The 115,343-nt window shown below is 37.8% G+C and carries 109 protein-coding genes and 2 riboswitches (2 of these 111 cut by a window edge); of the genes, 10 read left to right on the forward strand and 99 right to left on the reverse strand.

The window, feature by feature from the left end; all coding sequences use genetic code 11:
* The 16 genes from ileS to RHP56_RS07230 all read right to left on the reverse strand — a co-directional run.
* Positions 1-2,703: the 5' portion of an isoleucine--tRNA ligase gene (gene ileS / locus RHP56_RS07155; protein ID WP_102753160.1), read on the reverse strand. It extends 90 nt beyond the left edge of the window; 2,703 of the gene's 2,793 nt are visible here — the first part of the coding sequence; it begins with the start codon at positions 2,701-2,703; the stop codon falls past the left edge of the window.
* Between the two features lie 309 nt (positions 2,704-3,012).
* Positions 3,013-3,675 (reverse strand): DivIVA domain-containing protein, encoded by a 663-nt coding sequence (locus tag RHP56_RS07160; protein WP_102753159.1) that lies wholly within the window; start codon positions 3,673-3,675, stop codon positions 3,013-3,015.
* Positions 3,676-3,735: 60 nt separating this feature from the next.
* Positions 3,736-4,533: a YlmH family RNA-binding protein gene (locus tag RHP56_RS07165; protein WP_102753158.1), complete on the reverse strand. Its 798-nt coding sequence runs from the start codon at positions 4,531-4,533 to the stop codon at positions 3,736-3,738.
* A complete protein-coding gene (locus RHP56_RS07170) occupies positions 4,530-4,793 on the reverse strand; it encodes a YggT family protein (RefSeq protein ID WP_462794677.1) in 264 nt (87 codons plus the stop codon). Before RHP56_RS07170 ends, RHP56_RS07165 begins: the two co-directional genes overlap by 4 nt.
* Before the next feature lie 5 nt (positions 4,794-4,798).
* Entirely contained in the window at positions 4,799-5,248 is a 450-nt protein-coding gene (locus RHP56_RS07175) for a cell division protein SepF (RefSeq protein ID WP_002815191.1), read from the reverse strand.
* A 9-nt stretch (positions 5,249-5,257) separates the two neighbouring features.
* Positions 5,258-6,565 (reverse strand): cell division protein FtsZ, encoded by a 1,308-nt coding sequence (gene ftsZ / locus RHP56_RS07180; protein WP_011680168.1) that lies wholly within the window; start codon positions 6,563-6,565, stop codon positions 5,258-5,260.
* A gap of 23 nt (positions 6,566-6,588) precedes the next feature.
* Positions 6,589-7,920 (reverse strand): cell division protein FtsA, encoded by a 1,332-nt coding sequence (gene ftsA / locus RHP56_RS07185; protein WP_011680169.1) that lies wholly within the window; start codon positions 7,918-7,920, stop codon positions 6,589-6,591.
* A 91-nt stretch (positions 7,921-8,011) separates the two neighbouring features.
* Positions 8,012-8,716: a cell division protein FtsQ/DivIB gene (locus tag RHP56_RS07190; protein WP_011680170.1), complete on the reverse strand. Its 705-nt coding sequence runs from the start codon at positions 8,714-8,716 to the stop codon at positions 8,012-8,014.
* Positions 8,716-9,807 (reverse strand): undecaprenyldiphospho-muramoylpentapeptide beta-N-acetylglucosaminyltransferase, encoded by a 1,092-nt coding sequence (gene murG, locus RHP56_RS07195; protein WP_010293865.1) that lies wholly within the window; start codon positions 9,805-9,807, stop codon positions 8,716-8,718. Before murG ends, RHP56_RS07190 begins: the two co-directional genes overlap by 1 nt.
* Before the next feature lie 10 nt (positions 9,808-9,817).
* Entirely contained in the window at positions 9,818-11,167 is a 1,350-nt protein-coding gene (gene murD, locus RHP56_RS07200) for a UDP-N-acetylmuramoyl-L-alanine--D-glutamate ligase (RefSeq protein WP_084014484.1), read from the reverse strand.
* A gap of 43 nt (positions 11,168-11,210) precedes the next feature.
* On the reverse strand, positions 11,211-12,173 hold the full coding sequence (gene mraY / locus RHP56_RS07205) for a phospho-N-acetylmuramoyl-pentapeptide-transferase (RefSeq protein WP_002815199.1): 963 nt from the start codon (positions 12,171-12,173) through the stop codon (positions 11,211-11,213).
* 9 nt (positions 12,174-12,182) lie between these two features.
* Entirely contained in the window at positions 12,183-14,321 is a 2,139-nt protein-coding gene (locus RHP56_RS07210; protein ID WP_059442214.1) for a penicillin-binding protein, read from the reverse strand.
* 2 nt (positions 14,322-14,323) lie between these two features.
* Positions 14,324-14,692, reverse strand: a complete 369-nt coding sequence (gene ftsL, locus RHP56_RS07215) for a cell division protein FtsL (RefSeq protein ID WP_050895151.1) — start codon at positions 14,690-14,692, stop codon at positions 14,324-14,326.
* 58 nt (positions 14,693-14,750) lie between these two features.
* Positions 14,751-15,689, reverse strand: a complete 939-nt coding sequence (gene rsmH, locus RHP56_RS07220; RefSeq protein WP_011680174.1) for a 16S rRNA (cytosine(1402)-N(4))-methyltransferase RsmH — start codon at positions 15,687-15,689, stop codon at positions 14,751-14,753.
* A 38-nt stretch (positions 15,690-15,727) separates the two neighbouring features.
* On the reverse strand, positions 15,728-16,159 hold the full coding sequence (mraZ, locus tag RHP56_RS07225; protein WP_002815203.1) for a division/cell wall cluster transcriptional repressor MraZ: 432 nt from the start codon (positions 16,157-16,159) through the stop codon (positions 15,728-15,730).
* A 151-nt stretch (positions 16,160-16,310) separates the two neighbouring features.
* On the reverse strand, positions 16,311-16,652 hold the full coding sequence (locus tag RHP56_RS07230; RefSeq protein ID WP_011680175.1) for a DUF3397 family protein: 342 nt from the start codon (positions 16,650-16,652) through the stop codon (positions 16,311-16,313).
* Positions 16,653-16,752: 100 nt separating this feature from the next.
* Here RHP56_RS07230 and RHP56_RS07235 point away from each other — a divergent pair, with 100 nt between their 5' ends.
* Positions 16,753-16,959, forward strand: coding sequence for a DUF4044 domain-containing protein (locus tag RHP56_RS07235; protein WP_014324983.1), 207 nt, complete (start codon positions 16,753-16,755; stop codon positions 16,957-16,959).
* 47 nt (positions 16,960-17,006) lie between these two features.
* On the opposite strand, the gene RHP56_RS07240 is transcribed toward RHP56_RS07235, so the two are convergent.
* The 22 genes from RHP56_RS07240 to RHP56_RS07345 form a co-directional block, all read right to left on the reverse strand.
* Complete coding sequence (locus tag RHP56_RS07240) at positions 17,007-18,713, reverse strand: DAK2 domain-containing protein (RefSeq protein ID WP_102753155.1); 1,707 nt, start codon at positions 18,711-18,713, stop codon at positions 17,007-17,009.
* Between the two features lie 8 nt (positions 18,714-18,721).
* Positions 18,722-19,081 carry an Asp23/Gls24 family envelope stress response protein gene (locus RHP56_RS07245; RefSeq protein WP_014324985.1) on the reverse strand — a complete coding sequence of 120 codons (360 nt, stop codon included), beginning with the start codon at positions 19,079-19,081 and terminating at the stop codon, positions 18,722-18,724.
* A 208-nt stretch (positions 19,082-19,289) separates the two neighbouring features.
* Entirely contained in the window at positions 19,290-19,490 is a 201-nt protein-coding gene (rpmB, locus tag RHP56_RS07250) for a 50S ribosomal protein L28 (protein WP_002815208.1), read from the reverse strand.
* A 90-nt stretch (positions 19,491-19,580) separates the two neighbouring features.
* Complete coding sequence (trxA, locus tag RHP56_RS07255) at positions 19,581-19,895, reverse strand: thioredoxin (protein WP_011680179.1); 315 nt, start codon at positions 19,893-19,895, stop codon at positions 19,581-19,583.
* Positions 19,885-20,544: a thiamine diphosphokinase gene (locus RHP56_RS07260; protein WP_102753154.1), complete on the reverse strand. Its 660-nt coding sequence runs from the start codon at positions 20,542-20,544 to the stop codon at positions 19,885-19,887. The genes trxA and RHP56_RS07260 overlap by 11 nt, the downstream gene beginning before the upstream one ends.
* Entirely contained in the window at positions 20,544-21,200 is a 657-nt protein-coding gene (gene rpe, locus RHP56_RS07265; protein WP_002815217.1) for a ribulose-phosphate 3-epimerase, read from the reverse strand. Before rpe ends, RHP56_RS07260 begins: the two co-directional genes overlap by 1 nt.
* 13 nt (positions 21,201-21,213) lie before the next feature.
* Positions 21,214-22,101, reverse strand: coding sequence for a ribosome small subunit-dependent GTPase A (gene rsgA / locus RHP56_RS07270; protein WP_102753153.1), 888 nt, complete (start codon positions 22,099-22,101; stop codon positions 21,214-21,216).
* 51 nt (positions 22,102-22,152) lie between these two features.
* Positions 22,153-24,078 (reverse strand): Stk1 family PASTA domain-containing Ser/Thr kinase, encoded by a 1,926-nt coding sequence (gene pknB, locus RHP56_RS07275; RefSeq protein ID WP_102753152.1) that lies wholly within the window; start codon positions 24,076-24,078, stop codon positions 22,153-22,155.
* A 2-nt stretch (positions 24,079-24,080) separates the two neighbouring features.
* On the reverse strand, positions 24,081-24,815 hold the full coding sequence (locus RHP56_RS07280) for a protein phosphatase 2C domain-containing protein (RefSeq protein WP_011680184.1): 735 nt from the start codon (positions 24,813-24,815) through the stop codon (positions 24,081-24,083).
* Positions 24,815-26,161, reverse strand: a complete 1,347-nt coding sequence (gene rsmB, locus RHP56_RS07285; RefSeq protein WP_102753151.1) for a 16S rRNA (cytosine(967)-C(5))-methyltransferase RsmB — start codon at positions 26,159-26,161, stop codon at positions 24,815-24,817. The genes RHP56_RS07280 and rsmB overlap by 1 nt, the downstream gene beginning before the upstream one ends.
* Complete coding sequence (gene fmt, locus RHP56_RS07290; protein WP_102753150.1) at positions 26,151-27,116, reverse strand: methionyl-tRNA formyltransferase; 966 nt, start codon at positions 27,114-27,116, stop codon at positions 26,151-26,153. The genes rsmB and fmt overlap by 11 nt, the downstream gene beginning before the upstream one ends.
* A gap of 107 nt (positions 27,117-27,223) precedes the next feature.
* A complete protein-coding gene (priA, locus tag RHP56_RS07295) occupies positions 27,224-29,635 on the reverse strand; it encodes a primosomal protein N' (protein ID WP_102753149.1) in 2,412 nt (803 codons plus the stop codon).
* Positions 29,632-30,186 (reverse strand): GNAT family N-acetyltransferase, encoded by a 555-nt coding sequence (locus RHP56_RS07300; protein WP_102753148.1) that lies wholly within the window; start codon positions 30,184-30,186, stop codon positions 29,632-29,634. Before RHP56_RS07300 ends, priA begins: the two co-directional genes overlap by 4 nt.
* Positions 30,187-30,227: 41 nt before the next feature.
* Positions 30,228-31,370: a nicotinamide-nucleotide adenylyltransferase gene (locus RHP56_RS07305; RefSeq protein WP_002815228.1), complete on the reverse strand. Its 1,143-nt coding sequence runs from the start codon at positions 31,368-31,370 to the stop codon at positions 30,228-30,230.
* A 45-nt stretch (positions 31,371-31,415) separates the two neighbouring features.
* Positions 31,416-32,183: a nicotinamide riboside transporter PnuC gene (gene pnuC, locus RHP56_RS07310; protein ID WP_011680189.1), complete on the reverse strand. Its 768-nt coding sequence runs from the start codon at positions 32,181-32,183 to the stop codon at positions 31,416-31,418.
* 102 nt (positions 32,184-32,285) lie between these two features.
* The gene (gene msrB / locus RHP56_RS07315; RefSeq protein WP_010281611.1) at positions 32,286-32,729 is read right to left on the reverse strand and encodes a peptide-methionine (R)-S-oxide reductase MsrB; all 444 of its coding nucleotides are present in this window, start codon (positions 32,727-32,729) and stop codon (positions 32,286-32,288) included.
* Positions 32,730-32,832: 103 nt separating this feature from the next.
* Positions 32,833-33,417, reverse strand: coding sequence for a ribosome biogenesis GTP-binding protein YihA/YsxC (yihA, locus tag RHP56_RS07320; protein ID WP_102753147.1), 585 nt, complete (start codon positions 33,415-33,417; stop codon positions 32,833-32,835).
* Entirely contained in the window at positions 33,418-34,668 is a 1,251-nt protein-coding gene (clpX, locus tag RHP56_RS07325) for an ATP-dependent Clp protease ATP-binding subunit ClpX (protein ID WP_011680190.1), read from the reverse strand.
* A gap of 140 nt (positions 34,669-34,808) precedes the next feature.
* The gene (gene tig / locus RHP56_RS07330) at positions 34,809-36,104 is read right to left on the reverse strand and encodes a trigger factor (RefSeq protein ID WP_025268335.1); all 1,296 of its coding nucleotides are present in this window, start codon (positions 36,102-36,104) and stop codon (positions 34,809-34,811) included.
* Positions 36,105-36,269: 165 nt separating this feature from the next.
* On the reverse strand, positions 36,270-37,004 hold the full coding sequence (locus tag RHP56_RS07335) for a cyclase family protein (protein ID WP_102753146.1): 735 nt from the start codon (positions 37,002-37,004) through the stop codon (positions 36,270-36,272).
* Between the two features lie 410 nt (positions 37,005-37,414).
* Positions 37,415-38,830, reverse strand: a complete 1,416-nt coding sequence (gene pepV, locus RHP56_RS07340) for a dipeptidase PepV (RefSeq protein WP_011680193.1) — start codon at positions 38,828-38,830, stop codon at positions 37,415-37,417.
* Positions 38,831-38,957: 127 nt separating this feature from the next.
* Positions 38,958-40,163: a DUF2075 domain-containing protein gene (locus tag RHP56_RS07345; protein ID WP_102753667.1), complete on the reverse strand. Its 1,206-nt coding sequence runs from the start codon at positions 40,161-40,163 to the stop codon at positions 38,958-38,960.
* A 116-nt stretch (positions 40,164-40,279) separates the two neighbouring features.
* Between RHP56_RS07345 and RHP56_RS07350 the strand changes: the two genes are divergently transcribed.
* Complete coding sequence (locus tag RHP56_RS07350) at positions 40,280-41,101, forward strand: NAD(P)H-hydrate dehydratase (protein WP_102753668.1); 822 nt, start codon at positions 40,280-40,282, stop codon at positions 41,099-41,101.
* A 57-nt stretch (positions 41,102-41,158) separates the two neighbouring features.
* Complete coding sequence (locus tag RHP56_RS07355) at positions 41,159-41,977, forward strand: exodeoxyribonuclease III (protein WP_014325001.1); 819 nt, start codon at positions 41,159-41,161, stop codon at positions 41,975-41,977.
* A gap of 35 nt (positions 41,978-42,012) precedes the next feature.
* Here RHP56_RS07355 and RHP56_RS07360 read toward each other — a convergent pair whose 3' ends face one another.
* The 8 genes from RHP56_RS07360 to RHP56_RS07395 all read right to left on the reverse strand — a co-directional run bounded on the left by RHP56_RS07360 (position 42,013) and on the right by RHP56_RS07395 (position 51,374).
* Positions 42,013-42,546: a 3'-5' exonuclease gene (locus RHP56_RS07360; RefSeq protein WP_011680197.1), complete on the reverse strand. Its 534-nt coding sequence runs from the start codon at positions 42,544-42,546 to the stop codon at positions 42,013-42,015.
* A gap of 2 nt (positions 42,547-42,548) precedes the next feature.
* The gene (locus RHP56_RS07365; RefSeq protein ID WP_002815259.1) at positions 42,549-43,037 is read right to left on the reverse strand and encodes a GNAT family N-acetyltransferase; all 489 of its coding nucleotides are present in this window, start codon (positions 43,035-43,037) and stop codon (positions 42,549-42,551) included.
* A complete protein-coding gene (tsaE, locus tag RHP56_RS07370) occupies positions 43,034-43,483 on the reverse strand; it encodes a tRNA (adenosine(37)-N6)-threonylcarbamoyltransferase complex ATPase subunit type 1 TsaE (RefSeq protein WP_002815260.1) in 450 nt (149 codons plus the stop codon). The genes RHP56_RS07365 and tsaE overlap by 4 nt, the downstream gene beginning before the upstream one ends.
* 69 nt (positions 43,484-43,552) lie before the next feature.
* A complete protein-coding gene (locus tag RHP56_RS07375; protein ID WP_102753669.1) occupies positions 43,553-44,707 on the reverse strand; it encodes a class C sortase in 1,155 nt (384 codons plus the stop codon).
* The gene (locus tag RHP56_RS07380; RefSeq protein WP_102753670.1) at positions 44,700-45,887 is read right to left on the reverse strand and encodes a class C sortase; all 1,188 of its coding nucleotides are present in this window, start codon (positions 45,885-45,887) and stop codon (positions 44,700-44,702) included. Before RHP56_RS07380 ends, RHP56_RS07375 begins: the two co-directional genes overlap by 8 nt.
* Positions 45,888-46,025: 138 nt before the next feature.
* Positions 46,026-47,543, reverse strand: a complete 1,518-nt coding sequence (locus RHP56_RS07385; RefSeq protein WP_025268340.1) for a SpaH/EbpB family LPXTG-anchored major pilin — start codon at positions 47,541-47,543, stop codon at positions 46,026-46,028.
* On the reverse strand, positions 47,533-48,657 hold the full coding sequence (locus tag RHP56_RS07390; RefSeq protein WP_102753671.1) for a pilin N-terminal domain-containing protein: 1,125 nt from the start codon (positions 48,655-48,657) through the stop codon (positions 47,533-47,535). The genes RHP56_RS07385 and RHP56_RS07390 overlap by 11 nt, the downstream gene beginning before the upstream one ends.
* Positions 48,654-51,374: a SpaA isopeptide-forming pilin-related protein gene (locus RHP56_RS07395; protein WP_258984078.1), complete on the reverse strand. Its 2,721-nt coding sequence runs from the start codon at positions 51,372-51,374 to the stop codon at positions 48,654-48,656. The genes RHP56_RS07390 and RHP56_RS07395 overlap by 4 nt, the downstream gene beginning before the upstream one ends.
* Positions 51,375-51,840: 466 nt before the next feature.
* Between RHP56_RS07395 and RHP56_RS07400 the strand changes: the two genes are divergently transcribed.
* A complete protein-coding gene (locus tag RHP56_RS07400) occupies positions 51,841-52,953 on the forward strand; it encodes a helix-turn-helix domain-containing protein (RefSeq protein ID WP_102753357.1) in 1,113 nt (370 codons plus the stop codon).
* Positions 52,954-53,032: 79 nt separating this feature from the next.
* On the opposite strand, the gene nrdG is transcribed toward RHP56_RS07400, so the two are convergent.
* Positions 53,033-53,614: an anaerobic ribonucleoside-triphosphate reductase activating protein gene (gene nrdG, locus RHP56_RS07405; RefSeq protein WP_002815265.1), complete on the reverse strand. Its 582-nt coding sequence runs from the start codon at positions 53,612-53,614 to the stop codon at positions 53,033-53,035.
* Positions 53,550-55,760, reverse strand: coding sequence for an anaerobic ribonucleoside-triphosphate reductase (gene nrdD / locus RHP56_RS07410; RefSeq protein ID WP_050883934.1), 2,211 nt, complete (start codon positions 55,758-55,760; stop codon positions 53,550-53,552). The genes nrdG and nrdD overlap by 65 nt, the downstream gene beginning before the upstream one ends.
* A 294-nt stretch (positions 55,761-56,054) precedes the next feature.
* Here nrdD and RHP56_RS07415 point away from each other — a divergent pair, with 294 nt between their 5' ends.
* Together RHP56_RS07415 and nadE are read left to right on the forward strand one after the other, a co-directional pair.
* On the forward strand, positions 56,055-57,497 hold the full coding sequence (locus tag RHP56_RS07415; protein WP_011680206.1) for a nicotinate phosphoribosyltransferase: 1,443 nt from the start codon (positions 56,055-56,057) through the stop codon (positions 57,495-57,497).
* A complete protein-coding gene (gene nadE, locus RHP56_RS07420; protein ID WP_025268345.1) occupies positions 57,494-58,315 on the forward strand; it encodes an ammonia-dependent NAD(+) synthetase in 822 nt (273 codons plus the stop codon). Before RHP56_RS07415 ends, nadE begins: the two co-directional genes overlap by 4 nt.
* A 94-nt stretch (positions 58,316-58,409) precedes the next feature.
* On the opposite strand, the gene RHP56_RS07425 is transcribed toward nadE, so the two are convergent.
* From RHP56_RS07425 to RHP56_RS07440, 4 genes are read right to left on the reverse strand one after another with little or no spacing between them, the layout of a single operon-like run.
* Entirely contained in the window at positions 58,410-58,934 is a 525-nt protein-coding gene (locus RHP56_RS07425; RefSeq protein ID WP_102753358.1) for a YiiX/YebB-like N1pC/P60 family cysteine hydrolase, read from the reverse strand.
* A gap of 16 nt (positions 58,935-58,950) precedes the next feature.
* Positions 58,951-59,619: an energy-coupling factor transporter transmembrane component T family protein gene (locus RHP56_RS07430; RefSeq protein ID WP_102753359.1), complete on the reverse strand. Its 669-nt coding sequence runs from the start codon at positions 59,617-59,619 to the stop codon at positions 58,951-58,953.
* Positions 59,616-61,019, reverse strand: coding sequence for an ATP-binding cassette domain-containing protein (locus RHP56_RS07435; protein WP_102753360.1), 1,404 nt, complete (start codon positions 61,017-61,019; stop codon positions 59,616-59,618). The genes RHP56_RS07430 and RHP56_RS07435 overlap by 4 nt, the downstream gene beginning before the upstream one ends.
* 13 nt (positions 61,020-61,032) lie before the next feature.
* The gene (locus tag RHP56_RS07440; RefSeq protein WP_025268349.1) at positions 61,033-61,623 is read right to left on the reverse strand and encodes an ECF transporter S component; all 591 of its coding nucleotides are present in this window, start codon (positions 61,621-61,623) and stop codon (positions 61,033-61,035) included.
* A 122-nt stretch (positions 61,624-61,745) separates the two neighbouring features.
* A riboswitch (TPP riboswitch) is annotated at positions 61,746-61,835 on the reverse strand.
* A 132-nt stretch (positions 61,836-61,967) separates the two neighbouring features.
* A riboswitch (TPP riboswitch) is annotated at positions 61,968-62,070 on the forward strand.
* Between the two features lie 71 nt (positions 62,071-62,141).
* Here RHP56_RS07440 and tenA point away from each other — a divergent pair.
* Positions 62,142-62,846, forward strand: coding sequence for a thiaminase II (gene tenA / locus RHP56_RS07445; protein ID WP_025268350.1), 705 nt, complete (start codon positions 62,142-62,144; stop codon positions 62,844-62,846).
* An 87-nt stretch (positions 62,847-62,933) separates the two neighbouring features.
* On the opposite strand, the gene hisC is transcribed toward tenA, so the two are convergent.
* From hisC to gatC, 34 genes are all read right to left on the reverse strand, one after another.
* Positions 62,934-64,007 (reverse strand): histidinol-phosphate transaminase, encoded by a 1,074-nt coding sequence (hisC, locus tag RHP56_RS07450; protein WP_102753361.1) that lies wholly within the window; start codon positions 64,005-64,007, stop codon positions 62,934-62,936.
* Positions 63,991-64,335 carry a phosphoribosyl-ATP diphosphatase gene (hisE, locus tag RHP56_RS07455; RefSeq protein WP_011680214.1) on the reverse strand — a complete coding sequence of 115 codons (345 nt, stop codon included), beginning with the start codon at positions 64,333-64,335 and terminating at the stop codon, positions 63,991-63,993. Before hisE ends, hisC begins: the two co-directional genes overlap by 17 nt.
* A 23-nt stretch (positions 64,336-64,358) precedes the next feature.
* On the reverse strand, positions 64,359-64,757 hold the full coding sequence (hisI, locus tag RHP56_RS07460; protein ID WP_102753362.1) for a phosphoribosyl-AMP cyclohydrolase: 399 nt from the start codon (positions 64,755-64,757) through the stop codon (positions 64,359-64,361).
* A complete protein-coding gene (hisF, locus tag RHP56_RS07465; RefSeq protein WP_014325021.1) occupies positions 64,754-65,518 on the reverse strand; it encodes an imidazole glycerol phosphate synthase subunit HisF in 765 nt (254 codons plus the stop codon). The genes hisI and hisF overlap by 4 nt, the downstream gene beginning before the upstream one ends.
* Positions 65,515-66,231: a 1-(5-phosphoribosyl)-5-[(5-phosphoribosylamino)methylideneamino]imidazole-4-carboxamide isomerase gene (gene hisA / locus RHP56_RS07470; RefSeq protein WP_011680216.1), complete on the reverse strand. Its 717-nt coding sequence runs from the start codon at positions 66,229-66,231 to the stop codon at positions 65,515-65,517. The genes hisF and hisA overlap by 4 nt, the downstream gene beginning before the upstream one ends.
* Positions 66,228-66,845 (reverse strand): imidazole glycerol phosphate synthase subunit HisH, encoded by a 618-nt coding sequence (gene hisH / locus RHP56_RS07475; protein ID WP_102753364.1) that lies wholly within the window; start codon positions 66,843-66,845, stop codon positions 66,228-66,230. Before hisH ends, hisA begins: the two co-directional genes overlap by 4 nt.
* Before the next feature lie 51 nt (positions 66,846-66,896).
* Positions 66,897-67,484, reverse strand: coding sequence for an imidazoleglycerol-phosphate dehydratase HisB (gene hisB, locus RHP56_RS07480; RefSeq protein ID WP_014325024.1), 588 nt, complete (start codon positions 67,482-67,484; stop codon positions 66,897-66,899).
* A gap of 1 nt (position 67,485) precedes the next feature.
* A complete protein-coding gene (gene hisD, locus RHP56_RS07485) occupies positions 67,486-68,763 on the reverse strand; it encodes a histidinol dehydrogenase (RefSeq protein WP_102753365.1) in 1,278 nt (425 codons plus the stop codon).
* A complete protein-coding gene (gene hisG / locus RHP56_RS07490) occupies positions 68,760-70,367 on the reverse strand; it encodes an ATP phosphoribosyltransferase (protein ID WP_025268354.1) in 1,608 nt (535 codons plus the stop codon). Before hisG ends, hisD begins: the two co-directional genes overlap by 4 nt.
* 378 nt (positions 70,368-70,745) lie before the next feature.
* Positions 70,746-71,852 (reverse strand): GGDEF domain-containing protein, encoded by a 1,107-nt coding sequence (locus RHP56_RS07495; protein ID WP_480171605.1) that lies wholly within the window; start codon positions 71,850-71,852, stop codon positions 70,746-70,748.
* On the reverse strand, positions 71,846-72,574 hold the full coding sequence (locus RHP56_RS07500; protein ID WP_025268356.1) for an EAL domain-containing protein: 729 nt from the start codon (positions 72,572-72,574) through the stop codon (positions 71,846-71,848). The genes RHP56_RS07495 and RHP56_RS07500 overlap by 7 nt, the downstream gene beginning before the upstream one ends.
* 91 nt (positions 72,575-72,665) lie before the next feature.
* Positions 72,666-73,508 (reverse strand): histidinol-phosphatase HisJ, encoded by an 843-nt coding sequence (gene hisJ / locus RHP56_RS07505; protein ID WP_025268359.1) that lies wholly within the window; start codon positions 73,506-73,508, stop codon positions 72,666-72,668.
* 49 nt (positions 73,509-73,557) lie between these two features.
* On the reverse strand, positions 73,558-74,364 hold the full coding sequence (locus tag RHP56_RS07510) for an HAD family hydrolase (RefSeq protein WP_102753367.1): 807 nt from the start codon (positions 74,362-74,364) through the stop codon (positions 73,558-73,560).
* Between the two features lie 68 nt (positions 74,365-74,432).
* On the reverse strand, positions 74,433-74,612 hold the full coding sequence (locus RHP56_RS07515; protein WP_010292272.1) for a hypothetical protein: 180 nt from the start codon (positions 74,610-74,612) through the stop codon (positions 74,433-74,435).
* On the reverse strand, positions 74,612-76,087 hold the full coding sequence (gene ffh, locus RHP56_RS07520; protein WP_102753368.1) for a signal recognition particle protein: 1,476 nt from the start codon (positions 76,085-76,087) through the stop codon (positions 74,612-74,614). The genes RHP56_RS07515 and ffh overlap by 1 nt, the downstream gene beginning before the upstream one ends.
* A 42-nt stretch (positions 76,088-76,129) precedes the next feature.
* A complete protein-coding gene (ylxM, locus tag RHP56_RS07525; protein ID WP_014325033.1) occupies positions 76,130-76,474 on the reverse strand; it encodes a YlxM family DNA-binding protein in 345 nt (114 codons plus the stop codon).
* Positions 76,471-77,871 (reverse strand): signal recognition particle-docking protein FtsY, encoded by a 1,401-nt coding sequence (gene ftsY, locus RHP56_RS07530; protein ID WP_281446833.1) that lies wholly within the window; start codon positions 77,869-77,871, stop codon positions 76,471-76,473. Before ftsY ends, ylxM begins: the two co-directional genes overlap by 4 nt.
* 69 nt (positions 77,872-77,940) lie before the next feature.
* Complete coding sequence (gene smc, locus RHP56_RS07535; protein WP_102753369.1) at positions 77,941-81,498, reverse strand: chromosome segregation protein SMC; 3,558 nt, start codon at positions 81,496-81,498, stop codon at positions 77,941-77,943.
* On the reverse strand, positions 81,495-82,205 hold the full coding sequence (gene rnc / locus RHP56_RS07540) for a ribonuclease III (protein ID WP_011680226.1): 711 nt from the start codon (positions 82,203-82,205) through the stop codon (positions 81,495-81,497). Before rnc ends, smc begins: the two co-directional genes overlap by 4 nt.
* Positions 82,206-82,316: 111 nt before the next feature.
* The gene (gene glmM / locus RHP56_RS07545) at positions 82,317-83,684 is read right to left on the reverse strand and encodes a phosphoglucosamine mutase (protein WP_011680227.1); all 1,368 of its coding nucleotides are present in this window, start codon (positions 83,682-83,684) and stop codon (positions 82,317-82,319) included.
* Positions 83,685-83,687: 3 nt separating this feature from the next.
* Positions 83,688-84,785 carry a CdaR family protein gene (locus RHP56_RS07550; protein WP_102753370.1) on the reverse strand — a complete coding sequence of 366 codons (1,098 nt, stop codon included), beginning with the start codon at positions 84,783-84,785 and terminating at the stop codon, positions 83,688-83,690.
* Complete coding sequence (gene cdaA, locus RHP56_RS07555; RefSeq protein ID WP_011680229.1) at positions 84,782-85,603, reverse strand: diadenylate cyclase CdaA; 822 nt, start codon at positions 85,601-85,603, stop codon at positions 84,782-84,784. Before cdaA ends, RHP56_RS07550 begins: the two co-directional genes overlap by 4 nt.
* 6 nt (positions 85,604-85,609) lie before the next feature.
* Positions 85,610-87,706, reverse strand: coding sequence for a Na+/H+ antiporter (locus RHP56_RS07560; RefSeq protein ID WP_102753371.1), 2,097 nt, complete (start codon positions 87,704-87,706; stop codon positions 85,610-85,612).
* A 3-nt stretch (positions 87,707-87,709) separates the two neighbouring features.
* Positions 87,710-88,588: a UDP-N-acetylmuramate dehydrogenase gene (gene murB, locus RHP56_RS07565; RefSeq protein WP_011680231.1), complete on the reverse strand. Its 879-nt coding sequence runs from the start codon at positions 88,586-88,588 to the stop codon at positions 87,710-87,712.
* 190 nt (positions 88,589-88,778) lie between these two features.
* The gene (ndk, locus tag RHP56_RS07570) at positions 88,779-89,192 is read right to left on the reverse strand and encodes a nucleoside-diphosphate kinase (protein WP_014325038.1); all 414 of its coding nucleotides are present in this window, start codon (positions 89,190-89,192) and stop codon (positions 88,779-88,781) included.
* Positions 89,193-89,256: 64 nt separating this feature from the next.
* The gene (locus tag RHP56_RS07575; protein WP_031296130.1) at positions 89,257-89,778 is read right to left on the reverse strand and encodes a YehS family protein; all 522 of its coding nucleotides are present in this window, start codon (positions 89,776-89,778) and stop codon (positions 89,257-89,259) included.
* Between the two features lie 192 nt (positions 89,779-89,970).
* On the reverse strand, positions 89,971-90,198 hold the full coding sequence (locus RHP56_RS07580; protein WP_011680232.1) for a CsbD family protein: 228 nt from the start codon (positions 90,196-90,198) through the stop codon (positions 89,971-89,973).
* A gap of 475 nt (positions 90,199-90,673) precedes the next feature.
* On the reverse strand, positions 90,674-92,620 hold the full coding sequence (gene mutL / locus RHP56_RS07585) for a DNA mismatch repair endonuclease MutL (RefSeq protein WP_014325040.1): 1,947 nt from the start codon (positions 92,618-92,620) through the stop codon (positions 90,674-90,676).
* Between the two features lie 4 nt (positions 92,621-92,624).
* On the reverse strand, positions 92,625-95,189 hold the full coding sequence (gene mutS / locus RHP56_RS07590; protein WP_102753264.1) for a DNA mismatch repair protein MutS: 2,565 nt from the start codon (positions 95,187-95,189) through the stop codon (positions 92,625-92,627).
* A gap of 140 nt (positions 95,190-95,329) precedes the next feature.
* Positions 95,330-96,724 (reverse strand): 23S rRNA (uracil(1939)-C(5))-methyltransferase RlmD, encoded by a 1,395-nt coding sequence (rlmD, locus tag RHP56_RS07595; protein WP_061515024.1) that lies wholly within the window; start codon positions 96,722-96,724, stop codon positions 95,330-95,332.
* Between the two features lie 80 nt (positions 96,725-96,804).
* The gene (locus RHP56_RS07600; protein ID WP_011680237.1) at positions 96,805-97,791 is read right to left on the reverse strand and encodes a diacylglycerol kinase family lipid kinase; all 987 of its coding nucleotides are present in this window, start codon (positions 97,789-97,791) and stop codon (positions 96,805-96,807) included.
* Positions 97,792-97,872: 81 nt separating this feature from the next.
* Positions 97,873-99,312 (reverse strand): Asp-tRNA(Asn)/Glu-tRNA(Gln) amidotransferase subunit GatB, encoded by a 1,440-nt coding sequence (gene gatB / locus RHP56_RS07605; protein WP_102753263.1) that lies wholly within the window; start codon positions 99,310-99,312, stop codon positions 97,873-97,875.
* Between the two features lie 15 nt (positions 99,313-99,327).
* Entirely contained in the window at positions 99,328-100,794 is a 1,467-nt protein-coding gene (gatA, locus tag RHP56_RS07610; RefSeq protein WP_102753262.1) for an Asp-tRNA(Asn)/Glu-tRNA(Gln) amidotransferase subunit GatA, read from the reverse strand.
* Position 100,795: 1 nt separating this feature from the next.
* The gene (gene gatC, locus RHP56_RS07615) at positions 100,796-101,104 is read right to left on the reverse strand and encodes an Asp-tRNA(Asn)/Glu-tRNA(Gln) amidotransferase subunit GatC (RefSeq protein ID WP_025268372.1); all 309 of its coding nucleotides are present in this window, start codon (positions 101,102-101,104) and stop codon (positions 100,796-100,798) included.
* A gap of 220 nt (positions 101,105-101,324) precedes the next feature.
* Between gatC and rpsO the strand changes: the two genes are divergently transcribed.
* Positions 101,325-101,594 (forward strand): 30S ribosomal protein S15, encoded by a 270-nt coding sequence (gene rpsO, locus RHP56_RS07620; RefSeq protein ID WP_011680241.1) that lies wholly within the window; start codon positions 101,325-101,327, stop codon positions 101,592-101,594.
* A gap of 49 nt (positions 101,595-101,643) precedes the next feature.
* Positions 101,644-101,895: a 30S ribosomal protein S20 gene (gene rpsT, locus RHP56_RS07625; protein ID WP_002815336.1), complete on the forward strand. Its 252-nt coding sequence runs from the start codon at positions 101,644-101,646 to the stop codon at positions 101,893-101,895.
* A 55-nt stretch (positions 101,896-101,950) separates the two neighbouring features.
* Here rpsT and RHP56_RS07630 read toward each other — a convergent pair whose 3' ends face one another.
* The 13 genes from RHP56_RS07630 to RHP56_RS07690 all read right to left on the reverse strand — a co-directional run bounded on the left by RHP56_RS07630 (position 101,951) and on the right by RHP56_RS07690 (position 114,750).
* Positions 101,951-103,315, reverse strand: coding sequence for a DEAD/DEAH box helicase (locus RHP56_RS07630; RefSeq protein ID WP_014325045.1), 1,365 nt, complete (start codon positions 103,313-103,315; stop codon positions 101,951-101,953).
* Positions 103,315-104,295 carry a DHH family phosphoesterase gene (locus RHP56_RS07635; RefSeq protein ID WP_042252656.1) on the reverse strand — a complete coding sequence of 327 codons (981 nt, stop codon included), beginning with the start codon at positions 104,293-104,295 and terminating at the stop codon, positions 103,315-103,317. Before RHP56_RS07635 ends, RHP56_RS07630 begins: the two co-directional genes overlap by 1 nt.
* Positions 104,296-104,334: 39 nt before the next feature.
* Entirely contained in the window at positions 104,335-105,420 is a 1,086-nt protein-coding gene (gene dinB, locus RHP56_RS07640; protein WP_102753261.1) for a DNA polymerase IV, read from the reverse strand.
* 47 nt (positions 105,421-105,467) lie between these two features.
* On the reverse strand, positions 105,468-106,469 hold the full coding sequence (gene holA / locus RHP56_RS07645; RefSeq protein WP_011680245.1) for a DNA polymerase III subunit delta: 1,002 nt from the start codon (positions 106,467-106,469) through the stop codon (positions 105,468-105,470).
* The gene (locus RHP56_RS07650; RefSeq protein ID WP_102753260.1) at positions 106,438-108,720 is read right to left on the reverse strand and encodes a DNA internalization-related competence protein ComEC/Rec2; all 2,283 of its coding nucleotides are present in this window, start codon (positions 108,718-108,720) and stop codon (positions 106,438-106,440) included. The genes holA and RHP56_RS07650 overlap by 32 nt, the downstream gene beginning before the upstream one ends.
* Before the next feature lies 1 nt (position 108,721).
* Positions 108,722-109,357: a helix-hairpin-helix domain-containing protein gene (locus tag RHP56_RS07655; protein ID WP_014325050.1), complete on the reverse strand. Its 636-nt coding sequence runs from the start codon at positions 109,355-109,357 to the stop codon at positions 108,722-108,724.
* A gap of 64 nt (positions 109,358-109,421) precedes the next feature.
* The gene (locus RHP56_RS07660) at positions 109,422-110,513 is read right to left on the reverse strand and encodes a SepM family pheromone-processing serine protease (RefSeq protein ID WP_102753259.1); all 1,092 of its coding nucleotides are present in this window, start codon (positions 110,511-110,513) and stop codon (positions 109,422-109,424) included.
* A complete protein-coding gene (coaD, locus tag RHP56_RS07665; RefSeq protein WP_014325051.1) occupies positions 110,497-110,985 on the reverse strand; it encodes a pantetheine-phosphate adenylyltransferase in 489 nt (162 codons plus the stop codon). The genes RHP56_RS07660 and coaD overlap by 17 nt, the downstream gene beginning before the upstream one ends.
* Before the next feature lie 3 nt (positions 110,986-110,988).
* Entirely contained in the window at positions 110,989-111,543 is a 555-nt protein-coding gene (gene rsmD / locus RHP56_RS07670; protein WP_014325052.1) for a 16S rRNA (guanine(966)-N(2))-methyltransferase RsmD, read from the reverse strand.
* A 21-nt stretch (positions 111,544-111,564) separates the two neighbouring features.
* Positions 111,565-111,855: a YlbG family protein gene (locus tag RHP56_RS07675; RefSeq protein WP_002815350.1), complete on the reverse strand. Its 291-nt coding sequence runs from the start codon at positions 111,853-111,855 to the stop codon at positions 111,565-111,567.
* Positions 111,852-113,024 (reverse strand): FtsW/RodA/SpoVE family cell cycle protein, encoded by a 1,173-nt coding sequence (locus RHP56_RS07680; RefSeq protein WP_014325053.1) that lies wholly within the window; start codon positions 113,022-113,024, stop codon positions 111,852-111,854. Before RHP56_RS07680 ends, RHP56_RS07675 begins: the two co-directional genes overlap by 4 nt.
* Complete coding sequence (gene pepA / locus RHP56_RS07685) at positions 113,024-114,091, reverse strand: glutamyl aminopeptidase (protein WP_025268378.1); 1,068 nt, start codon at positions 114,089-114,091, stop codon at positions 113,024-113,026. Before pepA ends, RHP56_RS07680 begins: the two co-directional genes overlap by 1 nt.
* Positions 114,088-114,750 (reverse strand): 2,3-bisphosphoglycerate-dependent phosphoglycerate mutase, encoded by a 663-nt coding sequence (locus RHP56_RS07690; RefSeq protein ID WP_102753258.1) that lies wholly within the window; start codon positions 114,748-114,750, stop codon positions 114,088-114,090. Before RHP56_RS07690 ends, pepA begins: the two co-directional genes overlap by 4 nt.
* Before the next feature lie 340 nt (positions 114,751-115,090).
* On the opposite strand from RHP56_RS07690, the gene RHP56_RS07695 reads away from it, so the two are divergent.
* A protein-coding gene (locus RHP56_RS07695; protein WP_014325056.1) for an MATE family efflux transporter crosses the window boundary here: on the forward strand, positions 115,091-115,343 show its 5' end (the start). The gene runs 1,103 nt beyond the window's last position; the window shows 253 of its 1,356 coding nt (coding positions 1-253); the start codon lies at positions 115,091-115,093; the stop codon falls past the right edge of the window.

Here is a 115,343-nt window from a genome sequence, read left to right on the forward strand (position 1 = left end):
ACCTAAGTCCTCATGGAACATACGATCTCGTGGAGAAACACCGCCTGTTGCATGAGCAACAGCCAACTGCCAACCATCATAATCTTTAGCATTCTCAGCGTCTTGAACATCTTGAACATGCAATTGCGATACCATTAGAAGCAAACGAACATCGGCATGCAATTTTGCTAACCAGTTTTGTTGCTCAGTCGTCAAATACATTGTCAAAGCTGCTTCAGCATTTTTACCAATCAAATCTGCTTCACGCGCTTCTTCTAATATTTTGTTAACTGCATCGCGTAACTTCATAAACACTGCCCAGTGATCAAACAGTGCTGTCGTGTCACCCAAATCCTCTACCTCAGGCATATCTGTCAAGTAAGCAAATTCAGCTGTTTCATGTGGCAAATACTCCCATACTTCTTCAGCAGTATGTGGTAATACTGGCAATAGTAATCGTACAAGATCAGTTAACGTTTTATAAAATACGGTTTGCATAGAGCGTCGGGCATGACTTGTTGGGGCTTCAACATAGACGACGTCTTTAGCAATATCCAAATAAAAGGCTGATAAGTCAACGTTGACAAAATTAATAACACGCTTGAAAATATCATTTAATTGATAATTATCATAGTCTTTACGAATATCTGCAACGAACTCATTTTCTAAAGCATAGAAATACTGATCATGTGCAGATAAATCACTGTAAGCAATTGCATCTTTTGTTGGCTCAAAATCAGCTGTATTGGCCATCAAGAAACGCAATGTATTACGCAACTTACGATAATTTTCTGAAACTTGTTTCAAAATTTCATTTGATACAGGCATGTCTTGCGATGTATCAACAGAAATTGTCCACAAACGTAAAATTTCAACACCAAGCTTGTTGGCCACTTCAATAGGAGAAATCGTATTACCCAGTGACTTTGACATCTTGTTACCTTTACCATCAAGGGTAAATCCTTGTGACAAGATAGCCTTGTATGGTGCTACACCATTGACAGCAACTGAAGTGATTAATGAAGAATTAAACCAACCACGATATTGATCAGATCCTTCCAAATACATATCAGCTGGATAGTCCAATTGTGGACGTGTATTCAATACGCCATTCCAGGAAGAACCAGAATCAAACCACACATCCATGATGTCTTCTTCCTTGGTAAATTCACCATTTGGAGAATGTTCATTAGTATAGCCTTCAGGCAACAAATCCTTAGCTTCATGTTCGAACCAATAATTGGAACCATGTTCTGCAAATAAATCGGCAACATGGCTAATGACAGTTTCATCTAAGATAGCTGTCCCATCTTCTGCATAAAAGATTGGTAATGGCACACCCCAAACACGTTGGCGTGAGATGACCCAATCACCACGATCACGAATCATATTGTGCAGACGCACCTTTCCCCATTCTGGGAAATAAGCAACTTTATCTAATTCTGATAAAATTTCACTACGGAATTTTTCAACAGATGCAAACCATTGTGGCACGGCTCGCCAAATGATAGGCTTTTTTGTACGCCAGTCAAATGGATATGAATGCGTGATTTTCTCTTTTGCCAAGAACAAGCGCGCATCGGTTAACTTATTAATCACCGTACCAACAACATCATCGTAAAACTTGCCTTCAAAATCAGGACCAGCATTAGCCGTCATAAATCCTTTGGCATCAACAGTGACATCAGCAGGCAAACCATATTTTTTACCTACATTATAATCATCTTCACCAAAACCAGGAGCAGTATGGACCAATCCAGTTCCAGAATCTAGGGTAACGTGATCAGCATTCATAACTAGCTCTTCTTGCTCACTATCCCATGGATGGTATGCAGTAATCTTATCAAGTTCTTGTCCCTTGTAAGTAGCGACCGTTTCCCATGATTCCCAGCCAAACTTAGGCGCCACTGTTTCAAGTAAGTCTGTGGCTACAACGAATTTACGGTCTTCCCCAACTGGTTTCACCACCGAATATTCAAAATCAGGACCTAAGGTAATTCCACGAGAAGCCGTCACTGTAAAGGGTGTCGTCGTCCAAACTACAAAGTACGTATCCTCATCCAAGAGACCATGACCATCTTTAACTTTGTTTGCATAAAACAAAGACGTTGAATCAATATCATGATATTCAATTTCAGCTTCAGCCAATGCAGATTCAGAAGACCATGACCAATAAACTGGCTTTGCGCCTTTAAAGATATATCCTTTGGAAACCATAGTACCGAAAACTCGAACTTGTGCTGATTCAAATTCAGGTTGTAAAGTTATGTATGGATTATCCCAATCACCTAACACACCGAGTCGCTTAAAGTCAGCACGTTGTGTATCAACCTGCTTCAGAGCAAAATCTTTCGCCAAATTACGCCACTCATGCTTTGGCATACTTTTGCGATCGTGCCCCAGCTTTGTCAATTGTTGCTCAATAGGTAGACCATGTGTATCCCAGCCTGGAACATACGGAGCATAGAAACCTGCCATATTCTTATAGCGAACAATAATATCTTTAGTAATCTTATTCAAAGCATGACCAATGTGAATATTTCCGTTCGCATATGGTGGCCCATCGTGCAAATTAAAATGTGGTTTCAATTGATTTTGGGACAATCTTTTTTGGTATAAATCCTGTGCATACCATTTTGCTTGACGCTCAGGTTCAGTTTTAGGTAGCGAACCACGCATTGGAAATCCTGTTTTTCCAAGATTTAATGTATCTTTATATTTCATTGATAAATTCTCCTTTTTATCATTTTTTAGCCATTTTAAACAAATTTATTTAAACCATAATAAATATAAAAAGTCCCTATGCTCGAAAGCATAGGGACGCAATAGCGTGGTACCACCCAACGTTTAGCAGCATAAAAATGCTGCCCTCAACTGGGGTTTAACGATCCTCACCGGCTTAGCTTACTAAATATTGATATTCAGCTAAACAAAATAGTAACTGATCTGGTCAACATCAGGGACGATCATCTCTAACCACCATGACTCGCTGCACGTATGAATGCCAACCTTGCTGTGTTACGCTTTTTATAATTATTTATCGTCTTCGTTTTGTTCTGATCCCGGAAACACTACCACAGGGCCTTGCTCCTCGCTTGAATCTGGATCCTTCTGTTCTTCATCAGGTTCAGGAATAGCTACTGGCTCAGCCTTAGCGATTTCGCCAATACGATGAGCAGTTACTTGCCCCATTGGTAAACGATGAACTGCTTCTGCTAACTCATCGCTTTCTAATAGTTTACGCTGAGATTCCAATAATTGCAAGAATGAATTTTTAAAATCTTCCACTTCAGTACGTAATTGATTTTGCTCGTTCGTTAGATCAGCATTTTCTTGGGCTAAACGAACAGCATCAGCATCTGCCTTTGCTCGAGCATCATTAATAATTTTCGTCGCTGATTCTTGTGCATGAGTCAACTGCTTTTTCACTTCGACATCAGCATCTTGCTTCAAGCGATCAGCTGCTTCTTGGGCAACAAAGATTGATTGATTCACTTGATCACGTTTTGATTCTAGCTCTTCAATCTTTACTTGAGCTAGTTCATTTTGATGCTTTAATTCATCACGTTCTGCAATCAGGGCTTCATAATCACCGTTAATCTGGTCCAGAAATGCGTCGACATCTGTTGCAATGTAAGCTTTGCTGCCCTTTTTTGTAAATTCATGATTCAAAATTTCATCAGGTGTTAATGCCATAATTTTTCTCCTTTAATATGTTTTGTGCGTTCACAACTACAGTTATTTCATACTTGCTCACTATCTCCGGATAATATTGACAATGGATTTAATCTTGCCTTTTTTACTTATTCCGTCAAGCAATTTAATCTGAACTCGACCATGCTTTCTGACTGAAATAACATCACCGATTGCTAATTCTACATCCGGTTTAGCTATTTCGCTCCAATTCACGCGCACTTGATTTTCTTCAATTAGCTTTTTAGCACCAGAACGCGATAGGTCAAATCCAGCTGAAATTACCGTATCAAGTCGTAAAGAAGATAACAACAAGAAATTTTCTTCCCAGTCATTTATATGGGGTAGTACGTTATTAAGATCACATTCTATTAGAGACACTTGAACATGACCGATTTTGGTAACCATCTGTTGCATGTAATGTTGCATCTTTGAATCAATGATGATTTGCCATCGACTGTGTGTATGATCATATAAAATATCACCGATAACATTTCTACTAATTCCACTGTACATCATTGAGCCTAAAATAGTTGAGTGATGCAGGTCATCAAATTTAGTAGGATATTTTATTTCAAGCAATGATATCTCAAATTCCAAATCATCTTGAGGATATTCCTTGGGTATAAGAATAGCACGCTGGCTTTCCGCACCTTGAACACCACCATTAAAGTAAACAGTTAAATCAGCAGCATGATTCACTAAAACATTTAAAATGTACTGTTCCCGTGGATTGAGAAATCGTGTTAAAATACTACGATATTCATTTCTAGATTGTTGAATCCAATCATCAACTTGCTTTACAAATGGTTGTTCATTTAAACGAAAATGTTGACTAATTGTTGCTAGCTTGTTTGTCATAGAAACAAATTAACCAAGTGTAATAAACCACTACGAGCAAAATTCAAAGCAATTATGGCGACAATTGGTGAAAAATCAATCATTGCTATAGGCGGAATAAAACGAAACATACTTAAGTAAGGTTCAACAATTTTTCCAAGGAACCGCCCCAAGCCAGATTCACGTGCGCCAGGAAGCCAAGACATTAAGATATAAATGACAATGGCATATTCATAATATTGAATCAGGTTAAAAACCCATCTAATAATTTCTATTATCATGTGTACTAGTACCGGCTGTTTGGTTCAAGGTTATCCGTCAATGTGCCAGAAATCTCAAATGTATTCGGCGTTACCAAAAAAATTGATTGTCCGATGCGTTCAATTTCCCCATTAACAGCGTATATTGTACCGCCTAGGAAATCTAAAATGCGCTTGGCTTGAGCTTCATCAATTTGAGTAAAATTAACGATTGCAGCCTCACCGCCAAGTATCTGTGACGCAATTGAACGAGAATCTGAATAAACTTTAGGCTCAAATAAAGCAATTTTACTGTTAGCGCTGTTCAATCCTGCAGGAGTTTGTGACTGGGTAGTTTGTCTAACAAATCGTGGTTGTGAAGAAGTTTGTTGTGTTGTCTGCTGCTCTTGCTGCTGACTTTGTTCATACCCATCTTCTTCGTAATAGTCGTCTTCTTCATTGCTGAAAAGACGCTTAATTGTATCACCTAATGCCATAAGTTCTCCTTAACGCTTCTTGAAAAATGGTGGCTGATCATTATCATCATCATTTGACAAATCAACAGATGCACTTGAAGTTGGCGTATTAAACACATCAAAAGATTGCTTTTGAACATCGTCAAAACGTTTTTCCTCAGAGAATACATCTTTTGTATCATTCGTAATGTTCCAGTCTGCAAATGGATCATTTTGTGCCATTGTAGGCTTAGGCGCAGCATTTGAAGGTGCTGGCTTTTCAAATACAGAATTGTTTATTGGCGCTTCATTGGTATTTGTTGTGCTACTTGTATTAACGTTAGAACCAAAAACATTTGCAGCTGAGGCAGCAGTGTTTTCAGTCATTTTAGGTTTTTCAGTCACATTTTGTAAACCAGTAGCAATCACTGTAACTCGAATTGAATCTTCCAAGTTTTCATCAATTGAAGTACCAAAAATAACATTGACATCGTGACCGGCTTCTTGGCTAATCACTTCTGAGGCTGTTTGCGCCTCAAACAATGACATGTCCAAACCACCTGTGATGTTTAACAAAACATCTTCAGCTCCTGCCATATCAACTTCCAACAATGGAGAAGAAATAGCTTGCTTAGTTGCATCAGCTGCACGCGTTTCACCACTGGCTTGTCCAACACCCATCAAAGCAGGTCCGGCATCTTGCATAACCGTTTTAACGTCAGCAAAATCCAAGTTAATAAAGCCTGGGTTTGTAATCAATTCTGAAATACCACGAACACCTTGTGCCACGACTTCATCAACTACCTTAAAAGCTTCTGACAATGGCGTGCGCAAATCAATACGATCTTTCAAACGTTCGTTTGTAATAACAATCAAAGAATCGACAGATTCTGAGAGTGCTTGAAGACCTTCGGCAGCATAACGACCACGCTTTGGACCTTCCCACTTAAATGGACGAGTAACCACAGCAACGGTTAGAGCGCCTTGCTCCTTGGCAATACGTGCTACAACTGGAGCAGCGCCATTACCAGTTCCGCCACCCATTCCAGCTGTAATAACTACCATATCAGCCCCTGTCATGGCAGAAGCAATTGCCTCTGATGATTCTTCAGCGGCCTTGGTTCCTCTTTCAGGATTAGAACCGGCACCTAATCCACCGGTCAATTTAGGACCAATTTGAATTTTTGTGTCTGCTTTTGATTTGTCTAGTGCTTGTACATCAGTGTTGGCAACGATAAATTCGACACCGCTAACACCTTCTTCTATCATATGATTAACAGCATTGGAACCACCGCCTCCAACACCGATAACCTTAATGATTGCGCCTGCTTGTTGCGCGTCATCAATTGAAAAATCCATGAGTCGTCTCCTTAAATGTTCGATTATTCTTCATTAAATAAATTGCTGAGTTTTTGACGCATTTTGCCAAACCAGCCTTGTTGCGGGTCATTTACAATTTCACCATCATACTGAAAACTTTCTACAGGTTGTTGCACAACTTCATCCCCATACTCTTCTGGTAACATGGAAGTTTGTTGTTCAACTGCATGACGTTGCATAATAGTTTGCTTAATCACCTGTTGTGTCATACTTTCACGAGAAGCAAACATCGCATAGGATAGCGAACGCGAATAGGCTGGATGCCGCAAACCAATTTGATCTGGTACAAACAAGCGGACATTATCACCCAAAACTCGCTTTGCAAAGTCTACCATTTTCGGTAAGGCAGCGTTGCCACCAGTTAGAACAAAACCACCTGGTAGATTCAACGCACCAATTTGCTTTAATTGCTCAAATAGTCGCGTATACATCTGTTCTAAACGTGCAGCGATAATCTCTGAAAGATACTGTTCGTCAAATTGCTTAGTAAATTCTTCGCCGATAACCTCTACTGGAAATTCGTTAGATGACACAGTCTGCGAAGGATCTGCATATCCATAGTCTCGCTTGATTTTCTCAGCGTTAATATATGATGTCCCTAACACAGTTGATATATCTTTAGTAACATTATCTCCACCTTCTATATCGACGAAGGTAAATTTGAGTTTTCGATCATGGATAACTGAAGTACTAGTTTGGCCGCCACCAAGATCTATAAGAACAGTTCCAAAATCTTGCTGCCCATCATTTAAAATGATAGATCCCATGGCTAATGGTGCTAATACAAATTCTCGTAAAGTTAATCCTGCTTTTTGAATAGCCATCCGTGTGTTATCTAAAACTTTTTCCGGCCCAACATAAGCAATGCCATGCATCTCTAACCGAACACCAATCATTTCATGTGGATCTTTGATGCCATCAAAACCATCAACTACAAATTCCTCAGCGACCAATTCTATTACATCATGGTCAGCTGGCAATCCACGCGACAAGGCCTGTGTTGCAACATTTTGTACATCTTGATATGTAATTCTTTTATTCTGATTAGCAATCGACACTAAACCGTCGACATTAATAATTTTAATTTGATTAGCTGGAACACCAGCTACGACTTCACTGATTTGAATATTTGCTTTTTCTTGTGCTTGGTCAATCGCTTCACGAATTGCACTTGCAGTCGCATCAATGTCAACGATGACACCACGTCTCAAGCCCCGAGATGGGGCATTTCCTGCACCAATTACATTGAACTGATTACCAGTCATTTGTGTAATGACAACCTTGATTGAAGTAGTTCCGATGTCTAATCCAACCGTCACGCCTGAATTATTCATGCGTCGTGCCCCTTTATAAATTATTTTTTTAAAATATACCTAGTACTAATGGTACCATACAAATGAGGTGTTTTACCACTCATTTGCCGTTCTATTTAGAACCATATCCGTAGGAATATGCACCATATTGTAAATCAATTATTCCCTTGGTTTGCATTTGAGCTGCAATACCAGGATAATAAATCATTTTTTTCCCAAATGTCTTCAGCGTAGCCAAAACTGTATTTCCATCCGTCATAATAATCTTCAAACGATTATTGTTGTCCTTGGTTGGTGAATATATGATTTGACTTATGTTCTGCCTTAATGATAATTCAAACTGTGAGAAAGTTTTAGCCGTGTTAGTCAGTTGCGCGTTATTTTTGAAGTTACTATAAATTGGTGCATTTCCGTTAGGATTATCAACTTTTTTTGATTTCCCTTGACGGTTAAGTGCATACCATTGACCATCTTTTTTCACAAATCCTGCACTAATATTTTCAACAACTTTGATTGAAACGACATTACTATCCAAATCAATATCAGCAGAATAAACTTTGGCATCTTTTTTTATTAATCGATGCGCGATGAAGGTCGTTTGTCCAAGTACACGCCAGCGTGGTGTTTTATCGTTAATGCCAACATATTTTTGAACTTGTTGTTTGGTTAACATATTCGAATCAATGTTAACTGAACTAATCGTACGCCATGGTTGTAAACTCAAAATTAAACCGACAATTAAAACAACAAAAGCCGTCAAACTAATCCAAAGTTGTAACGGTCGTCGCTTCATAAATTGTGATTTAATTTTCTCCATTATTCACCAATTGCATCCAATATTAACGCGTATAAACGATCTCCAGCATCTCTGATGCCAACATTTTTAGCTTGTTCTGTCATTGTTTTGCTAACAGATTCATTTAATAACAGCGAATCCGCTGCTAGCAATAATGCTTTCCCTGACAAAGCTGGTTCAGTAATCATCAATGCAGCGCCTGCATCAACTAGGCTTTGTGCATTTTTTGTTTGATGGTCACCAGTAACATAGGGGCTTGGCACTAGAATTGATGGAATGCCCAGTGCCGTGATTTCAGCAATAGATGTTGCACCAGCTCGAGATACAATAGCCGACGTTTTTGCCAATACCTCTGGCATGTTTTCAATGTAAGGTAAAATTCGAACATTATCTGCTGGCTGTGTAGTCAGCCGATCTAAAACATTTTCATATCGCTTTGGACCAGTCACAATAACGACTTGATAATTTCTTTTATTAAACTCTTGCATAGCATCAATGACAGCTAAATTGATTGGCGGTGCCCCTTGAGAGCCTCCAAATATCAATAATGATGGCTTTTCATCGCTCAATCCAATTTGTTGCCATGAAAAATTAGACTTAATAGATGCCACCTGTTGGGCCCGCGGGTTTCCTACAACAAATACTTTGTCTTTAGGAAATTGTGACAGCGCAGCATCAAAAGCGACACCTATCTTAGTTGCACCACGTGACAAAAACTTATTTGTAACGCCTGCCACTGAATTTTGCTCATGTATAACAGTTGGGATGTGCAGCCTTTGGGCAGCATAGACAACAGCGCCACTGACATATCCACCTGTTCCAACTACAACATCAGGATCAAAATCCTTAATAATCTTTTTAGCCTCTTTAACCGCTTTTAAGAATAATGATACTGTCTTGATATTTTCTAATGAAAAAGATCTTTTAAAGCCTTGAACAGTTAATTTTTCAAAAGGCATGCCTGTGGCCGGCACAATGTTTGATTCCACACCACGTTCTGAACCAACATACAAAAATTCCGTATCCGGCTCATGTTTACGAATGACTTCAGCTAGTGCCAATGCTGGGTAAATGTGACCACCAGTACCACCACCCGATAGAATTATTTTCATTTTAGTCCTCTCATGAATTCAATGTTTCTTTCAGTGATGCAACAAAATTATCACCGCGCTCTTCAAAGCTACTATATTGATCCCAACTTGCCTGTGCCGGAGAAAGCAACACTACATCTCCTGGTGAAGCTAATTGAACAGCTACTGGCGCAGCATGTTCGACATCAGTCACAGCAATCACTGGTTTTCCAGCCTCACGTGCAAGTGTTACAATTTTTTGTTGCGTTTCTCCAACAGCAATAACTGCCTTCACATTTTTTAGATTTGGTAGCAAACGTTTCAAATCATCGCCACGCTCTAAACCGCCTCCAATCCATATCGTTGGACAATCAAAACTATCCAAAGCGGTTTGAGTGGCTTCAATATCTGTTGCTTTAGAATCGTTATAGTATTTAACATCACCGGCTGTGAACAGATATTGCAGTCGATGTGCTACACCACTAAACGTTTTTAAAACTTCTCGAATAGCTGGTTTAGACACACCGGCTAAATTAGCTACTGTTACAGCAGCTAAAATATTTTCCTGATTATGTGGTCCTACTAACTTAATATCCTTAGTAGGCATCACAATTTCATCTGTTAATGTCAAATTACCATTCGAAAATGCAACTGGAAAATGCTGGTTTGTTCTAGAAAATTCTAAAACTTGAGCCTCAGTTTCATTTTTAAACTTTTCTGTATCTTGCCCATCAGCATTTAAAACCAAGTATTGATTAGCATTTTGATGGCGCGTAATGCGGAATTTAGCAGCAACATAGTTGGCGCGCGTTTTATGGTAATCTAAATGATTTGAAAAAATATTAGTAACCAACGCGATGTCTGGTTGGATATCAGGTAGTCCTAATAATTGGAAGCTAGATAACTCCAATAATAAAGTATCTTCTCGAGTTAAATCAAAAACCACTTCACTAACTGGAACACCGATATTTCCCGCAGTTATTACATTTTGGCCGTCAGCCTTCAACATATCACGAATTAATGATGTAGTTGTTGTTTTTCCGTTCGAGCCAGTTACTGCTATCAAGCGACCATTGAAAGTGCTCAAGGCAATCTCAACTTCTGTCAATATAGGAATATTAAGTTTTTCAGCTTTTTGCACTAAAGGATGGTCATAATTAATACCAGGATTTTTAATCAGGTAATCATATGTGCTATCAAGCGTTTCGGCATTGTCCGTGCCAATCAATGTTACATCAGCAGCCAATAACGATCGATAAGTAGCATCTTGCGCATCAAATTCGCCGCCATTGACCACTGTAACTTTGCTACCTAATTTTGTTAATAGTTGTGCTGCTGCTTTTCCTGAACGTGCCCAACCAAATACCATTACTTTTTTGTTTTTAAAATCTGTTGCTTGCATAACTAACCTGATTTCTATTATATGTACGCGGTTAATGTCCGCTTTAACTCATATACAAAATACCAATAATTCCTATGATTGCAGTTACAATCCAGAACAAGGCATCAATTTGCCATTCATTCCAGCCAAACTTTTCAAATGAGTGATGTATTGGCGCCATGGGAAAAATTCGCTTTTTCCAGAAATGATAGCCAATTGTTTGAATAACTACTGATAGGGTCTCGATAACAAAAATCAACCCAAACCATAAAAGTGAAAAAGGAATGCCAAGTACAATTGATTCGATTGCCAGCCCAGCACCCAAAGCTAAAGATCCGGTATCGCCCATAAAAATTTTTGCTTTTGGTTTGTTAAATAACAAAAAGCCAACCAACGCACCGATAATTGAGGCGTTAAAAATCACAATTATATGGTTATGAACTCCTAAAGCAATCCACGTATATACGAGATAGACAATAAGACTTGTCCCCGTTAGTAGACCATCTAAGCCATCTGTTAAGTTAGTCGCATTTGACCAACCCACCAGCCAAAACCACAGGAAAATGAAGTAAAAGATTCCTAAATTAAAAACACCAATAAACGGTATATTTAATATGAGTGGTATTTGCATAATCCACATAATAATCATGATGACAACCGCACATAACGTTTGCGCCAAAAGTTTTGGTATGAAGCGGAAACCATCATCCGCATGATGAATCATTTTCAACGCATCATCAATGCCACCAATAATTGCGTAAGCAACAACTGCCAAGATGGGTATAAGCACCATTACAAATCCAATTTTACCCGAATAAGCGACACTACCAATCAGTGCGCTTAGCGATGCAGCTGCAATAAACAATGCCCCACCCATACTTGGTGTACCTGCTTTAGATTGATGGTCAGGCCCAAGTTTCCGAATTACGGCCTGTTCTTTAGATTGTTTTAAAAATTTGATCACCGCAGGCATGAATATTACAGTAACAATAAACGCACGGGTGAATGCCCAAAAATACTCTGTCATTTTCTCCCATTACTCCTTCTCTTTTAAAGCAATTGACACAACACTACTTTTTACAATAAGTTGGTTTTCAGCTATACTTTGGCCCGAAATAAATCCAGAACCTTTCCACGTTAGTTTGAAGCCTATTTTATTAGCAAATGTTTGCGCATCAACTAAACTCCAACCAATCATATTTGGCATATATGTGTTTCCTTTTGCAGTCAAAATTACTAATTGGTTTGTCAATGACTTTTGATTAGCTAGCAATGACTGACTAGTAATTTTACCTTTTGATCCCACAACTGCAACTCTAAATCCAGCCTTTGTCATTGTAGATTTTGCACTTGAAATAGATTGCCCAACTACATTAGGTACTGTTTGTTTAGTTGTCTTTGATTTTACCGCACTATCACTATCATTTAAAGCCTGGAGCATTAAAGGCTTAAATAGTTTACTCATTGTTGGTTGAATATCACCGTCAGGCAATTTTGAGGGTTGCTTGACAGCCATGTAGAATATATATTTTGGATTTTTTTCCGGCGCTAGAACCATCACCGAATGGATGGCATCTTTATAAGTCTGTGAATATTGACCATTCTCACTGATTTGAGCTGTACCTGTTTTAGCAGCAATCTGATAACCGTAATCACTAAGATCAAATTCCTTAGCAGTTCCATCCGACTTATTAACAACATCTATCATATATTTTCTGACTTGCTTTGCCGTACTAGCTTTGATGGGATGTCCAACTGTCGTTGTTTTACCTTGTTTAACTATTTCTCCAGTAGACGAATTGACAATTTTATCAATAAAGTACGGTCTAATTTCTTTACCATTATTGGCAATTGCTGAATAAGCTTGTATCATTTGCAAGGGTGTAACACGGATTGCTTGACCAAACGCTGTGTTTGCTTGATCAATCGCATATGAAAACGAGATTGACCCTGCTTCTTCGCCATTTAGCCCTGACTGGGTTGACTGCAAAAACTTGAATTTTTCTAAATAATTTTTCCACGTCTGTGCACCAATTTTTTGCTCTGTTTTTGCAAATGCGACGTTCGATGAACGCCAGAAGCCCTCTCGATATGTCATTTGTCCTTGATCATCACCAAAAGAATCTGTCACTTCCTTTCCGTCAATCAGATAAGTTCCTGACTGGAAGGTTGCGTTAGGCTGCCACTTACCAGTATCAATAGCTGCGGCTAATGTTATGCCTTTCATGGTAGATCCTGGCTCAAAGGCTCCTTGATCTAACAAATTGGACCAAACTGTTGGAGTATCTGATTTATCATTAGGATTAAAATTAGGTCGTTGCGTTGCTGCGACAATACGACCTGTTTTAGCTTCCATTAACACAGCAACTGCTGCTGTTGGTTTAGTGGCTTTCACAAATGTGTCCATTCGTGTTTCCAACGTTGTCTGTAGCGAAGAATCTAACGTGAGATAAACGTCATCTCCATTTTTAACACTTTTACTGCTATCAGTTTTTTGCCCCTGATAACTCTTGATACCGTTTTTACCTGATAGCAATTTGTTTTCTGATGCTTCAATACCCATTATGCCAGATATAGTTGACTGACCACTACTACCTTCAACCATGTTCACATTTCCAATCAGATGCGAAGCCATCTGATCATTAGGATATGTTCGAGCCTGATGTGAAGTAAATGAGATACCTGAAAGCTTCATTTTCTCAATTTTATTATGTTGCGCAATCGTCAAGTTTTTACCCGCGGTACCAAATTCAACTTGAAATTGTTTACTGGACAAGCGTTTATAGATTTCTTTTTCTTTTAGATTGATTACCTTGCTTAACTCACGAGCGACTTTAGCTTTGTCCGTTACATACAATGGCTTACCATCAGTATCTTTCTGATTTTTATTCAATATTGCGTACATATTATAGACTGTGGTATTTTCTGCCAACACCTGCCCGTCCGAATCAAATATTTTGCCACGAGAGGCAATAATATTTTGTTTTCCCATAAAGGCTTCACGTGTGGCTTTTGTAAGATTATGACCATCTACCGATTTATTACCCGCGATAATAAAAAGACGCACACCAAGTCCTAAAATCACGATGGTCGTTGCGATAAGCATCAGAACGCCAAAGGTCTTGGCGTTTTTCGTGATTTTTTTGTGTGGTATCCGTCTCACTTTGTTTTTCATAATTATTGATTAATATTGCGCACACTGTTGTCAGACAGTGTCATGCCATATTTTTTTGCAACCTTATCTAGATTTTTTTTACTCATGGCTGTTTGCACCTGTGTACGTAAATCGTCATTATTTTGCTTAGTTTCATCAATCTTGGTTTGAACCGTGTTTACACTAGCTGTTGTTTTGGTCGTTTGCATGCTTGTATAAACAACGCCAACCATCAATGCCAAAACAACAGTGGCAACAATAGCTACCATTATTCGCTCTTTTTTTGTCCAAGCGGCTGCTTTATATTTAGTACGACTATGAGTACGCGGCTGAGATGCTGTTAAAGGTGCTTGCTGTGCTAAAGGTGTATATTGATATGCATTTTGTGCCATGTAATATTCTCCAATTTATTTATCATTGCTAATCTTATGTAAGACCACAGCATCTAGTCTATTTTCTTCTTATGCCACGTAGTTTCGCCGACTCTGCACGATGATTGATAGCCATCTCTTCTGTGCTTGGTGAAATTGGTTTGCGCGTTAATAACTCATAATCAGCTTCAAATTGCCCCGGTAGCACTGGCAAACCAGCAGGTAATTCTGGTGCCGAAGATTTTTCACGAAACATTTGTTTTACTAAGCGATCTTCTAATGACTGAAAAGTAATCACACTAATTTTGCCGTCAGTTGCTAATAACTCAAGTGCTTGAGTTAATGAATCTTCTAAGGCACCTAATTCGTCATTGACAGCAATACGAAATGCTTGAAATGAGCGTTTTGCAGGATGTCCACCCTTTCGACGGGCGGGTGCTGGAATTGCTTCTTTAATGATGTCTACCAATTCAAAAGTCGTATTAATTGGTGCGTTTTCACGGTGCTGCTCAATCTTTCGAGCAATTTGCTTAGGGAAGCGATCTTCTCCATAACGGCTCAAAACACGCATCAATTCATTAAACGGCCACTCATTAACAATTGTTTTAGCTGTTAATGCTTGGCGTTGATCCATGCGCATATCAAGTTCAGCATCATATTTATAACTGAACCCTCGCTGACCATCATCAAATTGCACAGAACTAACACCCAAATCGTAAACAATACCATCAACTGCTGTCACACCATAATCCGCTAATGCGGAGGTTAATGTCCGAAAATTTTTATGAATTATAACTAATTTACCAGCAGCGATTTCATCTGCGTATTGTTCAGCGTTATATTGGATAGCTGTATCATCTTGGTCAAAACTATAAAGTGTACCGGTTGTGAGTTGCTTTAAGATTTCTCCAGTGTGTCCACCGCCACCTAATGTAGCATCGACATAAGTTCCTTCTGGTTTAATATCTAATAGAGCAATAGCCTCATGTAAGAGTACTGTTACATGTTCAAATGGCATAGCAGCCCTCTTTCTTAAAACTTGTATTATTAATTCGTTTAAAGGTCGAAGTCTACCAAACCTTCAGCAATATTATCAAAATCATCCGCAGTTTCAGCCGTATATGCTGACCAATTCTCTGCACTCCATATTTCAAATGAATCACCAACACCGGTAACTACAACACTTTTTTCTAGTGACGCGTATTCTCTTAAATTATTAGGAACAACAATTCGTCCCTGCTTATCAAACTCGGCTTCTAATGCACCAGCCATAACAAAACGTCTAAAAGCACGTGCATCTTTCTTGCCTAATGGTAATTGATTTAACTGCTCTTGCAATTTTTCCCAAACTGCCATCGGCATAGCGCGAAGTGATTTCTCCATCCATTTTGTAATAATGAATTGATCACCGAGTTGATTACGAAATTTTGCCGGAATAATTAAGCGACTCTTTGTATCAAGCGTATGTGAATATTCACCCATGAACATAGAGCCACCTCCATTAAAATTTCTATACTATTAATTTACCACATTTCCCCACTTCACTCCACCCAAATTATTGTTTTGTCACAAACTAGTAAATTTTCAGCACACAAAAAGCGCAGTTATCAAGGATAACTGCGCTTCAAAAATGTGGGGTTTAATGGAGGAATAACCCAATAATTGTTATCAAAATGACAATTATTGCGGCCAATAAACCACTCCATTGCCAGTACCTTCGCCAAAATGTTTGCCATCGCCAGTTATTTTGCAATAAAAACCAAGCTAAAAAGATCCCAACGACCAACCATACAAGTAAAAACCAAGGAACAAAGCTAATACCAAATAGATAACCCATTGTTTGGTGCAATACAATCCAGTTAGGAATCGTAATAATGTCTAATGTTTTAATAGATGCTTGTTTTAAAGCTGTCCATTTCTTAAATATAATGACAACTGTCCAAAAAATAAAACCACCGAGTGGCCAAATCCACCATTGCATGTTAATTACCTCGTATCTAACTTTAACGAATTCGCGTAGAAATTTCAATTATTTTAGAAGATATGTTAGACTAGAAAGTAATATATTAGAGGTGATATCAATGACTGACGAACAAAACCATCGACCGGTTAACACAAAATTACAAGCCGAAATAGAATCAAAGTTAAACCAGCACAAGGTGCCAAAAATTGATAAAAAACCACGGACACGTCTCGAAAAAATGACGTTAATTATGTCATGGTTTATGGTTATCTTAATGGCTGGATCAGTAATATACGCAGCTATTAGCGCATTAGGCTGGCTATAATAAAAAAGACGTAAATTCAGTGTAGTACTGAATTTACGTCTTTTTTATTATTCAACTGATATGAAGAATGGATACAATGGTTGTCCACCATCGTGAACTTCGACTTCTAGACCGTCATCTAATTCTTCCACAAATGCTTTTAACTTTTGTGCAACTTTAGCTTTTGTTCCCTCACCAAAAATAATTGTCACAATTTCAGAATCATCATCAATCATTTTTTGAATAGCTTCTTGCGCAGCTGATTCAACATTGTGAGCTACGACTTCAATGTCACCATCGATAATCCCCATCCAATCACCATGATGAATTTCATGGCCATTAAATTTAGTTTCGCGAACTGCCTGTGTGACTTGCGCCGACTTTACATCAGCCATCATTTCTGACATTTCTGCAGCATTTTGTTCCAAATCAGCATCAGGGTTATAGCCCATCATCGCTGTTAATCCTTGTTGAATTGTACGTGTTTTAACAACTTCTACTGGAATTTCCGCTAATGTAACTGCCTGTTCTGCTGCCATGAAAATATTGCTGTTGTTCGGTAAAATAATAGCCCTTTTTGCGCCACTATCTTCAATAACCTTAACAATATCAGCAGTTGATGGATTCATTGTCTGTCCACCAGAAATCACAGTATGAACGCCTAAACTTTTGAAAAGTTCAGCAATACCATCCCCAGCAGCAATGGCAATTACTGCTGTGTCAGATACTGGGACCTGCATTACAGCTATTTTTTCAACACGTGCTTCTTCTGCACGTTGTGCATCAATAACTGTTTGCTGTTGATCGCGCATATTGTCGACTTTAACTTTAACTAGTGAACCAAAATGTGTTCCCCAACTGATTACCTTACCAGGCTTCTCAGTATGCACGTGTACTTTAACAATTTCATCATCGTTGATAACTAATAAAGAGTCACCTAATTCTGCTAAATAATCGTAAAACTTTTGGTAATCAAAATCATGATCATATGTTGTGCCTTTACCAATCTGAACCATAATTTCAGTACAGTAACCATATTTAATATCTGCTGGATCTAAACTGCTACTAGCTTGCGCCCCCGCATGAAGTTCCTTGACCATTTGATCAAGCTCAGCATTATCAGGTGCTTTAATATCTTCTTCATTAAAATCACCACTGATCACTTGATAGAAAGCTTGCAATACGAAAACAAGTCCTTGTCCGCCAGAATCAACAACACCCACTTCTTTTAAGACTGGTAACAATTCAGGCGTTGAATCCAGAGCTACTTGTGCTGCTTCCTGAACAGCAGCCATCAGTTCAACAATGTCGTCTGTTTGATCAGCCACCTTGTTTGCTTTAGCTGCCGCCTCACGAATAACCGTCAAGATTGTTCCTTCAGTAGGTTTCATCACTGACTTATATGCCACTTGTGCACCACTCATTAATGCATCAGCTAGATCACGTGCCGATAGTGTTTCTTTTCCAGCCATACTATTGGAAAATCCACGAAAAATTTGTGATAATATCACGCCTGAGTTACCACGTGCTCCCATCAGTAAACCCTTGGAAGTAGCTTTGGCCAAGGCACCAATTTCTGTTTCTAGTGAGTCACGCTCATACTGCGCACCACTCGCCATTGAAAGGCTCATGTTCGTTCCTGTATCGCCATCAGGAACCGGAAATACGTTTAATTTATTAATTTTATCTGCATTAGCAGCAAGTACAGCCGCTGCAGCATTAATCATCTTACCAAATTCAACATTGGTAATCTTTGTTAGTGAATTAACTGACATAATCTCTCCTAGTCACTGACGCGAACACCCTGAACAATCACGTTAACCTCAGAAACATGAATACCCAAAAATGCGTCAAGATTATACTTTACTTTACCTTGAACTGATTTTGAAATCTCGGACAATTTAGTACCGTACTGTGCAACTAAGTAGACATCAACTGCAACACCACTATCTTTTTGATGAACTACAACGCCTTTAGCATAGTTTTCCCGATTCAGAATCTGATTAACGCCATCGCGAAAAGTTGCTTTAGATGCCATCCCAACAACACCAGGATTTTCAATTGCAGATCCACCAACAATTGTAGCAATAACATCATTTTCAAGGCTAATATCGCCATTATTTGTTTTAATTATAATTGCCATAAAATTTAAGAACATTTATCGTTATATTGAGATGTCTTTTATCAACACCCTAAAGTATAACAATAAATGCATTTCCTCCTCACAAAGAGTTTACTAAGTATATTTTACCATACATAAATTAAGTTGCATTGAGAGGTGTTCTATCTATTAATAAAAAAGACCACCCCATGGTGGTCTTACGACGTCAGCAAGCTAACGAAATACTAGCTTAAACGCGTTCGATAGAACCGTTCTTCAATCCAGCCTTCAAAGTACGTGCTGTCAAGTAAACTTTCTTTGGTGCAGCACCATTAATTTTAACCGTAACTTTTTGCAAGTTTGGCTTCCAGCTACGACGACTTGAGTTCAACGCGTGTGAACGTTGGTTACCAAAGCGTGTACGCGCACCAGTAATAGCATCTTTTGCCATGTTTAACCCTCCTTCTTCGAGCTGTTTATTTTTTAAAAGCTCTTTCTACAACAATATTAAATTTTACCAGAAATTCAACCCTTTGACAAGTTAATTTGTATATTTAGCTAAAATCTTTGCTAATTGTTCTTTATTATGGAATCCCGTTAAGCGTTCCACAACTTCTCCATCTTTTTTAATCAAAAGCGTTGGAATAGCACGAATACCGAATGCAGCAGGAGTTTCAGGGTTAGCATCCACATCCATTTTAACAAACTTCACATCGTCGACTTCATCAGATAGCACATCCAGAACAGGTGATTGCATGCGACATGGACCACACCAAGTTGCCCAAAAATCTGTTATGCTAACGCCCGTGTTTGTTTCTTGATTAAAAGTTGCATCTTCTACTGTTTTAACTGCCATGTTGTTTTTCTCCATCTACAGACTGCGTAATCATTATGATTCCTGTATCAAAGGACACGTGAACTGAATCTGATATAAATTCATTCGATGACCACATTTTATACTTATTTTTTGTTAGTGTCAATGGGTACTTGGCATCTATTATTTTGAAGTTCTCAACATCATTGAGCGGCATAAATCCTAAATACTTTGAGTTAGGATACTTTGCAATCTCACTTAAGCCAGGTGTAACATAGCTCACGATGTTTGTATTATCAATAAAATTCGTTTTTTCAACAATACTTTCAAACTTTTCATCAGCCATTAACCACAAATTACTCAACATGTGATCAATTCGTGCACCAGTAGCACCAAATATTTTAATAGTATCGGGATCTTTTTCTTGAGCGTACATCAAGGCCAATTCTGTGTCCGTTTCATCTTTTTCGGCCTTGACATGAATAATTTTTTGCGCGGCTAAATGATTTTGAATTGTGGTTAATTCAAAATCTGTTAGAGAATCAAAATCACCAACCGCCATGATCATTGGTATATTTTTTTGGTATAGATACCAAGCACCTCTATCAGCGCCAATCCACATCCCTTGTTCCTGAAATAGATTTTTGGGCCATAATTCCGTTGGCCCACCGGCTAAGATATTAATCTGCATTATTTAATTAAATCTTTCAAAATACCAATTTTTGCAGCAGGATCTACTTTATCGTACACATACGATCCAGCCACAAAAACGTTTGCACCAGCATCATATGCTGATTTAATCGTCTCGTTATTCACGCCACCATCAATTTCAATATCGAAGTCAAAGCCACGCTCCTCACGGAATGTTTGTAGTTGTTCAATTTTTTGCAGCGTTGATGGCAAGAACTTTTGTCCGCCAAATCCTGGGTTTACAGTCATAACTAGTACTTGATCAACCATATCCAGTACTGCTTCAATTGCGGATACTGGCGTTCCTGGATTGATAACAACTTCTGCTTTGACACCTTTGTTCTTAATCATTTGTAAAGCACGGTGAATATGTGGTGTTGCTTCAACATGAACACCAATGATGTCTGCACCAGCATCCGCAAATTCTTCAACAAAGCGTTCTGGATTTTGAATCATTAAGTGAACGTCTAACACTAAATCAGTTTCCGGGCGCAATTGCTTGACCCAATTTGGACCATAAGATATAGCGGGCACAAAAGTACCATCCATAACATCGATGTGCAAATACTCTGCACCAGCAGCTTCAACAAGCTTGACGTCACGTTCCAAATTTGTGTAATCTGCGCTCAAAATTGATGGTGCAATGATTCCTGACATGATATACCTCTTTTTAATTGTCTGTTTTATATTTTGGTTTTTGCGCTTTAATCAACTCATAAAACGCCTTATAACTATTATACCTTGACTGTGTGATTGTGCCAACCGCTACAGCCTCTTTAATGGCACATCCTGGTTCATTCAGATGTAAACATCCACGGAAACGACAATCTTGACGTTTTTCAACAAACTCTGGAAAATAATCATCTAATTCTTCAACAGGAAAATCAAACACTTCATATGAAGAAAATCCTGGCGTGTCAGCAATCAAAGCCTCATCTACCTCAATCAACGTTACCTGTCGTGTTGTGTGTTTTCCTCGACTCAACGCTTTAGAAACTTCACCCGTTTCAAGCCCGAGTTGTGGCGATAGATGATTCAGTAATGTTGATTTTCCAGCTCCCGTTTGCCCCATAAAAACTGAAACATGGTCTTTTAACATCATTTTAAGCGCTTCAAAAGCGCTTTTTGAATCTGAAAAAATAACATCATAACCAATACTTTGATAATAATTAGCGACGTGATTTATTTTCTCATGTTCAGATTTTTCCAGCAAATCCATTTTAGAAAAATATATCAACGGTCTTACGTTTGCAGCTTCAAGTGCCACCAACTGACGGTCTAACAAATTTGGTGCAAAATCAGGTTCCTTGACAGCTGTCACAATAACGGCAATATCAATATTTGCTATTGGCGGGCGAACTAAAAAGTTCTCCCGTTCATGGATTGCCCAAATAAAGCCCTCGTCATTTTCACTCTCAAAATCAACAAAATCGCCAACTAGCGGTTTTTGCTTAGATTTCCGAAATTCACCGCGAGCTCGCGTTCTTTGAATGTCACCACTGGGTAACTGTATATCGTAATAACCGCTGAGCGATCTAATAATTCGTCCTGTTTTCATACCATTAATCATAACAAAAAAAGCCGATAATATCGACTTTTAGACACGTTGTTATTGACTCGAAGAGCTCTCAGATGTGGAACTGTCCGATGATGTAGTACTAGAATCCTCACTACTTGTTGAACTGCTTGAGGAACTACTGCTAGAACTAGAAGACGATGAACTACTACTACTTGAGCTCGATTGTTCTGGTCCCTGTGAAATCGTAATTAATAAGGTGTTATCTTTTGTAATCTTTGATCCGCCACGGATTGATTGACTAATAACATGGTCCTTCTTAACAGAATTGGAGTAAGTCGTATTAAAATTAACAGTGACATCATTTTGTGATGCCCAATTTTGAACATCGCTTTGTGTGCTACTTTTAGTGAAGTCAGGGACAGTAATCTTAACCGGTCCTGTTGAGACAGTGAAAGTCACCTTTGTGGCTGTAGGGTCTACCTTCCCATTGGCATTAATAGATTGAGCTATAATTATGCCTGCAGCTACACTATCTGACGCTTGTTGTTCTTTTTGAATTTCGTATCCTTGCGAGCGCAATTGTGCTGCTGTTACATCATAATCCGATCCAACATAATCTCCAAAACGCACTTTTGCCTTACCAGAGGAAATAACCAAGTTGATACTGTCCCCTTTTTTTACGTCAGTTCCTTCTTTAGGGGTTGAACGCACAACACTGCCCTTTTTGATGGTTGTCGAAGTTGTCGAAGTCACACTACCAACATTCAATCCAGCTTCTTGTATTTTCTTTTCAGCCTTGGCTCTTGTTAAGTTGGATAAGCTCGGCACAGTGATTTGACTAGCCTGAATATGAATAAACGCAAAAATAGCAATAATAGCAACAATAAAAAGCACTGCAAAAGCCAAAATTTTAGGTAATTTATTTTCACGATACTTGATGCCATTGCCCCGAAGCACACTTCTAACATAATTAGGTGTCCGATCAACAATTTTTGCGATACTTTTAACAGCGTAACCTTTTTTACCATACTCAATGATCAGATCTTTTACTGATGGTTCCTCAGGAACTTCCTCCGGTAAAACATTAACAGAGGAAACACCATTCTTGAGCTGGTCTTGAATTTGTTCCATCGGAATAATGCGCGTTTCGTTTTCAATATCCGCAGTTGGCGCAAATCGTTGTTCATTTGAACGACGTGGCGATAGAACTGTTTTTAAATCTTCAGCCATAACTGAGACATCTAAATAACGATCCTGTGGGTTCTTAGCTGTGGCTTTTAAAATAACATTTTCTAGTGCTTGGGGAATTCTTGGATCAAAATCACGTACTGAAGGCATATCAGCAGTTGCATGTTTTAGTGCTACTGCGACCGGCGTATCTCCTTCATACGGCACTTGCTTCGTTAGCATTTCATATAACATAACACCAAGTGCATAGATATCAGACTTTGCTGATGCCATGCCCCCACGGGTTTGTTCTGGTGACAAATAATGAACTGAACCAATCACGGTATGCGTCTGCGTCAAATCTTGCTCTGACTTAGCAATTGCAATACCGAAATCGGTAATCTTCACTTGATCATTTCTGTCAATTAAAATATTTTGTGGTTTTAAATCACGATGAATAATACCTGAATTATGTGCAGCCTGCACGGCGTTTAATATTTGCATCATAATATCAACAACTTGTTGATATGCAATTGGAAAATGTTCACCAATGTATGATTTAAGATTTGTACCATCAACATATTCCATGACAATATATTGTGAACCTTGGTACTCACCAACGTCGTATACTTGGACAATATTGTCATTAATCAGTTCTGTTACTGATAAGGCCTCACGTTGAAAGCGTTTTGCCAAATCTACATCATTTTTCATATCAAGACGCATCATTTTAAACGTTACATCACGATTAAGAAATTCATCATGCGCCAAATAAACATTGGCCATACCGCCATCGCCAAGCGATTTTATAATACGGTATCGATTGTCAACTAGTGTATCTGGTAACATCTCTAATCCTTTTCATGTGTGACGAGTACCGCCGTCACGTTATCTGGTGCGCCTTTTTCATTTGCTTGCTGAATCATATCAAAAACTTTAATATCAAGTGGTTCTTCGTAGCGCATTATTTGCTTAATTGTCTTGTAGTCTAATACTTTTGTAATACCATCAGATGTTAGAAATAAAATATCATCTGCCACAAAATCGTGTTGAGAAATTTCAATATCTGCGTGTTCATCAACACCTAAAAATCGTGTCACACTATTAGCGTGTACCATGTTACTAGCATCTGCACTGGCCATAGCCCCTCTACGAACGATTTCATTTTTTAAAATATGGTCATTGGACAGTTGGGTTAATTGATTATTATGCAACAAAAAGGCTTTGGAATCGCCTAAATTAGCAATCACAACTTTTTCGTCAAACAATACAGCCAAAACAACGGTCGTTGCCATCTGTGACAGCTCTTGAAAGCGTTGCCCGGCCTTTATAATAGCATCATTTTCAATTTTAGCTTGTTTTTTTAACCACGCAATTGTAGGAACAATTGTCTCCAAATCATTGCTTTCCCAAGCATGTCCGAAGTGCTCAACAGTCATTGCACTGGCAACCTCACCGCCTTCATTCGAAGTAACGCCGTCAGCAACGATCACCATTGTCCGTCCAACTTTATTTATAAAAGAACCTACATAATCTTCATTGTCGTGGCGCTTGGATCCAGGATCCGTACGATAGGCAATTGCCATTAATCATTTTTCCTCAATGTAGCAACGAAAAAGCCATCTGTATGGTAATCATTGGGATACACATGTAAGGCTTTTTCGCCATGATCTAATTTTAATTTATACGTTGTTTCCGTTGGAATTAATTCAAAATTTGGATGGTCTTCCAAAAAATTTGTTACAACATCGTCATTTTCTTGACGCAAGATTGTACAAGTACTGTAAACCATGATACCATTTTTTGCAAGGTTTTGGCTAACTGAATCCAAAATTTGTGTTTGTAAACGAGCTAAACTTTCGACATCTTCCAAGGTTTTATCATATCTAATTTCAGGCTTTCGACGCAATAAACCAAATCCTGAACATGGTGCATCAACTAAAATTCGATCAAATTTTTTGTCAATTTGTTCAGGAACTTTTCTTGCATCTAGGACACGTGCATGAATTTTATCGGCTACGTGTAATCTCTCAGCATTGTTGTTAATTAACTTAATTTTATGCTCATGAACATCTAAGGCCGTAATCACAGCATCTGGAGCGCTGTATTGTGCAAGTTGCGTGGTTTTTCCACCAGGTGCCGCCGCTGCATCTAAAATACTTTTAACCTCAGGCGTCAAATGTAAACTTTCTACTGGTAGCATCGCACTTTCATCCTGCAAAGTTAACCAACCATCATGGTATGCTTTAGAACTGGCCACATGCCCACCGCTGACTAAAAACGCATGTGCAGCAACGCTAGATGCTGTAATAGTGAGATTTTCTGATTCTAGCGCAGTAACCACTGCTTGATCAGTAGCTAGTAACGTATTAACACGAATGGATTGCTTAGGTGCATCATTGATTGTAGCAATGATTTGGCGTGCTCGTTCATCCCCATTTTGCTTAATCAACTCTTCAACCAACCAAACCGGCAAACTTGCTTCAATAGAAAGGTGTTGTATGTCATCACCAATGTCGGCAACACTACGAAGGCCTTTACGACTAATGTTATGCAAGATGGCAGTAACAAATTTTCCTGTTCCAACATGCCCTAGTATTTTAGCTACTTCAATTGATTCATTAAAGATGGCATGCTGTGGTATCTTATCTAGGTATTCCATTTGGAAAATAGCTGTATATAGCAGCTCCCGAACCCATGGATCAATTTTTTTGCTACCTACGAAAGGTTCAAGCCAATACTCAAAAGTTAAGCGATGCTGAATGACACCGTAAACCAAAGTTGTTAATAAACGAGTATCTGCTTCACCCAGCTTATGTTGCTTGATCACTTGATTTAATTGTAGATTAGAATATGCACCATTTTTTATTTTGGCTAGTGTTTGAACTGCTAAAACACGTGGATTGTCACTGTAAACTCGTTTATCGCTCATTAATTGTTGCCCATTTCTGACCTACTTCAAGATCTTTTCCAGCGCCATTTAAATAGGCACTAATCGCCATTTCTGATTTACCTGCCGGCTGTAGTCGGTTGATTTGAACAACCGTACCATTTGCGGAGGCCACTTTTAATTGTTTTTTGCTTTTCTCAACAATGGTGCCCGGTTCTTGCGCTGTTAATTCAGGCAAGGGTGTCACATCAGTGATTTTCACGCGTTGATCCAAAACCTGCACAAAAGCTGGATGAGTTGGATATAAACCACGTATATGCCAGTCTAGTTCTTGGGCTGTTTCTGTCGCAAAATTAAGATTCTGCATGTCGTGCGGTATATTTGGTGAAAAAGTAACTTCTTCTTCATTTTGTACTACTGGGTCAATATTACCGGTAGCGATTTTAGGGAGTGTCTTTAATAGCAAATCACGTCCAGCAATACTTAATTTGTCAAACATCGTGCCAACATTATCGGTGCTCGTAATTGGAACTTTTATCGTATCAATAACATCACCGGCATCCATTTTTTTGACCATGTACATAATTGAAACACCGGTTTCTTTATCGCCATTCATAATGGCATAATGAACTGGTGCACCACCTCGATATTTTGGTAATAATGAAGCATGCGTGTTAACTGCAGCAATTTTGGCCGCGTCTAATAATTTTGTAGGTAAAAATTGTCCAAATGCTGCGGTCACGATGAAATCAGGATTAATATCAATGACTTGTTGCATCTCAGGAGAACCACTTATTTTTTCTGGTTGTAAAACAGGCACGTCGTGCGCCAGTGCTGCAACTTTAACAGGACTTGGTGTTAAAGTATGCTTGCGTCCCTGTGGGCGATCGGGTTGTGTCACAACAGCCTTCACATCATAATCATTATTTTCAAGAAGCGCTTCTAATATCGGTACTGCAAAACTTGGAGTGCCCATTAATACTACTGAATATGTCATTTTATACCTCTCAAACAGCTGTGTTAGGGTGTTTTATTTTTTATTCGCACGATAACACAAAAATGTCCGAGCAATCTCGGACAGTTATCAGTATTTATTATAACACATCACATAAATGAGACAGGATCACGATCAATGCTTAGCTGCAAATCACCTTTAGCCTTTTGTGCGCGATTTTGTAGTTCCTGTAGCAACGTGTCCATTTCATTACGTTTTTTAAACTTTAGGATAATTTGAAAGTAATAGCGCTTGCGCATTTTAGCAATTGGCTTTGGCGAAGGTCCTAAAATAATCACATCTTTCTTAGCATGCGAACGTAGCCAGCGCGCAACTTTCAGCATTTGAATGGCGGCTTGATTTTCATCTGAATGGCTGGCTTGTATCTGAACCGTGTAGTAGTACGGTGCGTAATTTCCAGCATGCCGGACGGCCATCTCTTGTCTGTAAAAACCTTCATAATCATGATTTTGAGCATAAGTAATTGCATAATGCTGTGGATTGAACGTTTGCACCAACACCTCACCAGGTTTTTTAGCCCGTCCAGCTCGCCCACTAACTTGGGTCAGCAATTGAAATGTACGTTCACTGGCATGGAAATCCGGCAATCCCAAAGAGGTATCTGCATTCAAAACACCGACTAAAGTAACATCAGGAAAGTCGAGTCCTTTAGCAATCATTTGCGTGCCTAATAAAATATCTGCCTCATGATTACCGAATTTTTGAAGCATCTTATCCATACTACCCTTTTTGCGTGTCGTATCTTGATCCATACGAATCACCCGCGCATCAGGAAATAATTCTTGTAACTCAGCTTCAACCTTTTCTGTACCAGTCCCATAATAACGTATACGTTTAGAACCACATTGCGCACAGATAGTGGGTATTTTTTCTTCATGACCACAGTAGTGGCACTTCAGTGTATGTGTGTCCATGTGCAGTGTCATAGCTAAATTACAATTAGGATCACATGGAACATAACCACAGTCTCGACACATCACGAAACTTGAAAATCCTCGGCGATTGAGCATCAACACACTTTGTTCACCTTTCGCCAAACGGTCGGCTAATTTGATACGTAATTCTTCCGAAAAATTGGTCTCTGGTCCTCGTGACAGCGTTTCTTTCATATCAATCACATTAACGCTCGGTAGTTTTGCGCCTCCTGCGCGCTGTGTCAGTGTTAATAGTTCATAAACACCGCGTTGTGCTCGCGCACGACTCTCCAAAGAAGGTGTCGCTGAGCCCAAAATAACCGGTATTTGATAGTATTGGCCACGCCAGAGTGCGATATTTCTGGCATCATACCGCGGATTATCAGACTGTTTATAGGTTGTTTCATGTTCTTCATCAACAATAATTAAACCAATATTTGTCAGTGGGGCAAACACAGCAGAACGTGCACCAACAACAATTTTCACATCACCGCGCTCAATTCTACGCCACTCATCGTAGCGTTCACCATCACTTAATCCCGAATGTAAAACTGCTGTCTGGGCACCAAAACGGCCTTTGACCCTTCTAACCATTTGTGGCGTGAGGGCAATTTCAGGCACCAAAAAAAGAACCGTTTTTCCCTGCTCAAAAACATGTTGTGCCACCTGTAAGTAAACTTCAGTTTTACCTGAGCCAGTAATACCTTCAAGTAAAAATGGTTGAAACCTTTGCGCATCAAATGTACCAGAAATACGTTCATAGGCCTCTTGTTGCTGCGCATTTAACTCAAGTAACGCTGTTTGTTTAACTTCAGCATGAAATGGATCGCGAAGAAGCTCCACTTTTGTTTTCATTAACCATTTTTTAGTTGCAGCTTGGTTTAAGACGGCGTCACTGATATCGATAACATCCTGCAGGTCCTTTTTCACCCATGTTTCAGCCAAATGACCGAGTATGAACTGCAACAACGTTTCTTGTTTCTTTGCTGAAGATCGTAATCCTCTTAACTCATCCTCCAAAAATTCAACATCATCACTGAACTGATAAGCTAATTGTGTCTTTATCTTCGCCTTGTCATGCACTGCCACTTCTACATCAATTTTATGTTGACGACGTAGCTTAAGCAAAGTTGCCATATCTTGCTCAGTAAAGTCGCCTGTTTTAAAAGCTATCTCATCAAGCCCTTTAAATAAACGATCACGTACATCGTCATCCACTTCGTCAATAATCCTTAAAGTACGCTCGTAGTTTGCTTTAAACACATTTGGCAGCATCGTTTGTAAAATTGTAATTCGAAAAGCAAATGTTTCACTGGCTAAGTAATCAGATAGATTTAGTAGTTCTGTATTTAATACCGGTGTTAAATCTAATATTTGCTGAATTGGGCGCACTTGTTCCACTGGTAAGTCAGTTGAAGCGATTAAACCAACAACAAATCCCATCACATTCCGGCGACCAAAAGGCACCGTCACACGCATGCCCAACAATAGCGAATCTATCATATTCTCCGGAACGGCATAGGTATAAGGCTGATCAGTTTGCATTGTTGGCACATCAACAATGATTTGTGCGTATTGTTTCGTCATAACTCTATTTTACCAGAGGGGCTTATAGGCGTCATTTCATTTCGCAAAATGCCATATTTCATGCTATCCCAATACTGACCTTGCCACCATCTCACTTGTCGGATTTGTCCTTCTAATTTTAAACCCAGTTTCTCGCTTACACGCATCATAGCCTCATTACCAGACCAAGTGGTTAAACCAATATGTGGTAAACTGTCATATTGCTCAAATAATATTTCCAACCACATACCTAATGCACGGGTGCCAATTCCTTGTTGCCATGTTGCTTGTTGATAAATAACAATTCCTACTTCAAGCCAAGATTTTAATTGTCCATCCTCAAAATATGCACTCACATCACCAATAATTTGACCGTCGTATAAAATAACCCGCCGATTCATATTATTCACGAATCTTTCAGGGCCAATATTATTGATAAAATCGTCTTTTTTAGGTAACACATCTTTAAAATATGGTCCGTTCCATTTAGTCCACTCAGCTTGCGGATCACTATAAGCTGTTTCCCAAAATAACGCTAAATCTTCTGTTTTGAATTGTCGTAATTTTATCATTTTTACCTTTCAAAAAAAACCGGTATAAAACCAGTTTTTCTCTAAATATGCTTAATATTAAATCCTGTTCTAGTTTGAATAGCATCTAGTGCTTGTAAGTAACGTGCATAATATCCATAAGGATCATCACTATCGCCTTTTGCATCAAGAATTACTAGTTTGTCCGTAAATCCATATTCTTCAATCACTTCTAACAAATGGCGGTGGAAAGCCCAACGCGAATCATTATCTGAAGTTGTCATATTTCGGAAGCCGTCATCAACATAAGGAGTCACCGGTGGAATAAGTAGAATTAAGTCAATCAACTCCTCACCAATTGTATTATCAAACAATGGCTTCAGCTGCGCATTATCCACATCGTTTAACCACATATCTGCATATACTTTGGTCACCATTGCATCAGTATCAAAAATCGTTAGACCATTGTTAGCTGGAGAATTAATTTCTCTTGAGTTCGCATCATATTGCCCTTGAATTAAACGGATGTAGTCTTTAACGACTAACTCTTCATCGCTAACATTCGATTTTTCTTGATACTCACGAGCATACTCTTCTGAAAATGGTGAATTACTTGTTCGAGCCAAACGACGCACTAATGTGGATTTTCCTGTTGAAGCTGATCCCATCACCGTGACTTTTTTAGCAAAATGGCGTCGAAAAACACGGTTAATGTAATCCCAGTTTCCAATAGGATCTTTTCGAATATCTGTTGCTGATATTTTTAATACAGTGCGATCCATCAAGCTCACTTTGAACTGACCGTTCTTCGGTAATCTTGTTTCTAATTGATTTTTGTAATCTTTCTCACCGGTATAAAATGTAATCGTTGCATCTTTATTAACAATATTACGCTTAACCGTTTCAACAATTATTCGTGTCCACTCATCCCAACCATCAGGCATCATTGGGATATTGTCTTCATTGATGTAATCAACTTTAATATCTGTTTCGTCACTAAATGCTTCTCTCAAATAGCGAAAACGTTTCTCAACGGATAATCCGATTTGGTACCCTCTATCGTTTGTGTAACCAGAAGCAATAACAACGACACCATCATTTAAGGCAGCCGCTTTATAAATTTCTGCTTGGTGCCCTACGTGCATTGGTGCTAACGTACCAAAGAAAACGCCAATTTTGTCACCTTGAAGATCATCTGTGAATAAGTTCCCTGCAATTGTTCTCATGACTTTATTAATTATATCCTATTAAAATTTGAACATTGCGCATGTTCATTCTTTTTTGGTTAACTTTCGCCACTGAATAATACCGTATATAGCATTGACAGATAAGGCGAGGTTCATACCTAACATAGCAAACGCACTAGGATCCGCATGTCCCGTCCAAGCACGTCCCCACAAAACAATTTCGACTATATCAAAGAGTAGCCAAGCATACCATGATTCCGCAAACTTTGCGGTTTGCAGAATTTGAGCCCCCATTGATATGGTTGTTGTCAATCCATCCATGTACGGTTGTCTTGACCCAGCCTGATGTAAAATCATACCAACAATCACTAATATAACTAGGAATACTGGGATAACTAGAAGCCATTGTTTGAAGGTCATATATTTAGTCGCTACCACATCTTGACTGTCTTTTTCTGATAAATTATCGCGTTTCATAAAGCCAAGCCAAGCTGCAACACCAACAAATTGCATAACAACCCAAAATGCACTTAAAGCAACCTCACCAAACAACTGTGACTGAAAGGCCAGTGGCATGTACATAACAGAATAAATCAGGCCCCAAAAATAATTTGTTATACGACCCTTGGCGACCAATACAACAGTGATAATGTTCATCATCCCGGTTGCCAAGCCAAACCAATCGAGCGTGCTATTGTGAACAACACCCAGTGTCCAAACTAGTAATTGCAGTAAAATCAGTACTAAAAACAATACACCTTCAGCCCATTTCCAGCCAAATAACAATTCTTTGAAAATGTTCACGGGGTTAAAGTAGCGCCAAAAACGATGCCAGACTGGTTCCTCAACCATTATAGATTCTCCCTAATAATTATTTATTTCATTATATCAGTAAATAGCCTAAAAAACCGATTAGTTTAGGGAGATTTTGCCGTCCAAAAACCAGCTATTAATCTAATCTTTAAACAATTTCAAATATTTGCCGTAGCCATCTTTTTCTAAATCTTTTTTTGGAATGAACCGTAAGCTAGCTGAATTGATACAATATCTTAAGCCACCACGATCAGGCAATCCATCATTAAACACATGACCCAAATGAGATGCCGCTTCTTTTGAAGTAATTTCTGTCCTTGTCATTCCTAATGAACGATCTGTATTTTCTTGTAAATGCTCGTCGTCATCGATTCCTTTTGTAAATGATGGCCAACCACAGCCGGAATCGTACTTATCCGTTGAACTAAACAATGGTTCACCACTGACAACATCAACGAAAATACCATCCTCCCACCATTGGTCATACTTACCAGTGAACGGGCGTTCTGTTGCCGCATGTTGAGTCACCTCGTATTCTTCCGGTGTCAAACGAGCACGCAATTCTTCATCGTTATATTTTGTCATAAAATCCTCTTTTTATTTTTTAATTTTACGCTGGTTTTAAGATACGTCAACCAATAGAACTTAGCGGCGAAAATAAAAAAATGTCGGCATTTCTGCCAACATTTTAAATATGTTGTTCAATCCAATGCCACACTTCATCTTTACCATATTTTGTTTCCGATGAGAAAAATTGGAAATCACTGTCTTCATCATCAAAGCCTAATGCTTTTTTAATGACTGACTCAGCTTTATTAAACTTACCACGCGAAATTTTATCTGACTTAGTTGCTACAACTAAAATTGGAATATTATAGTAATGTAGCCATTCGTACATTGAGATATCGTCTTCACTAGGCTCATGGCGTGCATCTACTAAACTAATAACACCACGTAGCTGTTTACGACTAGTGATGTATTCTTCAATCATTACACCGAAAGCTTCACGCTGGGCCTTTGAAACTTTAGCATATCCATATCCAGGAACATCAACGAAATATAATTTATCTTCAACATCATAAAAGTTTAACGTTTGTGTCTTACCTGGTTGTGAAGATGTGCGAGCAAAATTTTTTCGTTGGATTAGTGTGTTTGTTAAAGAAGATTTACCGACATTTGAACGGCCAACCAAAGCTATTTCAGGTTTTCCGTCTGTTGGATACTGAGACGCTGATACAGCACTCATCACCATTTCGACATTGTGTACATCCATTTATTCACTCACCTTTTTTAATTGCAGTTCTGGCTGTTCACCCTGTTCCACGCTGGCTTTGGTAATAATAACTTTAGCAACATCATCACGACTGGGAATATCGAACATGACATCCTTCATCACATTTTCAATGATTGAGCGTAATCCTCGAGCGCCAGTGTGTCGCTTAATCGCAACACTAGCCATTGCATCCAATGCATCCGGTTGAAATTCAAGTTCAACATCATCTAGACCCAAAAGAGCAGTGTATTGCTTAATTAAAGCATTTTTAGGCTCTGTCAAAATTCTTGTTAAATCAGAAATAGTCAACTCGTCTAACACAGTTACAATAGGCAGACGACCAATAAATTCTGGAATTAACCCAAACTTGGTCATATCTTCTGGTTGCACATGATGCAAAATATTGTCGTCATTCAAAGCCTCAGCGTTTTCATTTGCATCTGAACCAAAACCAATAACTCGTTCGCCCAGTCGTTCCTTAATGATTGTGTCAATCCCAGCAAACGCACCACCAACGATAAACAAAATGTTGGTCGTATTCACTTGAATCAACTCTTGCTGTGGATGCTTACGGCCTCCTTGAGGTGGCACGCTGGCAGTTGTCCCTTCAAGCATTTTTAATAGTGCCTGCTGAACTCCTTCACCAGAAACATCACGTGTGATGGAGACGTTCTCTGATTTTTTAGCAATTTTGTCAATTTCATCAACGTAAATAATACCACGCTCAGCAGCTGCAACATCAAAATCAGCTGCTTGTAGTAATTTCAAAATAATATTTTCAACGTCTTCACCAACATAACCCGCTTCAGTCAATGTAGTTGCATCAGCAATTGCGAATGGTACGTTCAGAATACGTGCCAAGCTTTGTGCTAAATAAGTTTTACCCGAACCAGTTGGCCCCATCAAAGCAATGTTTGATTTTTGTAGCTCAACATCTAATGTTGGCGCCACGTTTTCATTAATACGTTTATAGTGATTATATACAGCTACCGCCAGAGTCTTCTTAGCATCTTCTTGTCCAATAACATAATCATTTAACTCATTAACAATCTCGTGTGGTGTTGGCAGTGACAACACTTCTGCTGCACGATCTACAGTCAATTCTTCTTCAATAATGCCTTCAGCCAAAGCAACACACTCATTACAAATGTAAACATCATTTGGCCCGGCAACAATCTTTTTTACTTCACTTGCAGATTTTCCACAAAAACTGCAGTGTATTTCTTCTTCAAAATTTGGTGTATTCGCCATGATTATTATCCTAAACTTTTAGTTACTTCCTCCATTCTACCAGTTTATTCCTACGCACGAAATAGTAAATTATGATAGTATGTGTGTTTATAAATTAATTCAAACCAAAATAAAAAAGCCTGTCGGCTTTTTTATTTTATTTAAACTGCTTTAGCAGAGTCAGTAACTTTCTTAATAGCTTCGCGCATAGCAATATCATGCTTCAACATTGATTCAGAGATAGCGGCACGCACTTTATCTTCTTCCATGTTGTATTGCGCAGCCAAGCTAGCAACTTCTTCAGAAACTTGTTCTGCTGAAGGATCGATCTTTTCAGCTGCAACGATTGCTTCTAATACCAAGCCAGTCTTTACACGTGTTTCAGCACCTTCTTCGAATTGCTTATGCAAATCATCTTCAGTTTGACCTGAAATTTGGAAGAACATTTCACGTGAAATACCTTGTTGTTGAAGTTGTCCCAAGTATTGGTCGATTTGACGATGTACATCTTCATCGATCATTTCTGCTGGAATTTCATCGCCATCAACTGAGGCATTATCAACTGCCTTAGAAATAACAGCGTCTTCAAAAGCAGCTTTAGCAGCTTGTGCCTTCTCATCAGCTAACTTCTTAGATGTCTTTTCCTTCAATTCAGCTAATGTTTCAACTTCTTCATCAACATCCTTGGCAAATTCATCATCTAATTCAGGCAATTCCTTGCGCTTCAATTCGTGAATTGTTACTTCGAACAAAGCTTCCTTGCCCGCCAAATCAGCAGCTTGATAGTCTTCAGGGAATGTTACGTTAACATTGACATCTTCACCAGCTGTGTGACCAACTAATTGTTCTTCAAAGCCAGGAATAAATTGACCTGATCCCAAAGCTAGAGAGAAGTCCTTGCCTTGTCCGCCATCAAACTTAACGCCATCAACTGAACCGTCAAAATCAATCACAACAGTATCGCCGTTTTCAGCCTTAACTGATTCTTCTTGCAAAACTAATTCTGCTTGGCCATCTTGCAAACGCTTGATTTCAGCATCTACATCAGCATCAGCAACTTCTTCGTCTTGTGCTTCAACTTCAAGGTTCAAGTATTCACCCAACTTAATAGCAGGGGCAGTCTTGACAACAGCCTTTAAAGTCCAAGCTTCACCCTTATTCATTGAAACGGGTTCGATGTTTGGACGACCAACTGGTGTGATACCAGCTTCATCAATTGCGGCTTCATAGGCAGCAGGCAAAACAATGTCCATTGCTTGTTGGTACAAAGCTTCTTCACCAAACTTTTGGAAGAAGAGTTGCTTAGTTACCTTACCCTTACGGAATCCAGGAATACTAACTTCGTTCTTGTTACGTTGGAAAGCTTGTTCCAAACCTTCTTCAACTTGCGCACGCGCGATTTCAAATTCTAATGTGCCTTGGTTTTTTTCATCCGCAGCTGGTGTCCACTTAGACATGTTATTTCCTCCGAGTTTTCAATACTATATAATTTTAGACTAAATTCAAGAATATCACAACCATTTTATCTATTTTTATCGCTTCAAATAAAACAAATTGACATACTTTTTAGAAATAGCATTTTATGGCGTTTCCATTATTATAGCTGTGCACCCTACAACAAATTATGGTAAGTAGGCAATTACGCGAGTTGGAAAACCTGGCGCTTTCTCAAACTTGGGTGTCATAACAGAAATAATTGCTCCGGTAGCCGGAACTTCATCCAAATGTGTTAGCATTTCAACTTGATAATGTCCTGACCTCAAAACTAGTTCTTCAGCTATAAAACCTTTTGTTGGTTGATTTACAGCTGTATCCGTGTCATAAGTTTCGTGACCATTAGCTACTGCATGACGCGTTTCATAAATATATTCAATGGCCTCAGCTGACCATCCAGGATAGTGCTTTTGACCATCACTATCTAAATTATCCATTAACTTTTGATTTGGCCAGCGTTTTGACCAATCAGTTCTAAAAGCAACAAAAGCACCTTCTGGTATTAAGCCGTTTTCATTTTCCCATTCTTTAATATCAGCAACTGTTAGTGAATAATCCGGATTTTTCTTGACAACGTCGGATTTATCAATGACAACTAATGGGGCTATTAAATCTTTCAACGGAATGTCAGTAACCCATTCGCCACTTTTAGCACCAAAATGAATTGGCGGGTCAATATGCGTGGCGTACTGACCCACGAAACTAAATTCTTTAACCAAAAAGCCATCCTTTTCGTTAGTAAAGATCGTTTTTGCAGAGGCCGCATTAAATTTGGGGAAATGGGGTGAGTTTGGTCCAAATTCATGAGACAAATCTACCCATTTACTTTTTTTTAATTCCACCAGAAAATTTTGAATCGACATAGAACTACTGTACTCCTTGGATTAATAATAAAAACCATTCTAACATTAAGCTCATAAAAAAACATAATAATGCTAATACTATTATCATTATTATGTTTTTATTAATATTTACTTCATTCATCACCATACATCGATACTTGTTTAACTCAAAATAAGGCACATGATAACATACACTTATTATATCGAATATAAGAGGATGTTAATTTATTTAGCGATCATTTTTCACACGAACTGGCTGTGGTTGTCCGACACGTAAAACTTTTTTCAATGAAAAACCAATTAAACCTACAGCTACAATAATTAATAGTGTCATAGTCGTTTCTCCTTTGTTTGATTGTTTACTATTTTAGCGTTTCAACATTAAATTTAAATCAATTAAACAAAAATAAAAAACAGCCCTAAAGAGCTGTTTAGTCCAAATTAGTAATTTCGGCAATTGCTTGCGCGTATATCGAAATTGAACGATACAAATCATCAAGCAGAGCAAATTCATTAACTTGGTGCATTGTGTCTGGTGAGTCTGGGAATAATGCGCCATAAGCGACACCGCGTTTCATTAAGCGACCGTATGTTCCACCACCAATGACTTGATCGTGTGCTGGCAATCCTGTTTGATCATGATAAACACGAAGTAGTGTTTCCACAATTGGGTCACTAGGTGCAACATAATGAGGCACTTGAGCATGTCCACCGATAGTTGGTTTCACATCCCATCCATTCAATTGAGAAGCAAGACCCGCTTCAATTTCTTCCGGTGTGATTCCCTTTGGATAACGGAAATTAAAGTTGATAAAGACCTCACCACCATCAACAAATTTCTGGATACCGACATTCATAGACAAAGGTCCCATCACATCATCAGTATACTTAACACCGAATTTTTCGCCAACAGTATCATTGTGTGCTGGTGTTCCCAAATACGTTAAGAATGACTTAGCTGTACCACCAAAATCAAAGTCTTGAAGGAAGTTTGCTAAGTAAGTCCCAGCATTTTCTCCTGTTTCTGGCATTGCCCCATGAACTTGCTTACCGTTTAAGACAAATTTGATGATCTCACCATCAGTTTCAGTTGAACCAGATACCTTTGGATTTTCTACCAAAAACTCTTGGAATTCTGTCACAATTTTTTCTGAATGAGATGATTTTACCGTTGCACGAGCAATACCTGGGACCATATTTGTCCGTAATCCAGACTCAAAATCAACAAGCTTAACAGTGCCACCATTAGTGGCTTCACCTTTAATGATTACTTGAACGTTACCCTTTTCACCATTAATGATTGGGTATTCAGCATCAGGTGAGAAGCCAAATACAGGCTCTGGCTCAACTTCAAAGTAACGAGTCATCCCCGTCCAATCATTTTCTTCATCAGTTCCAAAAATCAGACGAACCCGACGCTTCAATGGCACATTCAAATCAGACAAAATTTTGAAAGCATAGTAGGCTGACATTCCTGGCCCCTTATCGTCTGAAGCACCACGGGCGATAATCTTATCATCCGTTACAACAGGTTCAAATGGTTCGGTATCCCAACCCTCGCCTGCAGGCATCACATCAACATGAGACAAAATAGCGACATATTCATCAGCATCTTTGGGACCAATTTCAATATAGCCCACAATGTTATCAATATTTTTGGTAGTGAAACCATCTCGCTCAGCAATAGCCAACATCTTAACTAAGGCAGCTGTTGGTCCAGGACCTAAAGGTGCATCAGGCGTTGCTTGTGAATCGTCACGAACAGATTCAACAGCCAATAAGGCTTTTAAATCTTCGATATAGGCTGCTTTACGTTTCTCTGTTTCTTGTTTCCAATCAACTGTCATATTTTTTTAACCTTTCTAGTAACTCATAGGGTTATTATACCCTGTTATGGCATTTTTTTCTAATATTCATGTCAGGAACAAGGATTAAATAATCAAAGTATCCATATACTATATAGCGCTATAACCACTATTTTTTAATAATCGTGGCTAGCTTTCTACGCAATGCATGGTCCGCAGCACAAATATATAACCCTTGTCGGCCACGCTTTAATAGCACATTTAGCGCGTTCAGCATAATAGCTTCTTTCTCTTGCTCACTAAATGAATGACCCTTTGTTTGTCGAAAAGCGGCGTTATCCTCATATTTTTCGGTATGAACCACGATTTTATTTTTATCTTCATCAAATGTGATACTGGGTCCAATAATCACACCAGCATAGTTCAAATCAAAACCTTGAATTGTGTACACTGATCCTACTTCATTAATTGTGTCCGGTCTCAATGCCCATGGTGCTGTACCTGTGTCTAACTGATCCCAAGGTAATTTGAAATCATCAACCGTCACATACCAGATACCGCGATTAACGGTATACGGATAATCCGTTGTTGCTAACAAACGTGACATTCCTACCCGCTTATTTTTTTGTTGAATCATTCTGTAGAGATCATTAGCATTGGAAAAAATCTGAAAATCAAATCCGTCAACGAGGCCTAATGTTGAAATTTCTTTATTTTGCGTTAGATTGTCAATCCATTGAACAACATGCTCGTTATTACCTAGCATACGATACTGATTACTTAATTGATAACGCGTTGGTGCGTACTGTGAAACGATTTGTTCCAACCTTTGATTAGTCCACATACTTTTGAATTTTAAGACTTGATGGCTATCAAAAACTAAAATGATAACTTGAGCACGTTTGATAATCTCGACCAGTTGGTTGGTTTGATTAAATTTATTGTAGCGATCAGGTTCAGTTAATAGTAAATGTGCTTCATCAATTAATACCACATCTGCATGACGCTGCTCTTTATCCATTTGATGAATAAAAGTTGTGGGTTTTAGGAACTGTTTCTTTTTTAATTCTTCAGTTTTCCCTGCTAAATCACGATATATTTTCCAAATTTCAGCGTGATTGACCAGTAAATAATTATTATTTTGATAAAGTGCTGATGACTCATTATTTAAAACAGCATGTTGAAGTTGTTTAAATATTTCAAATAGTACAACACTTTTCCCAGAACCAGCGCCCCCTTCAATAATAAATACTTTCTTTTTTTCTTGCTTCAAACCCTGATTTGCAAAGTCAACCACATCTTGAATCAAATGTGCTTGTTCAGTTGACAATTTTTCCTCATCAGAGAGAATAAAACTATTTTTTTCCATAAACATATTGTACACTATCTACATAATGAGTCACATAAAAAGTCACGCTAGATGAGCACTCCTATCACCTTCTTTGTGCATTAAACAAAACTTTCGTGTAGAATAATGTTAAGGATTAAACTATGAAAACATTAACTGAAGATATTTTATACCGAGTTATTAAAAAAAGAGCCAAGGACTCACACAAAGGAACCTATGGCCGTGTTTTAATCATTGGCGGCACGGCACAATTTGGTGGTGCAGTGATTATGAATGCATTGGCTGCAGTTAATTCTGGTGCCGGACTAGTAACCGTAGCCACAGATCCATCAAACTTTACCGCTTTACATAGTCACCTACCAGAAGCAATGGTTGTTGATTTTAATGAGGATCTGACCGAGTATATTAAAAAATCAGACGTTGTTTTAATCGGATCAGGTTTAGGCAATCGTATTGATTTAGTACAACATACCTTCTATGCTATTTTGCCACGTCAAATACTCATCGTTGACGGTTCTGCCTTAACTCTAGTTGCTGCACATAAACTAAAGTGGCCAAAATCGCGACTCGTTTTAACACCACATCAGATGGAGTGGCAACGTCTAAGTGGTGTGACAATCAATGAACAAGCCTTTGAAGCGTTTAATATGCTAGCGCAACAAAGGATGAATGTTGAACCGATTTTAGTTTTAAAACAACATCATACTCAAATTTATACCAATGACTGCGCTTTTGAAATACCAGTTGGTGGACCTTATCAGGCCACAGGGGGGATGGGTGACACACTCGCCGGAATGATTGCCGGATTTACGGCACAGTTTATGTTGTCGTTTTCCGAGGCAATTTTAGCGGCAGTCTATGCTCATTCTGCTATTGCTGACGAACTAGCTGAAACCCGCTACATCACACTACCCACAGAAATCAGTGCCTCAATACCTGAATTTATGCATCGATATGCTCGCTAATACGTGAAAACAAACAGTATGTTAAAATATTTATATAACTCTCAGGGGGACGAAAATTTGAAATTTATCTCATGGAATATTGATTCCATCAATGCTGCAGTTGAACACAAAAGTGTCCGTGGTGAAATGACTTGGAGCACATTAAACGAAATTGCGACCATACGCCCTGACGTTTTTGCCATCCAAGAAACAAAATTGAAATCAACAGGCTTAACTAAAAAACAAGCGACAGCCATTGCAGAACTTTTTCCAGAGTATCATTTGTATGTAAATTCTAGTACTGCGCGCTCTGGCTACTCTGGCACGATGGTGCTTTCCAAAGTGGAACCTATTCAGGTGGAATATCCTACTATTGGTGCGCCAGGTCCCATGGATTTAGAGGGACGCATCATCACCTTAGAATTTCCAACTTTTTTCCTATCAACTGTTTATACACCTAATTCCGGAAGCTCGTTGATACGTCTACCTGAACGTGGTGAGTGGGATGATAAATATCGTGAATATATCAAGCGCCTAGACGCTACCAAACCAGTTATTTTTAGTGGTGATATGAACGTCGCGCACCAAGAAATTGATTTAAAAAACCCAAAACCAAATCGTCATTCTGCTGGATTTACTGACCAGGAACGGGAAAAGTTTTCAGCACTATTGGATGCTGGATTTACAGACACTTTTCGATCATTAAATCCAGACACACCAAGTGTTTATACTTGGTGGGCACAAATTAGTAAAACAAGTAAAATCAATAATTCCGGGTGGCGAATTGATTACTACTTGGTTAGTGATCGAATCGCTGAAAACGTCACAGAATCCTGTGTTATAGATACGGGTGCACGTCAGGATCACGCACCGATTCTTCTCGAAATTAATGTATAAATAAAAAGCCATGCATAAATTGCACGGCTTTTTATTTATTTATTTTTAACATATGGCTTAAGTACTTCTGCTCCAAAATGATTAGATTCATAAATTAAGATATTGGCTGCGGCTACTGCATCATCAAGCGCGTTATGGTGATGATCCAATGTAATCCCTAAATTACCAGCAACAGTGTTTAACTTATGATTTTCGAAATTTGGAAATAATTTACGACTGGTTTGAACCGTATCCAACAACAAATAATGCGGTTCATCAATATCGTAATACTGCAATGTTCCTTTCAAGATACTATTATCAAATGATGCGTTGTGGGCCACCACTAATTTATTTTCTGTGAAAAAAGGTGAAATTGTTTGCCAAACTTCGGGAAACTTTGGCGCGTCAGCTACATCTTGTCGATGGAGACCATGAATAGCTGTGTTGTACGAGCTAAACGTTGTTTCCGGCTTGATTAATGAATAAAATTTATCAACTACTTGATTATCACGCACAATTGCTAAGGCTATAGAAACTGCCGAATGCTTTTCGCGGTTTGCTGTTTCAAAATCCATTGCTACAAAATTCATAGTTATAACTCCAAGATCATTCTTTGTAACTCTGTATCACGACCATTTGGTAAGGTAAAGTGCTCTTTTTCATCAACACTTAAGAACCCGTATTTCTGATAAATATGCACGGCGATGTCATTATCAATTTGTACATCTAACCATACCTTTGATAACCCGTTAAGTTTAGCCCAGTCCAGAAGTGACCGCATTAAATCCTGACCAAGACCAGCACCGTGAAATTGTTTCAAAATAGCCACACCGATTTCTTCATTTTCGATAGATCCTATTCCTACCGGTAATGATTGTTCACCTTGTTCAGCAATCAACAACAAAGTAATCGCCGGCGCATCGTTTTTTACAGGTATTTCATCCCCATCACGCATACTTGCAATCAAAAAAGTATCTGTTTCCGTCATTAATTCTTGAATTAATTGTTGCCATTCAGCAGCTCTAGTTAAGCTGGCTTCTTCTAAGCTGAACGCAATCGGCTGGCTCATATCGAATGTCATAGTTTTTCCTCAATTTCAATAACTGAACCAACACCTGCGATACTTATTGTTCGTTCGTTATCATCCTCACCTCGAGTAAATGTGATGTCCAATCGATTATTTGGCAACAAATCATTCATATATTGCGGCCACTCAATAAGCGTTACACCATCCGTACCGATAAAATCCTCGAATCCTTGATTAGCAGCACCTGTCATTTCCAATCGATAAGCATCAAAATGATAAATGGGAAAATCACGTGCTGTATAAGTATTCATAATATTAAATGTTGGGCTCTTAACCCTTGACTTCACCCCTAAAGCGCGTGAAAATCCCTGGGTAAAGGTTGTTTTCCCCGCTCCTAAATCACCATTCAGCGTGATCACTAAACCAGGATAAACAAATGATGCTATTCTACTAGCTAAACTTTGTGTTTGCTCAAAATTGTTTGTTAAAAATTCTTTCATTGTTTTATTATAGCACGAGAGAATTGGTAAGATTAAATCGAAATATATTTACTTTTTTGAGTTCATACATTATCTAATAATCCACAGTTTATTGTTATCCGAATGGAAAAAAGGTTTTGACTTTTTAGTTGGATAAAAGGTCATATTCTTATCCTTTAGCTTTTTTACACCAGCAATAACCCCGCTATTTTTGTTAGTTGTAGCCTCTTTAACATAGTAGAGTCTGCCTGGAATATCATCAAATGTAACAAGCCCTTCATCATTTGAATGGCGAATTAATGATTCTCCATCTCTTTTTAAAGCAACTTTTTTATTCTTAGAAAACAATTGAAAGGCAACAGATGAAACGGGATTACCATCAGCATCTAAACGATAAAATGATAAATCAAACTTTTTCTTAGCTAATTTGATACGTATGATGCGTTTATACAAGAAAAGAAATTGCAATGCAATTAATAAAATGATGCCAACAATAATAAGAGCTTGCTTGATATTGTTAAACTTATCAGCATTTTCAATATTTTTTGCCATATTTTTATTATAAGGAACTCGATATCCTGTCACCAACAAACGATGTGAATTGACCATATAAGGTGTGCAGGTTATTAGCGTTACCAAGTCTTTATCAGGTTCAACTTGCAGCCCTTGGTAATCTTCAGGTTTGACAACTTCAATTTTAAAAACTTTATAGGCTAATTTTTTATGAAATACCGTTAATACAAAAGTATCGTTTTTCTTAACATGATTTAAGTTCGTAAATAACATTCGTGAAGCCAAGCCACGGTGCGCCGAAATAACACTATGCGTGCCTTTCCCACCCAGTGGAAAAGATGTTCCTTGTAAGACGGTTGCGCCATAGTTAAGTGTTTCTTCATTTGTCGTATCAAAAAGCGGAATATGCACATTAATTTTAGAAATACTGATTGTGCCAATTAAATGCTCTTTCAATACAACATGCTCTTTGTAAGTGGAACCAGAAAATGGATCAGTCCCTGGTTGAATGCCATCTTTTCTTAACTGTGCATTTTTCTGTTGCATACGTGCTTCTTTTGCTGATATATCTTGATTAGTTTCCTTTTGAATTGTCTTGATTCGTTGCTGGTCAATAAAATGATTCAATGCACCGACATAAAAAGGATACAACGCTACTAAAAATCCTATAAGAAAAATAATATTTAAAAATATATTTTGTTTATTCTTTTTTTTACTGGTTTGCTTAGTCATTTGTTGCATCACCTTCTGTTTGAATTTGGTAACCATTTTTAACTACTTTTTTTATATAGAATTTTTTATCCTTTAAATGTTTAACTATCGCTTTAAAAGGTTTGAGGTTCATGTTTGGATTCATCGGAACTATTTTATACCTGCCACCATTAATTTCACCAAACGATACATAGCCTCTTGAGTCACTCGTAGACTCACATAACTCACCTTGGTCATTTAATATTCTTTTACCAAAATAATCTACTACAGTGAATTTATAACCAGAAATGAGACGTCCATTATTATAAACAAAAAATGATAACTGATAATTTCTTTTATGTGACAATAATTCAATAAGCTCACGTTTGATGATATAAAAAATTAAAGCCATAAAAATAAAAATCAGTGCTGTCAGACAAAACAAATATTTTCCTTGATATGATACTGCCTTTTTTTCTTGTTTATCAAATGAACTTTTATCCAACGGCACCCTTTTCCCAGTAACCAACAATCGATGTGTGTTCACCATATAGGGTGTACATGTGACCAACGTTGCCAAATCTTGGTTATTTTGTATTGTGATATCACTTAGATCTGTTGGTAAAACCACTTTGATTCGAATAACTTGATAAGCTAAACGTTTCCCATACACTTTCAAAAAAAACTTATCGCCTTTTTTTAATTCGTGCAGATGAGTAAATAATTCTTGATTAGGCAAACCACTGTGCCCCATCAAAACGGTATGCGTACTTTTGCCGCCAACAGGATAAGAACTGCCAGGTAATAATGTAATTCCTTTATACAAAAGGCTGTCAGTCGTTGTATCAAACACCGGTAAACTCAGAGATATTTTAGGAATGAATATACTGCCTAACGAGTGCTTTTGATAGTACTCTCTACTCTCCTTGGGTACATTTTCCAACGTTTGCCCCAAGATATTCTTGACAGGTGATATACCAAGTTGTTGATTTTTTTTTGACTTTTGTTTGTTTTTTTTGATTAATTTTTCGAGTTTCTTGGCACTGGCTTTCTGATTGCTTTGATTTAGTTGATTCACAGCATTTAATTCTTTTTGGGCCACATAGTTATTCACGCCATTAGCAATAAAAGGATACATGAACACCAAAAAGCCAATGAAAAACATTAATGCAATGAACAGTTTCAGAAAAATATTAGCGTTATTTTGTTTTTGTTCTGCCATCGTTCTAGTTATCCTTTGAAACCACGGCTCATAATATCAATGAAAACCATTATTCCAAAGAATTATGAACATAGTATTCATTTTTATAAAAAAAGTGCTTACCACGAACATGGTTTGCACTTTAGTTTTCAAATATGATTAAATATTTTGGTTCTTTTTATTACGCTTATTCCAAACATATGCGCCACTCATCAAAAGTGCACCTGCAATCAAGAACAAGTAGATACCAGAACCACCAGTTGATGGTAAGATACCCTTCTTAATGTTTGTCACAGTGATTGTTTGATTGTCAGCATAGCTTCCTTTAGTAACTGTAAACTTAACAGGAGCTGTCAAAAGCGCATAACCAGCTGGAGACTTTGTTTCAACAAGTGCATAGCTTTGACCATCAGCCAACTTGTTTGAATATTCAAGACCCTTTAATTCAACTGATCCTTGATCATTTGATGTATATGTTGTCGCTGAGTCATTATTTGATGCCCATGTGTATGAACCATCAGTTGCTTGCGTTGCGTAGGCAACTTTGTCACCATTAGCATTTAACTTAACCAACTGGAACTCTGCACCAGCAAGCTTTGCAGCACTTTGCTTGTCTTGCTTAACAAATTTCACACCACCAGTGTAAATTTCAGGTCCTGTTACTGATGATTCTGGATCATTACCAATTTTAACAGTCGCAGTGTTGTTCAATGCTTTGTCAGGAACAGCAGCATTAGTCAAGGTAGCATCATAAGTAACTGTTAACTTTTTACCGGCAGCAGCCTTAACAGCAGCTGCAGTTGGATTAAATGTTATTTTAAAACCTTTACCATTTTTGTCAGTTGCATCAGTTGCTGAAACTGTATAGTCAGTTCCTTCAGTTAATCCTGCAACCTTTACCGTAGTAGCATCATCATCAATACCTAAGTTGGGCGTATCAACTACATTAAATGTATCTTTATCCGCAATGTTCCATGGTACTGCTATTTGCAATTGATAACCAAATTTTTGACCATAAGTGGCATTATAAACCTTTGATCCATCAGGCAATGTCACAATCAAATCTTTTTTACTTTCGTCACTTAAATCTTTTGTAATAGCATCAGTTTGTTCGTTCTTGGGATAAACGTGAACATCAGAATTAATTTCTGAGTCTGACCCTGACTTATAAACAGGTAAAGCTAACACAATTGGAGCAGCTTTTTGTGTAATATTTGTTGGTGAATTTGTTTCAACAAACAAGTAAACCTTGTCTTTATCGCCGTCCTTAGACTTCAAATTTGAAAAAGTTACTGTGCCATCGGCTCCAGCTGTTACACCTTCTGCAACTTTTGTGGCGTAACTTGGTGCAGCATCAGCGGCATCAGATTGAACCTCTTGGGATGCTTTTTCAGCAGTGTCACCACTAGAACGTAAGTTCAAATAATGGTCAGTTACATCATAAGCTGTAAAAGTAACACCTGCTAATGGCGTTCCACCAAAATTATTATCTACTTCACCTGTATTGGTCTTACTATCCGGTACTTGTCCTTCATCAAAGACCCTTTTATGCAATGTAACATTAACACTATCTGTTGTGTCCGCAGATACATTAGTAATACCAAACAAGGCTGATACTAAAAGAGGAAGTACGAGTAAAATCGCATTAGCCATTTGTGACCATGATTTACTTTTCATTTTTAAAACTCCTTTTTAATTGTAATTTCTTCTTATAAATTTTTATCAATATTACCAATAAAATAATCAACAAACCGACTAAAGAAATTGAACCAATTGCTATTCCTGTTTCTGGTAAGAATGGCAAGCTAAACGGTGGTTTCTTAGTGGGTTGCTTTTTTTGGTAATTCAAAACTCTCGGACTTGCATTTTGATACACGTCATTAGGTATCACACCCGCAGCTATTTTAGACAACGGCTCGCCATTAACAGTAATTGGCGGTACATTAGCTAAGCTAGTGACTGCTGGGATATTAACACTAATGTGTTTTGCCTGAGAAGATATTTCAAAGTTCTTTAATGTTTGAACCTCTTGAAAATAATATTGACCCGTGGGTAGCTTACTATTATTCAAAGCAACTAAACCGGTATCATCAGATACGATTTTTTTTACTTTTTTCTCATGTAATGGGTCATCAGTGGTTTTCCAACTATTGTCATCAGTCAGGTATTTTTTTTGGTTGTCAACTGTTTTATACAACACAAATTTGACACCTGCTAATGGTAATTCTTTATGATCAAGCGTTTTTCCATATTTAAAAAAATATGGTATGCGTGTCACAATAGCAGATTTGGTCTCAATTTCAAGCTTATTTTTATCCATATCTTGATTTCTTAGCGAAAATGCGACTGGGTCACTAACCTGCTCATAGGACAAACCATCACTTTCAAGTTGGCTACTTTTTTGTTGCACAATAAGATAAGCTTTTCCATATTCTTTTGAAACATGAAATGTTGCCTGTCCATTGTCATCAGTGGTTTTAGTATCCATCAAACGAATATGATTGTCTTGAATATAGTTTTGAATACCCTGATTTTGAGATTTCAAATCTGCAAAGTAATTTTCATCATCTTCATGCTTCTGGTAATCAGCCGTCAAATCATACAATTGAAATGTTACGTTACTGCCAGGAGTATAGGATACTGGATTTGATTCATACACACTCAACTGATGATGCAATTCTATCGTAAATTGGTTATCAGTATCGGCTAAAACCTTTAAATTGTCTTGTTGCAAGCTAAGCAACCCAAATGAAATACAGGTAATGATAAACACAATCATTTTTTTAATCATGATCGGTTACCCCTCTTTATTCGGAAAATATAATAACCGCTAGCACCCAAGGCAATTAATATAAAGGCACCAGCTATCAACATGTAGCGCACAATACCAGTGCCACCTGTAGATGGAAAAACAGTTTTATTTGAATTGTTGACCGTTAGGCTAATCTGATTGTTACCTGCATCATTTTGTAAAGTTGATTTCCAATCACCATTATTGTTAGTTACCTTAATACTGCCATCATCAGAAATTATTATTGTGACATCTTTACTAGCAATGTATCCATCAGGAGCTTTTGATTCTTTCAAAGTATATGTTCCTGATGAAAGATTTTCAAAAGTGAAAGTCGACGTTGGATCGGTTTCTTTGTAAACTGATGTTTTGCCATCAGAGTCAGTTAATGTGAATTTAGCACCTTTTAACGCATTTCCAGTTGTTTTGTCAACTTTATTAACTGTCAGATCAAACTTCTTGAAAGTATCATTTTTGACAAATCTAACAACATTATTCTTATCAGTATTGTTTGATTTGTCAGTAGCAATAGAAAAACCATCTTTATAGCCGTTGCCATCCGTGGTTGGTGATTTCACATTAATACCTTGACCGCTACTTGACCATTTTCCATCTTGCGATAGTGTTATTGGATAAACCGTAGAATCAAGTTGATACCCAGATGGACTCTTAGTTTCTTGAATGGTGTAATCCCCTGGTGTCAGTTGCTGTAACTGATTATCTTTTAATGTATAGGACTGCTTGCCATCCGTTGATTTAACAATAAATTCAGCACCAGTGAGTTTATTTTTCGAGTTACTTGCATACTTATCAATAATCAAACCATATTGTGTATTTGTTATCGTTGACTCATTTATTTTGTTAGTAATGCTTGAAACGTAACCATCCGTACTTTCGTTTAGCACCTGATAATTGAACGTTCCACCTTTGTTATCATAAGCTGGTAACGAAACCGATTGATTATTTCTATTCAACTGTTTGAAAGTTTTAGACCAATTATCCGATTTACTCAAAGTACCAGTTGCCCGCCAATCGTTTGATTGGTTGTTCGTAGTTCGCGTTACTTCAAAATTAATACTATCTGGTCGCTTCGATGAATCTGTCAACTCTTGCCATTGTTTGATAACCTTTAGCACCGTTCCAGGTGCTTTCGCAGAAGGAACACCAAATTCTACAGCGTTACTATCCTTTGTCGGTGTAAATGTTGTTTTGCCATTCATCTGATACCAGTAATCCGGTTTAAAATTATCTGATTCAGTATTTAAATGCACCTGATAATGTATTTGAATTTCTTGATCTTTCCCCAGATTAATATTACTTACAGAGATACTTCCGTTTGATTTGGTAACTGTTGGTAAATTCTGAACAACACTACTTCCTACACTCTTAACCGTCGGCGTGTCATCTCCGTAAATAAATTGAGAACCTAACGGATCTGAAATACTGCCTTGGTTGACCGTGTTGAATTGACTTAGGACTGTTTGTGCCTGATCATAAAGATATTTTTGTACCCCTACTGCATCATTTGCGTCTTGATAGTGAGACGGGGAAACAAGAAGATTCATCCGTGCTCGAATCTCACTCTTACTAAGATAAACATTATTTCCTTGATAATAATCATCAGCTAGCTGAATTCCTAAAGCATGAATTTCTGTACCTATTTTTTTTGAGATAGCTGCTTCTCCTAATGTTCCTGACCATGTATCTTTAATTGGCAGTCCATCTACGTTATAATAAAAATTTACGCCATCAGATATGTATTTTTGTGTGTAACTATCCCATCTATACTTATTATTATTAAATGCTGAAGTAACCCCTGGGGCGTTATAATTTTTGTAATCAAATGACGTACCAAGAGTCATACCATTAGAAGAAACAGCAGATAAAACTTTGTTTGAATAAGAAGGAACTCCGTCAGTCATCAAGATTAACATTTTCTTATTGTCACTGCTTTGACCGGAAAGCATATTCTGAGCTTGATGTAACCCTAATTGTGTGAACGTACCACCCTTAAAATTAGCTTTGTTCAGCTTATTATTTAAAATATCATTTATATTATCCTGATTATCACTTCGGCTAATTGGCCCAGTAACATAACCTTGTGCATTCATACCAAATTTATCAGGACTGGAAAATCCAACTAAGCCAACATTAACATATTGAGCAAACCCAGAATTCTTTATTTGTTTGAAAAAATCGCTAATACCATTTTTAACCGCTGTTATTCTATCTGTACCACCATTACTTTCTGGATTCATTGATCCAGACATATCAACCACTAACACAATGTCAATCGGCTTGTAAACTTTTAATTTATTGCCTTTAGCATTCAAGTAGACATCGTATAACCCAGGTGTGGACGTTTCTTTAGCATACTTACGAATTTGGTAATCTGGGTTACTAGTGTCAGTACCAAATTTCAAATATGATTTTGATGTATCAGATGAATCCCCATTCCAACTGCTATTCTTGTCCCAGCCATTACTAGCATCTCCACCTTGATGATTTATTACCGTATTTTGACCTGGAATAGTCCACGAATTAGTGGGAAATACGCCTGTACTATTACTCGTATACTGTGGCGTAATATCACTCGCAGCAGATACTGTAGTTAGTGGAATCATCAGCGCATTTGCTACTAATGTTGACAATATCAACAAAATTCCAAAGACACGCAGAAATAAGCCGTTCACAATCTTGTGAATGTTATTTTTCATATTTCTCCCTTCTAAGAACTCTTCAGCGTTCTTGTTTTAAAAATCATCACTTCTCTCACAAAGTGTTAAAATTGCTAGTTTGTATTGAGAACCGCAATTTTAAAAATACAAACTCTTTTTGATAAAAGTTTAGTACAGGCTAAAATATATTATGACTTTCACCAATTACAGAATCTGTAACTATGTGATGTACTTCTCTATTTTTATCCACCTTTCTCTACAAATTACATGTGATTATTCTCTCGAAATTAAGCTATATGATCACAAGTACTTCATATTATGTATGAATCCTTTTGCAATTTCATGATAAAAAAAGGTAGTTTATATCAAAAAAAGATATTTTGCTTCCTGATGTTATATTTATTACTCAATAGTTTTTATACAATTATGAATAAACATATTTTATAAAGAGAGAACAAATGTTAATAACACGTTTAGTGATTAAATGTAATTTCCGGGAGAAGTAATGAAAGATATTAAAAAGTTAGCAAACATTTTAAATGCTGATGTTATTTTGATTGACATTGCCACAAAACAAGTAAATTACTTAGATGAATCTACTGATAATTCCAATAAAAATGTTGTGAATTTATTAATTGATAATATTGAGCTGCTCACAAATCACATTTATCAATCTCTAGACTATAATTCTGGTCATATTTTAACTTGCCATGTCAATGAAGAAAGCATCGTTTGCTTCTCTTTTAAATACGACGATCCACTATCAACGAGTAGTGAGTTAATGATGTTACATTCCCTTTCAAATCTAAAATCCATTTCTCAAATCATCTATACTTTATATAATTCTAACGATGCGCCAGAAGAAGAAGTCCACATTACAAAGTTTTCAGATAAACTCCACATCAAAAAAGAAAGCAGCGAATCCTTTGATCCAAAAACTTTTTTTAATGCAGAAACTGATATTATCAAATCAATTGTTTATTCACGTAAATCCAGTTTAATCTCAGCACTTGAAAAGTTGTCACGTTTAAAAATAATTGGTGAACGTTTTGCCTCCAACAACATGATTAGAGGCGAAAAAGATACGCTTATTTCCTATGTCTCAATTTTAAACCGAGCGATTATCCAGTGGGGGTACCCTGTCGAGTCAGCATTTCAATTGCATAATGAGCTTGTTCAAGAAATTGAACTATCTCCTCAGTTCCTGAATTTTTTTCAAGTTATTAGAGAAATTACTTGGCATTATTTTAAAATTGTACAAAACCATAGGGTTCACAATTTTTTACCACTCCACCAAAGAATTAAACAATATATAAAAGAGCATATTAGCGAAAACATTACACTCGATGACATTGCTACCGCACTGAATGCTTCGAAAAAGACATTGAATCCAGCGTTCAAAAAAGAGTATAAAATAACGATCACTCAATTCATTAGGCAAACCAAAATAGATACGGCAAAAGAATTGTTGATTGCTTCGAATCTCACATTACTGGAGATTTCAAATTTACTATCTTTTTCAACCGCAAGCTATTTTGTCAAAACTTTCAAAGAAATAACCGGAATAACTCCTAATCATTTTCGCCAACATTTTTTTGATGAAGAACTTCATTTGTAAATATTAATCAATAAAAAAATGTGTACACTCGTTTTATAAAAACGAGTGTACACATTTTCCAAAAATTACTATTAATAAATCATCGCACTAACTTATCCCAAATGACAACTTCATTTTGTGCCAACGATTTAGGTACATCAATAATTCTTTGATTAGCGCTACCTCTAAACTGTAATGTTAAATCTTTTTCTTCTTCCAAGAAACGACCATCCACCAGAATATCTAGTAAGGATAATAGCCGCATCTTATCATAGGTCTCTTGTTCCAGCTCTTCCCATGTATAACCAGTCCACGACCAAATATCTTTCGAATGGCCAAATTCTTTCCGAATCCGACGGCAGAGCTGTAGACATACATCTGTATTTAAGAATGGTTCCCCACCTAACAGCGTCAGCCCTTGGACATAGTCCTGACTCAAATCTTCAATAATTTGGTCTTCTAGTTCTTGTGTATAGGGCTGTCCAAAATGAAAGTTTTGCGCGGCAACATTGTAGCAGCCGGGACATAAAAACAGACAACCACTCACATATAGACTGCAACGAACCCCCTCGCCATCAACAAAATTGAAGGCTTTATAGTCAGCTACATAATTTTGACTATACTTTTGCGCGGTCCATTCTTTGGGCATCGGATTGTTTGGTTTTCGCAAAGGTCGCGACATTTTCAATCATCTCCTTAGTTAAATTCTTTTGACGTGAAATTATTTCAACATGTCGGCCATGAACCATTGGTCGTTGCTGAGGATTTCCTAGATAGCCACACGTTCTTTTGACCACATCACACAATTCAGGATCATGGTTACCACACTCAGGACACATAAAGCCACGCGCTGTTGATTTGAATTCACCCGCAAAGCCACACTTGAAACACTTGTCGATGCACGTGTTGGTTCCTAAATAGCCAACGTGATCGTAGGCCCAATTCCATACAGCTTCTAATGCTTGAGGATTTTGTTTTAAGTTAGGATATTCACAATAGTGGATAAAACCACCCGACGCATATTTGGGGAACGTCTCTTCAAATGCTATTTTTTCAAATGGTGTTGGATGCTTTCTAACATCGTAGTGGAAGCTATTGGTATAGTACTGCTTATCAGTAATATCAGGAACAGCCCCAAATTTTTCTTGGTCAAGATGGCAAAATGTATCGGTCAAAGATTCGGCTGGTGTCGAATACAAACTATAGTGATAACCACTCTCTGCTGCCCATTCTTGACAATAATCATGCATTCTTTTAACAACTGCTTCAGCAAATTGATGTGCTTCAGGATTCTTTTCCCAGTCTGGTCCAAAGAATGCAATGCATGTTTCATAAACGCCCACATATCCTAATGAAATCGTAGCGCGGCCGTTCTTAAACACTTCATCAACACTATCGGTGGCCTTCAATCTTTTGCCAAAAGCACCATACATATACAGTAATGGTGCATTTTCTGGTACAGCTTCTTTGGTACGTTCAATCCGGTAAGCTAGCGCATCATGACATAGCGCCATTTTCTCATCAAAAATCTTCCAGAACAGATTCATATCACCCTTAGCAAACAGGGAAATACGTGGCAAGTTAACTGAAACAACACCCAAATTCATACGTCCAGAATTAACTTCAACGCCTGTTTCATCTTCCCAGCCTTGTAAGAATGAACGACAACCCATCGGTGTTTTGAAACTACCTGTCAATTCAACAATTTTGTCGTACATTAATAAATCAGGATACATACGTTTGGTTGAACATTCCAAAGCTAATTGCTTAATATCATAGTTTGGATCTTCTTGACTAAAATTCAGCCCTTTTTTCAAAGTAAAAATTAATTTTGGGAAAATGGCCGTGCGCCGCTCTTTCCCTAGTCCCTTGATACGAATCTGTAAAATAGCTTTCTGGATTTCGCGCTCTAACCAGCTTGTTCCCAATCCAAAATTAACAGTTGTAAATGGTGTTTGCCCTTGCGACGAGTACAACGTATTGATTTCATACTCCAGTCCTTGCATCGCATCGTAAATGTCCTTGCAAGTCTTCTCTTTGGCATACTCTTCTTGTCGGTCAGCATCAATCCATTTTTTGGCGTCAACAAGGTGCTTGTCATAGTTCATTTGTGCGTAAGGCGCAAGTAACTGATCAATCCGATTAGCTGAACAACCACCATATTGTGAAGATGCAACATTAGCAATGATTTGGGCCATCTGCGCAGTGGCAGTTTGAATAGAATGTGGTGAATCTACCCACGCATTTCCAATTTTATAGCCGTTTGTTAGCAAGTTTTCAAAATCAATCAAACAACAATTGGTAGCTGGTGTGACTGGTGAATAATCCAAATCGTGCCAATGGATATCTCCACGTAAATGTGCTTTGGCTACCAAAGGTGGCAGCATTTGTAATCCTAATGCACGACTTGCTGCTCCCGCTTCCAAATCACGTTGTGTATTGAATACGCGACTATCCTTATTGGCATTTTCATGAACGACACTCTCATCTTGTGCAAAAAGTTTCTCTATGCGTTTTTGAACATTTGAAGCATCGGAAAATTTTTGTTGATCAGCTACGTAGTATGAATTGTAAGCATCCACAGCATCCAGCTGTTCATATTTTTTAAGTAAGGAAACCAATAAATTACGAATTTCTATTGCTGTGATACTCGCTTGGTTCGCCAACATTTGATATAAATCACGATTGATATCGTTGATAATATTTTCTGATAAATTGAGTTTTTCTAAAATAAAATTAATTTTATAGGCATAGAATTGTGTCCCCTCACCACTATGCTTGATTACTGTTAAATCAGGTAACTTCATAAGTTTAATCGTATTGTTCATTACTAAACTATTTCCTCCAGTGCTATTTTTTAAATTGCTATAACTTAAATACTACAACTATTTTTTCAATAAGAATAGGACAAAAAATGTCCTATTTTCGAATTTAATTCAAAAATCCACTGTTTAATAGCCCTAGAAGAATTAAGCCATTATAAAATTTAATCATCTCGTAAAATTATTACAAGAATTAAATATTTGAGTATCTAACTACAATCAAATTGACATATAATTAATACTTATTAATTTAAGTAACAACTAAAAAATATTGTTATAATGGAAGGAAAGGACTTGAACATGTATTCTGATGACTCACTGGTGCTCCATACGGATGCGTACCAAATTAATATGATTTATACTTACTGGAAACAAGGTATTGATCAAAAACCCGTTGTTTTTGAGGCTTATTTCCGTAAAATGCCTTTCAATAATGGCTATGTTATTTTCAGTGGTTTAGAACGAATTGTCAAAATATTAAATCAACTGAAATTTACTGATGACGATATTGATTATTTACAATCATTAGACCTATACGACACTGAATTTTTAACGTACCTTAAAAACTGGCATTTGACTGCAACAATACGTTCGGCTTATGAGGGTGAAGTGATGTTCAACAATGAACCGCTTTTGCAAGTTGAAGGACCTCTGGTCGATGCTCAATTATTGGAAACCTTACTGCTCAATATTATCAACTTTCAGACATTGATTGCTACTAAAGCAGCTCGTATTGCTAGTGTAACAAATGGTGACCCCCTATTAGAGTTTGGTACACGTCGTGCTCAGGAATTGGACGCTGCGCTTTGGGGTACCCGTGCTGCTTTTATTGGTGGCTTTGATGCTACATCTAATGTTCGTGCAGGAAAACTATTCAATATTCCTATTTCTGGCACACATGCTCATGCGCTTGTTCAAGCTTACCACAACGATTATGATGCTTTTCATGCCTACGCAGCAACACATAAAAATGTTGTTTTTCTAGTAGATACATTTGACACACTAAAATCTGGTGTTCCAAACGCTATCAAAGTAGCCCGTGAGTTTGGAGATAAGATTAATTTTCAAGGGGTTCGAATTGATTCAGGTGACATGGCATACCTTTCTAAAAAAGTTCGTATCATGTTAGATGAAGCAGGATTCACGAATGCCAAAATTTATGCATCAAATGATTTAGACGAAAACACCATTTTAAATCTTAAAATTCAGGGTGCAAAAATTGATGTCTGGGGAATTGGCACAAAATTAATCACAGCATATGATCAACCTGCCTTAGGTGCGGTATACAAGATGGTTAGTATCGACGGCGATGACACAATTAAATTGTCAAACAACGTTGAAAAAATCTCAACCCCTGGAAAAAAGCAAGTTTGGCGAATAACAGATAGTAAAGATGGCAAATCTGAAGGTGATTATTTGACTTTCGATGATGAAAATCCTAGCCAATTGGAAACTTTGCACATGTTTGATCCCAATCATCCTGTTATTTCTAAGAACATTAAAAATTTCGATGCACAACCGATGCTACATGATATTTTTGTTGAGGGTGACCTAATTTATGATTTGCCTGATATTACTACAATTAAAAGCTACGCCAAACATTCATTAAACGATCTATGGGATGAATACAAACGTATACTGAATCCTGAAACCTATCCTGTTGACTTATCTCAAAAGCTATATGATGCTAAAATGAATTTAATTCATGACATTCGAAACAATATACAGGAGATGACCAAATGAGACCTTTACAATCTAAAATAATTGCTGATCTGCACGTTCAGCCCGTTATTGACCCAAACATTGAAATCAAGCGCTCTGTGAATTTTCTGAAACAATATCTCACTCACAGTGCTTACACCGGTTTAGCTATTGCAGTAAGTGGTGGTCAAGACTCCACACTTGCTGGTAAAATTGGCCAACTTGCTATTGCTGAACTACGAGCAGAAACGAATCAAAAGTTCGAATTTGTTGCGATTAGGCAGCCATACGGTGAACAACAAGATGAAAACGATGCCCAAGATGCACTCAATTTTATCAAACCTGATTTAACAGTAACAACAAATATCAAAGATGCAACCGATGCTCTGGTAGGTTCACTGCGTCTTGGTGGATTAACCGTTGATGACATGAGTCGCGGTTCAATTAAACCAAAAGTACGTATGATTGCCCAGTATGCTGTTGCTCGCGAGCATAATAGTGCCGTTATCGGAACTGATCATGCAGCTGAAGCTGTAGCTGGTTTCTTCACCAAGTATGGTGACGGCGGCACAGACATTAACCCTTTGTGGCGTCTAAATAAACGACAAGGAAGGCAGCTTCTCGAAGCATTACACGCCCCAAAGCATCTATACGACAAAGTACCTACTGCAGATCTTGAGGATGAACGCCCACAGTTGCCTGATGAAGTTGCGCTGGGTGTTAGATACGATGTCATTGACGATTATTTGGAAGGCAAAGATGTTGCAAACACCGATGCCGAACGAATAGAAGAGATGTATCTGACAACGCAACAAAAGCGTCACGAACCAATCACTATTTATGACACTTGGTTCTATTAACTCTAAAATTTGATTGTTATGTTCCCCTATAAACACTTAAAAAAGCCACAATATCATTATATATTGTGGCTTTTTTAGTATTTACTAATTTAAATTATAAGTCAATTTTTCCAACATAATGTAACTGCGGATCGTGAGACATGTCATTAGGATTTGTTCCCAAAACATTAACTGGCACCGGCTCGTTTAGTTCCTTATAGTAAGCAGCCCAAAAGTCAGAAATTTGTTTTCGTCTGTCTCCAAAAAACATTGGTTGTTCACTAAATTTGACAAAGTCCTCAAAGGCTGTCACTACAAACTGTGAACAATAGAAGCTGTTCGTACCTGGCTGAAAAGAAAAGTTATAGGGTTTACCCAAATGCTTTTTAGCGTTAATAATAATTCGCTTCGTATTTTTAACATTTGTGCGGTAAACATCAGCACTTTTATTTTTCTCTAAAAAAAGCTGAAGCGATTGTAAACAAACGCCTGAATCAGCTGTTGCATGAATGACATTTTCTTCGTCGGCTAATATCGCAACATGAACAAAATTTCCCGTTGATTCTGCAATACCCTCATCCAGATCGCTATGTCCATTTTTTACAAAAAGTAAATCTGCTTGTTTTAATTTCATAATCATAGTCTAACACATTTGTTTACCAAAGCTTAATAACAAATAAACAGTACTGAATGAGTAGTATAACGACGCCAATGATTAACCACCCAGAAACTTTTGTTGGAAATAATCGGTGGTAGCTACGGCTTTCACCTTCTTCAAAGCCATGAGAGGTCATAGCCATCGCTAAATTATTTGACCATATTAATGCTTGACTAATGGCTTTAAAATAAAGTTTAGGCGACCAAAAACTCAAGACCTCACCTCGCATCAGCCCCACTGCCCGAATCGTTTTAACTGAATTTATAATTTTGGGAATAAAACTCAATGCACCCAGAATGCCATATACAAAGGTTGCGGACATTTTGACATTTTGTTCAAGAGAACGTAATAATTCGTACAAAACCATAGTCGACATAAATGCCGCACCCATGAATACATAAGCACCTACACGTGTGGTCATTACTAGTGCAAAATGTAATCGTTGTGATTCGTCTCCTGTACCAAAAAAATAAAATGAGGTGAATGATCCGACTGCCGGCAAAATTGATACAATCAATAATCGAGCAAAAGTTTTCAAATGGCTTTTAGTCACTATTAAAATCAAAATACTAACAACAATTAAAAACAGATTGAGATAAACTGATTTTGTGAACGCAATTTCTATCGAAATAAGCAATACTAATAGTAATTTTTGTGTTTCATTCATGAATTAACTACACTTTCATATTTCAAACCATTTTGATCAAAGCGAACATGATAATCAATATATTGAATAATGCCGTGTGTTTGGTGTGAAATCATGATAATACTTTGTTCAAGGTCATTTGACGACTGTTTAATGATTTGCATGACATGTTGAATAGAATTCGTATCCAATCCAGATAATGGCTCATCTAACAGCAAGGTGTCGGGTGCAATAATTAACATAATCAGTATTTGTAGCTTTTTTTGTTGGCCACCTGACAATTCGTAAACACTATGCTTTTCAAGACCTATTAAATTTAACTTTTGCATGCACTGGTCAACCTTCTCAGTTGTCCAATAATCAGCGCGATGGCTATGGGCTCTAGCCTGCTCAACTTCTTCAGAAACGGTAATGTTTAAAAATTGGTCAGCTGCATTTTGAAATACTAAACCAACTTTCCTAGCATATATTTTTTTACGAAGTTTATCGAGTAGCTTCCTTTGATACAACAACGAGCCCTCATAATCGTGTAATCTTGCAAAAGTAAGCAGTAAGCTTGATTTTCCAATACCATTGGGTCCAGTAATTAAGGTGATTTTATCTTTTGCCCACTCAAAACTGCTATTCTTCAATATGGATTGTTTACCGTTGTTTACCGTCACATGTGCCATGCTAAACACAGACTCATTAAATTCATCATTAGTAACAATACTATCATTTACATCTTGTTTAAAAAAAGGAGACCAAGCTGTAGAATCAATACATGCTATATGTCGATTTTCAATACGATATAAATCTGTTATCAGATTTTCGTATCCACTTGTGTCATGATCTGAAACTAAAATGCCATGCCCTTGATCAACTAATTTTTTTAACAATACTTGTAACTCATGTCGATGCTCTGGATCAACGGCCGCAAAAGGTTCATCCAATAAAATAATTTCTGCACCCATCGCTAATGTTTCAGCTAAAGCAACCTTTTGCAATTCTCCACCTGACAAGTATGAAAGTTCTCGGTGTCGCAGTGATTCAATTCCTACCTCTGATAAAGCAGAATTAATTCTCTTATCAATTTCCTCGGTAGTTAAAGATAAATTTTCTAATGAAAAAATCAATTCAGCTTCTACGCGATCCATGGCAAATTGTTGATCTGGATGCTGAAATAGCATGGCAACTTTTTTAGCGCGATGGTTCGCTTTGATTTGAGCAATTGACTGATGGTTCAAAGACACTTCCTGTGACAATTCGCCGCCATATTTAGGATATAACCCAGCTAAGGCAGTCATCAAAGTTGATTTACCACATCCAGATGAACCAACTAATAATATAAATTGTTCTGGTCTAATCTCCAGTGAAATATCTTCTAAGATAATTTCATCGTCAAATTTAATATCTAAATGATTGGCCTTTAATTCCGTCATACTTTTATTGACCTTATCGGTTTGTTTTTAATAATTTAGACTTCTCTAGCAAGTTGACAATCCAGTAAACTAATAGACCGGCAAAAAATGCAATTGAAATCCAGCGAACAATAAACAACCCAACTAGCATACCAAAATCAAATTGTAGATATCCATCGTGGAACAATGACCAGATGAATGTCACGCATGTTCCAGTAAATGTTGACAAAATCAAACCCATTTTCCAGCTTTTATATCCTGTCAAAGTAAAACCAAGCTCTGATCCGATACCTTGAATAAATCCAGAAATTAGTGTTGCAACACCCCAATAGCCGCCCAACAAGGCTTCTCCAGTGGCGCCAAGCAATTCACCTATTAATCCCGCACCAACACGTTTCAATAAATAACTAGCCAATGGGGCTGCCATCATCCATGGCCCAATAGTGATTGCAATGGTGTATTGGTGCAACCCAAGCGGAACTAAGACTGCATCAAGTGCTGTGTACACTGGATCCATAATAAAATAAATCACACCAAAGGCAATACCAATCAACGCCATTAAAATGACTTCTCGCAAAGACCATTTCCCTTTTGATCCCGCTGTTACTGTTTCTACTTGTTCCATAAACATCTCTCCTCTTGTTTCGAGGTTGTATGTTTCGATAAAATACCTTTTATAGTATAAGTGTCTATACAAAAAGCCACCAACCACAAAAGAATTTAGTGATTGATGGCATCAAAAAGACATCTTAATCTAACTTATTCTTCCTTCGCAGGTATTAACCTGACAGGTTCAATGGGTATTATCTCAACCTTACGGTACCCCAGATAAAATATTAACTTCGTGAATTAGTATAACCCATTCTAATTTTAAATGCAAAGAAATTTTCTAGCCCATTAGCTACACCATAAAACCATTTGCAATTTTAATTTTTCAATGCTATGCTAATCTCATTAAAAAAAATATATGCTGTCCACTAGGGGTGCCTTCTTGGCTGAGATGATATTACTTATCAATCCCTTCGAACCTGATCTAGTCAATACTAGCGTAGGAAAGTGGTATTCTTTTTACAAAAGATACTCTTTTTTGCCTAGTCAAGAGAGAGTTTTTTTGTTGGACATGTAAAGATTTTAGGAGAAATTATGTTTTCAGAAGAATTGCGCACCCAAGCTGCACCAATTATGACAGCCATTCATGATCACGCATTTGTTCGTGGCATTGCGGACGGTTACGTCCCCCGAGAAGCTTTGATTTTTTACGTTGAACAAGATTTCCAATATCTTAGTGAATTTATCAAAATTTATGCCAATGCCATTACAAAATTAACTGATCGTAATGAAATGAAATTTTTTGCTGATTCAATTGATTTCATTTTAAATAGCGAAATTCATCCCCATCATGTTTTTTGTGACGTTGCCGGCGTCGAATATGAAACATTGCAACACGCCACGCCAACACCTAAAGCATATCTATACGAATCACATATGTATCGTGCGGCTGACACCGGCTCCTTATTAAATATTCTAGCTGCTTTTCAGGCTTGCCCTTGGACCTATAATGAAATTGCAAAAAAACAAGTTCAGGAGAAAGCGAACACAAATGATAACCCATTCAAAAGCTGGATTGATTTTTATGATAATACAGATGATGATTCGGAAGTTTCACTATCTGACAAAATCTTTGAATGGATAGATCGCTTGGCAGAAAATGCAACAACTCAACAACGCCAACAGGCCACACAGTTTTTTCTTAAAAGTTGTGAATTAGAATGGCAGTTCTGGGAACAAGCCTACCACCAAGAAGACTGGCGCTTCAAAGATGTATTAAATCAGGCAAACACTTTGTAAGGCTATTGATGTAAAGAAGTGAAATTTAATAACACAAAAATGTTGCGTCGTTATTTAATGACGCAACATTTTTGTGTATCCGTGAATTTATTTGTTTGTAGCTTTCAAAAAAGCTAATTTTAATTCAGCATTGTCTTCTGGTGTACCTAACGCAATACGAATCCACTCAGGATTAAGTCGATCGTTGACTTGGAAACCTTGTTCTAATAATTTTTGACCAACTTTTTTCGTTTCGCCAACCTTTATCCAAATAAAATTAGCCTGTGATTCATAAAACTTAAACTTATTTTTAGTCAAAAAATCTTGGAACTTTTGGCGCTCTACTTGAAAACGTTGGACATTTTTCTGCAAGTACTCTTGATCTAATACAGCAGCCGTGCCACCAACAATCTGATAGGTTGATAAATTATACGGTAAACGAACTGCTTGCATCGCACTATAAAGGGGATCTTGCATAATGCCATATCCAACACGTAAATTAGCTAGACCGTATGCCTTTGATAAGGTACGTAGCACAACCAAGTTTGTGTACTCAGCTACCAAAGGTGCCACGGTAGCATCAGGTTCATCTACAAAATCATAGTAGGCTTCGTCCACTACTAACGTAATATTTGCTGGCAGCTTGTCCAAAAAGCGCTTAATGGAGCTGGTTGTTTCGAATACCCCTGTTGGATTGTTGGGGTTAGCTATCCATACCATAGCAGTTTTATCATCAATAGCATCTAAAATCGCATCAAAATCAACATGCCCGTTATCAACATTAACGGGTATTTTTTTTGTTGTAGACTGTTCGATTTGTGCATGCATCGCATATTCACCAAATGTCGGATTGGGAATAATAATATTTGATCCTGGTTCCAACACAACACGAGTCAACAGCTCAATCAATTCATCTGCGCCAGCACCAAACACCAAATGTTGTGGGTCAACATGATTTAACTTAGCTACCGCTTCACGTAGTTCTGTCGCTTGTCCATCTGGATAATAACCTAAAATATTATCGGAAACAGCACGTACAGCTTGAGCAACTTTGGGTGATGGACCATACACAGATTCATTGGCTGATAAGCGGGCTAAATGTTGCAATCCATACTTTGCTTTTACAGTTTCTACCGGTAATTCTGCTTGATAAGCTGCTAAAGCTTTAACTGTCTTTTTCATTTTTCTTATCTCCTCGCCAATCAGCGCGTTCATGCAATAATGATTTTTTTCCTAAGCGTGACCCTAATTCATCTTTAATATCATCTAAACTGACACCCTTTTCAACTAATAAGACCATTAAATGAAACAATAAATCTGAAGTTTCATAAATTAGCTCTTCATTATTATTTTTGGCGCCGAGAATTACTTCCGTGCTTTCTTCTCCCACTTTTTTTAGAATTTTATCTAATCCTTTTTGATATAGATAATCAGTATAGGATCCTGTTTGGGGATTTTGTTTGCGCTCAAGTGCTTGTTCATAAAGTTCTTCAATTGTTTGTTGTGGCATCATTTCTCCTTTTAGTGTGGCATTTACTCTTTTGGAAAATAACCATCAGTCCATTTATTTGCAATGGTTGCTTGATTAGCATCTGCTAAACCTTCACCTTTTATCGTGTTAAAAAAACATGAGTAAGCATTAGTATGACAGGCCGGCCCTGCAGGATTCACATGAATTAGCAGAGTATCTAAATCACAATCTAATGTCATGCTAACGACCTGTTGTATGTTACCCGAAGTCTCCCCTTTATGCCACAATTCTTGTCGTTCACGAGACCAAAACCAAGTTTGCCCAGTATTTTTGGTTAATGAATAACTTTCTTTGTTCATATAGCCTAGCATCAAAAATGCCTTTGTTTCCGCGTCGACAATGACAGCAGGGATCAAACCATTTTGACTTTGCTTGTTGAAATCCGGTTCAGTTCCAATCATATGCGTATCTCCACACCATCATCTTTCAGTGTTCGTTTCAAATTTGGTATTTTAATTTCACCAAAATGAAATACTGAAGCAGCTAGTGCTGCGTCAATTTTAGTTTTCTCAAATAAATTAACGAAATCTTGTGTTGAACCAGCACCACCCGAGGCTACTACTGGTACATTCACAGCATCTGCTAGTTGATCATAGAGTTGAATATCGTACCCTTTTTTTGTTCCATCGGCATCCATACTCGTTACTAGCAATTCGCCAGCCCCAAGAGCGACTAATTCAGAGGCCCATTCAATAGCATCAAGACTTGTAGGCTTAGATCCGCCAGAAACGTAGACCCGATAAATACCAGCCGACTCATCCCATTTAGCATCAATTGCGCCGACGATAGCTTGCGAGCCAAATATTTTAGCCCCGTCCGTAATTAGCGCTGGGTTCTTTACTGCTTCAGAGTTGACAAATATTTTATCAGCTCCCGCTTTAATTAAACGACCCATGTCTTCTGTCGTTCGAATACCGCCGCCAACAGTCAAGGGGATGAATACTTCCCTGGAAACAGCATCAACGACTGACATGATGGTATCTCGCTCTTCCAAAGTTGCTGTAATGTCTAAAAACACTAGTTCATCAGCGCCAGCAGCCTGATAGGCTTTCGCTGATTCAACGGGATCACCTACTTCACGTAAATTGACAAAATTAACCCCTTTAACTACTCTACCATTCTTAATGTCCAATGCTGGAACAATTCGTTTGGCTAAAGTCATCCATCCACCTCCTTTAATTGAGCTAGTGTCACATCTCCATCATAAAGTGCTCGGCCAACAATAATATCGTGAATACCGCTTGCTTGTAAATCTGTAACGTTTTTAATATTGGCAATACCCCCACTAGCTATAATATTGCTTTTAGGAAATTTATTTTGTAAACGTGATAATAGCTCAATGTTAGGACCTGATAGGGTCCCATCTCTGGCGATATCGGTGACAACAAAATTCGAAACACCTACTGATAACATAGCTTCAACAATATCATCAAAACTCGTATCAGAATTTTCAAGCCAACCTTGTGTGGCAACTTTTTCATCACGGCCGTCAACACCAACAACAATTTTATCGGAGCCATACTTTGCAACCGCTGTTCGCACAAGTTCCGGATGAGTCAAAGCTGCTGATCCAATAATCACACGATTAATGCCTATATTTAAGTATTGGTTAACCTGTTCAAGAGTCCGGATACCGCCACCAAGTTCAATAAACAAGTTTGTTTGTTCTCGCAAAGATTGAATAACATTTAGATTAACTGGTTTTCCTTCCTTGGCACCATCTAAATCAACCAGGTGTAAATGCTTTAAACCTGCGCTTTCAATTTGCTTTGCCTGTTTCAATGGATCTGGGTTAATTGTGGTTTCTTTTTCATAATCCCCTTGATAAAGGCGAACTGATTGACCATTTAATAAATCAATTGCTGGAAAAATCATACGTTTTCTACCATTTCCTTAAAGTTTTGCCAAATCTCTAATCCATCTTGTCCAGATTTTTCTGGATGAAATTGGGCACCAATCACATTTTTGTTAACCACAACACTTGGTACATCAACTTTTCCATAATTAACAGTTGCCGCAATATATTTTGAATCCGTTACCGCATAATAGCTATGTACAAAGTAAGTATATTTATCATTCATTGTTCGAGTGATTTGGTTGATTTGGCTCACTTTGTTCTGATTCCAGCCCATTTGCGGTACTTTATAATTCTCTTGTTTAGGTAATTCAACCACTTGCCCGGGAATTAGCCCAAGACCTGTCGTTTCACCAAATTCAGTTGATGAGTCAAAAAGTAACTGCATCCCTAAGCAAACACCCAACAATGGTTTACCGCTATTTGAAAACTGTTTTATTGGTTCAACCAAATTACGTTCTCGAAGTTTATCCATGGCTGAGGCAAAAGCGCCAACTCCTGGCACTACCAGGCCATCAGCGACAGCAATCTCGGCAGGATCTTGAGAAACTTTGGCATTTAATCCTGTATATTCAATTGCTTTCATGACATTTCTAATATTACCCGCGCCATAGTCTACGATAATAATCGCCATATATTTCTCCTTTGTATTATACGATTTAACTGCACAAAATCATCTAATATTTTAAATTCGCCCCTTGGTGGAATTAACCCCTTTAATTTCCGGATTGATAGTAACTGCTTGGCGCATTGCACGACCAACAGCTTTGAACATACTTTCAATTTTATGATGTGTATTTCGACCATATAGGACTTCAATATGAACATTGGCTCTTGCTTGATCAGCAAAACCTTGCCAAAAATCTTCGACAACCTCTGTCTCAAAAGTGCCCAATGTTGGTGTAGTAAGTTCGGCATGCAAAACTAGGTAGGAACGCCCTGATAAATCAATCACTGCGCGGGTTAGTGTTTCGTCCATAGGGACAAATTGGGCACCGTAACGTTCAATACCAACTTTATCACCCAAAGCTTGGGTAAATGCTTCTCCTAGCACAATACCAATATCTTCAGTCGTATGATGACTATCAACTTGTAAGTCACCCTTCACATCAACTTGTAAACCAAAGCGGCCATGTTTAGCAAACAAAGTTAACATATGATCGATATAACCAATGCCGGTGTCAACTTTAATCGGTGTTTGTTCATCAAGATCTAAAGTCAATTCAATTTGTGTTTCAAAAGTATCTCTCTTTATTGTTGCAGTTCTGGACATATTATTTTTCTCGACTTTCAATTGCTCGGGCGTGCGCTTCTAATCCTTCTTCACGTGCTAATACTGTGACGTCAGCCGAATCAGCCAATAATGCTTCAGCAGAATATTGTAAATACTGAATGCGCTTTTGGAAATCCCAAACACCTAGCGGTGAACTAAATCGTGCTGTACCACCTGTTGGCAAAATGTGGTTTGGACCGGCTAAATAATCACCAAGTGGTTCAGAAGCATACTTCCCTAAGAACACTGACCCAGCATTTTTAATTTTAGAAATATAATCATACGCATTTTCTAATTGTATTTCCAAGTGTTCCGGTGCTACAGCGTTCATCAGATCAATCATTAAATCAATCGTATCAACCAAATATATGAAACCATTGTTTTCAATTGCTTGACGCGCAATAACTTCACGAGGCAAGACTTTAAGCTGGTCTTCGACCTCCTTTGAAACTGCTGTTGCTAATTTTTCAGAATTAGTGATCAAAATTGCACGTGCATTAACGTCGTGTTCTGCTTGTGAGAGTAAGTCTGCTGCTATATCCTTTGCACTTGCTGAATCATCAGCTAAAATCCCGATTTCTGATGGTCCTGCGATCATATCAATATCTACTTGACCATATACGTCACGCTTAGCCGTCGCTACATAGGCATTACCCGGTCCAGTAATTTTATCTACCTGTGGAATAGATTCAGTTCCATATGCTAAAGCGGCAATTGCTTGAGCCCCTCCAACTTGATAAATGCGATCCACCCCTGCTATTTTAGCGGCAGCTAAGACAGCTTGGTTTAAACCATTTTTTTGCGGTGGTGTAACCATAATAATATTTTCAACACCAGCAATTTTAGCAGGAATAGCATTCATCAAAACAGACGAAGGATAAGCTGCAGTACCTCCGGGTACGTAAATGCCAACAGCTGATAGTGGTGTCACCTTTGTTCCACGAATCACACCATTACTGGGATTATCTTCAAAGGATTCACCAATCTCTAATTTGTGAAAGCTTCGAATGTTATCTGCAGCTTTTTCTAGTGCTTTAATGACGGCTGGATTAACCTGATTAAAGGCTTCTTCAATCTGACTATCGGTCACCTTTAAGTTATCTAAAGTGACACCATCAAATTTTTCTCCATATTCTTTCAAAGCTTCATCGCCGTTTGCGCGAACATTTTTAATAATATCAGTTACACGAGCCTCTACTTGCGGATCAACCGTCTTCTCTGTTTGCTGACGAATACGAGCTTTAATTGCTTCCAGTGATTCATTTTTAATAATATTCATTGTTCTTCTTCTTTCAAAATATTAACAAGGTTATTGATTACTTTCGTAAGCTCTAATTGAAAACGCAGTAAGGCGCCAGCACGAACGAGCATGTGGGTAGCTACTGGGCCAACCGCATCATAAACCTGCAGATGATTTTCGCGCAGTGTGTTTCCTGTTTGTGTGATATCAATGATAGCATCCGATAGACCAGTGAGTGGTCCAAGTTCAACAGAACCTTCTAACTTAATTAATTCGACATCTTCCCCACGATTACTAAAGTACTCGGTCGCAATTTTGGGATATTTCGTGGCAATTCGCTTTCGCGTTGGCGTATCAAGATTAAAACCTTCTGGCGCAGCGACAACGAATTCTGCTTTGCCTGTCTGCAAATTAAGCACATCGTAATGATTTTGTACCTGCTCAGCTATCGTGTCAGAGCCAACAATACCGACATCACCAATGCCACGATCAAGATATTTAACGACATCACTCGGTTTTACCAAAATAAAGCGATATTTTCCGTCAGCACTATCAAATATTAATTTACGTGCTGGATTTTCTAATAACGAAGTATCAATACCAGCCGCTTTCAATAATGGTCGTGCATCTTTTTCAACACGTCCCTTGCCAAGTACCATCACAATAGGTTCTTGTGGTTTCATTTCCTCAGGCTTACGTCGCCAGTCAGCTAAAATTGTTTCAATATTTAATCCCATACCAACCGCCGGTAATGATTTATTCTGGAAGTTTTCTAACAAACGATCATAACGACCGCCGCTAAATAAATAACGACCTAAACTTGGAACAAAACCACGTATAATTGTGCCCGTATAATATGGTTGCGGTGAAGCCGCTGCCAAATCAACCGTAACTGCAACTGCTGGATAATGTTTGTGCGTATATTCTGCTAATTTCAGCCAATCATTGATAATATCATTAACTGCCGGTATTTCTTGCAGTTGCCACATCACTGTTTCGCCATCTTCACCAAATGCTAAGGGCCAGCCAGCCAACCCTTCCGGGAAATCAGGAATAGTGGCCCGAAGTTCCTCAAAGACCGATACATTTTTTTGCTCAATAGCTTGCTTCATACGTTGTCGCAAGTCTTGATCTAATTGCAAATTTTCTAAAACCACATCAATAAAACGGGCATCACTCAAAACCACTTGTACATCCACAATCCCAAACTCTTGCGCAAATTTAAGCATCGTGTCTAGTGCTTGAATTTCCGCTTCAAAACTTTGATCACCAATCAGCTCAATGCCGGCCTGCGTTTCTTGATTGTAATCACCCGACAAGCTGTCGGTTCGCCTAAAGACATCCCCTATATAATAAAGTCTAGACATACTATTTTGTTGTCGATTGGCTGATAAAAAACGCGCAATCGGCAAGGTCAGATCTGGACGTAAAACTAAATTTTCTCCAACCTGATCAAACAAACGAAAAACATTCTTGTTTTGATATTTATCAAATGTACTCTCGCGCTCGATTAATGGTGTATTAATCGGTGTAAAATCAGCATCATTTAAGATTGTAGTTATCATCTGTGAAATTTTCTGTTTTTGTTGTAATTTTTCACCAAATTCGTCTCGCGAACCGGCCGCTAATACTTTATCGTTCATGTTCATCTCCTAGATGCCATATAATAAAAAGACGCCCTCACAAACTAATATTTTAGTTTGCAAGGACGTCTTCACGTGTTCCCACCTTGATTTCAATTTTACTTACGTAAAAAAGCTCAATAACCTACTAACGCAGGCTTATTCGGTATCGGGAATTTCCGGAATGGCTTTTTAACCATTCAGCTCGTTGGTGTGTTTTCATTAATTATGCTGGCGCTCATCTCAATGCGTTAGCTTGAGCACTTCCTGTACAACACGGTAATTAACTACTTTTTCAACTTCAGCTAAATTTATTATTAAGTTATTTTCATTTTACATCAATTATTATATATGTCAATACTTATTTTTATATAATAAAATATGCATTCTCATATCATTTTATCCTTCAATAACTATCTTGCCTCTTCCTGTATTCTTAGACTGATAAACTAGGTCGTCAGCAATATCAAAAGTCATCTTTAAATTAAACTTATAATTTTTTGAAAAACTTACACCAGCCGAGAAACTCATCAAGTGATTTTGATCTCCTAGAGGCAGTTTACTCAGCTCAAGTTGCATACTTTTTAAGAACTTTCCGATATCAGAAAAATTATTGGGATCAAACATCCAAACGAATTCCTCACCGCCATAGCGATAAATTCCTAAATCTTTTGAATTTAGTTTGTAGGCTAGGCGCTCTCTCAAAAATAAAGAAAATTCCTGTAAAACTTTATTTCCAGCTTCATGTCCGTAGGTATCATTAACATTTTTAAAATAATCCAGATCAATAACTGCAATACCAGTATTTGTCTGTTTGTCAGGACCTAACAAGATATCTTGTTCAAATTTTTTATAATTAAAAAAACCTGTTAATTTATCGAAAATAACTTCTTTCTGCAGTTGAATATTCTTATTTTGCAAATTAGTAACTTGAAAATACACTTTTCGAGTTATTAAAATCGTGATAATAGCTACAGTGGCACGAATTATCCAATTCATTGGTTGATTGAAGATACTATATATCACAACATGGGGAATGAAGGGAGCAAAAAAAAGACTAGTGGCCACAATAAATATTTCAGAAAGAATCATTGAGAGTGTTTGATTAGAAACATATTTATCAAATACTTTCATATAAAATATAGCCATTCCAGCTACTACTAGTGAAGCCAAAACATTAACAGTTGTTAAGTGACCATCCACAAATAGCATGTATAACATTCTTACAAAGGGTGTAATAATAACCAAAAGAATGGCTTGCTTTTTATCAACCAAGTAAAAAATTAAAAGTGCGAGTAAATATTCATGTGCTACAACACCAATAAAATGATAAGAAATTGACATTGATGTATAAAGCATAGCAACATATATTATTGGTTTTATCCATTGTTCATAACGACTACCGGAATTGCTATACATTAAAAATTGCATACTAATTAACGTAGAAATAGCTAAATTCATTATAACCAACATCAACAATAGATAACTAAACAAATAGGTTAACATTTTTGTGCCTCGATCATATCCTCTCTAGGTTTACCAAAAAACCAACCTTGCTGATAAATGATACCCATTTTTTGTAGTAATATTTGAGTATCAACATTTTCAACACCTTCGAAAACAAAGGCCAAATTATTTTTTTTGGCTAAATTATCCCATTCTTTCAAAAATGAAATACTAATTTGGCAAGAATCCTCTTTAAAATGTGGCCAAGCAAACTTAATACCATCAACTAAATTGACATTGTCCTGTACGTGTGACAAGGTATTCCGACCTGTACCAATATCATCAACAAAAATTCTATAGCCCATTTTTTTGATTTTTTTGACAGCATCCAGTAAATAATTGCTGCCATTAGTTGCATAGGATCTTTCTGTCAGTTCAACAATAATATTGGGTGCCCAAGTATGCATTCTTTCGAAGAATTCATGTGTTTGTGGTGATTTAAATTGTATTATTTCAAAATTAATTGAAAGTTTAGTACAAGGATTTTCTTGTAATATTTCCTTTAATTGTTTTTCAAAAAAAGAAAGCACAATTTGATTTCCTGATTGACTTTTGATTAAGTCGAAAAATATTTCTCCAGGAAATTGCCTTGTTTTCTTAGAACGTAATAATATTTCGTAAAACGCAATCTTATCTTTTTGTTTATCAGAAATTTTAACAACTGGCTGCATCACAAAATAAAAATCTTTAATAACTCCCAGTTGCTCGTGATGCTCAGTCATAGTTGCTCTCCACTATTTATCAAGTTTTTGTTTTTTCGTTTTATCATCAAAAATTCTATAGTTTTCTAACACACTTATGTCTACTAATCCCCTATTTTTTATCTACAATCAATTCTTTCATTTCATCATAATATAATCCTAGAGCGTTCACTTCGTGCGCATCGGAACCATAAACCAGCTCAATACCTATTTTTTTTGCTTGCTCAGCAATATCAAATGTAGGGTAACTTTCACCATTGTATGGCTTACTAAAACCAGCCGCATTAAAATCTAACTGATAATTTTTTTGCTTAATAATTGCTAACAATTCAGTAATCCGTTGCTTGACAGATTCGTCAAAATTTGGCAAATGCAATAGTTTTTGGTATTTTCGAATGAGCGTAATATGTCCAATTCGCACAGGCACTTTTAGCCCAGTATCAAAGTTTACACTTTGAATAACTGCGTCATAATAACGTTTAAATAATATTTGAGGATTACGACACTCGTCACTAAAATATGCTGACAATGTATCTGGCTCGTAATCAATAGGTGCAACATTCCCCTCATTGTTAGGTAAAAAATGCACAGATAAAACAATTTCATCAATCCAATTAGATTCTCTCTGTAAAAATGAACGTATGTCAGTTTCATATGCTTTTAGATAGTCTACTTCAAAACCAGATTTGATGTTTATTTTATCTTTAAACTTTTCTTTCACTCGCTCAACTTCAGATTTATAAAATGTTAACTCATCAATTGCCATAGCAGAATTATCACGTGCATCGTCAGGACCAACAAATTCTTCTAAAAATTGTTGTGGCAACGGTGCGTGCTCTGTAACAACATATTCCGTAAATCCCAAATCAATAGCTCGTTCAATATACATATCAAGCTGCTCTGTGCTGCCGTGATGAGAAAACTGTGTATGAGTATGTCCGTCTTTTTTTATCATTATAATCACCTTATTTTCTACTATAACAAAAAAACACACGCCAAGTGTGTTAAACGTTTTCTAATATTGTTTTTAAGACGCCATCATGCTGATTATCGGCTACAGAAATATCGAAATCATGTTTAAATAATTCCGGGTCACTATTAGTCATCGCAACCGGATGCCCGACATATTCCAACATCTCCATGTCATTCAATCCATCGCCAAATGCCATAATATCTTTCGCATCAACATGCAATGCATCAGCAATATACTTTAGTGCATTGGCTTTGTTTACATCAGCATTAACAATATCAATCGCACCGTACCCCGAAGTAGTGACATGGACAACTTTACCTAAAATGGATTTGAGATCATTCATATAAGCTACTTCATTATGAGATAAAACAATTGTTGACTTCAAAAGCGGTTCGACTACATCTTCAATGCTGTCAACTAATGTTAAGTTTTCAAAATATTCTGAGGAAATTTTGAAGGTGTCACCAATTGCTGCCTGTGATTTTAACATGTATGTAGTTGATTGTCCATTAAACGCCAATCCCACCGCAACATCATCGAGATATTTTTCAGTTACAGAAAAAATAGTTTTCAATGCTTCCTTGGGCAAAAATTTGACATTTTGCACTTCACCATCTAACATCACCTCAGCACCATTATTGGCGATGATTTGATACTCACCTTCAAAGTTTTTGAAGTACTCTAAAACTTTTTGCAAATGATTACCAGTCGCTACAATGAACTGCATGTTTTGTGCTTTCATTTTTTGCAACACTTCTCGAAAGAGTGCTTCATTAATTGTTTTATCATCTCGTAAAAAAGTTGCGTCTAGATCTGATGCTATAAGTTTAAGTGTCATTATCGATTCCTTTATACATAAACGGTCTAATACGAACAAACATTAGATATATTGAAAATAAAAGTATATTATCGTTGAACCCACCACCACAATAATTTTATGAGTCCGAAGACAAAAACGCCTGCCACCAGTGGCCAAAAAACAGCAAAGAAAACTGATACAAATGAAAAATGAGAAATATTAAGTAAATTTGATCCAAGTAACACGACAAATACAAAAACTGGTAAAATACGTTCCATACTTTTCATTACTTACGTCCACGTTTCTTTTTAGCCTTTTGCAGCCGACGTGCAGCTTGTTTTACAGCAAAGTTTTGCATTTTCTGTCCTAAGTTTCCTTTGGGCATTCCACCATTCATGCCACCCATCATTGAGGACATATCCATGCCAGAACCACTCATCATTTTATCAATGCCACCAAAGTTTCCATTAGTTGCTTGATTCATCATTTTACGCATTTGATCAAATTGCTTGATCATACGATTAACCTCAACAATTGGCCGACCAGCCCCAGCCGCCAAACGACGACGACGAGAAGGGTTGATTAAATCAGGATTTTCTCGTTCTTCAGGTGTCATTGAGCTAACTATTGCTTCTAAATGAGCGAATTGTTTAGCATCAAGATTAACATTAGCTAAAGCTGGATTATTTGCCATTCCCGGAATCATCTTTAACAAATCTTCCATTGGCCCCATGCTCTGTACTTGTTTTAATTGTGCAACAAAGTCATTAAAGTCAAAGGTATTTTGACGCATTTTTTCGAGCTGTTTAGTTTGCTCTTCTTCGTCAAAATCACGTTGTGCTTTTTCAATCAACGTTAAGACATCGCCCATGCCCAAAATACGCGAAGCCATACGATCAGGATAGAACACATCTAAATCAGTAGGCTTTTCACCTTGACCAACAAATTTAATTGGTTTTCCAGTGACATCTCGAATGGACAATGCCGCACCGCCACGCGTATCACCATCTAACTTTGTTAAAACAACACCCGTTAAATCAAGTGAAGCAGAGAAACCTTTGGCCGTTTCCGCCGCGTTCTGCCCAGTCATGGCATCAACTGTCAATAATATTTCATCAGGATCAGCAATTTCTGCAATATCTTTTAATTCTTGCATCAATTCTTCATCAATTTGAAGACGTCCAGCTGTATCGATGAATACATAATCATTTTTATTCTCAGCAGCCTTCTCTAATCCAGCTCGAACAATATCACGTGGGTTGACATCTGTGCCCATTGCAAAAACTGGAATATCTAAGTCACGACCAAGTATTTCTAATTGATCAATCGCAGCAGGACGATAAATATCTGCAGCGATTAATAATGGTCGGGCATTATTTTCATTTTTGAGTTTGTAGGCCAGTTTGGCAACAGTTGTAGTTTTACCAGCACCTTGCAAACCAGCCATCATAATGATTGTTGGTATTTTTGGTGACTTATTTAACGGCACCGCTTCTTCACCCATTGTTGCAGTCAATTCATCGTTGACAATCTTAACAATTTGTTGTGCTGGATTCAAACCCTCCATGATATCAGTGCCACTTGCTTTTTCGCGCACATTGGCCACAAATTTTTTCACTGTGTCATAATTAACATCGGCCTCTAATAAGGCCAACCGGATTTCCCGCATTGTTGCGCGCAAATCCTCTTCACTAACACGGCCACGTCCTGTCAGATTTTTAATTGCCTTTGATAGGCGTTCTGTTAGATTTTCAAATGCCATAGGTTATTAAACTGTACACACTATTTTGTGCACATTTCCCTTCTAGTTATCAATTTCCGTCGTTAAAAGCTTCTGTACCAATAATTTTAACACATTATCATCTGGATAATGTGTCTCGATATATTGTTCAACATCCTTTTCTAATGCCTGTCGCTTTGCAAAATCGACTTGCAAATGAAGGATGTTTTCGTATTTTTCAAGTTGTTCAATAGCTCGATTGATATTATCTGATACTGCTTGGCGACTAACAATCTCCGCTTCAGCGATTTCAACAATAGAGTAATCATCTTCAAAATAGTAACGTAAATAAGCTTGTTGCTTATCCGTCAACAATTTTTCATAGAAACCAAATAGTTCGTTGATATGAGTCTTCTTTGCTAAATTCATGATTCAACCAATTCCTTGAATAGCCCATAAACGAATTCTTCAGGCTTGAATTCACGCAAGTCACTAGCTTTTTCACCAAAACCAATCCATTTAACCGGTAAGTGCATTTCATTACGAATGGCAAAAACAATACCGCCCTTAGCTGTACCATCCATTTTTGTCAACACAATACCACTGACATCGGATGAATTTTTGAACAATTTTGCCTGTTGCAATGCATTCTGACCGGTTGTTGCATCAAGAACCAACAAAACTTCGTGCGGTGCTTCAGGAATTTCACGCTGAATAATGCGTTTCATTTTTTCTAGTTCTTGCATTAAATTAACATTATTTTGCAATCGACCTGCCGTGTCAACAAATAAAACATCATAATTTTCATCGCGAGCTTTTTCAACTGCTGCAAAGACAACAGAAGCAGGATCCGCTTTTTCTTTACCAGCAACAACGGGTACATGCGCACGTTCACCCCATTCTTGCAATTGTTTGGTAGCACCAGCACGAAATGTGTCCGCTGCGGCTAACAAAACAGACTTACCTGCTTTTTGATACTTGCTTGCCAATTTACCAATCGTTGTTGTTTTACCAACACCATTCACTCCCACAAATAGAATAACTGTTGTTTGTCCTTTGGGTGCAAAATTCATTGTGGCATCTTCATTTATACCATCAGCCTCATACAAATCAACCATTTTTTTAATGATGACATCGCGAACGTCTTCTTTACGCTTCGCATTTTTTAATTTCACTTCTTCTCGAAGTTCGTCACTAATCTTTATAGCCATATCAAAGCCAACATCCGCACCAACTAAAGTTTCTTCCAAGTCTTCGAAGAAATTTTCATCCACCGAACGGAAATTAGCCAAAAATCGGTTAAATCTATCTGCAAAGCCAGTACGTGACTTTTTCAATCCTGCATCGTAAATTTGTTGCTCAGTTGTTTCTGTTTCTGTTTCTGTTTCTGTTTCTGTTTCTGTTTCTGTTTCTGTTTCTGTTTCTGTTTCTGTTTCTGTTTCTGTTTCTGTTTCTGTTTCTGTTTCTGTTTCTGTTTCTGTTTCTGTTTCTGTTTCTGTTTCTGTTTCTGTTTCTGTTTCTGTTTCTGTTTCTGTTTCTGTTTCTGTTTCTGTTTCTGTTTCTGTTTCTGTTAATTGTGGGGTACTGATTTTTTGTTTGTCAAGCGCCTCTTGCCAAATCTTGGCTTCATCTTCGTTAACTAAACCAACTTGTTCCATCATCGGTTGCGTCACGGCTGACGTATTTTCAGATACAGCAGTACTTTGCTCATCCTCAGAAGCATCACTATTAGATTCAGATTCACTCAAAATTTCAGTGGATTCTGACGCAGACTCCTGCTCAACCGTTTCATTTTTCTTTTTACGAAAAATATCAAATAATCCCATTTATTTTTCTCCTAATCCAAGTAATACACGCTTCTGAGCATATAGCTGTTTCTTAAACAAATTATACAATTATGAAACTGCTTCTTCCATTCGATCTAAATCAACTGCGACCATTTTTGACACGCCAGCTTCTTGCATCGTCACACCATATAACAAATTAGCATTCACCATCGTCCCCTTACGGTGCGTAATAACGATAAATTGTGTATCACCAGCAAATTCACGTAAATATCTAGCAAAACGCGCCACATTTGCTTCATCCAACGCAGCTTCGGCTTCATCAAGCACAACAAAAGGAACAGGGCGAACGTGCAAAATAGCGAATAACAGCGTAATCGCAGTCAATGCTTTTTCACCACCAGACAACAAACTCATTTGCTGGAATTTTTTACCAGGGGGTTGCGCTGTTATATCAATGCCGGTTGTTAATAAATGGGCTGGGTCTGTTAAGCTAATTTCTGCACGACCGCCACCAAACATTTTGGCATAAATATCTGAAAAATGTGTCGCAACTGCATCAAAAGTCTTTTTAAAACGAACTTGTACTTCCGTATCCATTTCATCAATTGTTTGTAGCAGTGTCTCTTTAGCTGAGTTCAAATCATCGCGTTGTTTTGTCAAAAATTCAAATCGTGTTTTTACAGACTCATACTCTTCAATAGCTCCAATGTTAACATTGCCAATTTCATCTAAACTACGTTTAACTAAGCGCAACTGTTCGGTAATATTTTGAAAATCCATGTCAGCAACTTTTTGGTACAAAGCTTCCACATCGCCAACATCGTACTGCGTCAGTAATTGCGTTTGCAGATTTTCTATCTGTGTCTGCAAACGAGCCAAGTGCGCTGCAGACTGACTTTGTGATCCAATAAGCGTTCTCAAAGTCTCCTGTTGCGTTGCAAATTGCTCTTCCAAATCCGTGATGCTGTTCGTCAAAGCCACGATTTGTGTATTAATATTGTCATACTTTTCTTGTGTGGCATCAAGTTGATGCGACATATCATCAATTATACTTTGGTTAGCTACATTACCTTGCGCTATAGCCAATTGTTTTTGCAGATTTTTTAAGTTTTCTTCTACAGTACTATGCTCTCTCTGTAGTTCATTACGTTGATTCTGTAATAAACTCAACTGGCCATTAATACTGTCAAGCTGAGCACCAACTGTTGCAAACTGAGTTTGCAACGTGGCTTTTTCTTCATTTGTTGATTGTGATTTTATTGAAGCTGTCTCTAAGTCATGAGCTAATTTGGCAGTCAGCTGTTCTTGATCCAATTTTTGTTGTTCAATATTTTTGATTTTAGTACTAAACTCTGCTATGCGATTTTTCAGTTCTAGTTGTTGTTCGCTTACTTCTTTCAATTCATATTGAATAGCTTGCACAGCTCTTTTTTGTTGCTTAACAGCATCCTGTTGCCGCGATAACTCATAATCAATTTTTTTAGTATCATTTTGAGCTGCTCGCAATGATTCTTGTGCCAAAAGTAGTTTTTCTTGTAACTGTTCACCAGTTGAACGTTTCAACTGCAGTGTTTCTTCTAATGTTCTTGCTTGAACAGATAATTCATCTGCAAGTTCACTTAATTCAGCAATATCAGATTGACGACTCAATAAGGTTGCGCCACGTTTTTGGGTTGCGCCACCTGTCATAGAACCACCAGCATTAACAACTTGGCCACTTAGACTTACCACGCGAAAACGAAAATGTCCACGTTTGGCAATTTCAGTTGCTTGATTTAAATTTTCCGCCAAAACGGTTGTCCCTAATATGTTGGCTTTAATAGCAGACATTTCCTCAGGCATATCAATCAAATCCGCGGCAACTCCTATAAAACCATCCATGTGTTGTACTGCTTCCAGACCGCTTAAGTGACGTGATTTGATGGTATCCATTGGTAAAATTGTAACACGTCCCGCCCGGTTTTTTGTTAAATAAGAAATAACCTGCTTGGCCGTTGATGTATTATCTACTACAACCTGTTGTAACACACCACCTAATACGGTTTCAATTGCCAAAGCATAACGACTGGGAACGGTCATTAATTCAGCAATAACCCCTTTAATACCACTAAATTTTTCTAAAGTTTGTGGCTGCATCAGCGCGCGAACACCTTGATAAAAGCCAGCATACTCGTCTAATGAATTGAGTGCATCGCGATGACTACGTGCCTTGTTTAATTCATCTAATACCTTGTACCAATTTTGCTCTGTGGACTTATATATTTTTGCTGCATTACCAATGTCTTTCTTTAAATCTGCTACATTTTTTTCAAGTTCTGTAATGTTTACATCATTATGATCACTATTTGGTACTTTTTTGTTAAACGTTTTTTGAATAGCTGTTAACTCTTCGTTTTCATTATCAAGACGTGCTGACAACACTTTTTGACGACTTTCTAGCTGCTGTAATAGCTTTTCGTCATTTTTTTGCGTGTTGTGCAGTGTAGCTATATCCTGCATTGTTTGAATATAATGATGTCGATTTACTTCAATTTTGCTTTGTATTTCACGTTGTAACTCAACTTGTACACTTGTATCAAATTGTCCAAGACTAATTTTTAATTGTTGGTATTGTTTTTGTAACCCATCTTGTTGTTTTTCTACTTGGCTAATTTGTTCATCTAATTTCCGAACACGATTTTGTAAATCAAACTCTTGTTTTTTAGCACTTTCAACATCTCTATTTAGCGTTGAAATTTGCTGTGCTCCTAAATTTTTAGCGCCAATCAAACGTTCACGTTTTTGAGTACACTCTAGAATTGTAGCCTGTAAGCTATCTCGTGACAATTGTGCACTAACACGTTCTTGACGTTTGTCTAATAATTTTTTATTGACAACATCTAGTGCTAGCTTCGTCTGGTTAACACGTTTGTCATGTGTTTCTACTTGTTTAGTCGTTGATAATATTTGACCATTGAGATCATGAATTGACCATGCCAATCGCGCCTTATCTAACGTATCAAAACGTTCTTTTTGAGCTAAATAATCTGTTGCTTCTGCCGCCTGCTCCGCTAATGGATCAATTCGACTTTCAATCTCATGAATAATATCCGCCACACGTGATAAATTATCACTTGTCTGGGTTAATTCTTTTTGCGCCTTTTCTTTATTTTGCTTGTATTTATACACGCCGGCGACTTCTTCAATAATGCCGCGTCGATCTTCAGGTTTTGCATTAAAAATACTTTCAACTCGTCCTTGGGATATTATTGAAAAACTTTCACGTCCCAAACCAGTATCCATAAACAATTCATGAATATCTCTCAACCGGCTCTCAACACCATTAATTAAATAGGAACTTTCACCTGATCGATACAACTTTCGCGTAATTCGAATTTCATTAAAATCAGATTGTACATAGTGATCAGAATTATCAAAAGTGATTGACACTTCAGCGCGATTCAACGCACCACGTTTATCGGTACCACCAAAAATAACGTCGGACATCTTTGTCCCACGCAAATCTTTGGCAGATTGTTCACCCATCACCCATTGAATCGCTTCAATGATGTTTGATTTTCCTGAACCGTTAGGTCCAATAATACCGGTCATCCCCGGCATTAGTTCAATCATTGTCTTATCAGCAAATGATTTAAATCCGCTAATTTCAAGTGATTTTAGTTTCATAAGTTGACATTATCTTCCAGTATTTTTAGTGCTGCTCTGGCAGCTGCTTTTTCAGCATCTTTGATGGATTTACCAGTACCACGCGCTAATTCTTTGTCATTAGCGGAGACACTCGCTTCAAATAATTGGGTATTATCTGATAATTGTTCCTCTTTTTCGGTCTGATAATCAATATCCACAGACCCTTTGGTCTGTAATCGCTCTTGTAATCGGCTTTTAAAATCAATAAAACGATCAAAAAAGTCTGTATCAATTGCTGCAAATAATGTTTGATTTAAGAATTGTCTAACGACATCTGCCCCTTGATCTAGATACAATGCACCAATAAAAGCTTCCCAAATATCTTCAAGCAATGAGTCGCGATCCCGCGCCCCGCTCATCTCTTCACCTTTTCCTAAACGAATACCTTCGTTTAAATGAACCATGCGTGAGAAATGCGCAAATGATCTTGTTTGAACCATTGCAATACGCATTTCGGTCAATTGACCTTCATGCCAGTCAGGATAGCGCTTAAACAAATACTCAGCAACAATCATTTGCATGACAGAGTCACCTAGAAACTCCAGACGCTGGTAGTCGCGACCTTTTTCGTCCGGATGTTCATTCAAATAGTTACGTTGCGTTAAAGCTTCTGTTAATAAGCTTTCGTCATTAAATGAGATATTAAATTTTTTTAAAATGTATGATTTAAAACTGTCTTGTGACACGTTATTTTCCTTTTAAAGCGTAGTCTATAGTATATTATATCAAAAAAGTGGCCATACTTTTCGAAAAGTTATAGCCACTCAATCTAAAGATCATAGTAGTAATCGTATGCTTTATAGTCCAGATTTTTCACGAACAACATTTGCGATGGATTCAGTATACTTTTCCACTAACTCTTGCGTTGGTGCTTCCACCATGACACGTAGTAAAGGTTCTGTTCCTGAAGGGCGGACTAATACTCGACCGTCCCCTGCCATCTGCGCTTCAACCTCAGCAATTTTGGCAATAACATCAGGATCATGCTGAATTTCTTCTTTATCAGCGACAGTTATATTCACTAATTTTTGTGGATAAATATGAACAGGAGCTGCCAGTTCAGATAGCTTCTTTCCCGTCTCTTTCATTACATATAACAATTGTAGAGCCGTTAGTAAGCCATCTCCAGTTGTTGCCCAATCACGAAAAATAATGTGACCAGACTGTTCGCCACCAAGATTATGGTCCGATTTAATCATTTCTTCCATAACATAGCGGTCACCGACTGCTGTTTTGATACTAGTCATATCATTTTCTGCCAACGCCTTATAGAAACCAATATTACTCATTACCGTTGAGACAACTGCATTGTGCTTTAAACGCCCTTGTTCATTTAAGAATTTTCCAGTGATAAACATAATTTTATCACCATCAACAATCTCACCATTTTCATCAACAGCAATTAATCGATCCCCATCACCATCAAATGCTAGACCTGCTTGTACATCATTTTCTTTTACAAGTTCAGCAAGCGCCGCTGGATTAGTAGATCCAACGCCATCATTAATATTTAGCCCATTTGGTTCTGTTCCTAATGTTACGAAATCTGTTCCCAAATCCGCAAACAATCGTGCTAATAAACCGCTGGTAGCGCCATTAGCACCATCAAGAGCAATTCGCATACCATTAAGGTCTGTTGGAATTGTTTTTTGAAGAAATTCTAGGTACTTTTGAACGCCTTCCGGATAATTATTAACGACACCTAATCCATCAGCACTGGGACGAGGTAGTGTATCTTCTGATTCATCTAATAATTGTTCAATTTCATATTCTAATTGGTCAGATAATTTGAAACCATCATTTCCAAAGAATTTTATGCCATTGTCAGCTGCCGGATTATGTGAAGCTGTAATCTGCACACCAGCGTCTGCCTCTAAATTTTGAACCAGAAAAGCTACAGCTGGCGTAGTAATAACGCCTAACCGCAGCACATCAATACCAACTGATAAAAATCCTGCAATAATGGCTTGTTGTAACATTTCGCCTGAAATTCGAGTATCACGACCTACAATAACAACTGGTTTCTTGTTTTCATCGTTGGCATGCCTGGTTAATATTGCACCACCTGTACGACCAAGACGAAAAGCAAGCTCAGGTGTAAGTGTTTTATTTGCAACACCTCTTACACCATCGGTTCCGAAATATTTAAGATTAAATTCTGACATATTTTACTGTCCTTTAGTTTCTGATGTTGTGCTTGCACTACTTTGAGTACTACTACTTGTACTGCTTGTTGATTCAGAGGATGATGAAGATGATGAACTAGAGCTGCTGCTCGTGCTCCCCGTCGAACTGCTACTTGTTGAGCTGGTGTTTGACGGTGTAATAGTTACTTTTACTTTTGAAACACTATATTCAACAATCCCTGTTTGTGTAGGAATCTCTATAGTACGCGTTGTTTTATTGCTAATATTTCCAACATCCACTGGTATATTAATAGTGTCCACCGATTTAAGTATATCAGAAGAACCATATGCCGTCACCGTTTTTGGATCAAATGTAATCGTATAGTCATCACTGTCACCATTGTTTATTGTTGCGCTCAAATTCATTTTTTTACTGTCTTCAGGTTCTACATCTAACGTGACATTCGCCGTTGGATCACTGATATTAACCTCAACTGCATTACCATCTTTATCTCGTGCAACAAGTTTGACAGATTGTGAGACAGACTGTTTAACACCACTATCAAGTGACACTTTGGCATCTACATAACTCACAGCTTCGACGTTAGCCTTAGGTCCTGAAATCGTGACATTTTTTGGATCTGATGTTGTATCTCCAACCGTGTATCCGGTCGTAATCTTACTTTTATCGAAACTAACCTGCACCGGCAGTTTTGCCGATTTCTTTTGGGAAATTGTCACCGTGACTGTTTGTGGCGTTACCGTAGATGTTAGGGAAGAGTTAACGCCTCGTAAAGCCACCTTAACATTGTGCTTACCAACACCTAAGCTACGTAAATCTACGCTAGCTTGAATGTCATTATGACTCTGTGCAGCTGTCACCAGTGGTCCCGATCCCTCAATACCAACCTTAACTGTTGACGGGGCGCCGATAACAACATATTTATCTGAATCAACTTGTAAATTTAAAGGTACCTTTAGGGTAGCCCTTTTTTCTGGAATCAACGTTGAAAAATTTGTTGACCCTCCATTGTTAGTAGCAGTACCTTGTTTCGTACTAGAAACATAAGCGGCAAGTAAAATGGCGATAACTAAGGAAACCACCAAATTAACGATTTTAGACTGTCCTATTTTTTTCATTTTGAACGTCCTCCAATCTTTTGCCACCAGTGTTTGTCATTTTCTTCGTCAATTTGCACCAAAAATTGATGTTCAAAAAAGTTCATGTAAGACTCTTGGTCCATATTGCGAAGTAAATCCCCCCCTTGAGTGATCGATATTTCCCCTGTTTCTTCAGAAACAACCACTGTAATTGCATCACTTGCTTCACTAATACCAACAGCAGCCCGATGACGTGTTCCCAGTTCCTTTGGTATTCGCGTACTTTCTGATAATGGTAAATATGCTGCAGCAACAGCAATGCGATCATCATCAATAATCACGGCACCATCATGTAAAGGTGTGTTAGGAATAAACGTATTAATTAATAACTGACCGGTAATGTAGGCATCTAACTTTATGCCAGTTTTGATATATTCATCTAAACTACCATCACGTTTTATCGTAATTAAGGCACCTATTCGCCGTTTAGACATGTACTGCAAAGCATCATCTAGACTCTTAATGAGTTGATGTTCTTTAGAATTATCCACACGAGCACGTCGAATAACCAAACGTCGTCCCAAGCTTTCTAATCCTCGTCGAATCTCTTGTTGGAAAATAACTACCACTGCTATTGGAGCCCATGTAATTATTTGATCCATAATCCATGATAGGGTTACTAAACCAAGGTACCAACTCACTACCTTAACCAAAATAACGAAGCCTACTCCAAACAATATCTGCAAAGCGCGGGTTCCTTCGACAAATTGAATGAGCTTATACAAAATAAACCATATAATAGCGATGTCAATGACATGCATTAGGTTATTAAATGTAAAATATAGTAGAATATTCATACTTAGCTATTCCTCATCCCTTCCTGCTAGAGCAGCTGTTTCGGCATAATTGATAAACTGACGTATGTTCACGCCTGCTTGTCTTGAAATACGCCCTTGTTCATAAAGTTGTTGAATCGTTTCACGTTCCACATTTAATGCTTTGATTTCCAATTCCATTCGATATCTATCATCTAGTTCACGTTGTTCTGGTGTATCAGGGTGACGTTCTTTTTCAATCTGATTACGATAAAATATAATCAAATTATAAGCCGCTTGGCGTTCCATTCGATGTGAAACAGTATCACCTGTATACTTTTCCATATATTCAGACAAAGACTGAATGGCTTCCTTGGCCATTTCTTTAGTGGCCATTGAACTTTCTTCACGAAATTGGTCAGTTGACTCATCCGAAATCCAAATCCGAATACTTCTTAGCGTACGCCGCCACAATATAATAATCCACTGGGTAGATAAATGATAGTGTTTATCAGAATCAATCATATTCTCTAGACGATCTAAACGTCGATTTTGAGAAGAATAAGTTAGTATAGATATTTTTTCATCGGCTAGCAGTTGACGTAAGCAATTTCGTTGCGCTTCTAATGCGACGCGTCGCAATTCTCGATCATCTTCAATATTAACTTTATGATCATTACTTTTGTTTAACTGTCGATAAATCTGGTCAATAATTTGTTGTTTTCTACCAATTAATTCATAGACAATAATTCTATTATGATCATTTTGTTGCTCACGGAGAACTTGTACACCAATTCGAATGGAAAATATTCTCGCTTGTGCCTCGGTTAAATCAACTTTAGATTCATGGGTACTTGATGTTTCAACTTCGCCCACTTCTGGTTGTGTAAAATCATGTGTGGTTCGTTGTTTGGTAACAATTGGCAACATAATTGTGGCCACCAACAGACTAATAATCACCACTACTGCCGCCACAAAAACGAGTAAATTACGTTGTGGAAAAGCCGATCCGTCTGCAATAGTCGATGGAACAGTTAGAACAGCGGCCATTGTAACCGCACCACGAACACCAGTAAGGCCCGATATGATTGCCATTCTAAAAGAAATGGCGCGTTCCTTATGTTTTAAATGATATGTAATTTGCGTGCCGTAAGCCCAAAATGTACGAATAGTAAATATGATAAACCAAACGGCAACACCATAAAAGATGGCCATACCCGTATGAACCTGCGTACTACGCACAATATCTTTCATGGCAGCAGGAAGTTCAATACCTAGTAAGATAAAAATTGTGCCATTTAGCAAATAAACAAATACTTCCCAAGTACGTACTGTGACCACATTTATTTCAGGTGAACGCGCATTCATATGCTGATCGCTCAAAATTTTCGATAAAACGCCACCAGCCACAACTGCAATTACACCAGAGGAGTGAAAAATGTCCTCAGCAACCCAATAAATAACGAATGGCATTAACAAAGTCACAACCGTATGGAAAACCACATCATTCAAGCCAACACGATCAAAAGAGTCACGTAGCCAGCTAACAAAACTACCAAGAATTAGCCCAACAGCTAATCCGACAATAGTCATCCAAAAGAAGTTTCCAATGGCTTCACCAATTAGAAAAGTACCTGCGATGGTGGCTTTAATCGCCGTATTAAAACTAACCAACCCACTCGCGTCGTTGATTAAACTTTCTCCTGAAACAATATGCATCACATTTTCCGGAAGCTTCACACGCCGAGCAATGGCTTGCACAGCCACCGGATCAGTTGGTGATATCACGGCCGCTAGGGCCAAAGCCACTGATTTTGGTAGTTGAGGCATTAATAGGTGCATTAAAAATCCACCGACTAACGTTGTTAAGATAACCAAAATAATTGAATTACCTAAAATCGGCCCACGTAATTCCCAAAGTTCATGTTTTGGAAAACGCCATGCATCGTTAAACAATAATGGTGCTATAAACAATAGCATAAACCACTCTGAATCAACTTCAACGTAAATACCACATACCAGTGCTAGAAAGAGACCAATCGCAATCTGAAATAAACTGATAGGTATCTCAGGTATAAAATGCGACACAATGTTAGAGATGGTTACCGCAACAATTAATATTACAATTAATTCTAATATTGCCATTCCTTAACGCTCTCCCATTATTCTGACTTCTGTTTCTAAATGCACACCAAATTTTTCATACACTGTTTTTTGTACATAATGAATTAAATCCTCATAGTCATTACCGGTGCCATGTGCGATATTGACCATGAATCCCGCATGCTTTTTGGAAACTTCAACACCGCCGCGGCGGACACCTTGTAATTTAGAATCCATAATCAATTTACCTGCAAAGTAACCTTCTGGCCGCTTAAAAACGGAGCCATTCGATGGATAATTTAGTGGTTGTTTATTAGCACGTTTAAAATTATTTTCATCCATTCGTGTCCTGATAGCAGTGCAACTATCTGGTTGTAATTCAAAAGTCGCACTAATTATAATGCCACCGTTGCTCTGGAAAACAGATTTTCGGTAACCAAATTCCAATGCCTTTTTTTCAAAATTTTGCAGAGTGCCATCTGGCATTAAAGCAGTGACAGATGACACAACCATATCAACTTGCCCCCCATAAGCGCCTGCATTCATGAATACAGCTCCGCCAACTGACCCTGGAATTCCTGCGCCCCACTCTAAACCACTCAGCCCATGTTCAAACGCTTGCTCAGTTACCCAAATTAAATCAGCACCAGCTGATGCTACGATTTTATTTTGATCCACAACGACGTCCCGTAAATCATGTAGTAAGATGGATAGTCCCCGTAGACCACCATTGCGAACGATTAAATTGGATAGCCGACCAAAAACTTGCACAGGCATGCCTAACTCTTTAGCCCAGTTCACCAGTACTTTCAATTCATGAATACTTTTGGGGATGGCTAAATAATCAACCAATCCACCAGCTTGCGTATAAGCATATGGTGCTAGTGAATGATTCTCTAGTATTTCAATATTTTCTAATTGCATTAAATTTTGTCTCCAAGTCCATATGTACTATTTTACCAAACTTTAGGTAATTCTTTAAAATTATGTTAAATCGCTAATATATTATTGAAAAAACAAAATAAAAAAGCGCCCAAGTGGATTTAAATCAATTCCCGTGAGTGCTTAATCAATTCACTTTAACTATTAAAAACATCATTCATCTTACACTGCGTTACGCAAACCATAATTTGATTTCATATTCGGCCGCTTCAACACTGTCCGAACCATGAACAATATTCATAACAGCTTCCCCTTCCCATTCACGACCTAAATCACCACGAATAGTTCCCGGTGCAGCTAGTGTTGGATTGGTCGTTCCCATAATTGTTCGCCAGCCCGATACAATGTTGGTTCCTTCTCCAATCATCGCAATAATCGGGCCCGAAGTCATATACTGCACTAACGAAGGATAAAATGATTTGCCCACATGTTCAGCATAATGCTTTGCTAGTAATTCAGGAGTAGGTTGTACCATTTTCATCGCTTTAATCGCATAGCCTTTATGCTCAATTCGCTGAATAATCTCACCAATTTTGCCACGCGAAACGCCATCCGGTTTAATCATCATAAAAGTACGTTCTACCATATATTTCCTCCTTATAATTAAGTCTCTAACTTAATTGTACACATATATGAAAACGTTCACAATACTACTTTCTTGCTGTGCGTTTGACATCCTCAGGACGGTACTCCATGGCCATCCCTTTTAAAATATTACGAAGATAGCGATCACCAGCCGGTTTATAATTTCGATGATCCGGTCGACGTAATATTGCACTTAACTCACTATTAGAAATTTGAATACCTGCCGTTTTTAAGAAACCAATTAAATCATCACTAGTATAGGCCATCGCAATTTTCAATTTTTTGATAACAACATTATTTATCGCTGCCTCGTTGACCATATCAAATGTTGGTGGAACAGGCTTTAAATCGGGACCAATTTTTTCACCACGTTGTGAAATAATCAAGCCATTCATAAATGATTCAAGTATTTTTGTAGCGACCTTCTCATCACGTTTCGTATCTTCTGCTTGTTTTGTCAATAGATTGTGTAATTGATCTTCATCTATTGTTACGCCACCAAATTTAAAAATTTTGATCATATCAGCATCTTTTATGTTGAGTGCGTAACGTAAACGAATAATTATATCATTATTATTAAAAGCCATTATTGTAGAACCTAGTAAATAGAAAATATATTGTCCAAATGTCAACTATTTTTCTCTATTATTTTCCTTTTATTTTTCTCTTCAAACTACCCTGTAGAAAAGACAGTTGTATCCGTAAGTCTAATTATATCATACAAAAAAGGCCGATCGGAATTCCCTAGCCAGCCTTTTTGATATGCAATTGTAAACTTATTATTTTTCTGGATTATCTTTTTTATTTTTCAAAGCATCTTTTACGGCATCGACATCGTCATGGGCAACATCTCGAACCTTTTGTACATCATCTTTGGCTTCGCCCTTAACATTTTGGGTCTTACCTTCGACTTCACGTGCTTTATCACCGGTAATTTTTCCTTCAAGTTCTTTTGCCTTACCAGCAATTTTATCTTTAGCATTATCAAACTTTTCTTCAAATGACATGAGCGTCCTCCTTGAATGATATTCGATGTTGTGTGGTAAGTATAACGCAACTGTAAGCGCTTGTAAAAGCATATGCCTCGCACAAATCATTTTTTTTCCAAAGCCATGTGCTGTGAATAAATATTCGAGGCAAGATCATCACCAGATTTTATGTAAAGAGCATTAAGAGGTTACTTCTTATGTTCCATAGGAACACTATCATGTTTGAAGTCTTCAATTGAATTTTTAACAACTTGCTTACTATTGTCTTTAATAATTTTAGTATTTTTTTAACATTATTTTTTGTCTGATTTAATTTTGTATTCAATGCCATTACAATTTCTCCCATCAATTGTTTGAAATCATATTTTATCGAATAATTTTGAGTTACGCAAGTGAAAAATTAATCCATTTTTACTTTATTAAATAATAATGTGATAACAAATCTATCCCAAAAAATATGAAGTAACTAGAAAAACTAATGTGTTACAAATGGTTAATATGGATGGTTATCATATTCCTCCCATGCCTCATGTGAATCTTGAATGCGTTTAAACATTTTTTCCATTTCAGTTAGTGTAAATGACGTCACCACTGGACGACCATGAGGACAATTATAAGGGTTCTCAGTCGAGGCAAGTGATTCGAGCAACGTCCGAGCTTGTAAGTCGCTTAAATGCATGTTGGCACGGACTGAGCGTTTACAGCTCATCATAATTGCTGTCCGTTCACGAAATTCGGCAACTGTCAAATTACCGTCTCGTAATATCCAATCAACCATTTCTTTAATCGTTTCAGTCTCTTGGCCCTTTTCAAACCATGTTGGATGTTCACGGACAATTACTGTTGTTGGCCCGAATGGTTCTAGCGTCAAGCCAATAGCCTCTAATTCGGCTTCCTTATCGGCAATCTTCAACATATCAGCTACAGAATAGTTAATGGTGATTGGCACTAACATTCGTTGCTTATCCGTGCCAACCTGACCAATTTCTTTTCGATAATATTCATACTTCACACGTTCTTGTGCAGCATGTTGGTCAATCAAATAGAATCCTTCGCTACTTTGAGCAAACAAAAACGTACCATGCATTTGTCCAATGTATTCTAGGCTGGGAAATCCGCTCGGTTTCTTTGGTGAAATGTCTAATTCTTCTTGGGTTGGTATATCTGGCTTATTATAGCTGGATATATCTTCAGAAACTTGCACAGTTATTTCATCATCAAATATTGGTAAGTTAGGTTCGTGAGCATATTTTTGAGTAAACTCATTAACTGCATGGTTCATCAAATCTGCCTCTTGATTGATGACCACTTCATTGCTATCCATACCTGTATTGATTGCAATAGTCTGTTCCATATCTGGCTTAGCCCATGGTGCTACTTGCTTTGGTGCTGGTGGCTCAATTTTGTTAGTCTGAGCCTGTCCATATAGATTTTCATAAGCATCTGGAATTAAATTTTCATCAGCAAAGCAAGATTTAATAGTATCAATAATTAATGCTGATAGTTCGGCTTCTTTTGATAATCGAATTTCAGCTTTTTGCGGATGTACGTTAACATCAACTAATAAAGGATCTGTATTGATGTTGATGACACCCATTGGAAAACGACCAACCATCAGCTTTGACCCATATCCACGAATAACTGCATTTGATACGGAAAAATTTTTAATAAAACGGCCATTAACCAATATCGTTAAGTAATCCCGCGAACCTCGCGTGAGTTCTGGTAATGACACAAACCCTGTAATATTAAAATCATCATCTTCGCCAGTAATTGCACGCATTTTTTGCGCAACGTCACGTCCATATATCGCAGCGATAACACGTTGCTGATTACCATCCCCATTTGTTTGTAAAATATTACGTCCATCAGCAGTTACAGTGAAGGCAACATTCGTATATGACAACGCAATACGATTCATAATATCAGCGATACGAGACAACTCTGTTTGCGGCCGTTTCAAGTATTTTAATCTAGCTGGGGTATTGTAAAATAGATCTCTAACAGAAACCACCGTTCCTCGCCGTCCGTTGGCTGGCGTTGCAGAAACTTGCTTGCCACCTTTGATATGATACATGATCCCACTTGGCGCTTCTTGAGTAGTGGTATTCAGGGTTACATCAGAAATAGCTGCTATCGACGGCAAAGCTTCTCCACGGAATCCAAGAGACATAATATTAAACAAATCATGTCGATTGCTAATTTTACTAGTAGCATGCCTAGTAAAAGCTAACGGTACATCTTCTGGGTTAATTCCTTCACCATTATCGACAACACGAATTAATGACTCACCGGCTTCTTCTACGATGACATCAATTTGTGTTGCCCCTGCATCAATAGCATTTTCAACTAATTCTTTTACAACACTGGCTGGACGCTCAATGACCTCACCAGCGGCAATTTGGTTAGCTAATAAATTTGATAATTCATGTATGCGCACTGTCTTACTTCCTCAATTTTTGTAATTCTGCCAATACATTTAATGCTTCTAGCGGTGTCATTTTTGATATGTTGATGCTATCTAATTTTTGAAATAATGTTTCTGTTTTAGGATCAACATCCGAAACATTGAACAATGCCACTTGCTCAGACAACCCTGAAGCTTTTGGTTCAGGTACTAATGCTTCTTGATTTTCTAATCCTGATAAAATTGTTGTTGCATTTGCAATTAATTCGTCAGGCAATCCGGCTAGTGCAGCAACGTGAATGCCATACGATTTGTCAGCTGGTCCTTGTTGAATCTGATGCAAGAAGTGTAACTCACCCGATTCATCTTCAACAGCGCCCACATGAACATTTTTAATATTTTCATGTTTGTCTGCCAATGCCGTTAACTCATGATAATGGGTTGAAAATAATGTTTTAGCATGTACATGAGCATCTAAATATTCAATGATGGCTTGAGCTAATGCCATACCATCATAAGTTGCCGTGCCTCGACCTAATTCATCAAATAATATTAATGAGTGCGCGCTGGCTTCTTGCAATGCTAGGTTGGCTTCCGCCATTTCGACCATAAATGTCGATTGACCCATTGCCATATCATCATTGGCGCCAATACGGGTAAATATTTGATCAAATATTGGTAATACGGCACTTTCGGCCGGAACAAAACTGCCCATTTGACCCAAAATAACAATCAACGCTAACTCCCGCATATAGGTTGATTTTCCAGCCATATTAGGCCCCGTGATCAATTGCATTGCCGTATTTTGATCCAAATTCACATCATTAGCAACAAACTCACCGGCTTCTAATATTGCTTCAACCACTGGATGGCGTCCCTGCTTAATATTAATTATATTATCGTCAGTAAATGTGGGACGAACAAAGCGATTATTGTCAGCAACATCTGCTAAGCTTGCTAGAACGTCTAATTGCGCTACCTGTCGTGCCAACTTTTGTAAACGAGAAATATTTGCTTTAACACGCTCACGAATCGTAATGAACAATTCGTATTCACGCTCGGTTCTTTTGAGTTGCGCTTCGTTAATTAAACGCTCGTGCTCCTTCAGTTCAGGCGTAACAAACCTTTCAGCATTAGTCAGGGTCTGCTTACGTTCATAGCGCCCTTCTTCTAACTTACTAACATTTGCACGAGATACTTCAATGAAAAATCCAAAGTTTTTATTGTACTTAACTTTCAATGAATTAATGCCAGTTGCAGCACGCTCATCGGATTCTAATTGTGCCAGCCATTTCTGATTTTGACTCAAAACGTTACGATATTCATCGATTTTTGAATCAAATCCATCATTGATGATATCGCCCTCACGGATGCTAATCGGAGGGTCATCAACAATTGCTTCATCAATCAATCCAGCTAAATCACTCATATCTTCTAGTCGTTGACTAGCATGATTTAAAATACCTTGGCTTGAGGACAGAACGGACTTCATACCTGGAATTGCAGATAATGATCGCTTTAATTGTACTAATTCTCGGGCGTTCATCGTGCCCATAGCAGCACGAGCTGCTAAACGTTCCAAATCATATACTGATTTCAAATGATCTTGTAGCGCGCCACGTACAAAAAATTCATTTTGAAATGCTTCAATCATATCTAAACGTTCATTGATGTCTTCTGGATCCCGAAGTGGACGCAGCAACCATTGTTTTAGTAACCGACCTCCCATAGCGGTTTTAGTTTCATCAATTAGACCAAGTAAGGAACCTGCTTTCTTTTTTGTCCTTGCGTTTTTTACAAGATCTAAATTAGTCCGTGTATCTTGGTTGAATTTCAAATAAGCCAAGCGTTCATAATTTTGAGCCGGAATAATATGATCCAAATTACGGCGCTGGGTGTCAAATATATAGTTTAATAAAATAGTGGTTACTTGTGCTTCATTTTCATGTACCAAAGGCTGTGTCAAAAAACTAACTGTAGCATTAACATTTACGTCAGATTGAGTAGAAATTACCAATCCCCGTTCAGCAAGCTTATTAGCTATCCCTAGTTCTGTTGTTTCATCATCTTTTAATAACACAATTTCTTTAACTTCAAGTGAACTGAGCTCATCAATTACATCGCTAAAACGCTTTAGTGTTGTGGTTTTTAATTCACCCGTTGATAAATCAATGTAACTCAAAAAATAACGATTATCTCGTGGTAACACCGCAGCCAAATAATTATTTTGCTTATCATTGCCCATGCCACTATTAAGCTTTGTCCCCGGGGTAATGAGTTGCACCACGTCACGCTTCACCATTCCCTTTGCAGTGGCAGGATCTTCCATTTGCTCCACTATAGCGACTTTGTGTCCTTGATCAACTAAAATATCAATATAATTCTGAGCAGCATGGTGTGGAATGCCAGCCATTGGTACCGGATTTTCAGAATTTTTATTACGTGCTGTTAATGTTAGCTCCAACAATTTTGCGCCAAGCACTGCATCATCTTCAAATAACTCATAAAAATCACCCAAACGATAAAACACGAATGCGTCAGGATATTGACTTTTAATCTCATGATATTGCACCATCATCGGTGTTTCAGCAACTTTAGCCATGTTGAATACCTCTTTCTATACACTACATTTTAACATATCAAATAAACATTTCTGTGACACACTGAAAAATGCAGCGCACATCTGCTATGAAAGGACAATCTCATAGTGATGCGTACCGCATATTGTTTGGATCTAAATTATTAATTTTCAGCTTTTTTGAAAACTGTAATGCTTTCAACGTGAGTTGTTTGTGGGAATTGATCCAGTGGCTGAACTGCACCTTCGATTTCAAATCCTGCAGCCAAAATTTGAACAGCATCACGCGCAAGTGTTGCTGGGTTACAACTTATATATACAAATTTTTCAGGATTCATTGCTTTAACTGCATCAATCAATTCTTGTGTTAACCCTTTGCGTGGTGGATCAACAAAGACAACATTTGGCTTTAATCCTTCATCCGCCCATTTTGCCATTTGCTCTGGTGCGTCAGCCAATACAAATTCGGCATTTGTAATTTGATTATTTTTGGCGTTTTTTTCAGCATCTTCAATTGCTCCTTCAACAACATCAACACCATATATTTTTTTCACTTTATCCGCAACAGATAACGTAATTGTTCCGATACCAGAATACGCGTCAACAACAACGTCAGTCGGTTTCAAATTAGCCTTTTCAGCTGCGAGCGCATACAAGGTCGAAGTGGTTTGAGGATTGACCTGATAGAAAGAGTTTGGCCCAATAACAAAGTCTTTACCCATTAATTGATCGTGAATATCGTCTTCACCCCAAATCGTTTCATTCCATTGTCCCATAATCACATTGGTATCGTGATTATTGATATTGTGGATAACACTCTTTAATTCAGGTAGTTTTGCACTGAGTTTTTCGGCAATTAAGTCGCTATTAGGCAGCTTTTTAGTATTCGTGATGATAACAACCATTAATTCATGTGAATAATAGCCCCGTCGTGCCATAATATGACGAATAACGCCTTTTTTAGTTTCTTCTTCATACGCGGAAACACCTAATTCACGTAAAATGTCTCGCGTAATACGAACTGCTTCATCAACCTTGGGATCTTGGATATAAAAATCTTCAATTGGCACTAAACGATGTGACCCACGACGATAAAAACCTGTTTCTAATTTACCATTTATCATTTGCACAGGTACTTGTGCCTTATTACGGTACCCTGTTGGATTTTCCATACCAATAGTCGGCGCCACATCAACATCTACATTAACCTTTTTAAATAATTCTTCAATTTGATGCTGTTTAAACGCCAGTTGTGCCTCATATTTCAAATTGGCTAGCGGTGCAATGCCTGTGGTAATTGCTATTTTGTTGGCATTTTGAACGCGATTTTCGGATTCCTGAATACGTCTTGTTACACGCCCAAATGCGTAGCTTTTTAGTACTTTTGTGACACTCACGCGGACAATTTCTCCCGGAATAGCATCAACTACAAATATCGGAAAATTATCAACCTTAACAACACCCATGCCTTGATATGTAATATCAATCACGGTTGCTTCAATTTCCTGATTTTTAGCTACTGGTGCTTCGGTTTTATATACTCGATTAGCTTTCGCCATAATGATTTGCTTCTTTCTTGCGCCTTTTGACACGCACTTTAAAATGAGAATAAGGCACCATAATTAGCGCCTTACTGATGTTACTTTGTATCTAGTTTTTCGGCTTCTTCAACAAATTTACGTTTAGCAACACTTACAGAATTTTCTGACATGCCTGAACGATTGGCTACAAATTCAATATGTTGTTGTAAATCAGTAAATTTCATTGGCGCATCACCACCATATTCGCCATCTAAATTCACTTTCATTTGGTCATTATCTAGTGGCAAGATCTCTACTTTGTTGGTTTTCTTGTAGATTAACTTAGGATTATCAATATGCTTACCGCCATTAATCATCTGCGCCACCATCTGTAGCATCTGTGCCAAGTTAGCTTCTTTAATGATTAAGAGCGTAAAACGACCATCGTCTAACTTTGCATCTGGGACGATGGACTCAAAGCCACCGACAGAATTAGTCAGTGCCAAAAAGATCATCGAAGTTTTTCCTGAATACTCACCATCATCAAATATAACCTTGGCATTAACTGCTTTAACTCGAGTAATCAGCTCTGCCCCCTTAACTAAATAGGCCAAATAGCCATATAATGATTTCATCAACGAAGGCACCGCATACGTCACCTCGCTAATAGTTCCTAGAGCGGCAATATTCATAAAATACTTAATTTCGTTATCTTTTTCAATTTTGCCTATGTCCATTTTAATGGTTTCATTTTGCAAAATTACTTTTGCTGCTTCTAATGGCTCATCGCGAGGTAATTTTAATGCACGTGCATAATCATTGGTTGTACCCGCCGGTATGACTGCCATCATCGGGCGCTTTGTTAAGGGAGATAATCCATTAACAACCTCGTTAATTGTTCCATCTCCACCTGCTGCGACAATAAGATCAAAACCAGCCTCAGCAGCACGCCTTGCTTCTTTCGCCGCACTCAGTGGTTCTGGTGTAGTGGCAAAAGCCGAAGTTTCATACCCAGCTTTTTCATAAACTGCGAGGATATCAAGCATCTCGCGTTTAATAGCCTCTCGACCCGAAGTTGGATTATAGATAATTCTTGCTCGTTTCATGCCGGCAAACACTTTTCCTTTCAGCTTACAATATGTACGCGAGAAAAATCTCGCTTATTGACTAGTTTACATTTTCAAAGTTTATCGTTTTTTTAACTCTGACAACAACAGCTTATTCAAAACACTTGGATTTGCTTGTCCTTTGGACATTTTCATAAGTTGCCCAATAAGATAGCCAGTAGCACGATCTTTACCGCCATTGAAGTCTTCAATAGATTGCGGATTATTGTCCAATACTTCAGTAATCCAGCCTAACAACAAATCTGGATCACTTAATTGAACCAGACCATGCTTCTTAGCAAAGGCTTCTGGCTCTTCACCAATCATAATCGCTTCAAAGACTTGCTTGGCTTGCTTTGTAGAGATTGTTCCGTCTTCAATCAACTTAATCATGCCTGCTAAATGCTCAGGAGTCAAACGCGTGTCTTGCAGCTCGACTTGATTCTTATTCATATAAGCATTCACATCACCAATTAGATAGTTAGCAGCGCGTTTTGGATCAGCTCCTGAAGCTACAGTCGCATCATAAAAATCAGACATAGCAAGCGTCTGTGTCAAAACTTCTGCATCATAAGGTTCAATTCCCAAGTCATTTACATAGGCTTCTTGACGTTCACTCGATGATTTTGGTAAGTCTGCAGCAACTTCATCAATCCATTTTTGATCAATGACCACCGGAGATAAATCAGGTTCTGGGAAGTAACGATAGTCGTCTGCTCCCTCTTTTACACGCATTAAGATTGTCGATTTAGTTGGTTCATCATAGCGTCGAGTTTCTTGTTGAATTACACCACCAGAACGCAAAACCTCTGCCTGTCGCTTTTCTTCAAAAATCAATGCGTTACGAACGTAGTTGAATGAGTTAATATTCTTCATTTCAACTTTTGTTCCATACTGATCTGATCCAAATGGTCTGAGTGATACATTGACATCTGCACGCATTTGACCTTCTTGCATCTTAGCTTCAGAAACACCTGTAAATAAAATAACTTGGCGCAACTGCTCTAAGTAAGCATAAGCCTCATCTGGTGAGGCAAGATCAGGTTCTGAAACAATTTCAATCAATGGTGTCCCTTGACGGTTTAAATCAACATAAGAATAACCATCAGATCCGTGTGTATTTTTACCCGCATCTTCTTCAACGTGCATTTCTGCAATGCGGACACGCTTTACCGTTCCATCGGCCAATGTCACATCTAAGTAACCGTTAGTACCAATTGGTGTTTGTGATTGCGTTGTTTGATAAGCCTTGGGGTTATCAGGGTAAAAATAGTTTTTACGGTCCCAACGAATCAATGGCGAAATTTGTGCGTGTAATGCCAGCGCAACACGCATACCATATTCCAATGCGCCTTTGTTTGCTACCGGCAAAACACCAGGATAACCAAAGTCAATTACGTTTGTATTAGTATTTGGCTTGTCACCATAGTGAACCGGTGAAGGTGACAACAGCTTTGAGTTTGTTTGCATTTCAACGTGGACTTCAAGTCCAATCGTTGTTTCAAAATTTCCAGTTCCCATGTGTGCCCCTCCTCTTTAATATTCTTTCGCAACGTCAGGATGTTGTTCAAACAAACGGCTGGCTTGTTCGTAAGCATATCCTGTTTGATAAACAGTCTGTTCGTCAAATGGCTTACCAATAATTTGCAAGCCCACAGGCAATCCATCAACAAATCCAGCGTTGACTGACAAACCAGGTAGACCAGCTAAGTTTACTGGGATAGTCAAAACATCTGCCAGGTACATTGCTGTAGGGTCATCAACCTCTTCACCAAGACCATATGCAGCTGTTGGCGCAGTAGGTCCAACAATTACATCATAGTCTTCAAAAACCTTATTAAAGTCCTCAATCAACAATGTACGAATTTTAGCGGCCTTCTTAAAGAAAGCATCATACGCACCAGCTGACAATGAGAACGTTCCTAACATGATACGACGCTTGACTTCGTCACCAAAACCTTCTGAACGTGTTTTGACATATAAATCTTCCAAGTTTTTAACGTCATCGGCACGGAAACCATATCTCACACCATCATAACGTTGTAAGTTAGATGATGCTTCTGATGACATGATAATATAGTATGCAGCTACACCGTATTTAGTGTGTGGAAGACTTACTTCGTCAACAGTTGCTCCCAATGCTTCTAATTGTGCAATAGCAGCCTTGACTTGCTTGGCAACTTTTGGATCAATACCTTCACCAAAGTATTCTTTTGGCACAGCGATCTTTAAGCCCTTAACATCACCGCTTAACTTTGCAGTGAAATCAGGCACTTCACGCTGCGATGAAGTTGAGTCTTTCTCGTCGAAACCAGCAATAGCATTTAGTACTGTTGCGTTATCCTTCACAGTTCTTGTGAAAGGCCCGATTTGATCAAGTGAAGAAGCCATGGCAAACAAGCCCCAACGTGAAACACGACCATACGTAGGCTTTAAACCAACAATTCCATTAAAGGCAGCTGGCTGGCGAATTGAACCACCGGTATCAGACCCTAATGCAAATGGCACTTGTCCAGCGGCAACTGCTGCAGCTGATCCACCTGATGATCCACCTGGCACCTTACTATGATCCCACGCATTTGATGTTTGTTTATAGTATGAGGTTTCTGTTGAACCACCCATGGCAAATTCATCCATGTTAGTCTTTCCAACAGAAACCGCCCCTAGGTTTTGCAATTTTTCCACCACTGTCGCATTATAGATTGGCTTAAAACCTTCCAAAATATGCGAAGCACCCGTTGTTTGAATGCCCTTGGTTGCCATATTATCTTTCAATCCCAAAGGGAGACCTGTCAAGACATTCGAAAAATCAGATTTTTCATCAATTTTTTGAGCTTGTGCTATAGCTTCGTCTGGGTTTGTGCTAATAAATGCATTTAATTTATCATCAGTTTTAGAAATGTTATCAAGCGATGCACGTGTCAAATCTACCGCACTTACTTCTTTGTTTACCAACTGATTGTGCAAAGAAGTTAAATCATGCTCAAAATAATTAATTGTCATGTTATTCCCCCTCACCATTCAAAATTGCAGGAACCTTAATTAAATCTGCAGCTTCAAGTGGTGCATTATTAAGAAGTTCTTGTTTTTGATTCCAGTTATTTGCGACATCTTCACGCAAATGATTAACATTTTCCGTTACTGAGTATGTTGGGATAACATCATCAGTATTTACCTCGCTCAACGTATCAAAAATATTCAAGATATCACCCAATTGTGTTGTAAATTGGTCAAGATCAGCATCGTTAAAAGCTAATTTGGCTAACCCTGCAACATGGGCAACTTCGTCACGTGTGATTGTTGTTTCGGCCATAAATATCCGCGGGTGCATACATTTCTGTAGGCACACTTCCTTTCAGTGTTTATATACTAGTCCATTTTATCACATATTTGTCAATCTCTCGCCTTGCATTTCAATGGTATTCCTGTATAATTAAGAATGTTGTACAAACAACACGACCAGTAACTTTGTTGAGCGGCTCACCATCGCTTTACGCAGTCTCTGGCGACATTTTAGAAAGGTGGATATAAATATGGCACTTACACAAGAACGTAAGAACGAAATCATCAAGGCATACGCCCGCCACGAAGGCGATACAGGTTCAGCTGAAGTACAAATCGCAGTTTTAACTGCTGATATTAACGAGTTGAACACACACATGGCAGCTCACAAGCATGATTTCCACTCACAACGTGGATTAATGAAGAAGATTGGTAGCCGTCGTAACTTATTACGTTACCTCCGCAATACTGATATTCAACGTTATCGTGAATTGATCCAACGCTTAGGTTTGCGTCGTTAATCTTAGGATTACTTGAAAACCTCGTATCAAATTTAAGGAGAAAAGACATATGCCTGTTATTGAATCAGCAATTCAACGTGTTCGTCTTACTAAGAAGCAACACGACCGTAACGAACCACAACTCAGCGCTTACCGTACAGCTGTAAAAAAGTTTGAAAAAGCTGCAGCTGCTGGTACAGACAACTTAGCAGAATTATACAAGGCTGCTTCTTCAGCTATTGATCACGCCTACTCAAAAGGTTTGATCAAGAAGAACAAAGCTTCACGTGAAAAGTCACGTTTAGCTAAGTACGTTAAGTAATTAACCTACTTCCTTGAATACTAAAAGGACTTGGAAAAATTTCCAAGTCCTTTTTTTAATGTTCTCCACGTTGTTTGTTTGCTTTGCGTGTTGCTCTCATTTCTTGTCGTTGAGATATTCGACGATCCATTTGATTTTTACGCTGAATTGCATTTTTAATGCGTCTTTTGTAACCTGGCTTGACATTTTTCTTTTTCTTTTTAACCATACCAACCATAGTTGAATCCAATTTTTTGGTTGTGGCTACTCGCTGAACACGAGCCCTTCGATCCTTAACGTCAATAATTTCATTACCCTTAATTTGCTTAGCCTTAAAAGTGATACCCAAGGCTTCTAATTCAGCAACTTCATTTTCTTCATCTGGACCATACAACGTAATGGCTAATCCAGGCAAACCATTACGGCCCGTCCGACCCACACGGTGAACAAAGAATTCTAATTCGGCAGGTATATCATCATTAATGACATGCGAAACACCTTCAATATCAATACCACGTGCAGCTAGGTCTGTTGCCACGACATATTGGTATTCTAAGTTTTGGATCGCTTTCATAACACGTCGACGTTCACGTGGTTCAATATCGCCATGTATTTCGGCCACTTTCAAACCATGTCCACGCAAAAAACTCGAAATTTCCTTCGCACGCTCTTTGGTATTAGCGAAAACCAATGCTAAGTATGGATTACCAATAGTTAATACTTGATAAATAATGTCATTCTTATCTTTTGACTTAGTAGCTAATAACCAATTGTCAATTGTATCGGCAATGACCGTTGACACTGGTATAGCTTCAAAATGTGGGTTATCTAAATATTTTTTCAAGAATGGCTTCAACTTTTCTGGCATTGTCGCACTGAACACCAATGTCTGAAGACCCTCAGGCATTGCACCTGCAATATAATCGACTTCATTTAAAAATCCCATATCTAACGTCATATCAGCTTCATCTACAACAAGCGTATGAACTGCATGTAACTTCAATGATCCAGACTCTACTAAATCTTTAATCCGACCCGGTGTCCCAATGACAATTTGTGGTTGGTGATTTTCCAATTGTTTAATTTGTCGTTGCTTGTCTGTTCCACCCACAAACTCAGAAATGGAAATATCAGTGTTTAGCTGATTAGAAAATTCTTTCATCGCCTTGGTGATTTGCGCTGCCAATTCACGTGACGGTGTCGTAATTACTGCTTGTACGTATTTTTTATCCTGCTCTAATTGATTCAAGATTGGAATCAAAAATGTGTGCGTCTTTCCTGAACCAGTTTGCGATTGTCCGACCACATCTCGTCCTTGTAAAACATCAGGAATTAATTTTGCTTGCACAGCAGTTGGTTCATAAAAACCAATAGCACTTAATGCGTCAATAACTTCCTTTTTTAAATTAAATTGTCCAAATTGGTTTGCTTTTTCAGCCATCAATCTTCCTTTTCTGCGTCTTGCTTCTCGCTAAGAGCACTATCAACTATATTGATTAAGCGATCTATATCACCTTGATCTTGCGCCCAAGCTCCTGAAGCCATTGGATGACCGCCACCCTCAAATTGGTTTGCAATCTTATTAATTGCAATTGTTCGTGAGCGCAGTCTGACACGATAGTTTCCTTCGTCTTGTTCTTCAAAAATAGCCCATGATTTCACACAATCTATCTTTGATGGTAATGGTACAACAAAAGCTGTCCCGGCATCTTTCAAGTCAAATTGCTTTAACAATTCTTTAGTTAAAATAACATAAGCAAATCCCGAGGGTAGTATGCTTAAGTTTTGCAAAACATAGCCTGACAATTTGGCTGCGTTTTCCGAAATGGTTGCCATCGCATGATGAATTTCTTGGTAATCAAAATCATACTTAAACAGTTCTGACACCACACGGAACGTTTCTGAATCGATACTATACATAAATCGACCCGTGTCTCCAATAATACCAATATATAATAGGCGCGCTGCTTTTTTGGTCATCACCAATCCTTGACCCTTAAGTTTTTCATAAAACTCAAAAATCATTGTACTTGTAGCGGAGTGACCATCTTTAACCCATTGCCAATCCCCGTATGGTTCATCATTTGGATGATGATCTATTTTAATAACTTCTAAACCATCTGGCCAGCGTTGGTCATCTACACGCGGTGCATTGGCTGTATCAGTTACAATAACAAGAGCCTTATTGTAAGCAGCATCGGGTATAACATCCATGAAATTGTCATCTTCATTCATCCATGCTAATCCTTGAACTTCTTTGCCCACAGCATATATCTTTTTTTCTGGAAAACTTGCTTTTAATATTTCTTTCAAACCCAACTGTGAACCAAAAGCGTCTGGGTCAGGTCGTTGATGCCGATGAATAATTATTGTATCGTAACGCTTGATCTGTTCTAATATTTGTTCTTCGATTACTGACATGTTTATACTTTCTAATTATTATTTTCTATTATTGTAACATTAAAACAGCGTTATTTCCTCAAATCCGCTAGACTGTAGGTTACTAAGTGATATTCCCAATAAACGAATAGAAAAAGCCGTATTCATATTCTCATCAAATATTGTCTGCGCTACAGATACTATACTCCCAGCTTCTAATTTGAAAGGCACACTTTGAGTTACAGAACGTGTGATAGTATTAAATTCGCTGTCACGAATTTTTATATTTAGCGTACGTCCTACTAATTTCTTATTTTTCATGATTTCAACAATTTCCACAGCCAATTTTTTGAATTCTAGATTAACTTCATCTCTTGTTTGTACAAATTGATCAAAGGTTTCTTCTTTCCCTACGGATTGTCTTTGACGATGCCATTGAACTTCGCCAAAATGAACACCTCTAGCCTGCCAAAACAAATGTTCACCCATTTTTCCAAATTGAGCTCGTAACGTTTCTTGAGGTATCATGCGCAATTGTGCGCCATTCTCAACACCCAGCACTGCAAATTTTTCTTGTGTTTTTTTCCCAACTCCTCGAAAAGAGGAAATTGGTAATCTTGCCAAGAAATCTAATGCATTATCTTTTGTTATTACAGTAACGCCATTTGGCTTATTGAATTCTGATGCTAACTTCGCCAACAATTTATTGTACGAAACACCAATTGAACTGGTTAACTGCGTTTCTTTTAGAATTTGGTGACGAATTTTTGCCGCTAATGTCGCTCCCGTGAGTACGCTATCTGTTAAATCTAAGTATGCCTCATCAAATGCAATAGGTTCAATTTTATCAGTATACTGATGAAAAATATGATGAATTTGCTGAGATATCATCTTATATTTCTGAAAATCAGGTCGCATGAAAAATGCATCTGGCGCTAATCTTTTGGCCTCGGCAGCGCTCATTGCTGAATGCACTCCTAATTTTCTGGCGGCATAATTAGCAGTCGCAACAACACCACGTCCGTTTGACTCAATAGGATCACGCGAAATGATCAATGGCAGATTACGCAACTCAGGATGATCACGCATTTCAATTTGGGCATAAAAGGCATCTAGATCAACGTGAATAATTCTTCTATTGTCTGCTGCGATAAGAAATTCTGGCATACTATAATTTTATCACAGGAACAAGTGTTCTTATTCAATAAAAAATATTACTGAAAATTTTTTAAAATAAACCGCTCAAATAAAAGTTCTGGATCTTGAGATGTGGATTTCAATTGTGTTTCGATATCAATCATACCTAGGTACCCTGTTCGTACAAACTGTGGTGGATAAGACCTTAATGCTTCTTTGGCTAATTTTACTCGATAAGGATGAACCTTGAGTTGCGCCCCAATGTCTTGGTCATTCCCAGACAACCCTGCAACCTGCAAAAGTAATCTAAATTGATTAGTTAAAACAGCATTTAATCGCAACGGGGCTTCGCCATTCTGTAAAAGATCATGATAAAGGGTTAGTGCTTCTTGAGGTCGTCGTTTAATAACTGCGTCTACCAAATCAAACGCATTAGCTGTCAGTGTCTTGGGAACTAATGCCGATACTACGTCTAGTGTTATTTTTTTTGTCTGTTCCGCATAGGTTATTAGTTTAGGCAATTCGTTTTTCATATCTGTGTACTGGGCATTAGTACGCTGCATTAATTCATGAAGTGCTTCTGGTTCTATGGCATACGAGCGCTGATCTAGTTGTTGAACGATAGCCTGTTGCGCCTGGCGCTCGTTAAGAGCTGGTAAAGAAATATTTTCAGCCGTTTTCAGAAGGACTTTTGCTAATTTTTTACGCTTGTCTAATTTTAAGTCATTGGCAAAAAAAACAACAATATTTTGTAATACTGGCTGATCAAATAATTTTAATAATAATTCTTGATCACGATCCCCAACTTTTCCTGTAGCAGTCAAAAATTGTGGATTTTTGACCACAACAACACGACGATCACCGAAAAAAGGCACGGACATAGCATCATTAATTACTACATCCAATGTCTGTTCGGTTAAATCAATCTGGGAATAATTCATGTCACGATCCTCTTGATCAACTAATCCCTTAAACATTGATTTTGCGTGGCTTAGCAATGTTTCTTCTTCTCCTGTCACGATATAAAAGTTTGCCATGGCATTATTTTCAATTTGCTGTTGTAGTTGTTTTAGGTTCATGGGGTATTTTTACCTTAAAATGTCCGTTTAATCCTGAATATTCATAACACATCATACCATTTATTTGTGTATTAAAGACAGTCATTTTATTATTCTGAGCTGTTTCAAGCGTTTCTTTATTTGGATGGTTATAGCGATTGTTTCGTCCGGCAGATATTATGCCAATTTCAGGATGCCATTTATTGATAACTTCAGGATTTGTCGATGTTTTTGAACCATGGTGACCAAACTTTAAGATGTCAACATGCATGTCTGGCAAGAAATTTGCAATCTGTTTTTCTCCAGATTGGTCTAAATCACCAGCAGTGAAAATATTTTTCCCTCCAATATGGCCAAATAACGCGATACAATCCTCATTTTTTGCTTGACCATTTTTAAACGGATGAACTATTTGAAGCGGTAGTTTCGATACTTGAATATTATTGGTAACTTCTGTTACTTGTGCTGACCTAAGATATGGTTTAATTTCGGTTTTAAACGACGATTGTTGCATCATTCCAGCTGGAATAATAACATTTTTAACATTCATTTTTGTTAATATGACTTTAGCATTACCGATATGGTCTTGATCATGATGTGATAAGACCAAGTTATCAATCTTACTAATCCCCCGGCTATGTAAATAATTAACAATTACCGTCTCGCCATTGGTACGGAAGTACTTCTGTTTTTGCCATGCTGGCTGTTCGCCAAACGTTACTTTTCCTCCAGTATCTATTAACGTAATTGTTTTATTGTACGGTTCACGAATCACTGCTGCATCCCCTTGTCCTATATCAAAAGTTGCAAATTCGCCATGATATGGGAGATGTACGAAAATCATGGCTACACTAAAGGAAACAAGCCACGATATTCTCGAGATATGCTTAATTTTGGCTTCACGCGCAAACATCCCTAAAGCCAAAAACAAAAGTATTGCAGCTAGTGCGTTAGGTATTTTACCAACCACAAAATTTCCTGGTAACGTTCCACATAAATCTACCATATAAGCAAAATACCGGATGATTAGGTTTGTTATATATGTTAAAAATGGAATATATTGACCAAAAAAACCTATCATAACCAAAGGAACAATTACTGTACCAAAAATAGGAATTGCAGCAAAATTGATAAATGTTTGCAGAATGTGCCATGTATATTGTTGTTGAATAATAAGCGGAAAACTAACTAAGCTCATCAAAATGTTAGTTTGCCAAAATGTTAGTTTCTGTGCAAATGTCAAGCAAAAGGTTAAGGCAAATGACAGTTGTCCTCCTAGCGTCAATAAAATTTGCGGCACCATAGCTAAACTAAACAACAGACTCAACGACCAGATAACCTGAGCTTTTATCTTCTTATTTGTTAAATCCTTTAACAATATTAATTCTCCTGAAATGATAGAACGAATTAATACATCGGGTTCTCCCGCAAATATAAAATATGCAATCAGTATTATACTCAACACCAATATAGTATATTCTTTTGGCAACCAGATCCTTCTTGATATTTGCATCAGTAATGTCATTAAGAAAGTCACGTGAAATCCTGACACGCTGAATAAGTGAATTAACCCTAACGTTTGTACTCCTGGATTATCTTCATATAAGGACTGAGGTGTCGTTCCAAGAATTAAAGCCTCTGCATATGCACTAAGCGGAGAAGGAAGCCGCTCGGCATTATGGATACCGACGCTATGCCATTCATGGAGTTGATATCTAATTTTTTGTAGTAAAGTTGACGGTTTGGCTACCTCCGTATACCATGATTTGATATTGATTTGATGTGTGATTGACTTTGTTAAATAAAATTTTTGAGAGTCAAATTGATTGAAATTAGTTGGCCCAGGTATACGCGTTAATTCAGCTTCTGCTTGAAAACAAATGACTTTATTGTTTTCAAGCCACATGTTTTTTATCTTTTCATCTGGAAAAAGCCAATACAATTTGACTTTCTCATGGTTATCTAACTGAGCCGTTGCCTTGAGATTTGCTCCATCAATTTGAATATCATCTGGAAAAATGATACCTCTTACATGATGTTGCTTATCATTTTTTTGATTGACTTGTTGCTGTAAACAATGCGAATTGTAAATAAAATAAACCATAAAAGGTAGTGTCAGCAGTAAGATTTTGAACAAAAAATCAATTTGCCGTTGCCAAGAACACAATACGACCATAAAAGTAAAAAGGAACCAAGTAACTGCACATGAATAATAGATAATGCCAGTTAAACTTGCTATCAACAAACTAGCAAACATTAAAATCCGCGCCATATTAAACAGTCACTTTATCTTTCAAAGCTTCAAATCTTTTTTCACCGATACCGGAAACCTGTTTAATTTCCTCAATAGATTTAAATCCACCGTGTTCTTCACGATATGCAATGATTTGTTCCGCTTTCTTGACACCAATTCCATCTAATGTTTGTAATTCCACTACCGTAGCGGTATTCAAATTAATAACTTCATTATCTGTCGTAGTCACTGCTGACGTACTACCGTTGTTTACTGGAGCAGAAGATGTCTCTCCTCTCATAGGAACGTACACAATTTGTCCGTCCGTCAATTTTTGGGCTAAATTAACTTGCTGCATATCTGCTTCTTCTAGGGTTCCACCAGCCTGTGCAATGGCTGTTTGTACACGTGCAAAACTAGTAATATTGTAGACCCCAGGCTTTTTGACAGCGCCCTTAACATCAACCATTACGATTGAGCTATTTTTGTCGTCAGATTCAGATTTCTTTACATCACTTGTACTTGCTATTGAAGAAGATAATGATGTCTGCGGTACTTCTTTGGTCTGATGAGAATATGCACAATAAGTAATAGCAGCGAGAATAAATAAAATGATGAATATCCAAATTTTATACTCATAGTATTTTTCTTTTACAATTTCTAACATGTCTGACATTTCAATCCCTCTACTTTCATAGTACGAATTTCAAAATAAAAAAGCTTACCATAGCAGATAAGCTTTATTTCACACTGTCAGTTGTCTTAATTACTTTCCCTGTTTGCAAATAATTGATGACATCATCAAATGTTTGCACAGGAATAACTTTTAATTTAGGTGCATATTTTTTGGCCGTATCTCGAGCTAGCATGTAGTTAGTTTTATGTTGCTCTTCATACTTGAGTAACTCTTTGCTTGGCTTTACATATGGCGCAAAGAATACTGTTGATCCGGCTGCCTTAGCAGCCATAATCTTCTTATCAATACCACCAATCTCACCCACATAGCCATCAGCACTCATTGTACCAGTACCAGAAATATTACGTCCTTTAGCTAACAAATCACCAGTCAATTGATCATAAATCTGTATGGTAAACATTAAGCCGCCTGAAGGTCCACCAATTTGGCCGGCATTGACACTAACTTTTGGCGTTGTTGTAACGGCCACATTATCCGTCAGCACGATACCTATTCCAGCACGGCCATTTGGGTATTCTGCCGTCTTGGTCCCAGCGAGCTTAATTGTATCACCAGTTGCTTGGCCGTTTTTACCACCCCGGGTGTAGTCGACAGTGACTTTCGTTCCCTTGGATTTATTGGCTAAATACTTAATAAAGCTATCTGAGTTTTCGTAGTGATGACCGTCGATTGCAGTGATGGTATCTCCTACTTTGATACTCTTTTTGAAATGGGATTTAGAAGAGACACTCAGTACGTAGATACCACGATATTTTGTCGTAATAGGTTTATTCGCTTTTTTAAAGGCGACCTGCTCAGCGTTGGCAATTGCACTTTGCATATAAAAATCTTGTACTTTACTAAATGTAGCTGAACTTTGTCCACCAGTAACTTCCTTTGCAGTTGCATACGACAGGTGTGGATTAATTTTAGTTTGTAAATACTTAAATCCATTCGCTTGGGACAAATAAACGGATGTAATTCTGTATTGTCCCTTTGATGTATCCTTTTTACCATCAATTTTAACAAACTGTGCTAAGTCGTCTGCTTCACCAGGTGACTCAATGTAACCGTTCAACGGCCAAACGCCAACTACGATACCAACTATTACTAAAAGGGATGCAACAGCAAGAACTATTTTACTTTTTTTGCGCATTCAGTCGCTCCTTTAATGCTTCAACTATGGCCTTTGGGACAAACTTTACCATATTATCAGCACCCATACTACCAATTTCTTTGACCATGGAACTGGAAATATTTTGATTTTCCGGTTTTGCAAGTAGTAAAACGGTCTCAACATCTGCCAGAGCACTGTTCATTCCGGCAATATCACGTTCATACTCGAAATCTTTACCATTTCGAAGCCCTCGAACGATATACTTAGCACCAACTTCGTTCATGAATTGAACTGTTAGTCCCTTCATGATTGCTACCTCAACATTTGGCAAATCTTTAACGACAGTACTAATTAATGTCATTTTTTCTTGTGGTGTGAACAGTGCCGCTTTGCTTGTATTATTACCAACACCTACGATTACTTTTTCAAATATACCACTAGCACGTTTAATAATGTCTAAATGACCGTTGGTTAACGGATCAAAACTACCAGGAAATACTGCTATACTCATAATTTAGCCCTCATATTGATATATCGTCACTACGGTTATACCATAATGTTTCTGTTGAATGATTGAGAAATCATCACTTTCATTCGGTAAATTTGCCTCATCGTTGCTTTCAGCCAATATAATAGCACCCGAGTTTAATAACCCATTTTCTGCCATAAACGACATATCTGCAGCAATGGTTTCTTTAGCATATGGTGGATCCAAAAAAATCAAATCAAATTTTTTTGAATTGGCTACAAAATTAAGCAAAGCTTGTTGCGCTGGCGACTTTAGGACCGTAAACTCATCAGCATGGTGTGTCTTCTCAATATTCTCTTGAATGACCTTAATTGCTTGGAATTGGCGATCTACTAACGTAGCATGCATCATACCTCTTGAAACAGCTTCAATGCTCAGGCCTCCTGTACCTGCATATAAATCAAGTACATCCCCGCCGTCTAAATACGGCATTAACATGCTAAACATGGCTTCTTTCACTTTATCCGTCGTTGGACGTGTTTTGTCGCCATTGACTGCTTCAAGGCGTGTTCCTCGAAATCTTCCTGATACTACCCGCATGATTATACGATATACAAACTCTTAGTTTGTATTTCCTCCTTCATCATAATTTTCAAAGAAAATATCATCATGCAAATTGTCTAAATCAGGATTAATTTCCGGACGTGGCGACATGACGACTTTTTTTACAAACTTGTATTGCTTAATTTTTTCAACTAATTGTTCAACATTTTCATCATTCACATATAAACCCACAAACATCATCTTGCGAGATATGTACGTGATTTGACCAAACTTTTTAAGCTGTTGTGCATGCCTTATATTATTGATATAGATATAAATTGCACGGCGTGGTTGTATTTGAAATGTCATCGATAATCCTTTCTAGCCACTGTATCATTTGGATGAATGACTGGTTTTTTCTTCTGTTGCGCAGCAATATTCAACGTTAGACCAATGGCAGCGCTAAAGGCTATATATGATGATCCACCACCAGAAATAAATGGAAAAACAACACCCGTTATTGGTAACACACCAATAACGCCACCTAAATTAACAAAAGCTTGGATAAATAATAAGGTAGCTACACCATACATGACTAATCGTTGATATTGACGTTTTTGTCTAATGCCCAAAATAATAAGGCGCGTAATGATTATTAATAGTAAAATTAACACAATTACAGTCACTACTGCCCCTAGTTCCTCTGTCATTACTGCCATAATAAAATCCGTATTTGATTCAGGTAGATATGGCTTTATGAGAGAATTTCCTAAACCAACACCAAACATGCCACCATGAGCTATGGCGTAATAACCGTATAGTAGTTGACGGCTTTGATCTGGGTCAGCCCAAGGATTAACAAAATTAATTAATCTTAAAATACCATAATGCGTACTACCGGTCAGATGAAATACTTTATCGATCAAATTAATGATTGGCTGTAAAAGTCCAAAGCCAATGCCAGCGATAGCAAACCAGGCAACGGTAATCTTTTTAGACACCCCAGCTGCAAGTACAATGGTTAGCATAATGATGGCGGCAATAATCATATTACCATTATCTGGCATAATAAATAATAAAAATAGAGATGAAAAAGGTAAAAACCAAGCATTAAGTTGGCTAATTGGCTGTTGTGGTAATTTAACGTGTGGTTGCCATGGATGTTTAGCAAAAAAATCAGCAAAGTATAATATCAAAACTAATTTTAAAAACTCAGCCGGCTGCAAAGTAATAATCCCCAGTGGAATCCAACCGTGAGCACCATTAACTGCTGGCATTATTCTGGCAATAATTAAAAGCCCAATTATACCAAACATCATCACCTTTATCCATTTTTCATTGCGCCAATTGTTAATATTAAAATGAAATAAAGTAAACGCACCAATCCAACCAATAAAAACAAAAAGAAGTTGTTTGTAAAAGTTTAGCATTGCTGAATTCGTTAAGCTCGCCGAAAAAACCATTACCACACCCAACGCACTGAGTATGGCAAATGGTACCGCAATCCAATAATCTAATTTTCTGATTTTTTTAAACATTAATCGCCCATAATAGTTTTAAGATTTGCATCATCTAAATTTTTGGCAATGGCCACAACAAATGCTTTAGATGCTTCAAAATCCTTAATTGACCAAACTGTTTGGTGGGTGTGTATGTAACGAGAAGCAACACCTAATGCAACGGCTGGTACACCAGTTAACTCAGTTTGAGCTGCTGCTGCATCAGTTCCACCCTTGGAAACAAAGTACTGATAAGGAATATGGTTATCTTCAGCCACAGATAACAAAAATTCTTTTAAGCGCAGTGGCATAACAACAGTTGGATCAAAAACACGTAATAACGTTCCTTGATCTAGGATTCCTTGGTGTCCATTCTGTCCTGAAGTATCATCTGCAGCACTAGAATCAACTGCGAAAAAAATATCTGGTTTCAGTAAATTGACGGCGCCATGTGCACCGCGTAGCCCAACTTCTTCTTGAACATTGGCGCCCATTATCAAGGTATTGGGTGTCTGAACATTTTCTAGTTCTTCCAAAGCGTCTAATATTGTCACAAGTCCAAATCGATTATCCCATGATTTAGATATTACGCGCCTTTTATTTGCTGTCATAACGGTTGATACTTGTGGCACAATAAAGTCCCCAGGACGGACACCAAATGACCACGCTTCATCTTTGTTCAAAAATCCGCCATCAAATAAAATATCCTCTACGGTTGGCATCTGTGGGCCGTGAGCGCTGCCGCGTAATAAGTGTGGTGACACAGAACTTGAAACAATAGGATACTTACCTTTACTTGTGAACAAAGTAAATCTCTGCGAACTAATTACTGCTGGATTCCATCCACCAAGGGCGGCCACTTTAAGTGCACCACTAGGCAGAATATCTTTCACAATAAATCCAACTTCATCCATATGCGCTGCAAACATTACACGTGGACCTTGTCCTTCTTTAACACCGTAAACACCACCAAGTCCCTCTTGGTGGATTGTATCAACCAATGGTTCCAAATCAGAACGGAAAGATTGACGAATAGCGTGTTCTTGACCAGAAGTGCCTTGTAGCTCCGTATACTTTTTCACACGAGCCCATGTTCTATCATTCATTCTAAATAAATCCTCTCACTAAATCCTTCTTCATACTCGTACAAAATAGGTTCGCCATTGTCAATCTCAAGACCATCTATGTCTTCATCGCTAATATGTTCTATATATTTGACTAAAGCACGTAAGGAGCTACCATGTGCGACGATTAAAACATTTTTACCCTGCTGTATCTGAGGTAAGATTTCTGAATGCCAATAAGGAACAAGCCGATCACTGGCCATTTTCAAGCTCTCACCACGTGGTTCTGAGCCTTCCGGGTAACGTCTATCTGGGATAACGTGTTCTAGTAGTGGTGGCGTAGCCGTATAACTACGTCGCCATAAGGCAACTTTATTTGCGCCATATTGTTGACGAGCATAATCTTTATTCAAGCCACGTAATGCACCATAGTGCCGCTCATTGAGTTGCCAAGCCTTATGGAGTGGTAACCACAACTGCTCAATTTCTTCTAATATAATATTGTCAGTTATGATTGCGCGCTTTAAAAAAGAAGTAAATGATACATCGAATTGCAAGCCATGTCGCTTCAAAACTTCACCAACACGGTTCGCTTGTCTAACCCCTTTTAAGGTCAGTGGAACGTCAGTCCATCCGGTAAATTCATTGTCACGGTTTGCTGTTGACTCTCCGTGGCGAACTAACACAAGTTTAGCAGCCATATGCAACTCCTTTTTTATACTCTTCCTATTATATCGTTTCAATCATTTTAAAGCTACGTAAGCAAATATTGGATTGCTCACAAATGATCATTTTTTAATATTAGTATGATTATATCATTATTCGAAACATCAATTATCGACGATGTCAGCTCGAAGATAATTTATTTTATCTCCGAATTTAATTCAAAAGACATGAAAAAAATCTTAGTAAAAACCTAGTGTATCCAGCCTTTTACAAACAGATGTCTTTCTTATAAATTTTAGAACAAAACCCTAGTCAAATAACCACTATTCGTTTAGAATATATGTTCAAGACATTTTTATCTATATTGGAGAGATTATGCGTGATTTAACTCAGGGAACTCCCGCAAAGCAAATTTTATTTTTTACAATTCCACTCGTAATTGGAAATCTTTTCCAACAATTATATAATTTTTCCGATACGCTGATTGTTGGGCAAACACTTGGTGTGAAATCTCTTGCTGCTGTTGGAGCAACTGGTTCAATCATGTTTTTAGTTATAGGATTCGTACAAGGATTCACTTCTGGATTATCAATTATTACAGCGCAACGTTATGGTGCTCGTGATATTG

It is taken from the genome of Leuconostoc sp. C5, from assembly GCF_056530425.1.

What these genes read in the sequence shown, in the direction of transcription:
- hisB (WP_014325024.1), bottom strand. Translation starts at nt 67,484, where the DNA reads ATGTCCAGAACTGCAACAATAAAGAGAGATACTTTTGAAACACAAATT.
- nadE (WP_025268345.1), top strand. Translation starts at nt 57,494, where the DNA reads ATGAGACCTTTACAATCTAAAATAATTGCTGATCTGCACGTTCAGCCC.
- RHP56_RS07435 (WP_102753360.1), bottom strand. Translation starts at nt 61,019, where the DNA reads ATGACGGAATTAAAGGCCAATCATTTAGATATTAAATTTGACGATGAA.
- tig (WP_025268335.1), bottom strand. Translation starts at nt 36,104, where the DNA reads ATGTCTAAGTGGACACCAGCTGCGGATGAAAAAAACCAAGGCACATTA.
- RHP56_RS07240 (WP_102753155.1), bottom strand. Translation starts at nt 18,713, where the DNA reads ATGTCAGTTAATTCACTAACAAAGATTACCAATGTTGAATTTGGTAAG.
- cdaA (WP_011680229.1), bottom strand. Translation starts at nt 85,603, where the DNA reads ATGAATATTCTACTATATTTTACATTTAATAACCTAATGCATGTCATT.
- RHP56_RS07280 (WP_011680184.1), bottom strand. Translation starts at nt 24,815, where the DNA reads ATGGCAATTGCCTATCGTACGGATCCTGGATCCAAGCGCCACGACAAT.
- pknB (WP_102753152.1), bottom strand. Translation starts at nt 24,078, where the DNA reads ATGTTACCAGATACACTAGTTGACAATCGATACCGTATTATAAAATCG.
- pnuC (WP_011680189.1), bottom strand. Translation starts at nt 32,183, where the DNA reads ATGGTTGAGGAACCAGTCTGGCATCGTTTTTGGCGCTACTTTAACCCC.
- hisF (WP_014325021.1), bottom strand. Translation starts at nt 65,518, where the DNA reads ATGACTTTAGCCAAACGAATTGTTCCAGCATTGGACATTAAGAATGGT.
- nrdD (WP_050883934.1), bottom strand. Translation starts at nt 55,760, where the DNA reads ATGAACAATACGATTAAACTTATGAAGTTACCTGATTTAACAGTAATC.
- mutS (WP_102753264.1), bottom strand. Translation starts at nt 95,189, where the DNA reads ATGGCTAAAGTTGCTGAAACACCGATGATGGTGCAATATCATGAGATT.
- murB (WP_011680231.1), bottom strand. Translation starts at nt 88,588, where the DNA reads ATGCAATTAGAAAATATTGAAATACTAGAGAATCATTCACTAGCACCA.
- RHP56_RS07345 (WP_102753667.1), bottom strand. Translation starts at nt 40,163, where the DNA reads ATGTTTATGGAAAAAAATAGTTTTATTCTCTCTGATGAGGAAAAATTG.
- gatC (WP_025268372.1), bottom strand. Translation starts at nt 101,104, where the DNA reads ATGGCCGAAACAACAATCACACGTGACGAAGTTGCCCATGTTGCAGGG.
- hisI (WP_102753362.1), bottom strand. Translation starts at nt 64,757, where the DNA reads ATGATTGGAACTGAACCGGATTTCAACAAGCAAAGTCAAAATGGTTTG.
- smc (WP_102753369.1), bottom strand. Translation starts at nt 81,498, where the DNA reads ATGAAACTAAAATCACTTGAAATTAGCGGATTTAAATCATTTGCTGAT.
- hisJ (WP_025268359.1), bottom strand. Translation starts at nt 73,508, where the DNA reads ATGATAAAAAAAGACGGACATACTCATACACAGTTTTCTCATCACGGC.
- coaD (WP_014325051.1), bottom strand. Translation starts at nt 110,985, where the DNA reads ATGAGTATAGCAGTATTTCCTGGTAGTTTTGATCCGTTAACCAACGGT.
- RHP56_RS07300 (WP_102753148.1), bottom strand. Translation starts at nt 30,186, where the DNA reads ATGATAAAATTACGACAATTCAAAACAGAAGATTTAGCGTTATTTTGG.
- RHP56_RS07510 (WP_102753367.1), bottom strand. Translation starts at nt 74,364, where the DNA reads ATGACACTTAAACTTATAGCATCAGATCTAGACGCAACTTTTTTACGA.
- RHP56_RS07190 (WP_011680170.1), bottom strand. Translation starts at nt 8,716, where the DNA reads ATGGAGAAAATTAAATCACAATTTATGAAGCGACGACCGTTACAACTT.
- RHP56_RS07390 (WP_102753671.1), bottom strand. Translation starts at nt 48,657, where the DNA reads ATGATTAAAAAAATGATTGTGTTTATCATTACCTGTATTTCATTTGGG.
- holA (WP_011680245.1), bottom strand. Translation starts at nt 106,469, where the DNA reads ATGAACCTAAAACAACTACAACAGCAAATTGAAAATAATGCCATGGCA.
- RHP56_RS07235 (WP_014324983.1), top strand. Translation starts at nt 16,753, where the DNA reads ATGACTGACGAACAAAACCATCGACCGGTTAACACAAAATTACAAGCC.
- rpsT (WP_002815336.1), top strand. Translation starts at nt 101,644, where the DNA reads ATGCCTGTTATTGAATCAGCAATTCAACGTGTTCGTCTTACTAAGAAG.
- RHP56_RS07375 (WP_102753669.1), bottom strand. Translation starts at nt 44,707, where the DNA reads ATGACTAAGCAAACCAGTAAAAAAAAGAATAAACAAAATATATTTTTA.
- rsgA (WP_102753153.1), bottom strand. Translation starts at nt 22,101, where the DNA reads ATGAAAACAGGACGAATTATTAGATCGCTCAGCGGTTATTACGATATA.
- tsaE (WP_002815260.1), bottom strand. Translation starts at nt 43,483, where the DNA reads ATGAAAGAATTTTTAACAAACAATTTTGAGCAAACACAAAGTTTAGCT.
- hisG (WP_025268354.1), bottom strand. Translation starts at nt 70,367, where the DNA reads ATGAACGATAAAGTATTAGCGGCCGGTTCGCGAGACGAATTTGGTGAA.
- ftsL (WP_050895151.1), bottom strand. Translation starts at nt 14,692, where the DNA reads ATGGCACAAAATGCATATCAATATACACCTTTAGCACAGCAAGCACCT.
- dinB (WP_102753261.1), bottom strand. Translation starts at nt 105,420, where the DNA reads ATGCCAGAATTTCTTATCGCAGCAGACAATAGAAGAATTATTCACGTT.
- hisD (WP_102753365.1), bottom strand. Translation starts at nt 68,763, where the DNA reads ATGAATATTATTAAAAATGAATCACTGGAAGCAATTAAAGCTCGTATT.
- ftsY (WP_281446833.1), bottom strand. Translation starts at nt 77,871, where the DNA reads ATGGGATTATTTGATATTTTTCGTAAAAAGAAAAATGAAACGGTTGAG.
- RHP56_RS07245 (WP_014324985.1), bottom strand. Translation starts at nt 19,081, where the DNA reads ATGGCAATTATAATTAAAACAAATAATGGCGATATTAGCCTTGAAAAT.
- RHP56_RS07415 (WP_011680206.1), top strand. Translation starts at nt 56,055, where the DNA reads ATGTATTCTGATGACTCACTGGTGCTCCATACGGATGCGTACCAAATT.
- gatA (WP_102753262.1), bottom strand. Translation starts at nt 100,794, where the DNA reads ATGACAATTAATTATTTTGAGCATGATTTAACTTCTTTGCACAATCAG.
- ffh (WP_102753368.1), bottom strand. Translation starts at nt 76,087, where the DNA reads ATGGCATTTGAAAATCTAACAGAACGCCTATCAAAGGCAATTAAAAAT.
- RHP56_RS07400 (WP_102753357.1), top strand. Translation starts at nt 51,841, where the DNA reads ATGAAAGATATTAAAAAGTTAGCAAACATTTTAAATGCTGATGTTATT.
- RHP56_RS07425 (WP_102753358.1), bottom strand. Translation starts at nt 58,934, where the DNA reads ATGATTATGAAATTAAAACAAGCAGATTTACTTTTTGTAAAAAATGGA.
- RHP56_RS07210 (WP_059442214.1), bottom strand. Translation starts at nt 14,321, where the DNA reads ATGAAAAACAAAGTGAGACGGATACCACACAAAAAAATCACGAAAAAC.
- RHP56_RS07440 (WP_025268349.1), bottom strand. Translation starts at nt 61,623, where the DNA reads ATGGAACAAGTAGAAACAGTAACAGCGGGATCAAAAGGGAAATGGTCT.
- RHP56_RS07305 (WP_002815228.1), bottom strand. Translation starts at nt 31,370, where the DNA reads ATGAGAACAATTGCAGGGAACTTATTCACAGATGATCTTCAAGGTGAC.
- RHP56_RS07430 (WP_102753359.1), bottom strand. Translation starts at nt 59,619, where the DNA reads ATGAATGAAACACAAAAATTACTATTAGTATTGCTTATTTCGATAGAA.
- RHP56_RS07650 (WP_102753260.1), bottom strand. Translation starts at nt 108,720, where the DNA reads ATGGCGCGGATTTTAATGTTTGCTAGTTTGTTGATAGCAAGTTTAACT.
- RHP56_RS07655 (WP_014325050.1), bottom strand. Translation starts at nt 109,357, where the DNA reads ATGTCAGACATGTTAGAAATTGTAAAAGAAAAATACTATGAGTATAAA.
- ftsA (WP_011680169.1), bottom strand. Translation starts at nt 7,920, where the DNA reads ATGAATAATTCAGGCGTGACGGTTGGATTAGACATCGGAACTACTTCA.
- RHP56_RS07165 (WP_102753158.1), bottom strand. Translation starts at nt 4,533, where the DNA reads ATGACAAACAAGCTAGCAACAATTAGTCAACATTTTCGTTTAAATGAA.
- RHP56_RS07675 (WP_002815350.1), bottom strand. Translation starts at nt 111,855, where the DNA reads ATGACATTTCAAATACAACCACGCCGTGCAATTTATATCTATATCAAT.
- RHP56_RS07160 (WP_102753159.1), bottom strand. Translation starts at nt 3,675, where the DNA reads ATGGCATTAACACCTGATGAAATTTTGAATCATGAATTTACAAAAAAG.
- rpe (WP_002815217.1), bottom strand. Translation starts at nt 21,200, where the DNA reads ATGTCAGGAATCATTGCACCATCAATTTTGAGCGCAGATTACACAAAT.
- RHP56_RS07380 (WP_102753670.1), bottom strand. Translation starts at nt 45,887, where the DNA reads ATGGCAGAACAAAAACAAAATAACGCTAATATTTTTCTGAAACTGTTC.
- rsmH (WP_011680174.1), bottom strand. Translation starts at nt 15,689, where the DNA reads ATGCCATTTGAACATGTAACAGTACTCTTACATGAGGCTATTGCTCTA.
- hisC (WP_102753361.1), bottom strand. Translation starts at nt 64,007, where the DNA reads ATGAAAAAGACAGTTAAAGCTTTAGCAGCTTATCAAGCAGAATTACCG.
- RHP56_RS07575 (WP_031296130.1), bottom strand. Translation starts at nt 89,778, where the DNA reads ATGGCTTTTAATAATAATGATATAATTATTCGTTTACGTTACGCACTC.
- priA (WP_102753149.1), bottom strand. Translation starts at nt 29,635, where the DNA reads ATGACGAAACAATACGCACAAATCATTGTTGATGTGCCAACAATGCAA.
- pepA (WP_025268378.1), bottom strand. Translation starts at nt 114,091, where the DNA reads ATGAATGATAGAACATGGGCTCGTGTGAAAAAGTATACGGAGCTACAA.
- pepV (WP_011680193.1), bottom strand. Translation starts at nt 38,830, where the DNA reads ATGACAGTTGATTGGAAACAAGAAACAGAGAAACGTAAAGCAGCCTAT.
- RHP56_RS07635 (WP_042252656.1), bottom strand. Translation starts at nt 104,295, where the DNA reads ATGTCAGTAATCGAAGAACAAATATTAGAACAGATCAAGCGTTACGAT.
- rpmB (WP_002815208.1), bottom strand. Translation starts at nt 19,490, where the DNA reads ATGGCAAAAGATGCTATTACTGGTGCGCGTACACGCTTTGGTAACCAA.
- fmt (WP_102753150.1), bottom strand. Translation starts at nt 27,116, where the DNA reads ATGACATATTCAGTAGTATTAATGGGCACTCCAAGTTTTGCAGTACCG.
- RHP56_RS07660 (WP_102753259.1), bottom strand. Translation starts at nt 110,513, where the DNA reads ATGCGCAAAAAAAGTAAAATAGTTCTTGCTGTTGCATCCCTTTTAGTA.
- RHP56_RS07385 (WP_025268340.1), bottom strand. Translation starts at nt 47,543, where the DNA reads ATGAAAAGTAAATCATGGTCACAAATGGCTAATGCGATTTTACTCGTA.
- mraY (WP_002815199.1), bottom strand. Translation starts at nt 12,173, where the DNA reads ATGACAGAGTATTTTTGGGCATTCACCCGTGCGTTTATTGTTACTGTA.
- clpX (WP_011680190.1), bottom strand. Translation starts at nt 34,668, where the DNA reads ATGGCGAATACACCAAATTTTGAAGAAGAAATACACTGCAGTTTTTGT.
- RHP56_RS07350 (WP_102753668.1), top strand. Translation starts at nt 40,280, where the DNA reads ATGAAAACATTAACTGAAGATATTTTATACCGAGTTATTAAAAAAAGA.
- RHP56_RS07515 (WP_010292272.1), bottom strand. Translation starts at nt 74,612, where the DNA reads ATGAAAAGTATGGAACGTATTTTACCAGTTTTTGTATTTGTCGTGTTA.
- RHP56_RS07260 (WP_102753154.1), bottom strand. Translation starts at nt 20,544, where the DNA reads ATGCAGATTAATATCTTAGCCGGTGGGCCAACGGAATTATGGCCCAAA.
- nrdG (WP_002815265.1), bottom strand. Translation starts at nt 53,614, where the DNA reads ATGTCGCGACCTTTGCGAAAACCAAACAATCCGATGCCCAAAGAATGG.
- murD (WP_084014484.1), bottom strand. Translation starts at nt 11,167, where the DNA reads ATGCAAGCAACAGATTTTAAAAACAAAAAAGTAATGGTATTTGGTTGG.
- msrB (WP_010281611.1), bottom strand. Translation starts at nt 32,729, where the DNA reads ATGACAAAATATAACGATGAAGAATTGCGTGCTCGTTTGACACCGGAA.
- gatB (WP_102753263.1), bottom strand. Translation starts at nt 99,312, where the DNA reads ATGGGAACTGGAAATTTTGAAACAACGATTGGACTTGAAGTCCACGTT.
- murG (WP_010293865.1), bottom strand. Translation starts at nt 9,807, where the DNA reads ATGAAAATAATTCTATCGGGTGGTGGTACTGGTGGTCACATTTACCCA.
- RHP56_RS07395 (WP_258984078.1), bottom strand. Translation starts at nt 51,374, where the DNA reads ATGAAAAATAACATTCACAAGATTGTGAACGGCTTATTTCTGCGTGTC.
- RHP56_RS07500 (WP_025268356.1), bottom strand. Translation starts at nt 72,574, where the DNA reads ATGACTGAGCATCACGAGCAACTGGGAGTTATTAAAGATTTTTATTTT.
- RHP56_RS07550 (WP_102753370.1), bottom strand. Translation starts at nt 84,785, where the DNA reads ATGAAAAAAATAGGACAGTCTAAAATCGTTAATTTGGTGGTTTCCTTA.
- ylxM (WP_014325033.1), bottom strand. Translation starts at nt 76,474, where the DNA reads ATGAATTTAGCAAAGAAGACTCATATCAACGAACTATTTGGTTTCTAT.
- RHP56_RS07680 (WP_014325053.1), bottom strand. Translation starts at nt 113,024, where the DNA reads ATGTTTAAAAAAATCAGAAAATTAGATTATTGGATTGCGGTACCATTT.
- RHP56_RS07560 (WP_102753371.1), bottom strand. Translation starts at nt 87,706, where the DNA reads ATGGCAATATTAGAATTAATTGTAATATTAATTGTTGCGGTAACCATC.
- RHP56_RS07175 (WP_002815191.1), bottom strand. Translation starts at nt 5,248, where the DNA reads ATGGCATTAGGTGATACAATTAAGCGTCTTTTCAGCAATGAAGAAGAC.
- RHP56_RS07600 (WP_011680237.1), bottom strand. Translation starts at nt 97,791, where the DNA reads ATGAAACGAGCAAGAATTATCTATAATCCAACTTCGGGTCGAGAGGCT.
- rsmD (WP_014325052.1), bottom strand. Translation starts at nt 111,543, where the DNA reads ATGCGGGTAGTATCAGGAAGATTTCGAGGAACACGCCTTGAAGCAGTC.
- yihA (WP_102753147.1), bottom strand. Translation starts at nt 33,417, where the DNA reads ATGGATGTACACAATGTCGAAATGGTGATGAGTGCTGTATCAGCGTCT.
- ndk (WP_014325038.1), bottom strand. Translation starts at nt 89,192, where the DNA reads ATGGTAGAACGTACTTTTATGATGATTAAACCGGATGGCGTTTCGCGT.
- ftsZ (WP_011680168.1), bottom strand. Translation starts at nt 6,565, where the DNA reads ATGGATTTTTCAATTGATGACGCGCAACAAGCAGGCGCAATCATTAAG.
- RHP56_RS07690 (WP_102753258.1), bottom strand. Translation starts at nt 114,750, where the DNA reads ATGGCTGCTAAACTTGTGTTAGTTCGCCACGGAGAGTCAACAGCAAAC.
- hisH (WP_102753364.1), bottom strand. Translation starts at nt 66,845, where the DNA reads ATGGCGATTATTATCGTAGACTATGGCGCGGGTAATATTAGAAATGTC.
- glmM (WP_011680227.1), bottom strand. Translation starts at nt 83,684, where the DNA reads ATGTCAGAATTTAATCTTAAATATTTCGGAACCGATGGTGTAAGAGGT.
- RHP56_RS07495 (WP_480171605.1), bottom strand. Translation starts at nt 71,852, where the DNA reads ATGTTAACCTATTTGTTTAGTTATCTATTGTTGATGTTGGTTATAATG.
- rsmB (WP_102753151.1), bottom strand. Translation starts at nt 26,161, where the DNA reads ATGAGCGATAAACGAGTTTACAGTGACAATCCACGTGTTTTAGCAGTT.
- hisE (WP_011680214.1), bottom strand. Translation starts at nt 64,335, where the DNA reads ATGCCACAACAAACAATTGAAGAACTTTATGAACAAGCACTTGAGCGC.
- trxA (WP_011680179.1), bottom strand. Translation starts at nt 19,895, where the DNA reads ATGGCAGTTAAAACAGTAGAAGATGCAACTTTTAATCAAGAAACAAAC.
- RHP56_RS07360 (WP_011680197.1), bottom strand. Translation starts at nt 42,546, where the DNA reads ATGAATTTTGTAGCAATGGATTTTGAAACAGCAAACCGCGAAAAGCAT.
- RHP56_RS07580 (WP_011680232.1), bottom strand. Translation starts at nt 90,198, where the DNA reads ATGTCATTTGAAGAAAAGTTTGATAATGCTAAAGATAAAATTGCTGGT.
- tenA (WP_025268350.1), top strand. Translation starts at nt 62,142, where the DNA reads ATGTTTTCAGAAGAATTGCGCACCCAAGCTGCACCAATTATGACAGCC.
- RHP56_RS07170 (WP_462794677.1), bottom strand. Translation starts at nt 4,793, where the DNA reads ATGATAATAGAAATTATTAGATGGGTTTTTAACCTGATTCAATATTAT.
- RHP56_RS07630 (WP_014325045.1), bottom strand. Translation starts at nt 103,315, where the DNA reads ATGGCTGAAAAAGCAAACCAATTTGGACAATTTAATTTAAAAAAGGAA.
- rlmD (WP_061515024.1), bottom strand. Translation starts at nt 96,724, where the DNA reads ATGGCGAAAGCTAATCGAGTATATAAAACCGAAGCACCAGTAGCTAAA.
- RHP56_RS07335 (WP_102753146.1), bottom strand. Translation starts at nt 37,004, where the DNA reads ATGTCGATTCAAAATTTTCTGGTGGAATTAAAAAAAAGTAAATGGGTA.
- rpsO (WP_011680241.1), top strand. Translation starts at nt 101,325, where the DNA reads ATGGCACTTACACAAGAACGTAAGAACGAAATCATCAAGGCATACGCC.
- RHP56_RS07230 (WP_011680175.1), bottom strand. Translation starts at nt 16,652, where the DNA reads ATGCAATGGTGGATTTGGCCACTCGGTGGTTTTATTTTTTGGACAGTT.
- RHP56_RS07365 (WP_002815259.1), bottom strand. Translation starts at nt 43,037, where the DNA reads ATGACATTCGATATGAGCCAGCCGATTGCGTTCAGCTTAGAAGAAGCC.
- mraZ (WP_002815203.1), bottom strand. Translation starts at nt 16,159, where the DNA reads ATGTTCATGGGTGAATATTCACATACGCTTGATACAAAGAGTCGCTTA.
- hisA (WP_011680216.1), bottom strand. Translation starts at nt 66,231, where the DNA reads ATGATTTTTCCAGCAATTGATTTATTAAATGGTCAATCAGTTCGCCTT.